At 58.8% G+C, this 114,828-nt stretch carries 104 protein-coding genes, 2 tRNA genes and 1 other RNA gene (2 of these 107 running past the window's edge); 37 read left to right on the forward strand and 70 right to left on the reverse strand.

Translation table 11 applies throughout. The features are described 5' to 3' along the window. The 6 genes in view from KI787_00255 to phaP are tightly spaced (at most 53 nt apart) and all read right to left on the reverse strand, a layout consistent with a single transcriptional unit that may run on beyond the window. Window positions 1–304, reverse strand: the beginning of a protein-coding gene (locus tag KI787_00255) for a sulfite exporter TauE/SafE family protein (protein ID MBV6628361.1). 446 nt of this gene lie to the left of the window's left edge; the window shows 304 of its 750 coding nt (coding positions 1–304); it begins with the start codon at window positions 302–304; its stop codon lies off the left edge, out of view. A 5-nt stretch (window positions 305–309) separates the two neighbouring features. Then, window positions 310–1,434: a hypothetical protein gene (locus tag KI787_00260; protein MBV6628362.1), complete on the reverse strand. Its 1,125-nt coding sequence runs from the start codon at window positions 1,432–1,434 to the stop codon at window positions 310–312. Next, on the reverse strand, window positions 1,418–1,927 hold the full coding sequence (locus KI787_00265) for a hypothetical protein (protein ID MBV6628363.1): 510 nt from the start codon (window positions 1,925–1,927) through the stop codon (window positions 1,418–1,420). The genes KI787_00260 and KI787_00265 overlap by 17 nt, the downstream gene beginning before the upstream one ends. Beyond that, window positions 1,924–2,355 (reverse strand): hypothetical protein, encoded by a 432-nt coding sequence (locus tag KI787_00270; protein ID MBV6628364.1) that lies wholly within the window; start codon window positions 2,353–2,355, stop codon window positions 1,924–1,926. The genes KI787_00265 and KI787_00270 overlap by 4 nt, the downstream gene beginning before the upstream one ends. Next, window positions 2,348–3,295 carry a metalloregulator ArsR/SmtB family transcription factor gene (locus KI787_00275; GenBank protein ID MBV6628365.1) on the reverse strand — a complete coding sequence of 316 codons (948 nt, stop codon included), beginning with the start codon at window positions 3,293–3,295 and terminating at the stop codon, window positions 2,348–2,350. The genes KI787_00270 and KI787_00275 overlap by 8 nt, the downstream gene beginning before the upstream one ends. A gap of 53 nt (window positions 3,296–3,348) precedes the next feature. Then, window positions 3,349–4,113 (reverse strand): TIGR01841 family phasin, encoded by a 765-nt coding sequence (phaP, locus tag KI787_00280; GenBank protein ID MBV6628366.1) that lies wholly within the window; start codon window positions 4,111–4,113, stop codon window positions 3,349–3,351. Window positions 4,114–4,301: 188 nt separating this feature from the next. On the opposite strand from phaP, the gene fadB reads away from it, so the two are divergent. Both fadB and fadA read left to right on the forward strand, forming a co-directional pair. After that, entirely contained in the window at window positions 4,302–6,449 is a 2,148-nt protein-coding gene (gene fadB / locus KI787_00285; GenBank protein ID MBV6628367.1) for a fatty acid oxidation complex subunit alpha FadB, read from the forward strand. 48 nt (window positions 6,450–6,497) lie between these two features. Beyond that, entirely contained in the window at window positions 6,498–7,661 is a 1,164-nt protein-coding gene (gene fadA / locus KI787_00290) for an acetyl-CoA C-acyltransferase FadA (protein MBV6628368.1), read from the forward strand. A gap of 127 nt (window positions 7,662–7,788) precedes the next feature. Here fadA and KI787_00295 read toward each other — a convergent pair whose 3' ends face one another. The 3 genes from KI787_00295 to KI787_00305 form a co-directional block, all read right to left on the reverse strand. Then, window positions 7,789–9,618 carry a PQQ-binding-like beta-propeller repeat protein gene (locus KI787_00295; GenBank protein MBV6628369.1) on the reverse strand — a complete coding sequence of 610 codons (1,830 nt, stop codon included), beginning with the start codon at window positions 9,616–9,618 and terminating at the stop codon, window positions 7,789–7,791. A gap of 86 nt (window positions 9,619–9,704) precedes the next feature. Then, window positions 9,705–10,256: a DUF302 domain-containing protein gene (locus KI787_00300; GenBank protein ID MBV6628370.1), complete on the reverse strand. Its 552-nt coding sequence runs from the start codon at window positions 10,254–10,256 to the stop codon at window positions 9,705–9,707. 58 nt (window positions 10,257–10,314) lie between these two features. Then, a complete protein-coding gene (locus KI787_00305; protein ID MBV6628371.1) occupies window positions 10,315–10,716 on the reverse strand; it encodes a hypothetical protein in 402 nt (133 codons plus the stop codon). A gap of 164 nt (window positions 10,717–10,880) precedes the next feature. On the opposite strand from KI787_00305, the gene KI787_00310 reads away from it, so the two are divergent. Further along, window positions 10,881–11,648: a class II aldolase/adducin family protein gene (locus KI787_00310; GenBank protein MBV6628372.1), complete on the forward strand. Its 768-nt coding sequence runs from the start codon at window positions 10,881–10,883 to the stop codon at window positions 11,646–11,648. Between the two features lie 207 nt (window positions 11,649–11,855). Here the strand turns inward: KI787_00310 and KI787_00315 are convergent, their stop codons facing one another. Both KI787_00315 and KI787_00320 read right to left on the reverse strand, forming a co-directional pair. Further along, on the reverse strand, window positions 11,856–12,635 hold the full coding sequence (locus tag KI787_00315) for an SDR family oxidoreductase (GenBank protein MBV6628373.1): 780 nt from the start codon (window positions 12,633–12,635) through the stop codon (window positions 11,856–11,858). Window positions 12,636–12,764: 129 nt separating this feature from the next. Beyond that, window positions 12,765–13,799, reverse strand: coding sequence for an AraC family transcriptional regulator (locus tag KI787_00320; protein MBV6628374.1), 1,035 nt, complete (start codon window positions 13,797–13,799; stop codon window positions 12,765–12,767). Window positions 13,800–13,943: 144 nt separating this feature from the next. Here KI787_00320 and KI787_00325 point away from each other — a divergent pair, with 144 nt between their 5' ends. Together KI787_00325 and KI787_00330 are read left to right on the forward strand one after the other, a co-directional pair. After that, window positions 13,944–15,026, forward strand: a complete 1,083-nt coding sequence (locus KI787_00325; GenBank protein ID MBV6628375.1) for a fatty acid desaturase — start codon at window positions 13,944–13,946, stop codon at window positions 15,024–15,026. Between the two features lie 702 nt (window positions 15,027–15,728). Further along, a complete protein-coding gene (locus tag KI787_00330; GenBank protein ID MBV6628376.1) occupies window positions 15,729–17,195 on the forward strand; it encodes a hypothetical protein in 1,467 nt (488 codons plus the stop codon). A gap of 6 nt (window positions 17,196–17,201) precedes the next feature. Here the strand turns inward: KI787_00330 and KI787_00335 are convergent, their stop codons facing one another. Genes KI787_00335 through KI787_00385 form a run of 11 tightly spaced genes read right to left on the reverse strand, consistent with a single transcriptional unit; the run spans window position 17,202 to window position 29,064 of the window. Further along, on the reverse strand, window positions 17,202–18,695 hold the full coding sequence (locus KI787_00335; GenBank protein MBV6628377.1) for an NADH-quinone oxidoreductase subunit M: 1,494 nt from the start codon (window positions 18,693–18,695) through the stop codon (window positions 17,202–17,204). Window positions 18,696–18,710: 15 nt separating this feature from the next. Then, window positions 18,711–20,735 carry an NADH-quinone oxidoreductase subunit L gene (locus KI787_00340; protein ID MBV6628378.1) on the reverse strand — a complete coding sequence of 675 codons (2,025 nt, stop codon included), beginning with the start codon at window positions 20,733–20,735 and terminating at the stop codon, window positions 18,711–18,713. A 4-nt stretch (window positions 20,736–20,739) separates the two neighbouring features. Beyond that, window positions 20,740–22,194 carry a hypothetical protein gene (locus KI787_00345; GenBank protein MBV6628379.1) on the reverse strand — a complete coding sequence of 485 codons (1,455 nt, stop codon included), beginning with the start codon at window positions 22,192–22,194 and terminating at the stop codon, window positions 20,740–20,742. Further along, complete coding sequence (locus tag KI787_00350; protein MBV6628380.1) at window positions 22,191–22,577, reverse strand: cation:proton antiporter subunit C; 387 nt, start codon at window positions 22,575–22,577, stop codon at window positions 22,191–22,193. The genes KI787_00345 and KI787_00350 overlap by 4 nt, the downstream gene beginning before the upstream one ends. After that, window positions 22,570–23,031 (reverse strand): hypothetical protein, encoded by a 462-nt coding sequence (locus KI787_00355; protein MBV6628381.1) that lies wholly within the window; start codon window positions 23,029–23,031, stop codon window positions 22,570–22,572. The genes KI787_00350 and KI787_00355 overlap by 8 nt, the downstream gene beginning before the upstream one ends. After that, window positions 23,028–23,549 carry a DUF4040 domain-containing protein gene (locus KI787_00360; protein ID MBV6628382.1) on the reverse strand — a complete coding sequence of 174 codons (522 nt, stop codon included), beginning with the start codon at window positions 23,547–23,549 and terminating at the stop codon, window positions 23,028–23,030. Before KI787_00360 ends, KI787_00355 begins: the two co-directional genes overlap by 4 nt. Continuing rightward, window positions 23,546–23,845, reverse strand: coding sequence for a monovalent cation/H(+) antiporter subunit G (gene mnhG, locus KI787_00365; GenBank protein MBV6628383.1), 300 nt, complete (start codon window positions 23,843–23,845; stop codon window positions 23,546–23,548). Before mnhG (KI787_00365) ends, KI787_00360 begins: the two co-directional genes overlap by 4 nt. Next, window positions 23,842–24,114 (reverse strand): hypothetical protein, encoded by a 273-nt coding sequence (locus tag KI787_00370; protein MBV6628384.1) that lies wholly within the window; start codon window positions 24,112–24,114, stop codon window positions 23,842–23,844. The genes mnhG (KI787_00365) and KI787_00370 overlap by 4 nt, the downstream gene beginning before the upstream one ends. Further along, the gene (locus tag KI787_00375) at window positions 24,111–24,581 is read right to left on the reverse strand and encodes a Na+/H+ antiporter subunit E (protein MBV6628385.1); all 471 of its coding nucleotides are present in this window, start codon (window positions 24,579–24,581) and stop codon (window positions 24,111–24,113) included. Before KI787_00375 ends, KI787_00370 begins: the two co-directional genes overlap by 4 nt. Further along, entirely contained in the window at window positions 24,578–27,430 is a 2,853-nt protein-coding gene (locus KI787_00380) for a DUF2309 domain-containing protein (GenBank protein ID MBV6628386.1), read from the reverse strand. The genes KI787_00375 and KI787_00380 overlap by 4 nt, the downstream gene beginning before the upstream one ends. Before the next feature lie 2 nt (window positions 27,431–27,432). Next, a complete protein-coding gene (locus KI787_00385; protein MBV6628387.1) occupies window positions 27,433–29,064 on the reverse strand; it encodes a SulP family inorganic anion transporter in 1,632 nt (543 codons plus the stop codon). 626 nt (window positions 29,065–29,690) lie between these two features. On the opposite strand from KI787_00385, the gene KI787_00390 reads away from it, so the two are divergent. Beyond that, on the forward strand, window positions 29,691–30,698 hold the full coding sequence (locus tag KI787_00390; GenBank protein ID MBV6628388.1) for a hypothetical protein: 1,008 nt from the start codon (window positions 29,691–29,693) through the stop codon (window positions 30,696–30,698). A 119-nt stretch (window positions 30,699–30,817) separates the two neighbouring features. Here the strand turns inward: KI787_00390 and KI787_00395 are convergent, their stop codons facing one another. After that, window positions 30,818–31,729, reverse strand: a complete 912-nt coding sequence (locus KI787_00395; protein ID MBV6628389.1) for a LysR family transcriptional regulator — start codon at window positions 31,727–31,729, stop codon at window positions 30,818–30,820. 263 nt (window positions 31,730–31,992) lie between these two features. On the opposite strand from KI787_00395, the gene KI787_00400 reads away from it, so the two are divergent. After that, on the forward strand, window positions 31,993–34,614 hold the full coding sequence (locus KI787_00400) for a penicillin acylase family protein (GenBank protein MBV6628390.1): 2,622 nt from the start codon (window positions 31,993–31,995) through the stop codon (window positions 34,612–34,614). Window positions 34,615–34,861: 247 nt separating this feature from the next. Beyond that, window positions 34,862–37,051, forward strand: coding sequence for a hypothetical protein (locus tag KI787_00405; GenBank protein ID MBV6628391.1), 2,190 nt, complete (start codon window positions 34,862–34,864; stop codon window positions 37,049–37,051). Between the two features lie 654 nt (window positions 37,052–37,705). Here the strand turns inward: KI787_00405 and KI787_00410 are convergent. The 17 genes from KI787_00410 to gloB all read right to left on the reverse strand — a co-directional run bounded on the left by KI787_00410 (window position 37,706) and on the right by gloB (window position 56,420). Beyond that, window positions 37,706–38,395: a hypothetical protein gene (locus KI787_00410; protein MBV6628392.1), complete on the reverse strand. Its 690-nt coding sequence runs from the start codon at window positions 38,393–38,395 to the stop codon at window positions 37,706–37,708. 59 nt (window positions 38,396–38,454) lie between these two features. Beyond that, window positions 38,455–39,207 (reverse strand): hypothetical protein, encoded by a 753-nt coding sequence (locus KI787_00415; protein MBV6628393.1) that lies wholly within the window; start codon window positions 39,205–39,207, stop codon window positions 38,455–38,457. Window positions 39,208–39,288: 81 nt separating this feature from the next. Beyond that, window positions 39,289–41,046 (reverse strand): hypothetical protein, encoded by a 1,758-nt coding sequence (locus KI787_00420; protein ID MBV6628394.1) that lies wholly within the window; start codon window positions 41,044–41,046, stop codon window positions 39,289–39,291. Then, complete coding sequence (locus tag KI787_00425; GenBank protein ID MBV6628395.1) at window positions 41,046–43,451, reverse strand: hypothetical protein; 2,406 nt, start codon at window positions 43,449–43,451, stop codon at window positions 41,046–41,048. Before KI787_00425 ends, KI787_00420 begins: the two co-directional genes overlap by 1 nt. A gap of 210 nt (window positions 43,452–43,661) precedes the next feature. Further along, complete coding sequence (locus tag KI787_00430; GenBank protein ID MBV6628396.1) at window positions 43,662–44,978, reverse strand: replication-associated recombination protein A; 1,317 nt, start codon at window positions 44,976–44,978, stop codon at window positions 43,662–43,664. Window positions 44,979–44,999: 21 nt separating this feature from the next. Further along, complete coding sequence (locus KI787_00435) at window positions 45,000–45,164, reverse strand: isochorismatase family protein (protein MBV6628397.1); 165 nt, start codon at window positions 45,162–45,164, stop codon at window positions 45,000–45,002. 113 nt (window positions 45,165–45,277) lie between these two features. Next, complete coding sequence (locus tag KI787_00440; GenBank protein MBV6628398.1) at window positions 45,278–46,288, reverse strand: AgmX/PglI C-terminal domain-containing protein; 1,011 nt, start codon at window positions 46,286–46,288, stop codon at window positions 45,278–45,280. After that, on the reverse strand, window positions 46,285–46,815 hold the full coding sequence (locus tag KI787_00445) for a biopolymer transporter ExbD (protein MBV6628399.1): 531 nt from the start codon (window positions 46,813–46,815) through the stop codon (window positions 46,285–46,287). The genes KI787_00440 and KI787_00445 overlap by 4 nt, the downstream gene beginning before the upstream one ends. Beyond that, window positions 46,812–47,345, reverse strand: coding sequence for a biopolymer transporter ExbD (locus KI787_00450; protein ID MBV6628400.1), 534 nt, complete (start codon window positions 47,343–47,345; stop codon window positions 46,812–46,814). The genes KI787_00445 and KI787_00450 overlap by 4 nt, the downstream gene beginning before the upstream one ends. A 22-nt stretch (window positions 47,346–47,367) precedes the next feature. After that, complete coding sequence (locus tag KI787_00455) at window positions 47,368–48,009, reverse strand: MotA/TolQ/ExbB proton channel family protein (protein MBV6628401.1); 642 nt, start codon at window positions 48,007–48,009, stop codon at window positions 47,368–47,370. 17 nt (window positions 48,010–48,026) lie between these two features. Next, complete coding sequence (locus tag KI787_00460) at window positions 48,027–48,323, reverse strand: hypothetical protein (GenBank protein MBV6628402.1); 297 nt, start codon at window positions 48,321–48,323, stop codon at window positions 48,027–48,029. Between the two features lie 2 nt (window positions 48,324–48,325). Next, window positions 48,326–48,916, reverse strand: coding sequence for a tetratricopeptide repeat protein (locus KI787_00465; protein ID MBV6628403.1), 591 nt, complete (start codon window positions 48,914–48,916; stop codon window positions 48,326–48,328). Next, window positions 48,903–51,827 (reverse strand): tetratricopeptide repeat protein, encoded by a 2,925-nt coding sequence (locus tag KI787_00470; GenBank protein MBV6628404.1) that lies wholly within the window; start codon window positions 51,825–51,827, stop codon window positions 48,903–48,905. The genes KI787_00465 and KI787_00470 overlap by 14 nt, the downstream gene beginning before the upstream one ends. Continuing rightward, entirely contained in the window at window positions 51,827–53,599 is a 1,773-nt protein-coding gene (locus KI787_00475; protein MBV6628405.1) for a hypothetical protein, read from the reverse strand. The genes KI787_00470 and KI787_00475 overlap by 1 nt, the downstream gene beginning before the upstream one ends. Further along, entirely contained in the window at window positions 53,599–54,141 is a 543-nt protein-coding gene (locus KI787_00480; protein MBV6628406.1) for a hypothetical protein, read from the reverse strand. The genes KI787_00475 and KI787_00480 overlap by 1 nt, the downstream gene beginning before the upstream one ends. Before the next feature lie 75 nt (window positions 54,142–54,216). Continuing rightward, window positions 54,217–55,659 carry a LysM peptidoglycan-binding domain-containing protein gene (locus tag KI787_00485; GenBank protein ID MBV6628407.1) on the reverse strand — a complete coding sequence of 481 codons (1,443 nt, stop codon included), beginning with the start codon at window positions 55,657–55,659 and terminating at the stop codon, window positions 54,217–54,219. After that, the gene (gene gloB, locus KI787_00490; protein ID MBV6628408.1) at window positions 55,659–56,420 is read right to left on the reverse strand and encodes a hydroxyacylglutathione hydrolase; all 762 of its coding nucleotides are present in this window, start codon (window positions 56,418–56,420) and stop codon (window positions 55,659–55,661) included. The genes KI787_00485 and gloB overlap by 1 nt, the downstream gene beginning before the upstream one ends. A gap of 91 nt (window positions 56,421–56,511) precedes the next feature. Between gloB and KI787_00495 the strand changes: the two genes are divergently transcribed. From KI787_00495 to dnaQ, 3 genes are read left to right on the forward strand one after another with little or no spacing between them, the layout of a single operon-like run. Then, window positions 56,512–57,231, forward strand: coding sequence for a methyltransferase domain-containing protein (locus tag KI787_00495; GenBank protein MBV6628409.1), 720 nt, complete (start codon window positions 56,512–56,514; stop codon window positions 57,229–57,231). After that, window positions 57,228–57,674, forward strand: coding sequence for a ribonuclease HI (gene rnhA / locus KI787_00500; protein ID MBV6628410.1), 447 nt, complete (start codon window positions 57,228–57,230; stop codon window positions 57,672–57,674). The genes KI787_00495 and rnhA overlap by 4 nt, the downstream gene beginning before the upstream one ends. After that, complete coding sequence (dnaQ, locus tag KI787_00505) at window positions 57,667–58,374, forward strand: DNA polymerase III subunit epsilon (GenBank protein MBV6628411.1); 708 nt, start codon at window positions 57,667–57,669, stop codon at window positions 58,372–58,374. Before rnhA ends, dnaQ begins: the two co-directional genes overlap by 8 nt. A gap of 31 nt (window positions 58,375–58,405) precedes the next feature. Here the strand turns inward: dnaQ and KI787_00510 are convergent, their stop codons facing one another. Genes KI787_00510 through mutS form a run of 11 tightly spaced genes read right to left on the reverse strand, consistent with a single transcriptional unit; the run spans window position 58,406 to window position 68,196 of the window. After that, window positions 58,406–60,100: a Na(+)/H(+) antiporter subunit D gene (locus KI787_00510; protein MBV6628412.1), complete on the reverse strand. Its 1,695-nt coding sequence runs from the start codon at window positions 60,098–60,100 to the stop codon at window positions 58,406–58,408. Beyond that, window positions 60,093–60,329 (reverse strand): hypothetical protein, encoded by a 237-nt coding sequence (locus KI787_00515; GenBank protein ID MBV6628413.1) that lies wholly within the window; start codon window positions 60,327–60,329, stop codon window positions 60,093–60,095. Before KI787_00515 ends, KI787_00510 begins: the two co-directional genes overlap by 8 nt. Further along, window positions 60,326–61,765, reverse strand: coding sequence for a monovalent cation/H+ antiporter subunit D family protein (locus KI787_00520; protein MBV6628414.1), 1,440 nt, complete (start codon window positions 61,763–61,765; stop codon window positions 60,326–60,328). The genes KI787_00515 and KI787_00520 overlap by 4 nt, the downstream gene beginning before the upstream one ends. Continuing rightward, on the reverse strand, window positions 61,762–63,201 hold the full coding sequence (locus KI787_00525) for a hypothetical protein (protein ID MBV6628415.1): 1,440 nt from the start codon (window positions 63,199–63,201) through the stop codon (window positions 61,762–61,764). Before KI787_00525 ends, KI787_00520 begins: the two co-directional genes overlap by 4 nt. Beyond that, window positions 63,194–63,550, reverse strand: coding sequence for a cation:proton antiporter subunit C (locus KI787_00530; GenBank protein MBV6628416.1), 357 nt, complete (start codon window positions 63,548–63,550; stop codon window positions 63,194–63,196). Before KI787_00530 ends, KI787_00525 begins: the two co-directional genes overlap by 8 nt. Next, a complete protein-coding gene (locus tag KI787_00535) occupies window positions 63,547–63,978 on the reverse strand; it encodes a Na(+)/H(+) antiporter subunit B (protein MBV6628417.1) in 432 nt (143 codons plus the stop codon). The genes KI787_00530 and KI787_00535 overlap by 4 nt, the downstream gene beginning before the upstream one ends. Next, on the reverse strand, window positions 63,965–64,543 hold the full coding sequence (locus tag KI787_00540; protein MBV6628418.1) for a DUF4040 domain-containing protein: 579 nt from the start codon (window positions 64,541–64,543) through the stop codon (window positions 63,965–63,967). Before KI787_00540 ends, KI787_00535 begins: the two co-directional genes overlap by 14 nt. Next, complete coding sequence (gene mnhG, locus KI787_00545) at window positions 64,540–64,833, reverse strand: monovalent cation/H(+) antiporter subunit G (GenBank protein MBV6628419.1); 294 nt, start codon at window positions 64,831–64,833, stop codon at window positions 64,540–64,542. The genes KI787_00540 and mnhG (KI787_00545) overlap by 4 nt, the downstream gene beginning before the upstream one ends. Then, window positions 64,830–65,123: a cation:proton antiporter gene (locus KI787_00550; protein MBV6628420.1), complete on the reverse strand. Its 294-nt coding sequence runs from the start codon at window positions 65,121–65,123 to the stop codon at window positions 64,830–64,832. Before KI787_00550 ends, mnhG (KI787_00545) begins: the two co-directional genes overlap by 4 nt. Continuing rightward, a complete protein-coding gene (locus tag KI787_00555; protein ID MBV6628421.1) occupies window positions 65,116–65,601 on the reverse strand; it encodes a Na+/H+ antiporter subunit E in 486 nt (161 codons plus the stop codon). Before KI787_00555 ends, KI787_00550 begins: the two co-directional genes overlap by 8 nt. A gap of 57 nt (window positions 65,602–65,658) precedes the next feature. Next, complete coding sequence (gene mutS / locus KI787_00560) at window positions 65,659–68,196, reverse strand: DNA mismatch repair protein MutS (GenBank protein ID MBV6628422.1); 2,538 nt, start codon at window positions 68,194–68,196, stop codon at window positions 65,659–65,661. A gap of 100 nt (window positions 68,197–68,296) precedes the next feature. Between mutS and KI787_00565 the strand changes: the two genes are divergently transcribed. The 9 genes from KI787_00565 (at window position 68,297) to KI787_00605 (ending at window position 78,554) form a co-directional block, all read left to right on the forward strand. Beyond that, window positions 68,297–68,788, forward strand: coding sequence for a CinA family protein (locus tag KI787_00565; protein ID MBV6628423.1), 492 nt, complete (start codon window positions 68,297–68,299; stop codon window positions 68,786–68,788). Between the two features lie 28 nt (window positions 68,789–68,816). After that, window positions 68,817–69,854 carry a recombinase RecA gene (gene recA / locus KI787_00570; GenBank protein MBV6628424.1) on the forward strand — a complete coding sequence of 346 codons (1,038 nt, stop codon included), beginning with the start codon at window positions 68,817–68,819 and terminating at the stop codon, window positions 69,852–69,854. Window positions 69,855–69,868: 14 nt separating this feature from the next. Then, window positions 69,869–70,300 carry a regulatory protein RecX gene (locus tag KI787_00575; protein MBV6628425.1) on the forward strand — a complete coding sequence of 144 codons (432 nt, stop codon included), beginning with the start codon at window positions 69,869–69,871 and terminating at the stop codon, window positions 70,298–70,300. A gap of 130 nt (window positions 70,301–70,430) precedes the next feature. Next, the gene (alaS, locus tag KI787_00580) at window positions 70,431–73,034 is read left to right on the forward strand and encodes an alanine--tRNA ligase (GenBank protein ID MBV6628426.1); all 2,604 of its coding nucleotides are present in this window, start codon (window positions 70,431–70,433) and stop codon (window positions 73,032–73,034) included. A 2-nt stretch (window positions 73,035–73,036) separates the two neighbouring features. Further along, a complete protein-coding gene (locus KI787_00585; GenBank protein ID MBV6628427.1) occupies window positions 73,037–74,272 on the forward strand; it encodes an aspartate kinase in 1,236 nt (411 codons plus the stop codon). 63 nt (window positions 74,273–74,335) lie between these two features. Continuing rightward, window positions 74,336–74,539, forward strand: a complete 204-nt coding sequence (csrA, locus tag KI787_00590) for a carbon storage regulator CsrA (protein ID MBV6628428.1) — start codon at window positions 74,336–74,338, stop codon at window positions 74,537–74,539. Between the two features lie 136 nt (window positions 74,540–74,675). Then, window positions 74,676–74,768 (forward strand) — tRNA-Ser (locus tag KI787_00595). Between the two features lie 331 nt (window positions 74,769–75,099). Then, entirely contained in the window at window positions 75,100–75,843 is a 744-nt protein-coding gene (locus KI787_00600; protein ID MBV6628429.1) for a hypothetical protein, read from the forward strand. A 770-nt stretch (window positions 75,844–76,613) separates the two neighbouring features. Next, on the forward strand, window positions 76,614–78,554 hold the full coding sequence (locus KI787_00605; protein ID MBV6628430.1) for a S8 family serine peptidase: 1,941 nt from the start codon (window positions 76,614–76,616) through the stop codon (window positions 78,552–78,554). A gap of 94 nt (window positions 78,555–78,648) precedes the next feature. On the opposite strand, the gene KI787_00610 is transcribed toward KI787_00605, so the two are convergent. Further along, complete coding sequence (locus KI787_00610) at window positions 78,649–79,323, reverse strand: energy-coupling factor ABC transporter permease (GenBank protein ID MBV6628431.1); 675 nt, start codon at window positions 79,321–79,323, stop codon at window positions 78,649–78,651. Between the two features lie 249 nt (window positions 79,324–79,572). Here KI787_00610 and KI787_00615 point away from each other — a divergent pair, with 249 nt between their 5' ends. From KI787_00615 to KI787_00630, 4 genes are all read left to right on the forward strand, one after another. After that, the gene (locus KI787_00615) at window positions 79,573–80,103 is read left to right on the forward strand and encodes an NUDIX hydrolase (GenBank protein ID MBV6628432.1); all 531 of its coding nucleotides are present in this window, start codon (window positions 79,573–79,575) and stop codon (window positions 80,101–80,103) included. 156 nt (window positions 80,104–80,259) lie between these two features. Beyond that, complete coding sequence (locus KI787_00620) at window positions 80,260–81,888, forward strand: S8/S53 family peptidase (GenBank protein MBV6628433.1); 1,629 nt, start codon at window positions 80,260–80,262, stop codon at window positions 81,886–81,888. Between the two features lie 187 nt (window positions 81,889–82,075). Next, window positions 82,076–83,023, forward strand: a complete 948-nt coding sequence (locus tag KI787_00625) for an NAD(P)H-binding protein (GenBank protein MBV6628434.1) — start codon at window positions 82,076–82,078, stop codon at window positions 83,021–83,023. Between the two features lie 128 nt (window positions 83,024–83,151). Continuing rightward, window positions 83,152–84,744 carry a serine hydrolase gene (locus KI787_00630; GenBank protein MBV6628435.1) on the forward strand — a complete coding sequence of 531 codons (1,593 nt, stop codon included), beginning with the start codon at window positions 83,152–83,154 and terminating at the stop codon, window positions 84,742–84,744. A gap of 42 nt (window positions 84,745–84,786) precedes the next feature. Here the strand turns inward: KI787_00630 and KI787_00635 are convergent, their stop codons facing one another. The 5 genes from KI787_00635 to KI787_00655 form a co-directional block, all read right to left on the reverse strand. Beyond that, the gene (locus KI787_00635; protein MBV6628436.1) at window positions 84,787–86,286 is read right to left on the reverse strand and encodes a hypothetical protein; all 1,500 of its coding nucleotides are present in this window, start codon (window positions 86,284–86,286) and stop codon (window positions 84,787–84,789) included. After that, on the reverse strand, window positions 86,286–88,568 hold the full coding sequence (locus KI787_00640; protein ID MBV6628437.1) for a DUF1929 domain-containing protein: 2,283 nt from the start codon (window positions 88,566–88,568) through the stop codon (window positions 86,286–86,288). The genes KI787_00635 and KI787_00640 overlap by 1 nt, the downstream gene beginning before the upstream one ends. 138 nt (window positions 88,569–88,706) lie before the next feature. After that, the gene (locus KI787_00645) at window positions 88,707–89,939 is read right to left on the reverse strand and encodes an NAD(P)/FAD-dependent oxidoreductase (protein ID MBV6628438.1); all 1,233 of its coding nucleotides are present in this window, start codon (window positions 89,937–89,939) and stop codon (window positions 88,707–88,709) included. Then, complete coding sequence (locus KI787_00650) at window positions 89,920–90,648, reverse strand: class I SAM-dependent methyltransferase (GenBank protein MBV6628439.1); 729 nt, start codon at window positions 90,646–90,648, stop codon at window positions 89,920–89,922. The genes KI787_00645 and KI787_00650 overlap by 20 nt, the downstream gene beginning before the upstream one ends. A 42-nt stretch (window positions 90,649–90,690) precedes the next feature. Continuing rightward, on the reverse strand, window positions 90,691–92,160 hold the full coding sequence (locus KI787_00655; protein MBV6628440.1) for a DUF839 domain-containing protein: 1,470 nt from the start codon (window positions 92,158–92,160) through the stop codon (window positions 90,691–90,693). A 147-nt stretch (window positions 92,161–92,307) separates the two neighbouring features. Between KI787_00655 and KI787_00660 the strand changes: the two genes are divergently transcribed. Then, window positions 92,308–92,526 carry a hypothetical protein gene (locus KI787_00660; GenBank protein ID MBV6628441.1) on the forward strand — a complete coding sequence of 73 codons (219 nt, stop codon included), beginning with the start codon at window positions 92,308–92,310 and terminating at the stop codon, window positions 92,524–92,526. Window positions 92,527–92,767: 241 nt separating this feature from the next. After that, a complete protein-coding gene (locus tag KI787_00665; protein MBV6628442.1) occupies window positions 92,768–93,436 on the forward strand; it encodes an LON peptidase substrate-binding domain-containing protein in 669 nt (222 codons plus the stop codon). A gap of 65 nt (window positions 93,437–93,501) precedes the next feature. On the opposite strand, the gene KI787_00670 is transcribed toward KI787_00665, so the two are convergent. Together KI787_00670 and KI787_00675 are read right to left on the reverse strand one after the other, a co-directional pair. Beyond that, complete coding sequence (locus KI787_00670) at window positions 93,502–93,858, reverse strand: DUF393 domain-containing protein (GenBank protein MBV6628443.1); 357 nt, start codon at window positions 93,856–93,858, stop codon at window positions 93,502–93,504. A 15-nt stretch (window positions 93,859–93,873) separates the two neighbouring features. Further along, entirely contained in the window at window positions 93,874–94,977 is a 1,104-nt protein-coding gene (locus KI787_00675; protein MBV6628444.1) for an aminopeptidase, read from the reverse strand. On the opposite strand from KI787_00675, the gene KI787_00680 reads away from it, so the two are divergent. The 4 genes from KI787_00680 (at window position 94,967) to KI787_00695 (ending at window position 98,871) form a co-directional block, all read left to right on the forward strand. Beyond that, a complete protein-coding gene (locus tag KI787_00680) occupies window positions 94,967–95,776 on the forward strand; it encodes a DNA/RNA non-specific endonuclease (protein ID MBV6628445.1) in 810 nt (269 codons plus the stop codon). The genes KI787_00675 and KI787_00680 overlap by 11 nt on opposite strands. A gap of 169 nt (window positions 95,777–95,945) precedes the next feature. Beyond that, complete coding sequence (locus tag KI787_00685; protein ID MBV6628446.1) at window positions 95,946–97,658, forward strand: hypothetical protein; 1,713 nt, start codon at window positions 95,946–95,948, stop codon at window positions 97,656–97,658. Window positions 97,659–97,766: 108 nt separating this feature from the next. Continuing rightward, window positions 97,767–98,324 (forward strand): PepSY domain-containing protein, encoded by a 558-nt coding sequence (locus tag KI787_00690; GenBank protein MBV6628447.1) that lies wholly within the window; start codon window positions 97,767–97,769, stop codon window positions 98,322–98,324. Further along, the gene (locus KI787_00695) at window positions 98,311–98,871 is read left to right on the forward strand and encodes a hypothetical protein (protein MBV6628448.1); all 561 of its coding nucleotides are present in this window, start codon (window positions 98,311–98,313) and stop codon (window positions 98,869–98,871) included. The genes KI787_00690 and KI787_00695 overlap by 14 nt, the downstream gene beginning before the upstream one ends. A gap of 65 nt (window positions 98,872–98,936) precedes the next feature. Here KI787_00695 and KI787_00700 read toward each other — a convergent pair whose 3' ends face one another. The 6 genes from KI787_00700 to KI787_00725 all read right to left on the reverse strand — a co-directional run bounded on the left by KI787_00700 (window position 98,937) and on the right by KI787_00725 (window position 104,289). Next, window positions 98,937–99,602 carry a 1-acyl-sn-glycerol-3-phosphate acyltransferase gene (locus KI787_00700; GenBank protein MBV6628449.1) on the reverse strand — a complete coding sequence of 222 codons (666 nt, stop codon included), beginning with the start codon at window positions 99,600–99,602 and terminating at the stop codon, window positions 98,937–98,939. Between the two features lie 71 nt (window positions 99,603–99,673). Then, window positions 99,674–100,420, reverse strand: a complete 747-nt coding sequence (locus tag KI787_00705; GenBank protein ID MBV6628450.1) for an SDR family oxidoreductase — start codon at window positions 100,418–100,420, stop codon at window positions 99,674–99,676. 46 nt (window positions 100,421–100,466) lie between these two features. Next, the gene (locus tag KI787_00710) at window positions 100,467–101,159 is read right to left on the reverse strand and encodes a histidine phosphatase family protein (protein MBV6628451.1); all 693 of its coding nucleotides are present in this window, start codon (window positions 101,157–101,159) and stop codon (window positions 100,467–100,469) included. Then, a complete protein-coding gene (locus KI787_00715) occupies window positions 101,159–102,241 on the reverse strand; it encodes a phosphotransferase family protein (GenBank protein MBV6628452.1) in 1,083 nt (360 codons plus the stop codon). Before KI787_00715 ends, KI787_00710 begins: the two co-directional genes overlap by 1 nt. Then, a complete protein-coding gene (locus tag KI787_00720; GenBank protein MBV6628453.1) occupies window positions 102,238–103,041 on the reverse strand; it encodes an SDR family NAD(P)-dependent oxidoreductase in 804 nt (267 codons plus the stop codon). Before KI787_00720 ends, KI787_00715 begins: the two co-directional genes overlap by 4 nt. Window positions 103,042–103,044: 3 nt before the next feature. Next, window positions 103,045–104,289 carry an acyl-CoA dehydrogenase family protein gene (locus KI787_00725; GenBank protein MBV6628454.1) on the reverse strand — a complete coding sequence of 415 codons (1,245 nt, stop codon included), beginning with the start codon at window positions 104,287–104,289 and terminating at the stop codon, window positions 103,045–103,047. A 157-nt stretch (window positions 104,290–104,446) separates the two neighbouring features. Between KI787_00725 and ffs the strand changes: the two genes are divergently transcribed. Continuing rightward, window positions 104,447–104,543, forward strand: an RNA gene (gene ffs, locus KI787_00730) — signal recognition particle sRNA small type. Between the two features lie 64 nt (window positions 104,544–104,607). Continuing rightward, window positions 104,608–106,020 (forward strand): amidase, encoded by a 1,413-nt coding sequence (locus tag KI787_00735; GenBank protein MBV6628455.1) that lies wholly within the window; start codon window positions 104,608–104,610, stop codon window positions 106,018–106,020. A 190-nt stretch (window positions 106,021–106,210) separates the two neighbouring features. On the opposite strand, the gene KI787_00740 is transcribed toward KI787_00735, so the two are convergent. Next, window positions 106,211–107,611, reverse strand: coding sequence for a fatty acid desaturase (locus tag KI787_00740; GenBank protein ID MBV6628456.1), 1,401 nt, complete (start codon window positions 107,609–107,611; stop codon window positions 106,211–106,213). Between the two features lie 112 nt (window positions 107,612–107,723). Here KI787_00740 and KI787_00745 point away from each other — a divergent pair, with 112 nt between their 5' ends. The 3 genes from KI787_00745 (at window position 107,724) to KI787_00755 (ending at window position 109,546) form a co-directional block, all read left to right on the forward strand. Next, complete coding sequence (locus KI787_00745; GenBank protein ID MBV6628457.1) at window positions 107,724–108,683, forward strand: AraC family transcriptional regulator; 960 nt, start codon at window positions 107,724–107,726, stop codon at window positions 108,681–108,683. A gap of 13 nt (window positions 108,684–108,696) precedes the next feature. Continuing rightward, window positions 108,697–108,773: transfer RNA gene (locus KI787_00750), tRNA-Arg, on the forward strand. 179 nt (window positions 108,774–108,952) lie between these two features. After that, entirely contained in the window at window positions 108,953–109,546 is a 594-nt protein-coding gene (locus KI787_00755) for a DUF1415 domain-containing protein (GenBank protein ID MBV6628458.1), read from the forward strand. A gap of 14 nt (window positions 109,547–109,560) precedes the next feature. Here the strand turns inward: KI787_00755 and KI787_00760 are convergent, their stop codons facing one another. After that, window positions 109,561–110,784 (reverse strand): PAS domain-containing protein, encoded by a 1,224-nt coding sequence (locus tag KI787_00760; GenBank protein MBV6628459.1) that lies wholly within the window; start codon window positions 110,782–110,784, stop codon window positions 109,561–109,563. A gap of 500 nt (window positions 110,785–111,284) precedes the next feature. Between KI787_00760 and KI787_00765 the strand changes: the two genes are divergently transcribed. After that, entirely contained in the window at window positions 111,285–112,082 is a 798-nt protein-coding gene (locus KI787_00765; GenBank protein MBV6628460.1) for an enoyl-CoA hydratase/isomerase family protein, read from the forward strand. Here KI787_00765 and KI787_00770 read toward each other — a convergent pair. The 3 genes from KI787_00770 to KI787_00780 are packed head-to-tail and all read right to left on the reverse strand — an operon-like array spanning window position 112,079 to window position 114,386. After that, window positions 112,079–112,927 (reverse strand): sulfite exporter TauE/SafE family protein, encoded by an 849-nt coding sequence (locus KI787_00770; protein ID MBV6628461.1) that lies wholly within the window; start codon window positions 112,925–112,927, stop codon window positions 112,079–112,081. The genes KI787_00765 and KI787_00770 overlap by 4 nt on opposite strands. Beyond that, entirely contained in the window at window positions 112,924–113,928 is a 1,005-nt protein-coding gene (locus tag KI787_00775) for an NAD(P)-binding domain-containing protein (protein ID MBV6628462.1), read from the reverse strand. The genes KI787_00770 and KI787_00775 overlap by 4 nt, the downstream gene beginning before the upstream one ends. Next, the gene (locus KI787_00780) at window positions 113,925–114,386 is read right to left on the reverse strand and encodes a DUF3307 domain-containing protein (protein MBV6628463.1); all 462 of its coding nucleotides are present in this window, start codon (window positions 114,384–114,386) and stop codon (window positions 113,925–113,927) included. Before KI787_00780 ends, KI787_00775 begins: the two co-directional genes overlap by 4 nt. A gap of 131 nt (window positions 114,387–114,517) precedes the next feature. Here KI787_00780 and KI787_00785 point away from each other — a divergent pair, with 131 nt between their 5' ends. Beyond that, window positions 114,518–114,828, forward strand: the beginning of a protein-coding gene (locus KI787_00785) for an AAA family ATPase (protein MBV6628464.1). 2,869 nt of this gene lie beyond the right edge of the window; only the first 311 of its 3,180 coding nucleotides appear in the window; the start codon lies at window positions 114,518–114,520; its stop codon lies beyond the right edge, outside the window.

Below are 114,828 nucleotides of genomic sequence, written 5' to 3' on the forward strand. Positions count from 1 at the left end.
CATAGCCCACCGCCAGCCACTGGGAGCGTAGCCATATGCTGGTTACCGCGCCGATCAGGAACCCGATTCCAGCCAAAGGCAACACCTGCTGCAGAAGCAGGTTGAGAGCGATGTGCTCCCGCGAACGCCAGGCCAACCAGCCAGACAGCGGAATATTGAGCGCTACTACCACAGGCAATAGTTGCTCCAGCGGCCACAGATGGGCGCCTAGGCTCAGAGCGATAATGTTGGCTCCAAAGCCAATCATGGCCTGCGTGGTGTAGGCCATGAAAATGATCAGTCCCAACAGTACAACCGTGATCATGTCGCCTAGTGCAGATGTTGGGTCGGTTGTGCAGCGGCTGCCGCAGCCTCGCAGTCTGTAAAACGCTTGAGATCGGTTCGAAATAGCTGCAAAAGCCGCCAGGGTGATAGCGCCTGATGTGAGCCTGCGGTTAAACGCATGTGCCCCAGGCGAAATGCCTGCGACCAATGTTGGGCAAATGTACGCAAACCATGCCAATAAGCTGTGCCGGGGTGATACACATGGGCGGGCTCAGAGGTCACACCATTCACCTCTAGTACCTGAAGATCGCGTCCTTGCTGGAGTGCCTGAGCACTTGGGCAGCGTAGATCGATACGGCCGAAATCGAAGCCGGGAATGGCATCACACACTTGCTGCATGCTTTGGGTCAAGGCGGGGCTGCGAAGATGCTGCGCACTACGAAACTCTGCGCCGCGGCAATGTGCACCGATTTGCGCCAGCGGAATCACCTCTAGCGCGGCGGGGGTGCGTTGAAGTTGCTGGGCCCATTGGCGCCAGAGTATGGGAGCCATCAGACGTCCCCGCGGGTCCGCGAGGATGAGCTCGGCCAGCGTGCGGACCCCATCCCCAGTCAGCGACGGCAGGTGTTTATGGGTGAGAGAACTCACTCGAATGCAGCCGCCGGGCTGGTCGCGCTGGACAAATACGCCATATTCATCACCGCCAACATAGGCCTGGGCTAATACGGCGAAGTTCGCTCGGTTTAAATAGCGTTTGGCAGCTGCAGCGTCATGAATGATGGCAACGCCGCGCCCGCGCTGTCCGATGTCAGGCTTTAGCACCACAGGCCAGCCGTGAGTCTTCACCAAAGCCTCAATTTGGCGGGCGGCCGCATCCACATCAGGACTCAGGAGCACCGTGGCTGGCAGGCTATGAGGTAGACGCTCCTGTAGTGCTAGCAAGGTGCGTGACTTGCGCTCGCCAACCACGCTGCCGTTATCCATGCCAGGGTTGCAGGCAGTAAAAGCTGTCCAATGTCGGTGGCGTAGTCCCAAGGCCAAGATCCACAGTACCACTGGAAAGTAAAACAACCAGCCCGGCCAAAACTCCCATCGACGCCAACGCTCCAAGCGCAGTAGCAAATGCTGCCACCCACCCAGATGCGCAGCTGGCTTAGCTGCTGATGGCACGCTGCTCAAAGGCAATGGTAGCTGGTGCTTTACCGAAGCTTGCGGATAGCTCAACGCCAGCGTCTTGCGCCCGTGCGCGAATCACTGCCTGGTGGTGTATGGCGTGGCTTTGCAAAAACAGTAATTCCCGTCCAAGAGTGCTCTGTGTGACCACCGGGTCCTCATTGGGATCGGAAGCTAAGGCGATGCGAAGTTGCAGACTGAGGTCTGCTTGCTGCAGTTGCTCCAAACCGAGCAGCAGCCGGCGTAAGCGATGTGCAGCGAAGCTGCGATCCTGCTCGCTGCGGGTATCTCTGGAACGCTGGTCATAGTCCACCAGCTGCCCTTCTGACCAAGCGCCGAGAAGCATGTCGTAATGGTCGAGTACATGCCGTAGGTGGGGCCCGATCACCTCCTGAAACACACTGCAGGGCAAGGCCGCATCAGTACATAAGGGGAGAAAAGCGCCCAAGGTGCTGCGGCTGTGTTCGATTAGGCGGTAGGCCGCTGTCACGGATTTGTCCTCAAAGTTGGGGTGGGCTGCGCGACACCATATTGACTTAAACCCCAAGAAAAACTGACACAAAACACCACGGTGATCGGAATGCCGGGCGCCAGTGTGAGCAGAATTTCGGGCGTGCCATTGAGCCAATGCGCGGCAACGATGAGAGTGTACAGGCTGATTAAGGTTCCCAGTACGCAGCGCAAGAAACGCCACCAGCGTGGCCCCGGCAGAGCGTACAGGGCCCGCATGAGCCGAGTTCCGCTGTAGGTGACGACAAAACTTATGCTGCCATGCAAAACCGCGGCGCGAGCTGCGACCGAGAAACCATGCTCATGGTTTGCCCACAGAGTCCATAGGCCATAAAAAGCAAAGCCTATACATGCTCCGCTGAAGCCGTCGGCCAAGTTCCATATTCGTTCACCCCATGTACTAAGCATCGTTTAAGCAGGCGTGCAGCACATGGACTTGGTGAAACGGAGGGCGGCTTTCACTACTCAGAGATACGGTGTCGTCCACCATGCTCAGTCCTGCTTGGGCCAGTAAGTTGTCCAGTTGGCTCTGAGCAAAGCCGAGGTTTTGGTGGTCATAGGTGGCGACACTGGCTTCATGCTGATGCGCGTCTAGCGTTGCCAACCAGACACGGCCCTGAGGCTTCAAAACGCGAGCCGCCTCACGCAGCACTTGTGCGGCGTTGGCTGAGTATTGCAGGGCATTGAGCAACACCACAGAACTAAAGCTCGCATCGCGAAAGGGGAGAGCATGCATATCCCCCTGCAGATAAGGGACTTGGTCTAAACCGGCTTGCTGCAGCCGACGCCGACCAGCGGCCGCAACGGTGTTGTCGATGTCAAGACAGACATAACGTCTCGCTCTGGGCGCGAGAAGCTCGGCAATAACGCCATCTCCAGCAGCGATGTCCAATACTTCTCCCAGCTTGAGTTCAGGAATCAATGCCCGACTCACGACTTCCCAGCCACGTCCTGGGGAGTAATGTTTTTCCATCTCCCCGGCAACCCGTGCTGCCCATCCAGGACGGCCTTGCCGACGAGCCTGCAGGGCACGCGCCGCCTCAAGGTCTTGTTCCAGCTCCACACCTTGGGACTGCTCACGCAGAACAGGCAGCATGCCAGCAATGGTTTTGGGAATTGGGTCGCGGAGCTGTTGCAGGCTGAAGTTGCCTTGGCGCTGCTCATCCAATAGGCCCAGCCGGCGTAAGCGCCCCAAGTGGGATGACACCCGTGATTGCGCCAGGCCTGTGAGCTCGGTGAGCTCAGCTACGCTCAGTGGGACCTGACCCAAGATGAGCAGGATGCGCAGGCGCGTGGGCTCGGCAAGAACCCGCAGGGTTTCGGCAGTATTTGAAATGGAACTTTGCATAGTAAAACGCCTCCGCGAGGGAGGCGTTCCAAAGCGTCGCTAGGGCGGAGAGTTTAGCTGCTGGTTTTCTTCGCGGCAGAGGTTGCACGTTTCGCCCGTGATGTCACCGTCTTGGCGGTTCCGCTAGCGCTGCCAGCAGCCTTGGTCGTGCTGCGCTTGGCGGCTGCAGTCGTCTTCTTTGCGGTGGTGCTGGCCTTAGTGGCTGCTTTCCGCGCTGTGGTCTTGGCGTCACTCGCGGCGGACTTGGCTGTAGTTTTGGCAGTGGATGCCGCAGACTTCGCCGTGGATTTCGCTCTGCTCGCCGTAGTCTTTGCCTTCGATGCGGCTGTCTTTGCCGTACTGCTCGCGGTTTTCTTAGCGGTGCTCGTTGACTTGCGTGCTGTGCTGGCCGCCTTCGAAGCAGTGCTCTTGGCTTTGGACTTGGCAGCCCCAGCCGCGTTCGACGCTGCAGATTTGGCCTTGCTGGCGGCCTGTTTGGCTTGCGTGCCGGCTTTGCGCGTTTGAGCAGCGGCCGACTTTTGATCCGCCAGCGCCAGGGACACTTCACTCCGCGTATCGTCCAAAATTTGCGCGGTCTCTTTGAGGTTCGCCAGGATGCGGTCAAGAGTTTCTTGTACCGTTTCCAGCTGCAACTGAGCAGCGTCCTTGATGGAGCCCGCTTTACGTGTTGCCTCTAGGCTCTTACGTAGTTCATCGTAATGCGACTTCAAACCATCCAGCTCGTGCTGGACCAAGCGTTCAAAACCACTGCTGAGTGCGGTGCGCAGCTCTTCTAGCCGCTCTTTAATACGTGCCGCACGATTTGTCGTTGCCGCCATTCGCGATATCCCCTAAGTCCATGGAATAAAAGACTGTTCGGCAGTGTAGAAGGGGTGAAAAGCCGCTGTCAAAGATTCGTGCGGTACAAGGTGCTACCATCGCGAACGTTTTTTCGCATGGCCCAGCGTCCGACCTTGGTCGATCTAAGCCATGCATTCCCCTTCTAACGACCGGAGAGACACCACCCATGGCAGAGATTGGTCAGGCGCTGAGCCTGAAACGCCACGCCGACGGTATCGTCGAGCTGTGCTTCGACCTGCAAGGCGAGTCCGTCAATAAGTTTAATCGGCTCACCATGCAGGAGCTTCAAGCCGCCGCGAATGAACTTGCAGCGGACACTAACCTTAAGGGACTGCTTGTAACGTCTGCCAAGGACGTATTCATTGTGGGGGCCGATATCACCGAGTTTGGTGAGTCCTTTGCGCTGCCCGATGAAGAGCTGCTGGAATGGTGCGCTCAGTCCAACGCGGTCTTCTCCATGATTGAAGACCTGCCCGTACCCAGCGTGACGGCGATCAATGGCATCGCACTGGGCGGCGGTCTGGAAATGGCCCTGTCCACCGATTATCGCGTGATGGCCGACAAGGCTCAGGTGGGCTTGCCCGAAGTCAAGCTGGGCATCATTCCCGGCTTTGGTGGCACCGTGCGCCTGCCGCGTTTGATCGGTGCCGACAATGCCATCGAGTGGATTGCTCAAGGCAGCCAGAACAAGGCCGACGCGGCGTTGAAAGCTGGGGCCGTGGATGCTGTGGTCAAAGGCGACAAGCTGCGTGACGCAGCGCTGAACATGCTCAAGGCCGCCATCGCTGGCGACTATGACTGGCAGGCGCGGCGTAAGCAAAAGACCGGTCCGCTGGAGCTGAATATGGTGGAGTCCATGATGGTCTTCGAGACCGCCAAGGCCTTCATCGCCGGCAAGGCTGGCAAGCACTACCCGGCCCCGGTTGCTGCCGTCAAAGGCATGCAAAAAGCGGCTGGCATGAGTCGTGACGAGGCCATCAAGGTTGAATCCAAGGCCTTTGTGTCGGTGGCCAAGACGCCCGTGGCTGACAGCCTCGTGGGCTTGTTCCTCAACGATCAGCTGCTGAAGAAAAAGGCTAAGACTGCGGGCAAGATTGCTCATCCGGTCAAGCAGGCAGCCGTATTGGGTGCGGGCATCATGGGTGGCGGAATCGCCTACCAATCGGCGTCGAAGGGCACGCCGATTATCATGAAGGACATCAAGGCCGAACAAATCGATCTGGGCCTGTCTGAAGCCAATAAATTGCTGGCGAAGCTTGTTCAGCGCGGCAAAATTGACACCGCAAAAATGGGCAAGGCTCTATCCAACATTCGCCCAACGCTGAGCTACGCGGATTTCGGTGGCGTCGATATCGTTGTCGAAGCCGTGGTGGAGAACCCCAAGGTCAAGCAAGCTGTTTTGGCCGAGGTCGAGGCGCAAGTTGGTGAGAACACCATCTTGGCCTCAAACACCTCCACCATCTCGATCACCCACCTGGCCGAAGCCTTGAAGAAGCCTGAAAACTTCTGTGGCATGCACTTCTTCAACCCGGTGCACCGTATGCCTTTGGTGGAAGTCATCCGCGGTGAAAAAACCTCGGATGAAGCCGTTGCCACGACGGTGGCCTACGCAGCGGCCATGGGCAAAACCCCCATCGTTGTTAACGACTGCCCGGGCTTTTTGGTCAACCGCGTGCTCTTCCCGTACTTCGCCGGCTTCCAGGGCCTGGTCAACGATGGGGTGGATTTCCGCCGCATTGACAAGGTGATGGAAAAATTCGGCTGGCCCATGGGCCCGGCCTACTTGCTGGACGTGGTCGGCATCGACACGGCACACCATGCCCAGGCGGTGATGGCCGAAGGCTTCCCGGACCGCATGGCCAACGATGCACGCACTTCCCTGGATGTGATGTTCCAGGAAGACCGCTACGGCCAGAAGAACGGTCGCGGCTATTACGTGTACGAGCTGGATAAGAAGGGCAAGCCCAAGAAAATCGTTGACGAGTCGGTATTCGAGCTCATCAGCGGCGTGCAGGGCGAGGCCAAAGAGGTTAGCGATGAGGAAATCATCGAGCGCATGATGCTGCCGATGATTTTCGAGACCGCGCGCTGCCTGGAAGAAAACATCGTGGCAACGCCGAACGAGGCCGACATGGGCTTGATTCTGGGGATTGGCTTCCCGCCCTTCCGCGGCGGCGCGCTTAAGTATGCCGACCGGCTGGGCCTGGCCAATGTGGTGGAGACGGCCAAGAAGTACGCCGACCTCGGTGCCCTGTACACACCGCCTGCCGCAGTCACCGAACGCGCGGCTGCCGGCGAGACCTTCTACAAGTAATGCCAGGTAGCCGCTGAACCAGCGGCTGCCGCTAAGGAGAAATGAGTAATGACTGAAGCTGTCATTGTTGATGCGATTCGCACACCCATGGGCCGCTCCAAGGGTGGCGTTTTTCGCAATGTGCGGGCCGAGAATCTGTCCGCTGAACTCATCAAGGCCATCCTGGCCCGAAACCCGGCCGTTGATCCGGCCAGCATCGAAGACGTGATTTGGGGCTGTGTGGGACAGACCCTGGAGCAGGGCTTCAACGTGGCCCGCATGGCGGCCCTGTTGGCTGGTCTGCCGCACGAGACCAGTGCGCAAACCGTGAACCGTCTATGCGGTTCGTCCATGACGGCCATCCACACCGCTGCCGGCGCTATTGCTCTGGGTAATGGCGACATCTTCCTTTGTGGTGGTGTAGAGCATATGGGCCATGTGCCCATGACGCATGGCATCGATCCCAACCCGGCCTTATCCACCAAGGTGGCCAAAGCCTCCGGGATGATGGGCCTGACCGCTGAAATGCTGGCCACCATGCACCAGATCAAGCGTGAAGATCAGGATGCCTTTGCCCTGCAAAGCCACCAGCGTGCGCACCGGGCCAACACCAATGGCGAGTTCGCCAAGGAAATGGTCGCCATCCACGGTCACGACGCCGATGGCGCGCCGATCAAGGTGGACTTCGACGAAGTGGTTCGCGCCGATGCCTCTATGGACGGTCTGGGCAAACTGCGCCCGGTCTTTAACCCCGCCTCCGGTTCCGTGACGGCTGGTAATAGCTCGGCCATTTCCGATGGCGCGTCTGCGGTGCTGGTGATGAGTGCCGACAAGGCCAAAGAGTTGGGTCTGACCCCGCTGGCCAAGATTCGCTCCACCGCGGTGGCGGGGTGCGACCCTTCGGTGATGGGCCGTGGTCCGGTGCCGGCCACCCAAAAGGCGCTCAAGCGCGCTGGCCTGAGCCTGGCTGATATCGACTACTTCGAGCTCAACGAAGCCTTTGCCGCCCAGTCGCTGGCGGTGCTCAAAGAGCTCAAACTCACCGATAAGCAGGACGTGATTAACATCAAGGGCGGCGCCATCGCTCTGGGCCACCCGCTGGGTTGCTCCGGCTCCCGGATCACCGGTGCTCTGGCTCACATCCTCAATGAAAAGGATGCCCAGTTTGGTGTGGCCACCATGTGCATTGGCATGGGCCAAGGCGTGGCAACGGTGCTGGAGCGGGTGAGCTAGCCTCAGCCCTCAAGGCTTAAACATGAGCCGCAGTCGGTGAAAGCCGGCTGCGGCTTTTTTTTATGCTCCGCCTTTGGGTTGTGCTGGCCCGTACCTTGGACAGCCCCGGAGTCGAGGATCAAGGCGATTATTGCTCTGCAGGCGTAGCCAGAGCCCAGCTTTGGATGAGGTCGCCCGGGGCATAGCCAAACAGGGCATTGCCGCCGCTCACAACAGCAATATGCTGCCGACCGTCTACTTCATAGCTAATCGGAGGCGCATTCACCCCAAACGGTGTTTTGGACTCCCAGAGTTTTGCGCCGGTTTCGGCAGCGAGAGCCAGTAAGGCACCGCCGCCCTCACCACTAAACACCAAGCCACTATCGGTGCTGAGCAGCCCGCCAATAAGAGGGTTGGATGTGCGTTGTTGCCAGAGGACGCGGCCGCTATCCAAGTCCAGAGCACTGATTAAACCGTACCTTTCCGCATCATAAACCGGCGACATAGAGGAGTACTGCAGCGCCGGTGCTTCTTCGCTTGCGGGCAGAGTATGCAGCCGGTACTCCACCGGCCAGTGAATGCCCGCAATAAACACTTTGCGCCGCTGGGCGTCTACGGATACCGGGGACCAATTACTGCCGCCAATCACGCCGGGGTAGACGATGGTGCCTTCTGCTGATGGCGGCTTGAACATGTTGTGTTGCGGAACAAAGGGCTCGCTTTTGTACAGCAACTCTCCGTTGTCACGGTTGAGCACATAGAACCACCCGGTTTTTCCGGCTTGGCCTACCGCTGGCAGGCTTTTGTCCCCCTGTTGCCAGTGGAAGAGCACCGGAGGACTAGCCACGTCATAGCCCCAGAGATCATGCGGCACCTGTTGATAGTGCCAGCGCAGTGTCCCGGTGTTGACGTCGAGGGCCACCACAGAGGAGGTGTAGAGGTTGTCGCCGGGCCTGGATGAGCCTTGCATTTGCGGTGAAGGATTGCCAGTGCCGAAGAACAGGGTATCGGTGGCGGTGTCAATCACGGGTGTGCTCCACACCGAGCCGCCGCCATAACGCCAAGCTTTGCTGTAAGAGGGGGCTTGGGCTTTTTCGCGTTGCGGATTTCTTGGCAGGCGCTCTCCATCGGCGGTGCTCTGAACAAAGTCGCCCTCCCAGCCTTGCTCGGGAATGGTGTCGAACTGCCAGATCGGCTCGCCCTTGCTTAAGGAATAGGCCGCAATAAAGCCACGCCGACCATAATGACCAGCGATTCCGACCACGGCCCCGAGAGGGGCATTCTCCCGAGGGTTATCCAAGTGCAAACCATAGCCCACGCCGGTAATGCCGATGATGACCTTGTCGCCGTGCACGGTGGGAGCCATATTCAGCCCAGCCCCCGAAGTGCCCACCACTTTGCCTGTGGCTTGAGTGCCCAAAGCGCGAATATCTTCGGCGATTCCGGCATCACCGCCGGTGACATCGCGGTCCCAGAGCAGCTCTCCGTTGGCCGCATCCAGGGCCAGCAAGTGCCCATCCACGGTGCCCATCAGCACCCGTCCCTGGGCCAGGGCGACGCCCCGGTTGGCTGGTCCGCAACAGGGCTTACGTCGCATGTCGCGGCGGTGCTGGTAACGCCAAATCTCCTCGCCGCTGGCGGCATTCAAGGCCACCACATGGTTCCAGGGCAGGGATACATACATCACCCCATCGGCAACGATGGGGGTGGCCTGGAAGCTGCCCTTGATGCCGGTCTTAAAGGACCAAGCCGGCTTGAGTTGATGAATGTTCTCCGGGCTGATCTGGCTGTTTAGTACATGGCGATGATGGGCCGCATCGCCGCCGTAGAGCGGCCACTCGGCCTGCGCGGCTAGCGCGTAGGAGATGCTGCTGAGTAATGCCAGCCCCCAAGCTTGTTCCTGCCATCGCCTAAGCCCCTGGCTTGGCCGTGACAGGGTGCCAGATGCTGCCATGAAGCCTGGCTGGGAATGGTGCATAAGGGGCCGCCGCGTCTCCGTACTGGCCTTAAATACTTCCACCCCCGCAGCCTGGCTGGTCCTGCTTAAGACCAATGGAGGAGGGCTTAGGGTTGGCTGGATTTTGCCTTTTTAGAGCTGAGCTGGGGCTCGAGTAAAGCTTGCTCAGCGAGCTGGGCCAGCGCCGCGTTGATGGTGCTGGCAGCGGGGTGATCGATTGCTAGACCATGGCGGGCGAACATAGCTCGAGCATCCACATACACCAGTTCGACGCCAGAACTGGCCGCTCGAATGAGCATTCTTTGGGGCAAATCCAAAGCCAGATTCGGTGCTTGATGCATCAAGGGTGTGCCCAGAGCCGGGTTGCCAAAGACCAGTACGGTGGTGGGCGGAAGCGCGAGGTCGGCTGCAGCTGCATTGCGGTGATGATCAATGCGTTGCATCAAGCTGAGCTTGGGGTGGGCCTGCAGGGCTTGCTCCAGTTGAGCCACGGCTTGAGCTTGCGGGATTGAGGCGCGCAGAATCACCCAATCCTGCGCTCCATCGTGGCCGAATGATGGCGCTGGCGCTGGCGCTGGCGCTGGTGCTGGTGCTGGCGTTTGCGAAGCGCAGGCCTGCATTCCCATGATGAGCAGTAGGCTGATTGCAATCTTATTCATGGCGCGATGAGTTAAAGCGGGCAGCTGAGTCCGGCATTAAGCCTGCGCTCAGCCAAAGTTAATGGGTGCCCGGCAAGCACAGCAGGGTGAGTACCAAAAATGCCAGCCACAGACCAATCTCGGCGGTTTCGGTCCAAGGCTGGGTTCTTTCGAGCGCTCCCCAGATGTGTACCAGCACCATCATCAAACAAAAGGCCGCGAAGAACTGCATCAGAACTTCGGTACCAAAGCCAGTCCAGGCCGCGCGAAAGAAGAAGAGGTTGGTAACCAGGGCAAAAGAGCCCAGACAGCGCGCGAAGTACCAGCAAAGGTCGGTGTCGTCGGGCAGCTTCCACTGCAGCATGTGGGCCCACTTTGCCGGCATTAGTAAGATGGGCAGGCTAAATGCCAGGAGGGTAATGAGCGATAACACCTGCAGGTAGAGCGCGGCGTGCTCTGACCACATGCCAATCCAGTTCATGCGCTTGTTGTTTTGTCTCCCGTGGCTACTCATAGTGCCAGACGGGCCCGTGACTCACGCCTCGCGTCCGACCAAGGTCCAATGCGGCGCCTGTAGCCTTCTGCCCAGCGCGATTTAGGGTTAGGCTGATGCTTGTGGAGCGAGACAACCCACAGGAGTAATACATGGGCGACTTAATGAGCCAAAGCCTCCAAGGCCAAGTGTCAGAGCAGGAATGGCAGGCTAGGGTGAACTTGGCCGCCGCCTACAGGCTGGTTGCCATGTATGGCTGGGACGATCTGGTCTTTACGCATATCTCAGCTCGAGTGCCGGGACCGGAGCACCATTTCTTGATCAACCCCTACGGTTGGTTGTTTGAGGAAATCACCGCCAGCAGCCTGGTGAAGGTAGACCTCGACGGGAAGGTGGTGATGGATACCCCATACCCCATCAACCCGGCTGGCTTCACCATTCATTCGGCCATTCATGCTGCGCGGGATGATGCCCATTGCGTTATGCATACGCATTCGCTCAACGGTGTGGCTGTATCCGCCCAGGCGGCTGGTTTGTTGCCCTTGTCGCAGCAGTCCACCATTGCCTTGGCGGCTCTGGGCTATCACGACTACGAGGGTATTGCTCTGCGCGCCGAAGAAAAGCCTCGTTTGGTTGCCGACTTAGGCCAGAACAGTTTCCTCATGCTGCGCAATCATGGTTTGCTCACCGTGGGCGCCAGCCCCGCCGATGCATTTCTGGCCATGTATGTGTTTGAGGCAGCCTGCACGATACAAGTGCGCGCCCAGTCTGGCGGTGGGGAACTGGTCCAGGTCGATCCGCAGATTCTAGCCGGGGTACAACAAGCCGCCGCCCAGGTGACCAAGGGTCTTGGAGGAGAGCTAGCCTGGCCAGGCTTGTTGCGTAAGCTAGACCGCCACAACCCCGGCTACGACCGCTAAGCAAAGTACGGCTAAGCCGCTGGGTTGCATTCACCGCCGCTTGGGCTAAACACTTCAGCAATCGCCCCTAGGCTGCGGCTACTATGCTTAAGCCGTCTACTGCCTGGCTATGCTTGCGGATGCCTTTGAAATTTGCCAAGGCAGATGGGAGCGAGCCGGCACCAAAGCCGGGCCTAGTCAGGCGACTAGACCCAGCAGCAACGGCAACTAGCGTGACTTTTCCATGGACTTACGGGAAGTCGCCAGGACCATCTTGCGCGGCAAAAACGGCAGCACGCAGTTCAGCACGAACTTCAAGCCAAAGTCGTTAATCGCAACCAACTTCTGGTTCTGCATGGCCTTGTATCCGTATTCGGCCACCGAGGCGGCGCTTGCGGCCTTGTCGAATACAGCCACTCCATCCAAATCTCCGGCAGCCACAAAGCCCGTGGCCACCGGGCCCGGACACAAGGCCGTCACACTCACTCCAGTGCCCTTGAGTTCTTCGGCAATGGCCTGCGAGAAGGACAACACAAAAGCCTTCGTGGCGTAGTAAGTGGCCTGCAGCGGGCCCGGTAAAAAGCCCGCCGTAGAGGCTACGTTCAAGATTTGCCCATGACCGCGCTCGACCATGCCCTGGAGGAAGAGATGACTGAGCTCGGTCAAGGCGGAAATGTTGAGTTGAATCATCTCCAAATCACGGCGGATGTCGCGTTCATGGAATTTCCCATGGCCGCCAAAGCCCGCATTGTTAATCAGGATGTCGACCTTGAGTCCCGCGTCCTGAGTGGCAGCGGCCACGTCTTGCGCCGCGCCTGGCTGCGATAGGTCTTGAGCAATAGTGGTGACCTGAACCTTATGCGCACTCTCAAGCTCATCTTTCAGCGCCTGCAACTTGTCCGCGCTGCGCGCGACCAGTATCAGATCGCCGCCCTGACGGGCGTGGATGCGGGCGAATTCAGCGCCAATGCCACCGGATGCACCGGTGATGAGAGCGGTGTTGCTCATAACTGTCTCCTCAAAGTGTCTTAAGCGGGCATCTTAGCGGTTTAGCCGGATTTGGCCTTCATTGCGCCCCATGTTTGGCTCGCAAAGTAGTGATGAGGCAGCCTACGGCGTGGGGGCGCATTCTGAGACTTAGCGAGGCGCTGAGGCTGACTGGGGCGCCGCAACGGATTCTCGAAGCTGCCCAGGTGTGCTTTTAAACCAGCGCTGGCAAGCCCGGTTCAAACTGGATACATCCTGAAAGCCCAGCAGAAAACACACTTCACTGAGGCTGAGTGCGGCGTTGGCCAAGTAACCCTTGGCGAGCTCCTGGCGGAGCTCGTCCAGCACCCGGCTGAAGCTAGTATGGTGCGCCGCCAGTTGGCGCTGCAGCTTGCGGGGACTCATGTAAAGGTGCTGCGCGAGTTGCTGCAAGCTCGGTTCGCCGTTGGCGAGATGCTGGGCAAGGTGGTCACGAAGGCTTTGCACAATATCCGGACGTTGGATGTTGTTTAAGTTGGATTCCAACAGGGCTTCGTTGGCGCGGGCCAGCTCGGGGTTCCCGGTGGGCAAGGATTCATCCATCACATCACGGCAAACACGGATGAGATTCTGATCAGCGGCGAATTTCGGCATCAGGCCGAAGGCTTGGCAGTATGTTTGCGTGTCGCTGGGGGCAGGGTGGGAAAAATGCAGCTCCTGCAGGCTGAAACCGCGGCCGTAAAGCTGCCGTCCCATGCGATAGATCACACAAACCATGGCCTCGATGGCCTGCGGCGCGGGTTGTATGGGCCCATCAACAGGTGCAATGACCAGAGTGGTACCGCGGCTGTCGCTACGCAGTTCTAAGCTGCCCGCATCGCTTACCACCGCGAAATAGCGCAGGAGTCGCTCAAAGGCGTCTTGGAGGGTGGTGCTAGCGAGCAAGGCATAGCCCAGCGCCTGAAAGGTCGCGTGGTCCACATGCCGCGCCACTTCCAAACCCAGATCCTCTCGCCCCGAAGCTTGCACCGCAAGCGCCCATAAGCGCGTGGTGCCTTCAAGGGCATAACGTCCTTGCGGCTGGCGCAGGAGGGCCGGATCCAGGCCGGCCTCCCGGATCAGATGCGGCGCGTCTAAGCCGAGGGTCCGCATCGTCGCGACCAAGGCCCGCGTCCAGCTCGATAAGGAAGTGGGGCTTTGTTTCATGGTGGATCGAAGTCTCCTTGGCACCTGGGGCCAAAAACTTGGCGTGCGAGGCCTCTACTCGTGAAAGTGAACGACTGTACTCTATGGAGCATTCAGACAGGAGACTGCCTCATGAGCAAACCCCATCACTATGACCCATCGAGCATGACGGACGCGGAGAGAACGGCCGCGGTTAAGGCAGAAATCCAAGCTGCCGGCGAAGATATCAAGGCACGCTTTCCCATACTGCGTCACCAGAACCTCATCGGCGCCAGCATTATGGCTGTCTCCCTGGCCGGAATGCTGGCCTGTGCCTGGGCGTATATCGCTGGGCATATGGCTTGGTGGCTGTGTGTGCCTTTGGTGGCCATTTTTGCCAGCTTCATCCATGAGCTGGAGCATGACCTCATCCATTACCAGTACTTTCGCAAGCATCCGCGCATCAACAGCCTGATGTTGCTGTTGGGCTGGATGGCTCGCCCCAGCACCATCAACCCCCTGGTACGGCGCAAACTGCACTTCCACCACCATAAACACTCCGGCACGGAGTCGGATCTGGAAGAACGCGGTATCACCAACGGCGAGCCCTGGGGCTTGCGACGTTTGTTGATGACCGGCGACAACATGCTGGCGGTGTATCTGCGCCCAGTGTCCACCTTCAAAATGGTGCGTGCCTACATCAAGGCCCAAAAGCCCAAGGACAAAGCAGCGTTTCGCAAGATGGCCTGGGAGCAGCGCCTGAGCTATTCCCCGCTGGCGACCATCTACTACGCCGCTTGGCATGGCTGGCTGCTCTGGCATGCGGCAGTGCTTTTGGCGACGGCCTTCGGCCATCCGCTAGAAGCCCAGGGCGTGTTCGCCGGTGTGGTGCAGACCCTCAATGTGCTGGCGGTGGTTTGGATGCTGCCCAGCTTACTGCGCACCTTCTGTCTGCATTTCATCAGCAGCAACATGCATTACTACGGTGATGTCGAGGACGGCAACATCCTCCAGCAGACTCAGGTCTTCAACGCCTGGTGGCTGGCACCGCTGAATCTGTTTTGCTTCAACTTCGGCAGCACCCACGCCATTCACCACTTTGTGGTGGGGCAGCCCTTTTACCTGCGGCAGATGGTGGCTCCGCGTGCGCACGCCATCATGCGTGAGATGGGGGTGCGGTTTAACGACTTCGGCAGCTTCAAGCGGGCCAACCGCTACCGGCCCGCGCCCACGGAGAAAGCCGAAACTGTGGAGGCCGCAACTGCCTGAGGATTATTAGCCGCAGATTGGCACAGATGAACGCAGATTTTTGGGGTGCCTTGTGTCGTTGCTAAGCGCGGCTCAACGGTGTCCAGAGTGTCAGGCTAGGCGGTGAGCGTCACAGGGCCACTCGTTCATCGGTGCTCATCTGTGACATCTATGGGAGAAATATCAGCGGTCGGTTGCTGCTGATGATGCGACCCAGTTTGGTTGGCATCAAGCGAGGTGTTTGTTGGCCGCAGATTGGCACAGACGAACGCAGATTATGAGCCGCTTTCTGCAGCGCCCTGCTTGATTGACAGGTAAGCCTCGAGTCGAGGCTTGGCCAACAGCACAGACAGGACAATCTGTTTCGGCGACATCACCCGAAACATCATCTGCGTCAATCTGCGTAATCTGCGGCTCCTGGTCTCCATGCCACGCTGATGCAGGCAAGCCGCTCGCCAAGTGTTTTTTGACCGGAGATTGGCGCAGATGAACGCAGATTGTGGGGTGCCTTGTGTCGTCGCAGAGCCAGGGTTTTGGTTGGTCTAGGCTTTGAGCTTGGCGGTGAGCATCATGGGGTCACCCATTCATCGGCGCCCATCTGTGACATCTGTGGAAAGATTTTTCCTGTTGCTGCGCCGGTGATGACGTGCCGTTGGCTGGTGGTTGTTAAGACTGCAGATACGCAGGTGATATAGTCCAAACACGCTGGATTTGAACCTTGCCATGCGCTTCCAACACTATTGCTTAGGCCTGCTTGCTGTGCTGGCCACTTCTGTTGCCGCCCATCCGCGGGTGGCGCTCGATCCTACTTTGCCTACGGATCTCACCTTTTCCGCAACGGATAATGTCGAGTATTTAGGGCGCTTCCCAGAGCACTCGGGTACGGCCGGTGCACGCTTATTGGGGGATCGGTTTTATCTGACCGATCCCCGCGGCGTCTTTGTCTATGACGTTTCCATACCGGAAAGCCCAGAGTTACTGGGGTCGCTCATACTGCCCCAAACATTCACCGGCGTTGCTTTGGCGCAAGAAGATCCCGATACCGATGGCAAGATTTTGTTGGTGGATAGCGTCGACCCGAACATGCCGGAAATTGGCGATGGTTTGGTCTTCGGCAGTCTGCAAGTTGTGGATGTATCAGACCCTGCCAATATGCGCGTTCTGGGTACCGCAGATGTGGCCGACCACACCTGGAATTGTGTGTCGGCGGAAGTCGACGGCGAACTGAATGGCTGCGCCTATGCCTATGGACGTACGGGTTGGATCGTAGACCTTAGAGATCCGACGAACCCCACTCCGCTAGAGCAGACCTGGCGCGCCGCGGTGAACTATGGTGACTTGGGCAATACGCCCTACACCCATGACCTCACAGAGATTCGGCCGGGCATTGTGATGTCAGCCGGCTCCAGCAATATCTTGATGGATACCCGCGACCCGGCGAACCCGGTGGAGTTGAATCGGGTGAGTTTTGAGCCTGAGCGTTTCTCCACTTTGGGCTATCACCAAGTGGAGTGGCCCAATGCCGGCCGCGACAGTATTGCGGTCTTTGGAACCGAAATCGCTCCCTCCGGAAATACCAATACTGCCGGTAGCGATTGTGAGGCCAGCGCCGATGGGGGCGCCAATTCTGTGGTGGAAACCTGGGATGCGCGCGCCGTATCCGCAGCCCTTGATGCTTACCTGGCGGGAGAGCTTAACGTCGAAGATGTCCGCGCGATGAATTTCAGCCTGCTGGACGCCTACGATGCTGGCTCCCGCGGGCTGTTTCTGGACGGTTCTGCGCCTGGTCATGTGCTGTATTGCGCCCACTGGTTTGAAGTGCATCCCGAGTTTGATGGCAGCGGCCTGATGGTGGTGTCCTATTACGACCGCGGTACCCGCTTCGTGAACATTGACCCTCAGGGGCAGATGGAAGAGGTGGGCTGGCTGGTTGCCGCAGAGAGCTATAGTGGCTCTGCGCAGTGGGTATCCGAAGACGTTGTCTATGTCATGGACTACCGCCGCGGCCTGGAGATTATTCATCTCGTCGACCAACCGGCGACGCAGGTCTACCAACGCAATGCCAATGCTACCCGTCCCACGCGCGGTGGCGGTGCCTTCTGGGCACCTTTGATGATTGCTGTTCTGCTCACGGGCGCAACGTGGCTGCGCCGACGCCAGGTCGCCTTCTGTGCGGCCCATGACCGGTAAGTTCGGCTACGGCAATGAGGGTGATGCGGAGCGCAGCATTTCGATCTGGGCCACGATTTCGTTCACGCTTGCGTCCATGGTCTGCAGTAGGGGGCCGGGGTAGAGGCCAATACCGAGTACTACGGCGGCCAATGGCACCACCGTGCACATCTCACGAAGGTTGAGGTCAGTGAGCTGACTGGCGGCCTGGGTGCGGGGCTGCCCGAGGGCCACCCGCTGGAGCATCCAGAGCATGTAGGCCGCGCCCAGCACAATGCCGCCCATGGCCAGAACGACGAAGATGAAGTGTTCGTAGGATACGCCCACCAAAATCAAGAACTCTCCAATGAAGTTTGAGGTGGCGGGAAGGCCGAAAGAGGCGACGGCGAAGAGGCTTAATATGGCCACAAAGCGTGGCATGCGTTGATGCAGACCGCCGTAGTCAGCCATGGCTCGGCTATGCGTGCGGTCGTAGAGCTGGCCCACAATCAAGAACAAGGCGCCGGTGGTCACCCCGTGCGTCACCATTTGCAGTATGGCCCCTTGCACACCTTCGCGGCTGAAAGAAAAAATACCCAGGGTGACAAAGCCCATGTGGGACACCGAGGAATAGGCCACCAACCGCTTGAGATCGCTTTGGGCCAGGGCCATGTAGCCGCCGTAGAGGATGGCGCTCACCGAAAGCCAGAGCAAAGGGGTGGCAAAGGCAATGGCGACGTCGGGGAAAATGGGCAGGCAAAAGCGGATCATGCCGTAGCCGCCCATTTTGAGTAGAACCCCAGCAAGCAGAACGCTCCCGGCTGTGGGCGCTTCGGAGTGAGCGTCCGGTAACCAGGTGTGAAAGGGGATCATCGGGAGCTTGATGGCAAAGCCGAGGAACAAGGCAGCGAAAATCCAGGTTTGCGCGCTGGGCGAATAGTCGTGCTCGGCCAATGCCAAAATCTCGAAGGTGCCGGCTTCCAGCGACAGCCCCAAGATCCCCACCAGCAAGAGCAAGCTGCCAATCAGGCTGTAAATCACATACTTGAGGCCGGCCGCCGCGCGCTCGGGACCGCCCCAGAGAACAATCATGAAATACATGGGAATCATGGTGACTTCCCAGAGCATGAAAAATAAGAAGGCATCTAGCGCGGTAAACACCACAATCATCGCGGCTTCGACGATCAAGATCAGGATCATGAAAGCGCGTAGCCGGGTGCGAATGCCGACCCAGGAACCCAACACACACAAAGGGCAGAGCAGGGCGGTCAGCAATACCAACAGAATGCTGATGCCATCCACTCCCACGGCGTACTGAATGCCAAAGGTTGGCATCCATTCCACGCGTTCAACAAACTGCATGCCCTGGTTGCTGGTGTCGAAGCCCAGCCACAAACCCAGGGCCAGGAGCAGATTAAGCAAGGTGGTAATCAGGGCGGTGTGGAGTATGACTGGCTCGCGCACAAAGGCAACGGCGGCAATACCGAGCACCGGCACGGCGATCATCCAACTGATCAAATGATCGGCAAATAAAGCGGCCATACGGTGTTCCCTCCGCTAACTAAACCAGTAGAAAAAGCTCAGCGCCGCTACCAGCAATAGCACCACCACCAAGAGGTTGTGCTGCAGGGTATGCGCCTCATAACGCAGAGCCTGGCGGCCCGTTTTCTCCACGCTGCGCGCTACCTGATCCACCGAATGGGCGAGGGCTCCGGTATCGATGACCTCGGCTAACTTGTGAGCCATGCCTACGCTGCCGGCACCGACCGACTCCACTTGGCGGTCGATGATATCGCGGTCAATGCGGCGGGCAAGCCAGGCGGCTACGGCCACCGAACCCGGTGCTACCGAGAGTATGAAGCGATCAATAAGTCCCCGATCAATTACCCGCCAGCCCCAATGTGCAAAGGCCAGACTAGGGCGGACAATGACCGCCTCATAGAGCTCATCGAAGTAAGCCTTGTTCAGGAAAAACACATACAGGCGCTTGTTCCAGCTTGCCGCGTTGGGGCCCGGAGCATGATCCCGGCGCAGCCAAGCCAGCCCCCAGCCAAGTACCGCCGCGGCCAAAGCGACCCCTAGCGCTGGTCCAACACCTGGGCTGGTCTCCACCGCCATCGGCGCTGCGCCCACATAAGGCGACAAATAGCCCACAAACCAGCGCCACACTGCAAGCAACACAGCAATCCACAAGCCCAGGGCCAGGGCAACGCCGATGAGATAGCGCCGGTGGAAGAACTGGGGTCGTACCCAGCTGCCTTGCGAGGCAGGCCCGGCAGGGCTGTGGCGGAAGACTTCGTTAATGCACTTGAACACATAGATGGCCGTACAAAACACGGTGCTCAAGCCCACCACCCAAAAGAGCGTGGAGGCTGCGCTGAAGTTTTGCGAGAGCCATAAATGTTGGTAAGGCGCCGAGAAGATCACAAGCGGGGGTAGCAGAGCGAGTAAGAGCGCGGCTATATACAAGCCCTGAGTGGCAGGAACGGGGGGCTCTGGGTGCTCGGCGAAGCGCCGTTTGGTGGCTGCCAGTGAATTGCCAGTGGAGAGGAATAAGAAGGCTTTGAAAAAGCCATGTGCGATCAAGTGGAAAATGGCCGCCACAAAAGCGCCCACACCACAGAGCAAAATCATGAAGCCCAGCTGACTCATGGTGGAGTAAGCCAAACTGCGTTTGATGTCGCTCTGGGTCAAAGAGACGATGGCCGCAAAAAGAGCGGTCAGGCCACCGACAATAGCAATCACCGTCATGGCACTCGGTGATAGCACCAGCACGGGGCTGAGTCGCACCAGCAAAAAAGGTCCGGCGTTCACCATGGTGGCGGCATGAATAAGGGCCGACACCGGGGTAGGCGCTTCCATGGCTAGGGGTAGCCACACATGCGCAGGCATTTGTGCCGACTTACCAACCGCGCCCATGAATAAGCACAGCGACATCACGGTCATGGCGGTGGGCGAAAACTCCGCACCGGAGCGCGCCAAGGCCAGGATCTCGGGAATATCCAAGGTGCCAAAGTTTCGGAATGCCAAAATCACGCCGATGCTCAGGCCCACATCCGCAATGGAATTCACCAAAAAAACCTTGGTGGCCGCGCGTATAGCTGAGGGGCGGTCGGCGTAATGAGCAATGAGCAAGTAGGAGCAAAAGCCCATCACCTCCCAAAAAATAAAGGTCACCAGCAAGTTGTTGCTCATCACCAAAAAGGTCATGGCTGCGGTGAACAGGGCGGTGAGGGCAAAGAAGCGGCTATGCCGCCGGTCGCCGATCATGTAGCGCCCAGCATAGACCTGCACGATGCTGCTAACGCCGGTAACCAGCAATAAGATGAGTACGGTGAGTGGGTCGATATAAAAGCCAAAGTCCACCACCAAATCGCCCACAGCGAACAGCTGGTAAAGATCCAGCTGAATGGCGCCCTGTGCTTGCACTTGCGTGAAGGCCAGCAAGGACAGAACAAAACTCGCCGCGACTGCGGGGATGACGATTCGATGCCCTTTGCCTTCTAGCCGGCGACCTGCCACCAACAACAGTAGCGATGCGGCCAGGGGCAGGGTGGGGATGAGGGTATAGATCAGCATCACGGGTTTAGGCGCCTGTAGAGGCCAGCAAAAACTGGAAGACCGGGTCGCTGAACAGGCCCAGCAAAATCATCGCGGCTGCTGCTGAACCCATGCTGAATCCCAAAGAGGGGGGTACGACCGCAGCTCTAGCAGTGTGCCCCGAGGGTTGGTGAAACCAGGCCGCAAAAACCTTGACGAAGTAGGCCAGGGTCAGCAGGGTGGAGGCCACCACGGCAAAGGCCGCCAGGTAGTGCTGCTCCTGCAGAGCACCCAGGATGATGTTCCATTTGCCGAAAAAGCCTCCAGTTGGCGGTAAGCCGACCATAGAAATGGCCACAATGATCAACACGCTGCTCAGCCAAGCGGAACGGGTGGAGGCTTGGCGGAGCTGGTCGAGGGTATGGGCGCGGTAGTAGTGCACTAGCGCCCCAGCCAGCATGAACAATGCGGCCTGCATCACCGCATCGTTGATCAAATAAAACATCGCTCCGGCAAAGGCAGTGGAGTTACCCAGGCTGGCACCAATCAAGATCAACCCAATATGGCCAATGCCGCCATAGGCAAACATGCGCTTGATGTCGGTTTGAATCAGGGCCAAGGCTCCGCCCAAGATGGCGGCAATAATTCCCAGGTCCTCCAAGAACACCAACACCGGCACATGGCTGACCTCTACCCCCGGGGTGATCAGCGAATACTCGATTCGTACCCAGGCCACGATGGCCACTTTGGTAATGGTGGAAGCCAGCAGTGGCGCCACCGAGCTTGGCGCCTTTTCGTAAGCATCCGGCAGCCAGGTATGTAGCGGCAGTAGCGCCATCTTGATGGCCAAACCCAGGAACAAAAAGCTGAGCCCGCCAACCACGGCGGTGGAGGTCATCAGGCTGGGTAAACGCTGCGCCAAGTCGGCCATGTTCAGGGTGCCCGTGGCCGCATACAGATGGCCGACGCCCAATAAATACAAAGTGGCGCCAAAGGAGCTTAATAAGAGGTAGCGATAGGCATAGACCAAGGCTTTGCCTCCACCAATACCCACCAAGGCATAGGCTGGCAAAGCGGCAAGCTCCAGGAATACGAAAATATTGAAGAGGTCGGCAGCGAAAACAATGCCCACCAAGCCCGAGAGCATGAGCAAGATGAGGGTGTAATAGGGTGTGCTCTGCCTTAGCTTGCTGGGGACCACCAGGCGCCCGTACAGCAGCGAGAGCAAAGACACTCCGCTGATGGTGAGCACCACAACTGCGGCGAGTGGGTCATCGAGCCAGGCAATGCCAATGGGGGCCGCCCAACCGCCCAGTGCATAGTGGATGCTGCCGGTGCTCAGAACCACGCTGAGATTGATGGCCGCCAGGACCACTAACAAGCCCATGATAAGCAGGGTCAGAGGCTGGGCCAGAGCGCGGTTTTTCGCCGTGACTAAGGGCAGAGCTACGCCACCAATAAAGGGCAGCAAAAAGAGCAAGATGGGAAGTTGGTGGCTCACTCTGGCTGCTCCAAAACCTCTTGCTCATCCAGGCTGCCAAAGCGCCTATAGATGCCGGTTACCAAGGCCAAGGACACGCCTAAGGTGGCCACCTGCACCACGATGGCGGTCACTGTGAGCACATGGGGAAGCGGATTGGCATAGGCGCCCACATCAATGGCAGCTTGCGCAGCGCTTTTCGCGTCAAGCACCGGTACCGTTGCTCCATCCTTGGCACTAAAGGCCACCAAGAAAAACACGGCACTGGTTTGGACGATGTACAGGCCAATGAGCTTTTTCACCAGGTTGGGGTGTACGGCCATGATGTACACCCCCCATAAGAACAAGATCACGAACACAATGAAGTTCGGTCGCTGGGCCCAGGTTTGAATGAGCTCAAGCATGCTCTTGGTCCTCGGTGCTGAGGGGGTCTTGATCGGCGGCCAGGCTCATCGCGATGGAGACTCCGGTGACCGCCACATCGGCGGCAACGCCGACCTGAGTGAGTAGGATGCCCAGGTAGTGCCGGGAGGACTCATCCATACCCGGTATGGGCAGATGGGAATAGTTCAGGTACTGACCCCCACCAATCAGGCACAAGCCGCCCACCCCGGCGAAGATCAGCAGGCCCACGCCGTCGCCGTGCAGAATCAGCCGGGCCAAACGTGAGCCCTCTGAACCCACGCCATAGATGAGGATGGCCAGAATCATACTCGCGGCCAAGATCACGCCGCCCACAAACCCACCTCCAGGGCCATACTGACCAAAGAGCAACACATACAGCCCGAACAGTTGGGCAACCGGGATGACCACTCGGCCCAGGGTTTGCACGATGACGCTGTCGTGAGAATGAATCATGGCTTGTTCCGTAGGATGAGCACGCAGGCAATACCGGCGGTAAAAATCACCATGGTCTCGACCAAGGTATCCAGGGCGCGGTAGTCCATGAGCACCGCCGTCACCAGGTTCGGGGTGCGGGTTTGGTCCAAGCTGTCGGCAATATATGTGGGCGACACATGGGTGCTGGCAGGCGATGCCGGGTCGCCAAAGGCGGGCAGATCACCGGCTCCATAGAGCAGCAAGATGGCCAGCGCCGGTAAGCTCACAAAGGTGATCCAGGGCATGCGCGAGGCCCGAATGCGGGTGTCCTTTTCGGCGGCGTTAAATAGGGTGAGTAAGAAGAACACCGTGGCGAGACCAGCCCCGACTACGGCTTCTACAAAAGCCACATCCACCGCGCCCAACGAAGCCCAGACCAAGGCCAGGGTGAAGCTGTAGGAGCCCAAAATAAACACGGCCGAGATCAGGTCCTTGACCATCAGTGCGCCAGCAGCCGTCATCACCAGCAAAACCAGTAGGGGGATCTCCAGGGTCATGAGGGGTCCTTTGGTGTAGGCCGGGCCCCGGAGCGATACGCAGCCCGAATAGTGGCATGCGAAATCACGGGGTTGAGCAAATAAACCAGGCCCAGCACCACCAAAATCTTGAGAAAGTTCTGGTTGAAGCCCTCATAAACGGCCAAGCCCAAGAGCACCAGAGCCGCGCCCAGAGAATCGGTGAGTGAGAGTGCATGCACCCTGGAGAATACGTCGGGTAAGCGCAGCATCCCGATGGACCCCACCACCAAAAAGAACAGCCCCGCCAGCATCAAAATCACCGCGAGCACCGTCATGATTGGCTACCCCCGCGTTGTTCTAAAAATTTGGCGATGGCCAAAGCACCAACCAGGTTGAGGAGGGCATAGCCGGTGGAAATGTCCACGAACATATCCACCCGGTCGTAGACGGTACCAATCACTACGATCAGCACGATGGCCTTGGTGGAAATGCCATTCAGGCCAAGGACGCGGTCATAAGGCGTGGGGCCGCGCACCACCCGGAACAGATACACCAGTATCAATGCGGCCAAGGTGAGCACCATGAAGTAAAAGAACGTGGTCATGCAGAGGTCTCGGCCTGGGGAAATATCCGCGCCACGCGTGTTTGCAGCTCCCCATCGAGGATGCCTTGCGCCGCGCTGGCATCCAGGGCATGGACCACCATGGTGTGCGGGTCAATCTCCACTGTGATGGTGCCCGGCGTCAGGGTGATGGAATTGCCCATGGTGACCAGCTCCGCTTTGCCCTTGAAGCTCACAGGCTGCTCGATAAGACGCGGCGCGATGGGGAGCTTGGGATGCAATATCAACCAGCTCACCTGCAGGCCGCTCTTGAGAATCTTGCCCAGTAGCCACGGGATGAAGAGCAGGGCTTGCCTGAGGTTGACCGGCCGCGCCGGGGCTTTGCCAATGCCATTGAGCCAAACGATGCCTACAGAGAAGGTGGCGCCGGCCAGTAGGTGCAGCGGGTGCAAAGAGGTAGAAAGCGCCAGCCAAAGCAGGAATAAAGCTAGTGTCGCCAGGATTTTCACAGGGTGATGGCCTCCCATTCCCCAGCCGTGTTGTAGCGCTGGAAGGTCCAGTTGGAGGAGTCCACAGCTACCAGGTTTACCCAGCCATTGTGGAAGAACTGCTGCAGCACCGCATGCTTGGCAATAATGCCCGTGATGATGTCTGGCGAGGCTTCGATCAGCGCCAGCAAGCGCATGGGTTCATGAAAATGCTCGGGCCCATCGTTCACGGTTTGTAAGGGCAAGCCGGTGGCCAAATCGCTTTGGGCCCCATACATCACCCCAATTCCGGCCACGATGTTGTGAATGACCTTGGAGCCGCTGCCGTACTTCCAAGGATCGGTGGCCGAGGTGTAGTACTGCATGTTGATCCACTCGCCCACCACCAAGGGTGCGGTCATGATCTTTTCTAAGATCTCACCCTGAGGGTCGATGGCTGGATCATAGGAGTGCAGAAAGCAGCGGCCTTCTAAATCGATACCTTGGGTCAGCGCACGGCGCCCGATGATAAAGGCGGCATTGCCGGACAAGCCCCATTCCGGGCGGGTGCTGGCCCAGTCGGCGCTGCGGGTTTTGACGTGCTCCCAGGCCTGCTCGGCATTGAGCCCTTTGGGGCTGTCGGGGATGCGTTGGACGCGTTCCCAGGCTTGTTGCCGGCCGCCCTGGGCGAGCTGTTGCTCCAGCTTGTGAAGGTCGGGTTGATGGGAGGCGGGTAGCTCACACAAATCGTAAAACTCAACACGGTCGGTGGTGGTGTTGTGTTTGGCGGCTAAAAACCAGGTGTCTTGAGGGATCTGCAGGCCGCGTTCGGCCAGTGCCTGGCGCACCTCAGGGTTGTTGCCCATGGCCGCAAAAGCGCGGGCATTGGGATCCCCATGCCGGCCTCCACAGGCACCGCAATCCAGAGCAGCGGAGTAGGGATTATTATCGGTGGTGCTGCCGTGCCCGCAGAGCACCACAAAGCGCCCAAAGTTCTCTATCAGGCCAATGGTGCGTAGCCCGCCGGCAACAAAGTCGGCTTGTTGGGCAATGCTAAAACCCTGGGGCAGAGTAATAGGCCGGCCGCCCACGGGCTGGGACTGGGCTTGCTCCGAGGGGTCGATCTGGGTGGCCACAGTGGGGGCAAAGAAACCGCTCAAAGCCGATTGCAGCCCTGCAAAAGCTCCACCGAAAAGGGTCTTGCCCAGCAGACCCAGGCTAAAGAGCAAGCCCAGTACATCCACCAGCAAAAAGGCGGCAATGGGGTTGTGCTTTAAGTCATGGAATAAGTGCTGGCCCAGCTCGCGCCAGCGTGTTCCCGCAGCGTAGTCTTGGAGAGCATCCTCCTGACCCCCACGCGGTAGCTCCACCGAGGCCTGGCCGGGGGTGAGCAGCACCGGGCACAGGGGGAGGGACTCTTCGGTGTCGTACCCACGGTGGCTGATGGGTATTCCAAAGAAGCCGGCGTAGCCGAAGGTTTGCACCTGACCCGTGGCTTCGAAATGGCGGCGGAAAGGCTCAGAGCGCACGTCAATGCAAAAGGCCGCTTGAGCCAGGGGGCGCCCTTCTACTTCTGGAGTAGAGGCTTTTTTCTCGGCGATTTTGCGCAGCAAGCCGCAGCGATAGGAGTCTTCATAGGCCTCCAGCCAGACCGCCTGGTGCTGCTCCTCCGGAAAGGCATCCATCCAGCCCAATAGCGTCTCCGCTTCGGCCTGGTTGAGTGCTCTGATGGTCGCGGGAGAAAGATCCAGACATTGGGCGAGCTGGAAGAGCCGCCAGGCTTGGGCGCATACCTGGGCCGTATTGGGGCCGGGTATCTGGCTGCGGGCCAAGCCCCGGGACTGGATGGCCGCACTGATCTCGGCCAAGGTGCCCGCGCAGCCCAAGTGGCGTCGTGCCGCCACGGCGACCAGTTCCACCTCGTAGAACATTCGTACCGCAAGGTACTGCACGGGGTCGATGGGGTAGGCGTTTTGAATGGGGTCTTCGGGGTTGAGACCCCGCCAGCGAACCAAACCCGTCCAGCCAGGCAGCTGGGCAAAAGCTCGGCTTAAATATTCCAACCAGCGTGATGCCGGAATTTGTAGTTGCTTAAAGGCCTGCAAAATAGCCTGGTGCGGGTCATCTGGGAGCTGCGCAATCTTGGACTGACTGCCTTTGATCCCCATCAGCGCCGCGCTGGAATCGTATTGCGCCAAGGCCTTCCAGGCGGCAAAAAATCCCCCTGCTTTGGCCGGCATTTCCCAACTGGCCATGCCTTCATCCACGAAGGCCGACAGCCATTTGATGACCTGGGCATCAATGTCTGCAACTACGCTGCTTGAGCAGAGCTGGTCCAGCCAGTCGCTGAGCAATTGATGTTGGGGTAGCTCCACCGCCACATCGGTTGTGTTGGTGGCGGCTTCGGGATGGGTTTGCGGGTCGTCGAGTTTTAAGCTGGACAGTACGGCCTGCCAGAGCTCGCGTAGGTCTTCACGCTGAGGCTGCTGAGGGCCTGCTTGATAGGCCCGCCCAGAGGCAAATTCCCAGTCCAGCAGTTTGGGCTCTAAGGGGCGAATGCCATGGACCACTGTGGCCTGGAGAACCTCGGCCGAATGAATGAGCCGCTTGCCGGCCTGAATGCTCCCTTCAAGCTTGGGGGCAAGCCGGATCATGGCCCTTTCTAGGCTGGTGGCCTGGATACGCCCGGCGCTGTACAGCTCGCGATATTCCTGCGTGGGTAAATAGCCGCGTGCCCCGAATAACTTCTGCCCCTGATCAAAGGCGGTATCGAAGGGGAGATGCTCCAAGCCCTGCAATGGGTTATGCGACACATACCCTTTCATCGGCCAGAAGGGTGAGACTGGCGCTAAGGCTTCCTCAATCTGGGTGTGCAGAGCGCTTGCGGTCATGCTTAGCTCGACTGCTTGCGGGCTGCGAGTGGATGCGCGGAGAAGGGCCGATGATGCTCCAGACCGACGATGGCTAATTCTCGGTCGCTATCAGCGAACTCGGTTTGCAGTTCGTCCAGACTGGCCATCACGGTATGGTCAACAAAGCGCGTATCCGACAGGTCCACCACCACCTTCTTCGCTGTTTGCTGGTCGATGCGGCGTTTCAGCCCGATCCAGGTACTAAACAAGGCAGCGTCATGCACTTTGATACGGGCCACGCCGGCAGCGTCTGTGCTGATGTCGGCTGAGGTACGGATTAAAGCGGAGACACCCACGCCATTGAGCACATGAATGGCGACCTTCACCGCAATGCCAATACCGATGCCCATCAGCAAGTCCGTAGCGAGCACCCCGATGATGGTGGAGACAAAAATAATCAGTTGCTCTGGTCCCACCTTCCACATGTGGATGAACTCTTGGGGCGACGCCAGCCTAAAGCCGGTGAACACCAACATGGCAGCCAGTGCCGCCAGTGGAATGCGGTCGATCAGGGAGGGAACCAGGGCCACAAAAAGCAGCAAAAACACCCCATGGAAGAGGTTGGCAAAGCGCGTACGGGCGCCGTTATCGATATTGGCCTTGCTCCGCACGATTTCCGAGATCATGGGCAAGCCACCCACAAAGGCCGCGGCGGTATTGCCCACACCCACCGCGAGCAGGTCGCGGTCGGCATCCGTTTTTCGCCGCCAAGGGTCGATTTGATCCACCGCTTTGGCGCTGAGCAAGGATTCCAGGCTGCCAATCAGGGAGAACATGATCACGTACTGGATACCGACTGAGGTCAACACTCCGGAAAAGTCCGGGAAGACCAAGGCGGTAAACATGTTGTCCGGCACGTCCACCAAAAACTGCGGGCCGAGCGTATGCACGGCGTCGCCCAGGGTGTAGCTGCCTGCGGCACCAATGTCGAAGTACACGCCCATAGGCACCGCAACCAACAGCACCAGCATGGGTGCCGGTACCAGCTTGAGCTTGGGGTTTTTAATGAGCGGGAAGCAGAACATGATGAACAGGCTGATACCGCCGATGAGAGCGATGACCGGGTTCATTTGGGCGAAGTACTGCGGAAAGGCTGCCAGCCGTTCCAAGGGCGCTCCCGAGGCGCTTACCCCCAGGGCGATGGGCACCTGGGTGGAGATGACAATGACCCCGATTGAGGCCAGCAAACCATGGACCGCTGCTGTGGGGAACAAGGCGCCCAAGACGCCTGCGCGGAACAGACCGAAGAGGATCTGCACCACGCCCGCGACGACCCCCACGCCCAAGGCCATTCGGTAGGCTTGTAAATCCGCAGCCGGGTCTGCGCCGGCGGTGTAGCCAAAGCCAGTGACACAACCCAGGGCCACCACGATTAGTCCTGCAGCCGGCCCTTTGATGGTGAGCTCTGAATTGCTGATAAAGGCGGAGAGAATGCCGCCAATAATGGCGGTAAAAACCCCGGCAATGGCCGGATAACCGCAGGCCAGTGAAATGGCCAGACACAGGGGCAGGGCGATCAAAAACACCAAAAAGCCCGAGAGGGCATCGGCTTTGAAGTTGGACTTCAGCCCAGCGAGGTTGCCCCTAGGAACCGGGGTATGTGCTGCGCTCATAAGGCCGCTCCCCGCGCTGTATACCATTGCGGGTTTTGCCACCAACCAGACCCCAACCGAGCCTGTCGCAGGTTATTCATCGCTCCCCCATGTATTGCCGTGTCTCAAACCTAGGCGAGGGGAGGATTTAGATGGTCACCGTCCCATGCAGAGATTGCAGCCCCACAACAGCGACAGAGGAACACCATGCCCGGGAACGTGGTGTTCTCTCAACCATCTTTTGGTCTCCCCGGTGCCTGCATCCTAGTAAACCTTGGCAGGGATGTCGATTAGCCCTGAGTCTAAGCTTGGCTGTGGTCCGCCTAAGAGCACCCAGCTCTTAGGCGGAATGGTGTGACCTAGAGGCAAGCAATACTCGCCCCCGGCAGAAGCTCTTGCAGTGATGTGCGCCGTGAGCTGTTTGGATTGGGTAGTGGGAGTCGCCCTGATGGCTGTTTGCGGTGGCTGTCTGCGCTGCCAACTTCGGCTGCACACTCTGCGCAAAGGCTGGACAGTTCCGGGGCTAGAGTAGACACTCGCCGCCACGAGGAGATCGGCTTCTAGCTCGCACATAGTCGCGCTAAGCGCGACCAGGCTGTTGTTGTAGTCGCGGTTTCCCCTTTGTTCATCGCCTAGGAAGAGACGCTATGAAGCACTGGCCTCGCCAGGCGCTGTTGGGGCTGATCTGCGCAGCATTGATGGCATGCGCCGACAACAACGCACCAGACCTCAGCCAAGCTACCGAGCTAGCTGTACCGGGTGCTTACTTTCTTGCCGATGAGCCCCTTTGTCCACCGCCGCAGTGCTTTGAAGTTCGTATACCAGTAGCCGACGACATGCAGGTCAGCGATGACCGAGTGCGGGTGGTTTTGCCCAAAGGATATGCGGATCAGCAGAAAACTTGGCCGGTGCTTTACCTCTTGCATGACGCACCCGGTGACTACCGCACCTGGACTGAAACGGGAGCGGTTTTCGAGCTCATCAAAGATCTACCGCTGATCGCAATCATGCCGGATGGTGGTGGGGGCAATCCCGGCTGGTATTCCGACTGGGAGGACGGCAGTTTTCAATGGCAGAGCTATCACATGGGAGTCATGCTGCCGTTTTTGGAAGCTCACTTGAAGGTAGGCACCGAGCCGCTACGTGCGATCGCCGGCCCTTCCATGGGCGGATATGGGGCCATGTACTACTCAGCCAGTTACCCCGGGCGCTTTGTCGCTGCGGCTGGCTTTTCCGGCGCCGTGGATTTTCTACATCTGGATCGGGTGAGTGCCCTTTACGCCTTCTTGGCAGGCTTTAGCGGTGTGGCGCCCAGCAATGCCATCTGGGGCGACCCGCTCAGCAATTACCCGCGCTGGCAAGCCCAAGACCCGGGAACCCAGGTGGAGGGCCTACGCGGTATGCGCATTCTGCTCAGCAGCGGCAATGGCCTCCCCGGCGGTCCTTACGACAATCTGCCTGCCGGTTTGCCCGAATACGGCATCGAGCCCATCTTGCTGACCATGAACCAAAGCTTTGCCGATACGCTTGCGGCCGCGGGCATTGAGCACGACACGTGGTTCTACGGGCCGGGTTATCACAACTGGCCTTATTACCGAGATGCTTTTATTTGGGCCCTGCCGCAGTTGCTGCAAGCATTGGGTGTCGTTGGTTAACGCTTACAGGCCCTTGGTGCAGGTTGCATGCGCGCTTTGCGGAAATGCTCGGCCAGCCCATTGGCTGACCAACATGTCGCTACACAGCGCTGGGGTAGAAGTGCGTGTTGTTTGGCGTTTTAGTCTTGCGGCCAGCTTTGAGCGACTTTGTCAGCTTGGCGTCGCAGTTGTTGTCTTAGCCAGTTGTGAGCAGTATCTCGTTCTTGGCTCCTGTGCCAATACATCATCACGCTAACTGGGGGCAGCCGAAAAGGGACACGCCGGCAATGTAGCGGCATTAACGCTTGATAGTGCCGGGCCAAAAAGCGTGGGAGGGTGAGAATCAGATCTGTTCTCGCGGCAATGTGGCAGGCAGAGTGATAGCTATTGCCTCTTAAAACGACATCTCGATAGTGGCCAAGCCGTTCAAGCTCGAAGTCTTCGTAGACGCTGCCATGGTTCCGCCTAGAAACAGCAATGTGCATGGCCTGAAGGTAGGCCTCAATCCCCCATGTTGTTTTTGATGCTGCATGGCCTTTCCTCATCACCACGCACATTTCGTCCGTGAGGATGGGTTCGTTGGCAATGCCTGCAGCGACCCGCTGAGGGACATCGACAACAATGTCTACATCGCCGCTGGATAAGTGTCGGACCAGGTCGTCGCGACCTATGCGTAGACTTTGCAGCCTTACGTTCGGTGCTTCAGACCTTAGCTGACGCACGAGCTCTGGCAGGAGCGGTAGCTCTAGAGGCTCCAGAAGGCTCAACACAAACTTTCGATGTGAAGTTTCTTTATCAAATGTTTGCCCCCGCTTGGCAGTGCTTTGAAGGGTCAGTAAAGCCCCGGCGATATCGTTCGCTATTTCATGAGCGAGCGATGTGGGTTGAATGCCACGCCCATGCCTTTCGAACAAGGGGTCATGGAAGTGTTCTCTCAAACGCGCCAGTGAGTTACTCACAGCCGGTTGGGTGATGTGCAGCTCCTTCGCCGCTTCTGTCAGGGACCCAGAGCGATAGATGGAGTCGAAAGCGCGAAACAGATTGAGATCCATGACTTCAAAACATCACTAGCAGTGATGTCTTTTATCACAAAAATAAATTTGACTTATCTAGAGGGCGTTTTAGGCTATTCGCTAACTCAGAGGGTTAGCTCCTGCTCGTCATCACGCTAGATAGCGACCGGCAGCGGGCAAGCTCTGGTGCTGCTGCGCTTGCTGAAGATCCCTTTTGAGATCGGGGCATGCCGACTGCTGAAGGGGGCTTTCTCACGATCTAGGGATACGACTTCAGCGCACTGACCTACGGAGACTTCACAATGCGTGTTTTGATTTGGGTGTTGATCCCTCTATTCGTATCTGCCTGTCAAGGCGGTCGCGAGAGCACGCAGGAGTTTCTCTCCAACAGTAGCGATCCAACTGTCGATCTCGGCAGTCGTGCTGACGAAGATTCCGAAAAGGACATGTCGGCCACGATTTACCGCACGGAATATTCCATTCCGAATATCGTTGCCGACGATTATCTCGGCCTGGGCTATGGCGTTGGCTATGCGCAGGCTGAGGATAACTTCTGCATTCTGGCTGCGGTTTGGGTGGGTCTGGAAGGCAGGGCTGCGATGTACTCGGGGCGTTACCTCGGGCCGGGAAGGGCAAACAGGGATCTTTATCAGACCTTTGTGAACGCTACCGTTGATTTTGACAATTACCTCACCAGACCACTGCCACATGGGTTGACTGGGGAAGCATTGGACCTAGTTGACGGCTACATACATGGGTACAACGACTACCTCGCCAAGTTCGGTGTCGACGGCATCCCGGATGAGGACTGTCGCGGCCAACCCCATATTCGGCCTATCACGCGGATTGATATCGCACGCAGAATTTATGATGTGGTTGGCAATGCCGGTCGCGATCTTGTCTGGCAGGGTATGGTTGAGGCGGAGGCGCCGGGCGTCACGAGCGTTCCTAGTTTGCCCAACGAGGTGCCTTTCGTAGGACGAATCCCTGTAGTTAGCGACGTCATCGACATCATAAACGACCTCGTTGAAGAGCTTACGGGCCAAATACCTACTCGTTCGAGCAACTCAGAATCCGAAGTTCCGCCGGCCGACTTGATTCTGGCCTTGGGCAAGGCTTTTGCGGATCGTGTGGAGCATGGCGGTTCAAATGGCGTCGCGCTGGGTTCTGAAGCGACGGACAACGGGTCAGGGATGCTACTGGCTAATCCTCACTGGGGGTGGGATGGGCCGCTGCGGTATTGGCAGTCGCATGTGAATATTCCCGGCGAACGACATGTGTCAGGGGCTGGCTTTCCCGGATTGCCCATGATCCTGATCGGCCATAACGAGAGCCTCGCCTGGACTCATACTATCTCTGCTGCACGACGCCTTGCGTTGATGGAGTTGCAGTTGGTGCCCGGAAATTCCACGCAATACATTGTTGATGGAGCAGTCCTAGATATGGACGTGATACCGGTCACGGTTCAGGTTCGCGAAGATGATGGCAGCCTGACGGAACGCTCAACGACCTTCTATTCAACGATTTATGGCCCGGTAACAACGAGCATTTTAGGTATCGATTTGTTGCCGTGGACGCAAACCATGGCCTTCGCCCTTCACGACACCATTGGTGACAGTGCGCGGACCGTAAACCAGTTTGTCGAATCGAATATGGCCCGCACGGTTGATGAGCTGTATGAGGTTCACTCCAAGTGGCTGGGAAATCCCTTTGTGACGACTACGGTTGCTGATTCTCAGGGCAATGTGCTTTGGACGGATGTGGGGGCAGTACCCAATATTTCCAATGAGCACGCTGCTTTGTGCAATACCCCACTGGGGCACGCATTGTGGAATACCTTTGCGGTGGCGGTCCTACGGGGGTCGCTATCCGCCTGTGAGGTTCCTACTGCACCAGACTCTGTTACCCCGCAGACCATGCCCGCAGCATCACAGCCCGTGCAGAAGCGCAGAGACTATATGACGAACTCCAACGAGAGCTACTGGCTTTCGAATGCCTATGAACCGCTCGAGGGGTATTCACGTGTATTTGGTCCTGAGCGTTCGCAGCGCCAGCTTAGAACTCGTCTGGGTCATCGCATGATTCTAGAGCGGATCGAAGGCCTGACGGAGGACGGACAATCAACATTCAGCCGCAGTGATCTCCAGGAGCTACTGTTTAACAATCGCAACATGCTTGGTGAAATGTGGGCCGATGATCTTGCGGATGCTTGTGAAGCCGCGGGTAGCTTTCCCGCAACACCGTCTGAGGCTGGCGCAGAAATAATAGATGTGAGCGAGGCCTGTCCGGTGATTCGCAATTGGGGAAAGACCAACACGCTTGATGATCCTGGGGCAGTTTTGTTCTATCGCTTCTCAGCTCAGTCCTTGGTAGATCTTGAATGGACCTTGTCTTATATCGGTTTGCCTTCGACGCCGATGTGGCGGGTTCCGTTTGATGTGAATGACCCAGTCAACACTCCAGATGGGCTGAATCCGGCTTGGGTCACGGCCTATACCGCCCTTGCCGATACGGTTAAGGAATTCAAGGAGCGCGGCATTCCACTGGACGCCACGCTCAGAAAATATTCTCGGAGTAGTTATGGTGATCCAGATATCCCTCTGCATGGCGGTGTCGGGCAGATCGGGCTCTTCAACATTGTTGATATGACCTGGGGGGGCGACCACATAAGCATGGGGACACCGGGGGGGACAAGTTTCGTCCAGGTCACACAATTCTTCAAAGATGGGCGCTGCCCTGATGATCGTACGCTGCTGGTGAGTTCACAGCGCAGCCAGCATGCATGGGATCGGGCTGACGAGCAGAAACTGCTTTACTCACGCGGACAATGGGTGAATCCCCCCTTCTGTGATGACGAGTTAGCTGCAGCGCCCAAGGAGTCGACAACGTACCTCGACAATGGGGTCATCACAATTGTTGATTAATGGAAGCCCGATGAGCCGACAGAGCCTGACGGGCGCTCCCAATGATCGCAGCTAGACGTACTTCGACGAGAAACAGCTTCGCCTAAGTGCAGGTTAAAAAGCCTATAAGAGTAAGTTCGAGATGAGAAAAGACCATCATTTGCCAAACGCCGCCGAAAGACGATTGCAAACACATAAATTTGCGGCTAAGGGCCCGATTCTATGGGCTCTTTCCATATTTGCCTGTTTGACGGCTTGCAATGGAGATATGGAAGGCGGCCGTCGCTCAACTGCTGTTGTCTCGGATGCTGGCCTGGAGTTGCGGGTCCTTTCCAACCGGCCGGACTTGATCAGCGGCGGTGATGCCCTGGTCGAAGTGGTGGCCGCGGAAAGTGAATCGGTACACGTGACGCTCAACGGTGCCGACGTGTCTGATCAAGTTCGTCGGCAGGCCAATGGCCGCATCATGGGCTTGGTCAAAGATTTGAAGCTTGGAGAGAACCGGCTGAAAGCGACTGCCGATGGAGCCCAGGCAGAACTTGTAGTCATTAATCACCCTAACTTTGGGCCGGTATTTTCTGCCGGTCAACACCGACTGAAAGATTGGGACATCTGTGCCAGTGGGCTTCCCAGTGAGCTTAACGATTGCAATATCGAGGTGAGCTATCGATTCTTCTACAAATCGTCGAGCCCACTGGCGACTGGATTGACTGAATTCGACCCGGAGCAGGGGATACCGTCCGATGTGGCCCAAACCACAACGCAGACTGGAGAAACCGTCCCGTTCATTGTTCGCCGAGAGGATGGCTTTCAAGATCGCGATCGATACACGATCATGGTGTTGTACAAGCTTGATGAAGATTGGTCAGCGATTGAGCCCCAGTCGCAATGGAACCATAAACTTTTGATCACGCACGGCGGTGGCTGCAACATGAGCTTCCAGCCGAGCAGCCCGGTACTGAGTGACGTTAGCGGGGTCACTGGGTTTGCCCCGCCGCCCTTGGAAGACACCTATGTCATCGCACTGGGTGAAGGATTTGCGGTTCTCTCTACGGCGCTGAACAACAATGGCCATAACTGCGACCATGTGCTTCAGGCTGAGTCTATGATGATGGCTAAGGAGCGCCTGGTGGAGCAGTACGGCGAATTGCGGTACACCATTGGCACCGGCTGTTCAGGAGGCGCCATCACTCAGCAAACTGTCGCGAACGCCTACCCCGGAATTTACCAGGGCTTGCTTACAACCTGTGCCTATCCCGACAGTGTTTCGCCCGCGGTTCAGTTTTATGATAACCATCTGATGCGCCAGTACTTCGAGTTTCCCGCGCGATGGGGGCAAGGGGTGATTTGGTCGCCGCATCAGTTTGGGCTGGTTGAGGGGCACATTACTCACCTCAATGCGGTGGTTGGGGATGATGGGCTATTTCTGCCAGCCGTCACAACCAGTGGGAACTGCGCCGGAGATGCAACCTACCATCCTACGAATAATCCCCAAGGGGTTCGTTGCGGGGCCATTGAGTGGTACAAGCATATCTGGGGGACGCAATGGGTCGACGCGAAAAGTGCTGATGAGCAGATCGAGGTGACCAAGATTCCTGTCGGCAACGAAGGTATTCAATATGGTTTAGAGCTACTCAAGATCGGGCAAATCACGCCGGGCCAGTTTGTTGACCTGAACCTCAAGATCGGCGGTCTCGATTTCGATATGTTGCCCCAAGTGCAACGTTCCCGATCCTCTGATGGAGCTATTTCTGCAGCATTTCGTGGCGGAGCCGGAAATGTGGCTAATAATCTCGACACCGTTGCAATCATCAACTTCTTCGGACCTGATCCAGGCGCGGCCCACGACACAGTACATGCTTGGTGGACCCGCTGGCGCTTGGATCGCGAGTTCGGTCACCATGACAATCATGTGATGTGGGGCGGTCCCATTTTGATATTCGGTGACCCCTTCTATTTTGAGCAAAGCTTTTATGCGATGGATCGTTGGCTGACTGCCGTTGAGGCGGATGTCAGTGGGAGCCCGCTGAGTGAGCGCATCATCGCCAACAAGCCTACCGATGTTCATGACCAATGCAGCAATGGCCTCGGTCTCAAGGTGGCAGATGAAATCTGTGTTGAGCTGCTCCGCACGCCTTTCGCGTATGGAACAGCACGGACCGTGGCCGGAGCGGATCATTTGGCGACCAACTACGATTGCCAGCTCAAGCCCTTTTCCCGGGATGATGATTACGGTTTGATTCCATTCACCGAAGATCAGTGGCAACAGCTGGAGGCACTGTTCGCTAACGGTGTATGCGATTACGAACAGCCTGGGTTAGGGGAGACTACCAAGACGGTTCCCTGGTTGACTTATCAATTGGATGACGGGCGGATAGCAACTGGCGGACTGGAGTTGCCCGCCGCGACCTACCCTGCTGGCTGGGGGAGCCCCGCGTTTTCGGACATGTGGAATTGAATGCGCCAGCTTCCGCCGGCTGATCGTACTCTCGAACCCCGTTTATTGATTGTTCAAGGGTTTCCGTCAGACACCAGACCTAATGCCGATTCAGTTCCTTATCCCACAATACCAATACCTTTATGGCCTGTAGCCAGCTCCCTGTTGTGATGAGGAGCTAGAGATTGTCCCCTTGAGTCCATCAAAGGGCTCAGCGCAGATGGCAGCATCACCGTCTATTAATGGCCTGCGACATTGCTGCACTGGCGGAGGGAAATAGGCCCGCGTCTTCTCGCGAGTGAAGTGATTCAAGCAGGGGGATCGATTTCAGCGGGTCGACAAGGAGGGGACGAGTTGGGACTGTGGTTTGGCCGGTATGACGCAGAGGGAGTTCAGCTCTAGGCACGAAGCCTGAAGCTATGAGAACCAATCACCAACGCCGAAGCCCATTGGGCGACAGTTGTTGTCGGGGGTGGCCGGTCTGGATGCTATGTCTATGATCCAGGCCTCTACGAGGACAACGATAATCTAGCCGCGAGCTAAGCAAGTTGTAACGAGGCTCACTGCTCATTCGATAACTCAGCCGGTGACCGGAAGGCCCAAGAACCGAGTCGCTGTACCCGCTCAATCAGTGGTCATCTGCGACCATCTGTGGAAAACAAAGGTCACAAGATCTCAGCGGTTCTGCTGACTCTGGCGCTGAATTTCCGCCAGCCGTTCGGCGGCGTCTTTGTCGCTGGGCCAGACCACGGTGGGGAAGAGTAGAACCCGTAGCAGGCCGACGAGCATGTACAGGTAGGTGAGGCTGAAGATGATCCCGCAGAGCATGGAGATCACCTCGAAGTTGGGGCTTAAGTATTTGATGCCCCACCAGCTCATCACATCCACCAACGCAGCAGCCAGGCCCAGTGGAAAGATCCATTGATAAGGCCAGAGGTGATTGAACTGCATGGAAAAGGGCACACCAATCACCAAGAAACTGGTGGTAAAGCCAAAGAGGTGGGCGTGGGTGAAGGCAATCAGCTTGCCCAGGCTCATATTGGCAAAGTAGGCCTCGGCATCGCCGTGCAGGTGGAGCTGGTAGGCGATTTCGCTGGCACCGAAGACAAAGGCGATGGCGTAGAGGGTAATGGCCATGGCCAGTCCGCGTTTCACGCCGGTGGAGAAGCCATGCAGGTTGATGGAAATGGTGGAGCGCTTGAAAGGTACCGTGAGCCAGACCAGCGTCATCAGCAAGATGTAAAACAGGCCCAGGGCGATGGGGCCGCCAATGCTGATCCAGGGGCTGACCGGTGCGGCAACTTCAACCACGTCATCCAGAGGGATGTCGTCGAGCACGCTCAGGCCGTCTTGGGCCCAGCTCATGCTGCTCAGCGAGCAGAGCAGAACGAGTGCGAGGTGGCGTGGCTGCGGCATCATCGTTATCAGGATTTCAGACGCAGGCGCAGGATGGTGGCGGCTTTATGCAGCCCGCGCGCCAGAGCCTCATCCAGGCTATTACCGCCGGGGCGCGGCAGCTCTTCTACGGCCAGGCCCAGCACTTGTTTGTACGCCGGAGAGTTTTCCAGGCCATCCCGACCCTGGGTATGAATGGCCTGCGCTGCCGTCACTTTAAGTTGGCGGTCCGTGGCCAGCAGCACAAACAGGGTTTGGTCTTCAAACTGCGTGGGCACTATGATCGCCGTGCCCTGGGTGCGACCCTCAGCTACCGGGATGTAGATAGTGGTGTCGTCACTACTGCTCAGCGTCAGCCCCAGCTCCGCGGCGCGGGCTTTTTCGGCCTGGGTCAGAATGGCATCCAGCGGTTTGTATTGGCGAATATCCGGAAACAGCCGCTGGACTTCGCGGGGAATGAGCGCGGCCATAGACAACCAATCACCGGGCATTTTGGGAGTGGATCTCGCATCGCTAGGATGCGCTTTGGCGGCGAGTTCGGCGGCGTTACTGAAGCCGTCGCCATCGGCATCATCGTCGGCCATGGCGGCAAAGCTGCGCATGTTGCTGCCGGCGTCTTTGAAGGCCTTCCCGTAGTCGTTGAGGTCGCTGCCCCCACCGTCCTGGTGGCAGGCCGCGCAACTGGGCATGAAACCGGCATGTTGCTTGAGCATCTGGGCAAAGCGCGGTTCGGCTGCGGCGGGAAGTGAGATGACGAATGTCCCCGCCCAGAGCAGCGCCACTATGGCTGTGGAGCATCTCGAAGCAGCGAAGCCTCTACGCGGTAAAGCCGTTGTCTGGAGTGGGGCTGTCATCGTTGGAACCTAAAAATCGAAGAGCGTCGGTATCTGGGCGCGCATGGCAGCAATAGGCGATGCGCCTCCATTCTCTGCGGCCCGGGCATGGGCTTCCATCAAGGCCTCGCGCTGCCAGGAGTCCGCCGGCGGCATGAGCTGGCCTTCATTGCGGGTGCCCAGATACCGCTCGAAATCCAGCACTTCACGGATCTCGCTACGGTCCTGAATATTGGCCAGTACCGTGGCTTCGTCAGGGCCGGACATGAAGTTGAGGTCGGCTGATGGGTTACCCCGATGGCAGGCAAAGCAATACTCGGCGTAGGGCTTCAAGACAGAATCGGCAGCTAATTCCAAGGGGGGCTCGCCTTGCAAAATCGGCGGCGAAAACGCATGGCCATCGTCAAAGACATACGCCTGCGGCTCTGCTCCCAAGGCAGCACTCAATGCTTGTATTAGCGTTTCTCGCACTACGGGCTGGGCCGCAAAGAGCTCATCCGGCAGCTGTGCTGCGGCCTGTTGCAACTTGGCGGCGTCGTAGTTGGCCAGCTGCTCCAGTCGCGCCCAGTCGGCGGGGCTGAACAGTTGGGCCAGGGCATAAGCGCCGTCGAGACTAGTCGCGTCAACCCACTCTTTGGGAGGGCGCTGGCTTAAGGGGTCCAGCTCCGGCGGGAGTGGGGGCAGACGGTCGAAGGCGGCCAATTTATCCAGGCTTTGTTCGCGGGCGGGTGCCGGGGCGAAGATCGCTCGCAGCCGCACCCAGAGGCTGTCGGAATACAGCTCCTGCTCCAGCGGATTGCGATTGCCCAGGTCGTTGTTGATGTGGGCAATGCCTTTATTGGGCCATACCGCAGCTTGCGCCTGGGTCAGCGCCTGAGCTGTGCTGCTATCGGGGCTGAGGCTGGCGGGGTTCAGCCCATATTGCAGCGCGGCCGATAGCAGAGCCCGGCGGCAGGCCTGGCCTTGCTCGCCGCAGCCGTCCAGCCAGATGCGCTGGGTGACCATCAGTACGTTGCCCATATTGGTGAGGTCGTCAAAGCGCTGCGCATCATCCAGTGAACGCATCACCGGAGCTTGCTGATAATGCGTGCTTTGCAACGCCTCCTGCAGCTTGGCGCGAATATCCGGGTTGGCGTTGGTTTCCCGCCAGGGACGCACCGGGAAGATGGGGCTGCCGCCCGCATGGCAGGTGGTACAGATAGCACGCTTGGCATAGACGATGCGCGGTATGCAGCCCTGGCAGTAATCCTCCACCAACTGAAACTCAAAGCGGCCGGCAGCGCTGTTGTAGCTCAGCACCTCGATTTCGTTGGCCTCTTCGACGAAGCCCAAAAAGAGCCGGCCGCGCAGTCGAGCCGGTAACACGGCTCCGGCCGGTGGATCAGTATCGGCGGCATACACAACGCGCGGGGCGCCGAAATGGGCATGGCCTTTGAGCAAAGAGCGCCCATCGGGAATCAGCATTTGCTCCGGTTCAGCCTCGGCGCCGGCGGCCTCCTGCATGGCCGCAACCAATTTGGGAAAGGGGTAGGGCAAGCTGCCATGCCGGGCGATCAGTTGATCAAAAAGCGAGCGTGTGCCCTCCGGGGGTAGATCGTCCCGGCTCAGGGCTGCGGTGAGTGGATGGCCCTGGGAATCACTCTGGGCATCACTCTGGCGCTGCTCGGCCAGGGCTTCAATACCCGGACTAGCCTGCGGTTCTGGCCCGCAGGCACTGAGTACACCGAGCATCAATACGGCCGGCCCTAAGCAGAGCCGGCCATAGCCTTGTGCCAAACCTGCCCGCATCACATCAGTTTCAGGAACTCGGTCAGCGCATCTTTGTCGCTGCGGCTGAGGTCGATACCGAATTGGTGCCCTTTGTTTTCAACCAGGTCATCACACTTCTGATACAGAGGTGCGTGCGGGTCGGAGCTGGCGAAATAGGCCACCGGAGTGCCCTTGCGCACCGGTAGTTTGATCAGACCTTGGCCATCTTCACGCGGCGCCAGCCAGATGTCCTCGGTGGTTCCGGTGATTTTCGGGCTGCGGTGTGGTTCGCGGCTGGGGTCGTCAGACATCAGCAATTCATCCATGGCGAGGTGGTATTGCTGTATACGTCCGCGAACGCTGGTATCGATGCCTCCGTCTTCGGTATAGGTGAGTTCCCCGATGGCATTGTTGTGCAAGAAGGGCGCATGAGACCACACCGACAACAGGGAAATATTGCGGTAATAGCCGGGCCCGCCAGGGCCGATGTCCTGGGTGCCAAAGGCGCGCCCACCTAATCCCGGAACCATGCGGTTAAAGCGTCGCGGTACCGAACCAGGGGAGGGGCGGTCTTGATAAGTTTCCGAGGCGAACTCTTCCCAGATATGGCCTTTGTTGTGGTTGTCATGTCGAGCCCGGCAGGAGTTGGTGCCAATCTCGTTAAAGGGCTCGGGGTTGTCATTGCCCAGCCAGTCCTGGCCAAACATGCCATCGCGGACGAACTGCGCCGGACGCAAGCGGCCCTGGTCGTCTTTCTGCATGTATTTGCGCTGGAAGGCTTCAGAGTTGCGTACGGCCGCCGGGAATTCGTACTCCCAGAAGGCTTCGGCGCCAAATACATGGCCTTCGTAGAATTTCTCCAGCGCGTCTTTGTCGCCGACGATGGTTTCTGGCGGTACCCGGGTGGAGTGGCATTGGGCACATTCGCGGGCGAAAACTTTACGGCCCTGTGGGACTTGCTCTAGGTCGATGAATTCGCGCCCTGGGGTGCCGTCTACGTCCGTGGCATTGAGCAGGTAGAAGGGACCACCGGCGAGCAGGTACATGGCCATGTCTGGCATTTTGGCATCGGCATAGTTCCAGGCATCGCAGTCACGCGCACATTGCTCGATGCGCATGGGCTTTTGCGCTGCGTCCTCGCCGAAGAAGGTGCCCGGAACCGGGAAGTTGGGTACCCAGCATTCTTCGGTGCACATGCCGATGTTCACGTACACGCGGAGTAGCGCCAGGCGCTCACCCACGGAGTCTTCGCCGCCCTTGAGCACATGTAGCGTGGGTGCAGTACTCATTTCCCCCGTAATCGGGTGCTTCATCTCATGTTGAAACACCCGCTTGTTCATGAAGTCGGTGATGTTGTTCTGGGTGCCGGGGTTGTGCATGAAGTCGTTGGGGTTCAACGAGGTATCTACGGTGCCTGGGCGCGCCGCAGCCACCGCCTGCACCGAGAAGTGGTCACGCGGCACCGCCGACAGGAAGGCCGCCAGCGGCTGGTTCACATACTGGTTGCCAATATGCCCGGTGATGTTTTCCCACTCCGGCTCATTGGGGTTGGCTGGCGGGTTGGTAGGGTCGAAGGCCACATGGCATTGCACGCAGGGATGACCAATGGCGAAGCGCTGCTGCTTTTGCATTTCACCCTCGGTGTAGGGAGTGCTGCGCGGGTCGAAGACCACCTCTCCATCCGGCCCATACTGTGGCTCTTTGAAGTACTTGCGATAGCCCAGCACGCCCGTGGATTTGGGGTCTTCGCACTTATCCAGCCAGAAGGTGGAGGCATCGCCTTGCTCACAATCGGGGTCGTTGATCAGCCCCCATTTGCTGAAGCGGTAAGGCCGATGCTTGGTATGCATCCACTCGGCGTAGTGCATGTTCTCTTCGCCGATGGTGCGGGCCAGGTGAATCTCGTTGAGATCCTGGTTGCCAAAGGTGCCCTTAAACCAGGTATCGCGGCCGCGGCGCACCATGGCGCGCATGGCGGCGGCCTGCACCGGGTCGGTTTTCTCCAGCTCGGTAAACATGCTGGCCACAATGCGGCAGCCCTCGGCGTCGTAGCCGGTGGGCTGTGGCTGGTCGCAGGGCGGAGGTGGGTCCTGCGGAATGGGCACAATATCCCAGGTGATCGGCCCGCCGCGCTCATGGGTGGCGGGGCTAGTACCGTCTTTCCAAACCTTGCGTGCGGCGAGGGTGTCGTAGAAGTGCTTTTCGAACCAGGCCGCGTGTTCCTGATATTGTGGGCTGCCTTCGTATACCCCAGTGATACGACCGAGCTCGACAAGGTCCTGGACGGTGACGCTGCGCAAGGTACGGCTAAAGCCCGCATTCTCCGCCTGTGCTCCCGTGTCGGCATGGCTGTCCGCCCATATGGGTTGGGCAGCGGCGCATAGAACGATGCCGAGCAGCGCGGCTGCTGGCCGCGACGGTAGTCGGAAATTTTGTGTGATCATTATTGTGTTCTCTCCCCTAGGTGCCCAACCACGCTGGCTGCGCCGTAATGATGGAGAACTTGAGACGGTCATCCTCATGCCACAGCACAGATCGAGGGCTTCACCGACTGCTATGGCGCAGCAGCTTGTACTCGTTCATCTGGACTGAGGTGTCGCATCGCCCTCGTTCTCAGAGTAGAAGTGTGCGCGATCAGGCCTCCAGGGGCAACTTCATGATCGGCTTCGCGGCTTGGTTTTGGCGGGTGCAGGTGCATCTGCAAAATGGCCCTCGAAGCCCTTTGCACCGGGCTGGTAATACACATGATCTTCTAGTTCAGCCGGGCGATGCTGCTGCGCGGAGGCAGCCTCGGGGTGATCGTGCGCGTAGGCGTAGTCTGCGCCATATCCCAAGTCTTTCATTAAGCCCGTGGGCGCATTGCGTAGAACCATGGGTACGGGCAAAGCGCCGTGCTCTTTCACATCTGCAAGGGCTGCATGCATGGCGCGATAACTGGCATTCGATTTAGGGGCGCGGCCCAAGTAAGTGCAGAGCATGGCAATGGGAATGCGCGCCTCGGGCATGCCTACGAAAGCCACGGCCTCCTTGACTGCGGTGGCCACTTGGATGGCGCGTGGGTCGGCCATTCCAACATCCTCTGCTGCCAGAATCACCAAGCGGCGGACCACGAATAGTGGATCCTCGCCAGCTTCAAGCAGGCGCATGCACCAATACAGGCCCGCGTCTACATCGCTATCACGCAGGCTTTTGATCATGGCGGAGGTGATGTTGTAGTGCGACTCTCCATCTCGGTCGTGGGCCAGCCAGCTGCTTTGCAAGGCTTCGGCGACGACCTCCTGAGTAATCACGCGATGAGCAGCGAGGTCGGCAGCGACTTCTAGTGCACCTAAGAGTCGACGCGCATCGTGCCCACACCCTCGGAGCAGCGCTTGGCCCGCCTCTGGTTCCAAATGGACCTGTGGTAAGCCCCGAGGGTCCTGGAGCACACGCTTAATCAGAGTTTGCAGCGCGGCCTCGGATAGAGGCTCTAAGGTGAGAACGCGCGTACGCGACAGCAAGGGCGCAATGACTTCAAACGAGGGGTTCTCGGTGGTTGCACCAATCAAAATGACGGTCCCGGACTCCACATGCGGTAGTAGGGCATCCTGCTGAGCCTTATTAAATCTGTGGATTTCGTCCACAAACAGAACGCTCTGACGCCGATATTGGTTCCAACTCTGCTCAGCCTGATCTATGGCGGAGCGGATATCTTTGACGCCGGAGAGAACGGCAGAGAGCGCGATCATCTCTAGGCCACAAGCCTGGGCTAATAGTCGTGCCAGGGTGGTTTTCCCGCAGCCTGGCGGGCCCCAGAGGATGAGGGATCGTAGAGCGCCCTGGGCGACCATGCGCTGCAAGATGTGACCCTCTCCCAGCAAGTGACTTTGGCCCACAACCTCGTCCAACTGCTGTGGACGCATGCGCTCGGCCAGCGGAGCACGCTCTCGCGCGCCATCGGCTGCCGCTGCGGCAAAAAGATCCTCTGTCATCAAGGCAGTTTAGTGCGGTTCTTATTTGGTCGCTAAGCGTGCATGCTGTAGCAGTGATGCGATGGCGGGTACCACCTGCGCGGTGCCGGGAACAGGGCAGGCTCCTGTAGGGCACACAAAGTCCCGTTGCATATCAATGCATAGCACCGCGCTATGTCGCCAGTCGGGCGATGTGAAGCTGTCCATGGCGCTTTCCCATCAGCGAAGCAGGGAATTAGTGTGCCCCGTCGGCGCTGGAGGCGCCAAGGTTGTCAGGGATTAAAAACGCCCCCTCACGGAGGACACTGGGCGCAATGCTCTTAGGAGGGCGAGAAGAAGATCGGGTAATTAATGGTAATTTCCGGAACGTCTTTGGCCCCGAAATTAATCAACCGTACCCGCGCGAGCACTTTGCGTTCCAGATCTCCGTCACGCAGCTCCGAGGACACTACGGACACCGCGCTGACTGCGCCCGATGGTGCGATTGTGAGTTTGATCACCAACTTGCCCTGCAGAGCAGGGTTGCGACGAAGGGCGCGGTTGTAGATGGCGTAAATACCACCTTTGTTGCGGTCCATGATGAGCTGGATTTCCTCCAGCGAACGCCCCTGCGTGCGTTGGTCACCACCGAAGCCGGAGCGTTCCCGATTTTCGCCGAGTCCACCGCCCGCCGCTTCAATACGCTGGCCGCTGACACTACGCTGCCGCGGGCCCAACTCCGTGCCCTGTGACTGCGCACGTTGAATATCTCCAACGGAGGCCCCGCTGCCTCCACTCACATTGCCGCTGACGACATTGGCCGCGGCGATCTCATCGGCAGTGCTCGAGCGCTGCGCCTGGCGTAAGGGACGATTACGTGTTGCGCTGACAACATCTTCGGTCTGTAGGCTCTGTAATTGATTCAGAGCGCTGGCCAACTCGCGTTGGACCTTTTCCCGGGCCTGGGCACGACGATCAACCGGCGGCGGAGTGGGTGCCGGTGTGCTGATGGGCTCAGGTTCGACAGTTTCCACGGGCTCTGGGTCTGGTTCTGGTACCGGCTCAGGATCCGTAGTTTCCTCGGCTTCGGGCGTGGGCTCTGGTTCTGGCACCGGTGCGAGTGTCGGCTCCGGCGTGTCGGCCTGCTTCGCCGCTTGTTCGAGTAATAATGTGGCATAGCGATCAGATAGATCTTCGCCACCACCTTCTTCTAAACCGCTTAATTGGTATAGCGGAACCAAGATGCCCAAGACCACAAAGGGGATGGCAACAACGCCAAGAATGCGTTTGAAGCGGTCATCATCACTTTGCATTTCGGCCCAGGCACTCTGGGCATAAACATTGGCCGTCATGAGCTACTCAATTGGACGGTGCTTTGCTCGCGACTGAGCACGGCAAATGAGACTTTTCCGTAATTGGCAGTCACGCAGCTGCGCATGATGCGTGTGATCAAAGCATAGGGCAGGGCTTTATCTGCCATTACAGTCACTTCGCCGCGGTCATCCTCCAACTCGGAATCAGCCTCGGGGATGATTTTCTTAGCTTGGTCACCCAAAGCCAAACTCAGTGCCGGCAAGTCGCTGGTATCTGCTTCCAAGGCGGCGCTGGTTGCCATGACCCGCTTGCCGTTCACCAGAATATCTTCAGGAGTCACCATCACCAAGACGGTCTCGCGCGCGCGTTCTTCGGCATTGGATTCCGGGAGCGCCAAAGCGTCGGTGCTTGGCAGTACCTCGACAGCTGAGGATTGCACCAATAAGAAGAAGACCAAGATGGTGAAGATATCCATCAAGGAGACGAGGTTCATGGACCCGACTTTACGCCCGCGCACGCTGCGTTTTTGCATGCGCTGACCGCGACGACTATGCGCGCTAATCATGGCTGAGACTCCGTCGATGCAATTTCGCCCAGGGAAATCTCGGGATACAACGCAACTTCAGTGCGTGTGCCCTGTGCGTCATCGACCTTGGTGCTGCGAACGGCATCCATGACTTGGATCAGAATGTCGTAGTTAATGGCCGGTTGTAGCAATACCACAGCAGCTTCTTTGCTCTTATCTTCGTCGCTGGCATTGGCTTTGACGTTGCGCAAGGCCACATTCAGTGCGTTGAAGTCGTATTCCCCAGCGTCGCTACGTGGCCATTCCACTTCCTGCCCGTCGGGTTTGCGTAAAGCCAGTCCGGATTCCCGAACCAGAACAGTCGGGGGTGGAAGAGGGGGCTCATCCTGTTCTGCTGGCGGTTCACTGGTGTCTGGTGACGGCAGTGTGACCTCGAGGATGGCCAAACGCGAAAACACGGCGGTAATGAGCAGAAACGGCACGAGAATCACCATCAGATTCAAAAAAGCCGTGATATTCAGCTCACCGGGATCACCTTTATCGCGGTGACGATGTCGACGTTGGAGCATGGGCGCGGACCAGCGACTCGGCTTAAGCGCCGGTGTCGTGGCGGGCAGTGAGATTCAGGAAACGCACCGTGGTCATTTCCAGAGCATCAACAACTTCTGTGGTGCGTGCTTGGATGTAAGCATGGGCCAACAACAAGGGGATGGCGCACATCAAGCCAAATGCCGTGGTGTTCATGGCCACCGAGATCGATGCGGAGAGCAGGTTCGCTTTCTCGGCGGGGTTCACATTCGCTACGGCGGTAAAGCCCTGGATCAAGCCAATAATGGTGCCGAGTAGGCCAAGCAGGGTGGCGATATTGGCGAACACGAAGATGAAGGGGGTGCGGCGTTCCATACGGGGAATCACCTCCATCATGGCCTCTTCCATGGCCATTTCCACATCTTGGCGCTCTGCTTGAGCGGCGCGTCGTTCCAAACCGAAACCAAGCACAGCAGCCAGGGGAGCGTGGGAGCTGTCTACGGCATCGCGAGCGGCTTTGATTTGATTGGTGGTGATGTCATGCGCAACTTCAGCCCAAAGCTGACGGTTGCCTTTTTCAGCGCGCCCCAAGAACAACAAGCGCTCGATGCTCATGGCTAAACCGAGCACCAAGATGACCACGATGGGGTACATGAACAGGCCGCCACTTTGAAAGAAACGGACAGCAATATCTACAAAATCCATAGGACTCACTTACTCAATCAGGGTCGCGTGGCCATCGCAGCTGCGAGGGCGTTGTAATACTCGATTTGCCGAGCAAAGACTTCCGGGTCCAGCAATTCCGGCTGTACATCTAGCTGTCGCGCTGGGCGATCAAACTCCGCTTCGGGGTTTGCGCTACGCCATGGCGAGATATACAGGCCGATAGGCAATTCTTGGTCCCCGGTGATACGGGTTTCCTGCAGGGTGGCATCTGCATTGCCCTGCTGGGCGTGAGCTGCAAATGATGCAACGCACAACGCCAATGTTACTGTGCTTTGACGCATTCTGCTGGGCATCTTCATGCTCCTTGATCCATTCGTCGTTGCAGGTCTGCAATCCAACCGCGGACCCGAGGATCCGCTTCGGGCTCTGGGGTGTACTGCAAATAGTTTTGGTAGGCGGTTAGGGCTGCTGACCATTCTCCCCGCCATATCTCAAGCAAAATGCCAAGGTTGAGCCAAGCGGGCGCGTATTCACCGTCGTTGGCCAGTGCAGTCTCATAGGCCTGCTGAGCGGCATCGATATCGTTGGCTTCGCGGGCCAATACACCTTGTAGATTCCAAGCAGGGGCCAGTGTGGCATCTCGTTGCAGGGCTTGTTGCAGATAATCACTACAGGCGCTGTAGTCCCCGCGCGCATGTGCGAGCAGGGCGAGGTTCAGCCAGGGCGTGGCATAGCGAGGATAGCTTTCTGCGAGTTGGGTAAACAAAGCGGCAGCACTATCGCGGTCGTCGGCTTGCACGGCGGCAACGGCTTGGTTATGCAATTGCTGCTGAGGGCTGGCAGGAGCCGCGGTACCACCGCCCCCGCTACTGGCGCAGCCCCCCAACACCAGCAAGCTCAGCAGCAACGCAGCCTTGGTTTGGCGGCCCCAATCAACGCAGTTCATCGTAAACCTCCTCGACGAGTTCGGTTTTGCCGAAGCGCGCCGGCAAAATTGTGCGGAGCTGAGCCAAGCTGCGCTGGATCCAGGTGTTGTCTATACCTTCAGCCAAGCGCGCAGCGTTAGCCTCATGCGCCTCTGCGGACAATTCCTCCAAGGGGAAGGCCTGCTCCTCAAGTAAGAGTGTGTACTGCTCGGCTTCGAGCATATCCAGTCCTGCCGGGGGGGGCAGGTCCATGAGCTCGCGGGCCAATTGGTAATACATTTCTCCAATTCTGAAGGTTGCCTGGGTGCTGCTATCGACAAAGCCGTAATCCAGAACGCCGCGATAGGCTCTCAAGGCCCGATCCATGGCCGCCTTTTTGCGGCTGAGTGTGCGGTCCAATGGCTGAGCCAGGCGCAGACGATTGAAGGATTGGAACTGATCCTCAGCCTTCTCCAGACTGGCATTCGCTGCGAGGAGGCGGACGGTATCGGCGCGTGGGCCGGGCTGTATTGTGCTGGCCAGAGAGATTGCGGCGTCCAGCCAATATCCGCGGTCGGGATTGCCCACTGCGGTCAGCTCCAGCATGCGCTCCAGGGCTTTGACTTGGCGCGAACCATTACTACTGCCGTGTTCGCGGAAATAGCGCCCATAAGTACTGCGCGCCGCGTCATTCACACTGTTCTTGTCGTACAGGGTTGCGGCCTGCCAGAGCGCATCCTTGCGTACGGTGGCGGCCAAAGTCGTGGTCGCTGCAATGCGCTCCAACTCGCGCGCTGCAGCCACTTCATCGCCAGTCTCAAGGTAGGCGGCCGCTAGGCGGCGCGTGGCCTCGAGTTGGAGCCGGTGTTGTGGATAGGCCTCACGAAACGCCAGTAGGGCCGTCACCGCTTGATCCCAGGCCTTGTCCTGAAGGTATGCGGCGGCGGCGTCGAAATCGGCATCGGCGGCCAGTGCTGATCCGGGCCAAGCCTGCTTAACCCGCTGAAAGGTTGCGGCCGCGAGTTGTAAATCGCCAGCTTCGCGGGCAGCCACAGCTTGTTTGTAAATGCTGTTGGCCTGCGCTTCCATCAAGGTGACGCGGCCTGGTGCTTCTGGGGGGAGCTCCGCCAGCCAGTCAGCAAAGGCTTGCTCGGCTTCGGCATAACGCTGCGCGTCGTAGTGGGCGTAAGCGATGATGCGCCAGTTGGTCAAACGCAGTTCGCTACTTGCCCGTGGTTCTAAGCTGAGCACACCACGCGCAATATTCATCGCTTCGTCGGCGCGATCAGCCTGGGCTAGCTCTTCAGCACTGCGTGTGAGCACCGCAGCGACTTGGGGATGCTCAGGAAAACGCGCTTGCAGATCCAAGCTGGCTTGCACTAAGTCATCCAAGCGCAGGTTGCGCTCTTCCACCGCGGCCTGCTCTAGCTGGCTGGTGCGCGCTAGTACCAAAGCGTAGGCGCTTTCCTCAGCACGTGGGTGAGTGGGGTGATTGCGTACGATGTAATCGAACTGTTGCGCGGCGGCGGCGACGGCATTGGCCGCGAAGAGGCTATCCGCCCAGTTGTAGCGAATTTCCGTGCGCTCAGGCGCATCAGGGAAATCCTGTACATAGGCTGCGAAATAATCAGCAGCCCGGCGGTAATCGCTGATGGCTGCAGCGCCAGAGCCGTTTTCTGCCAGCGCCTGATAGTGGCGACCAAGCTCGCGCGTGGTGTCAACCAAAACCGCGTACGCCTCCGCAGAGGATTCTGGCGTGTTTGCCGTCCAAAAGGGTTGATTCAGCGCGTAGGTTGCTACATAGCGTTCTTTGGCAATGATGACCTGTTGATCGAAGCCAGCCTTGTCGTAGAGGTCAACAACTTTGGCTGCGTACACCGGTGCCAAGGGGTGGTTAGGGCTGCGCTCGGCTAGGCCATAAAACGCCGCGGCTGCGTCGTTAATTCGCTCCTTGTCGATGAACAGTTCCGCCAAGTTGGCGTAGAGCACCGGTTCATAAGAGCGTGGCTCACGTTCACCCAAAAACTCGGTGAGGGCAGGGCCACCACCAATTTGGCTAAAGGCCAAAGCCACCACACGCAGGACGTCCCGGACCAATTCGCGTTGGGCCCTGGGAATCACCTCCAGAGTCGCCTCGAGGTTCTCTACAGCACCAACGGGAAGTTCACGGTCCAGAATGCTGACGAAGACTTCCAAAGACTCGCGGTAGCGATCCTGCTTGTAAAGCGACCAACCGTACTTGTACTGCGCCTGCTCGAAGAAGCTAGATCCGGCCGGCGACTGCATCACAGTGCGGTACTCCTCCCCAGCCTCTTCGTATTGCCGCGTCTTGAACAGCAGCTCGGCACGGCGGAAGTGCGCATCCAGATTCAGCCTGGAGCCTGGGAAATCGCGGGTCAGCTCGCCAAGAGTCTTGATCGCAAGCTCGAGTTCGCCCAGGTTTTGATAGGCCCGCGCTAACTGATAGAGGATACGGTCATTGTCCGGCGCGTTGGGGCGAGCATCTAAGAGGCCGTTGTAAAGGGACACGGCCTCCGACTGGCTCACCGCGCCAGAGGCTTCTAGCGTGGGATCGAGCTCACTGGCTTCCACTTGCAGGTCCGCCAGACGGCGCTGAGTTTCAAAGCGCAGCTGTTGATCGTTCGGAGCCAGCTCCAAAATTGCCCGGTATTGCTTCAATGCTTCAGTGACGCCGCGGTCAGCCTGTGGCGCATCAGCATCAAGCTCCGCGGGACGCTCTGGTGTGTCCAGGCTCAATTCCGGAAGGGCCTGTTCGGCTTCTTCGCGCGCGCTGACGACCTGTTCCTGCTGCGCCAGCAGATCACCGAGGCTAGGCGCCTCTTGTCGCATCAGGGTGTCGAGGTTTTCCTGGTCGGCAGCGTCGTATTGCGCGGCACAGCTGGCCAGCAAAAGGGCGGCGCAGGGCGCCCAGGTAGATATATGTCGACTCATCAGCGGTCTTCGCTATCGTTCGGGGCTTGGTCATACAACCGAGCCAAGGCAAAGCGGGCTTCAATTTGGTATTTGCGAATCGCCTTTTGTTGCTCGAGCAGGGTATTCAAGGCGATATCCTCTAGAAGTTGGCGCTGCGCAGGGAGGGCGGCCTCGACATCAGCAAGCAATGTTTGCGCCTCGTTCATCAGGGGCCGCGCTTCGGCCGAGACCGAGCCGGGTTCAACGCTGAGGTCGCGACTCAGGTCCAGCTGCCGTTTGGGATCGAAGCGGTATGTCCACTCCAGCAGCCCTTCTAAGGTTTCATTGCGCGGGAAGCGGTTCAGCTCCGTGGCAATCTGTAGTTGGGGTTCCAAGCCTGGGAATAAGGGTTCCCGATAACGCTGGCGCTCGCGGCGAATAAGCTCGGCCGCATCGCCGGCCGCCAACACGGCCTGCGGGCCACTTTCCAGGCTGCGAATATCGGCCTGTAGCCGCCGCGATAGCTGCCGCAGGTCTCGGTAGTTTTTCAGCGCCTCTTGGAAGAGCGTGGTTCCCAGTGTATTGGCCAGGTACCAAGTTTCATCGGCATCCGCAAGTTCGGTTGCCCGCCATTTCCAGCCTGAGTACTCATTGGGCCGGGAGCGAATCAGCGTCTCAAACATCCGCCCATTGCGGGTGGCTTCGATGGCAGATTCCAAGCGCTTAGATGCCAGCTCCAGTCGCGCTAGGCCCACGTTGTAGTAACGACGCGCGGCATCGTACTCCCCAAGCTGAGTCAGCGCCCACGGCAGCGCGACTTCAACTTCGAGGACCGCCGTGCGGCGGACATCACGCTGAGCCAATGTTTGCCAGGCACTGATCGCCCGGCGGTAACGCAGCGTGCCATCGTTCTTGTTTTCGCCGGTTTGCAGCATGCCTAGGCGGCGGCGCAGGTCTTCATCAACCTTGCCCGGGCGAAGGATGGTGCCGAGCACGCCGCCCACCGTATCTTGCGTGTCTTGCTCGCGCAGGCGAACACGGTTCGGGGCTACAGCACTTAGCTCAGCCCAGCCCAAGGCCAGCAGGGCCTCCTCTGAGAAGGGGCCGTCCACGCGAATGCGCTGTAGCACGGGCAGGGCTGCGGTCCCATTAGCTTCGCGCAAATAGTCATAAGCCAATGTGAGGTTGGCTTGATCACGCAGAGCATGTTCCAGGGGGTCGTTCGCAATCTCTCGGCCAATGTCGTCGAGCTTGCTGCGAGCTGAGCGAATGTCTCCAGCCGCAAACAGCGCCATGGCTAGATTGTATTTGCCGAAATTCGTGCGGCCTGCAACGCGGCGGTCGCTGAGCTTTGTGATGCTGTCTTGTAAGCGGCGCTGGCGCCCGGCAACCATGGCGCCGAGTAGCTCGCGCTCGTAGAAGCTGTAATTCCCCAGATCTTCTTCCATGGCTGCGAGCGTGGCCACGGCGGCATCGTCATAACCGCGTTCAAAGGCATAGCGTGCCAACTTGAGATACAGCTCGGACCGCTCTTCGCGGCTGAGTTCGTTTTGCGCAAGTAAACCCAAGAAGCGCTGCTCGGCCGCGTTGTAAAGCCCGTAGTTGAGGAGCTCATGAGCCGTGAACAAGGCGTGGTCAGTGCTGCCGATGCTTTGGGTCAACAACTCCAAAGCAGCGTCAAGGTGATTGCCGACCGTGTGCTGATAGAGGGCCTGGTTATGCCGGAAATCGCCTCGTCCGGGCTCATAGGCAAAGGTTGTGGTGGCTGCGATGCTCAGCGCACCGGCGAAGCAGAGTCGTAATGAGCGCATCAGCGAGACTCCCGTTCCAAAGCGTCCAGACCCACGCCGGAGCCGCCGGGCACGTCCTTGACCCGCAACTCCAAGGTTAGAGGTTGACGCGATTTCGTCAGGGTCATCGTGGCGCGATGATCGACCGGCTCGCCCTCAGCATTGCGGCCCTGTAAGTACACATCCAAAGCAAAGCGGCCAGGGCTCACATTTCCGTGGAACAGAGGTGCGACGCCGCCGATACGCATGGCATAAACCTGTTGGTCGTCAAACTCTTGACGCAGTAGGCGTTGACCCGCAGAGCTGAGTTCCAGGCTCTCTAAACTGAACCGACGCGCGGGACTGGTAAGGAAAATATCCAGACGCTGTTCGGGTGGATAGAAGTACTGGTTCTTATGATCCTGCACGGCTGCCAGAATATTGACGGCGCGCGTCTTAAGGTTTTGTACGGCGCTGTCGTTACGGCGCAACTCACGCAATAAATCGTCGGCATCGCGGGCAGGCTCCGCAGAAAGTCCAGGAGCAAGCCCGAAGGCAAGTAGTAAACAAGCAAGTCTTCGCATTATGGATGTCCAGCTCCCGGTTGGCCGGGTTGTGGTGCAGGGCATGGGCCGTGACCCAGTCAATAGCGCATAACTTTAGCAGCGCGGCTCACTTTCGAGCAGATCTGAGCTGCACAAGGCGCCTTCGCGAGGCGCAAAGACGATGAGCAGGTCATTAGCATGGAGTTTGGGATGGCCTAATTGGTTCCAGCGGCGCAATTCCCCGACACTCACCTGGTAGTTACTCGCGATGATGTCTAATGAATCTTGGGGTTGAACGCGGTGGAGTAGCGGCTCTCGCCCCGCGGGTGGAGCAATACGCAAGCGCTGTCCGGCATGCAGGGGCTCACCCGGACGCAAATTATTCCAACGGCGCAAATTAGCAACATCTTGGCCTTGGCGTCTGGAGACGTCCCATAAGGTATCGCCACTGCGCACCCAGTACCATTCCCGCGATTGCAGCTTACGTGGCTGTATACGCCGACGCTCGCGAACGGCCGCCAGCGTCGCCGGCGGCAGAGCTTGGCGACCGACTGGAATCCACAGCGCTTGCCCGACATAGATCTGGTTGTCGCTGAGGTCGTTAATATCGCGCAGAAGCGCAACGCTACTATCCCAGCGTTCCGCAAGCCGACCGAGCGAATCCCCAGCTTGCACTTCCCAGGCCAGCCACTGCGTGCGTTGCGCAGTAGGGATGTTGGCCAAAATTTGTTGGGCACCGTCGTGAATACGCCGCGGTAACAACACCTGACCGGGGCTGTTAGGCGGCATGCTCCAGCGCGACCAGTGAGGGTTGTAAGCGTAAAGTTCGGTGAGGCTCCAGCCCAGCCATTCGCTCATCGCATCCAAGTCCACAGGCCCAGGAGTGAGCACAGCGACGGGCGCGCGTTCAGGGGCAATCCACGGCAGGCGATCCATTGTGGCCAGTGCCCGGGCCAGTCCTAGCAAGCGCGGAACGTAGTCGCGACTTTCGCTGGGTAGCGGTAGATTCCAGTAGGCGGTTGATCGCCCGCTACGGCGGGCCTGGCGCAGCAGGCGGGCGAGGCGTGTCTGCCCGGTGTTGTAGGCGGCCAGTGTGAGCGGCCAGCTGCCAAAACGTTGATGCAGGGAATCTAAGTAATTCAAAGCCGCTGCTGTGGCCTTGAGCGGATGCTGGCGTTGATCTTCCCAGATTGTATGCTCCAGGCCATGCTCGCCAGCAGCGTCGCGTCGAAACTGCCACAGGCCCACTGCCGCTCGGTCGGAGCGCGCTTGGGTCTCAAGCTGCGATTCGATGACCGGCAGTAAAGCCAGCTCCGCAGGCCAACCGCGCTCTATAACGGCTTCGATGACCGGGAATAACCAGTGGCCACGCTCCTCAAATATGACGCGCAGTTGGGGCGCACGCGTGCGCCAATGGCCCTCCCAGCGCTCAATATCTGAGTGTTGGAGGTGATCCAGCCCGTAGTGGGCGAAGAGGCGTGGCCACAGCTCTTCGGCGATTGCAGCATGACTTAGCAGGCCGAGTAGCAACCCGACCAAAACTCTGCTGATTGCCATTAAAACTGATCTTTCCAGCGGCGAAGACTGGCAAAACACTGTTCGGGTGAGCCGCTGGGCCAGCCTTGCGCGCTGAGCGCGTCTTGCATGGATGCATCGGCGCAGCGAAGAAAGGGGTTAGTCTGCTGTTCCTCGGCAATGCTACTCGGCAGAGTGATGCGACCTTGCTTGCGGAGCTGGGTGACCTGTTCCACCCTGCTTAGCGTCGGTGCATGCTGCGGGCTCACCGCTTTTGCAAATTGGGCGTTGGCCAAGGTGTACTCGTGGGTGCAGTACACCGGAGTCGAGGCTGGAAGGGCACTGAGCTTGCTCAAAGACGCCCACATTTGCTCGGGGCTGCCCTCAAAGAGTCGGCCGCAGCCCATGGCAAAAAGAGTATCGCCACAAAACAAGGCTTGGGGATTGAAGTAGCAGATGTGATCCAGCGTGTGTCCTGGCGTTGCGATGACTCTGAAATCCCACGCTCCTACTTGCACAATCTCTTGATCATTGAGAGGGTGATCGAGGTCTTGAAATGGACTCTGGGCTGGGCCATAAACCACGGCGTCGGGTGCATGTTGGCGCAGCTTGGCAATACCTCCGACGTGGTCCGGATGATGATGGGTGACGAGGATGGCCGCGAGCGGGAGGCCCTGGTCCTGCATGTACTGCAATACTGGGCTCGCATCACCGGGGTCCACAACATACAAAGCCTGGTCGTGTTGCCAGGTCCAGATGTAGTTATCTTGAAAGGCCGGCAAGGCCGTGATGGTTGGTGTCATGTACAAACTACACAGCAAAATGGCGACAGCCTCAAGCTGGGGCAGGCATTGTGTGGCCTGTTCCCCCTCTCCATGCACAGGAGATTAAGACATGCGGCAAGGAATTAGCTTACAGGACTGGTTGCATACGCCTCGAGCTCAGCTCGCCATGCGTTGGGAGAAAGCCGTGCTAAGCCGCTTGTGGCCGCGATTCTACGGGCATAGTGCGCTGGCCATCGGCAGTTGGGGAGAACATCTGCCGGTGTTTCCGCCACGCTGGCGGGTTGAAGTGGTCGGGCATGAGCCGGGTTTGCATTGCGGGGCGCTCAGCGATCTGTGGGAGCTGCCACTGATGGACAGCAGCGCCGATTTGGCCATCTTGCGCCATAGTCTGGCCTTTGCCCGCTCACCTCATCGACTGCTCCGCGAGACGGATCGCATACTCTCCCAGCGGGGACAATTACTCATCCTGAACTTTTCGCCGTTTAGCTCCTGGGGGCTGGGTTCTAAATTGCCCCTGCGCGCCATGCAGTTGCCGCACAATATGCGGCTGCTGAGTGCGAATCGGTTGATCGACTGGTTGCACTTGTTGGATTTTCGTGTGGAGGACATGGGGCACTACGGACCGCGCACACCCTTGTGGGCGGAGCGACTTGGTGTGAATCGGCTGATTCAGCCTGGCTATTTCATCTTGGCCCGCAAGCAACGCTTGCCGGTACGGCCACTGCAGCAGGGTTGGCGCCAAGCGCAGCCCTTGTGGGGTGGCCAGGTTGCCATGGGACGTAGCCGTAGTAGTGCACGTGTCATCCCGTTTCCACAAAGGAATGCATGAAGCATCAGGTTGATATTTGGACGGATGGCGCCTGTTCCGGTAACCCAGGTCCTGGCGGCTGGGGCGCTATTTTGCGCATGGGCGAGCGGGAGCGTGAGCTTTTTGGTGGTGAGCCCAACACCACCAATAACCGGATGGAGTTGCAGGCGGCCATAGCGGCGCTACAAGCGCTCAAACAGGCCTGCAGGGTGCAGCTGCATACTGACTCCACCTATGTACAGCAAGGCATTTCCAGTTGGATTGCCAACTGGCGAAAGCGCAATTGGCGCACGGCGGCGGGCAAACCGGTGAAGAATCAGGATTTGTGGCAAGCCTTAGATGCGGCAGCACAGCGACACGAGGTGAGCTGGCACTGGGTCAAGGGTCACGCGGGTGATCCCATGAACGAGCGGGCTGACGCTCTGGCACGGCAAGGGGTCGAGCAGGTACGCGCACATGCTTAGAGAAATCGTCCTTGATACCGAGACCACGGGCCTAGAAGCGCGCAGCGACGAGATTATCGAAATTGGCTGCGTGGAGATATTCGACCGGCGCATTACCGGACGTCATTACCATCAGTACATCCGCCCCAATGTAGCCATAAGTGCCGGCGCGGAAGCGGTGCATGGCATCAGCAATGAAATGCTGGCGGATAAACCCCGCTTTGCCGATGTGGCCGATGCCTTTTTGGAGTTTGTGGCGGAGGCCCAGGTTGTTATTCATAACGCCGAGTTCGATAGCGGGTTTTTGAGCGAAGAGTTCCGCAGGATTGGCCGCGAGCAGCATTGGCCACCACCCGGTCCTATCGTGGATTCTTTACTGCTTGCTCGGCGTAAGCACCCAGGCCAGCGCAACTCCTTGGACGCTTTATGTAAGCGGTATGAGGTTGATAACTCTGGCCGGGACCTGCACGGCGCTTTGCTCGACTCCGAGCTGCTGGCCGAAGTGTACTTGCGCCTGACCGGCGGGCAGAACGAGATTCGCCTGGAGTCACAGCCGGTTCGCAGTGCCAGCGGGGCCGAACGCTCCCTGGCCAGTGTGCTCAGCGAGGCCGCTCGTCGCCCGCGCTTGGCGGAGGTGGATACCGATGCTGCGCAGGCGCATCAGGAATACATTGCGGCCATGCGTGAGGCCGGTGCCTGCCTCTGGCCGGAGTCTGGCTGAGGCTTCAGTCCTGGCCACCGAAAGGGAGGGGTTAAAGCAGCAAGGCGCCTACGACCGCAGCCAACAAGAGGAAGGTTGCGGCCATCACACCGACCGCTGGTGTGCCGCCCATCAAGCCTTTGTCGTTAGTGAGGTTACGCAGCTCGCGTAAGGCCAGGGCGGCGTAGTCGGCGCACCATGCGCCGGCTCGCTGACCCCAGCTGCTGAAGATGTTGTCCAGCCGCTGCGTGAGTTGCGGTGCCCAGCGCCGGTAAAGCACGTCGGAGTCCAGGTGCAATGCTCGGATTTCCGCAGGATATCGCCCGCTGCGGTAGAGCCACACAAAGGCCAGTCCAGCAAACAGCAGCAGCTGCATCTGAGTGACCACATGGTCGGCGGTGTAGGGGATGAATTTGTAGTCTTGCAAAGGCAGCAGGGCGTATAGCAAGGCTGGGGCAATGCCCACCACAATACATGCCAAGGCGGTGATGCCCATGGCAAGGAGCATAGGCCACGGCGCTTCCTGGACGCGGTGGCCTCCGTCATGCGCAAAGAAGGCAAAAAATGGCACTTTAATTCCTGAGTGATCAAGCACCCCTGCCGACGCAAACAGCAATATCAGCCAAACCAGCGGATGGCCCTCGTAGACGGCGGCCGCCAAAATCATGGATTTGGACACAAAACCCGAGAGCAGGGGCAGCGCCGAAATGGACATGGCGCCAATGATGCAAAAACGGGCGGTCCAGGGCATGCTGGAGTACAGGCCGCCCAGGTCCGTCGCTCGTGTGGTGCCCACGCGGTACAACACCGCGCCCATACTCATGAACAGCAAGGACTTGTAGAGGATGTGGCAAAAGGCGTGTGCGGCTGCCCCATCCAAGGCCAGCGGTGTGCCGATGCCGACGCCGACCACCATAAACCCCAGCTGGTTGTTCAAGCTGTAGGCCAACACCCGGCGTAGATCGTTCTCCAAAACCGCGAAGAAAATGGGGAACAAGGTCATCACGGCCCCAATGGGGATCAGGATGTCCGTGCCCGCATAGCTACGGATCAGTGCATAGATAGCCAGCTTGGTGGTGAAGGTGGACAGCAGCACCGTGCCGGCTGGCCCCGATCGTGGATAAGCGTCTTGTACCCAGTTATGCAGTAAAGGAAAGGCTGCCTTGATGCCAAAGGCCAGCAAGATCAGTAGCCCGCCAGGGCTGTCCAGGCCAAGGTGGTTGAAGCCCAAGTCCAATCCAGCCTGATGCCTGGCCAGCAAGCCAAAGAGTAGCAGTACGCCGGAAAGGATTTGGATGGCGAAATAGCGAATTAAGGCGCTTATCGACAGCCCATAGTCGGGGTGACGGTGCACTAACAAGGGCAACGACGCGAGTGCGGTGAACTCCCAGAACATGAACAGGCTGGGCAGGTCGGCGGCGAGGGTGGCGCCCACTGCAGAGCCGCAATAGGCCAAGCCGGCGGAGAATACCCGGCGATTATTCTCGGGCCAGGCGTAGAGCAGGCCCAGATTTCCGGCGATGAGAAAAATGGTGCCGAATATCAGCGCTAGTTTGTCGGCTCTATACCAGTCCCAGTTCAAAGCTCCTAGTTGCAAGGCGGTCGGGCCGTCAAGGCTCCACAGAGCGGCCAAGGCAAGAAGTGGGGCGGCGACCGCGAGCAGCCGGCCGAGGGCTAAGGGCAGCAGCCAAAGCATGCCGGCTGCCAGGTACAGCAACACGGCCGGGTGAAGTAGCCCCTCAATCACCGTAGTAGTCCTCTGAGCGTTTCAGCAAGGGGCGCAGCGCCTTGGCCCCGAGCACAATCACGCAATAGGCTCCAAAGCCCACCACGGCATAAAAGCCAGGCACTCCGGAAAAAGAAAACTCCACATGTCGATGGATGGCGAACTCGGCCAAGACGCTCAGCACCGCCAGTCCGAGCAGGACGCGGATCGCCAGCCGAATACCAGGGGAGGCGGGAGAGGGAGCGCTCATGGGGAAACTCCGGGCAGTGTGGCCATGACGGCAATGACCTGGCCTAGGCCAAAGAACCAGAACACGGATAGAGCCGCTGTAATGCACAGTGGAAGCACCATGCTCAGCGGGGCCTCAGCAATGGCTTTGCTTGCTGGCGGATGGCCTAAAAAGCCACGTAAGGGGATCGGCAGCAGGTAGGCAATATTGAGCATGGTACTAGCGGCTAGTACGGCCAATATGGCCCATTGCCCTGAGGCGATGGTGCCCAGGCTCAAATACCACTTCACCCACGAACCCGCGCCGGGCGGTAAGCCAATAATGGACAGGGCGGCAATGCCAAAGGCAGCAAAGGTGAAGGGCATTTTCCAGCCTAAGCCGTCCAGCTCCGACACATATTGCTTATGAGCGGCGGTGTATATGGCACCGGCGCAGAAGAATAAGGTGATCTTGCCGCAGGCATGCGCAAGGATCTGCAAGCTACCCGCTAGCAGGGCTTGTGGCATGAGCAGGCAAGCCGCCACGCTTACATAGGCCAGTTGACTCACCGTTGAGTACGCTAGTCGCTGCTTAATGTGGTCGGCTCGCCAGGCCTGTACCGAGGCTAGTACCAAACTGATAGCGGCCACCCAGAGCACGGGCTGGGCCGCTCCAGTGGACAGCAGCAGCTCAGGGCTGAACACATAGATGGTGACTTTCAGCACCACGAACACGCCAGCCTTAACCACCGCCACCGCGTGCAGCAGTGCACTCACGGGTGTCGGCGCCACCATCGCCGCCGGGAGCCAGCGATGAATGGGCATCAGGGCCGCTTTGCCAGTGCCGAACATAAAGGCGGCAAACAGAGCAGCCAGTGCCGTTGGTGATAGATCGACCTCCGTGAGTAATCCGCCTGCGGTGAAATCACTCCGCCCCGCTAACAACACGCTAATCACGATTGCCGGCAGTAAGAGGCCCAGAGAGGTGGCGAGCAAAAACCCTAAGTAGGTTCGTCCGCCCTGCAGCGCTTTGCCGTCGCGCTTATGGGTGACCAGTGGCCAAGTCGCCAAGGTGAGCCACTCATAGCCGACAAACAAGGTGATGAGATCACCGGCTAATGCGATGAGTTGGGCGCCGGCAATAGATGCTGCAAAGGCAGTGAAAAAGCTTTGCTGGAATTTCTCATTGTTGCCGCGCATGTAGCCGGCGGCATAAATGGTGGTGAGCGGCCAAAGGACGGCGGCCACGGTGCCAAAGAGCAAGCCCAGAGGCTCCAACTCCAGCCGCATACTGAGCCCTGGCAGCCAATCCAACAGAACCAGCGCCGCTGGGGGGCCTTGGACCCACCAATTCAGCCAGATTGCCGCGTTCAGCACGCCAACCATGACAGCCAAAAGCTCGCGTAGATTGGGGCGCGGGTTAAAGGCTGCAATCAGCAGAGCGAGAGCCGCAGGTAAGGCGATGGGCCACCAAATCATGGGTTGCCTCCGTAGCCAAAGACCGCTGCGGCGCGCATGCCTAGAGCGGCGACTTCACTATGGGTGCCTAACCAAAACATGGCGCTCAGGGCCAGCAACGGCGGAAGACTCTGGGCAAAGGTGATGCGCTGTAATGGGGTAGGGCCGGGGTCTGCCGCCAGCCACATGGGTTCGAGCATGCGTAAGCAGTAGATCACCGCCAATAATGAACTCAGGACTACCACGCCTAAGCCGAGTCCATGACCGGCGGCGTAACTTGCGCCAAGTAGTGCCCATTTGGCGCTAAAGCCGGCGGTGAGGGGTACGCCGAGTAAACCCAATATGAGTAATGTCAGCAGCAATGTGCGCCAGGGGTCACGGCCGCGTAAGCCCTCCAGGTCACGGCGACTGCCGGCAGGGCCCAGCGCTAAGAAAATACCGCCTTTGATACTGGCGTGGGCAAAAAGTTGGAGAAAGGCGGCGGTGACTCCGGCCGCCGTACCCAAGCTGAAGGCGAAAAGCACATAGGCCAGCTGCGACACGCTGGACCAGGCCAACAATCGCCGAATGTCGGTTTGGGTACAGGCGGATAAGGCCCCCCAGACAATGCCGACCAGAGATACCACACCCAGCACATCCAGCCCCAAGCTGCCCATATCGCCGACGATGAGGGTGAGCCTGATCAGCGCATAGATGGCAATTTTGGTGGCGCAGGCCGCCAAGAAGGCAGTGACCGGCCAAGGCGCGGCTGCATATACCGCCGGCAACCATTGGTGTAGGGGAAAGCTGGCGGCTTTGAGCGCAAAGCCCAGCATCAAGAGTACGGTGCCGGCCAGAGCCACGGCCGGAAAGGCCGTGTCATCGAGGCGCAGGTCTAAGTCGGCCATGTTCAGGCTGCCGGTGGCCTGCAGCCAAAAGCCAATACCCAGCAGCACGAAGCTGCCACCGAGTGTTCCCAAGATGAGGTACTGAAACGCGGCTAGGGCCGAGCCAGGGCGTGGGCCGGCTGCGACCAGCGCATAGGTGGTGAGTGAGGAGATTTCTAAGAAGACGAAGACATTAAAGGCGTCCCCAGTGCTCAGAATGCCATTCAAACCGGCCAGGCAGAGCAGGAACAGGGCATAGAACACAGCCTCTCGGCCAGCAAAGGGCCCTTGGAGAACACCGGGGCTGGCGGCAAACAACGACAGCGCCGCTGCGCCCCCGGTGAGCAGCAGCAAAGGCGTGTTGAATGCGTCCAATACAAATTCGATGCCCACCGGTGGCAGCCAGGCGCCGAAGTGGTAATGCTGGGCCTGGGTGGCTGTCAGTTCTAAGAGGGGGCCGGCCGTGAGTGCGCTACCGGCGGCAGCGAAGACGGCTAACAGCCAGCACATGGCGGGGTGGCGAATCAGTAAGAGCAAGGGGGCGCTGAGCATGGGCAGCAGCACGGGCACGATCAGCCAGGCGTTATTCATCGAATGGCCCATCCCGGATTTCGTCCTCCTCAATACTGCCCAGTTCTTCTTGCACCCTGACCACCAAGGCCAAGCCCACCGACAGCGTCGCTACTCCGACCACGATGGCGGTCAGAATCAGCACATGTGGTAGCGGGTGGCTGTAGCCGCTACCGCCCTCTTGCAGAATAGGGACACCGCCTGGAAAGAGCTTGCCCAGGGTGAGGTAGAACACGAAGATGGCCACCTGAAAAACCGACAAGCCCAGCAGTTTCTTCACCAGATTGTCCTGGGCGATGACCAAATACAGGCCGGTCACCAACACCACACCGAGCAGGGCATAAAGGCCTTGTGATGCCAGCGCTGTCATCGTGGAGGCCTGCGCTGGGCAAAGGTGTAGAACAGCAAAAGCATGGTCGAGGTCACGGTAAGGCCGACGCCAAATTCAATGAGTAACAAACCCAGATGTTGCCCATGGCTGGGGTGCGCAGGATCCAGGGCGTTGTAATCCAAGAAGGCCGCGCCGTTGATCAGCCCATAGAGTCCGGTGCCGGCGTAAATCAGAACCCCTAAGGGGGCCAGCCTGAGAAGTACCCGGCGCGGGACCACCTTGGCAGCAGCATCAATGCCAAACACCATGGCGTAGAGCACAATGCCGGCAGCGAAAATGACCCCCGCTTGGAAGCCGCCCCCGGGCCCATAATCACCGTGGAACTGCACATACAGTCCGAAAAGCAGAATGAGCGGTAAGAGTTGCTTGGTGATCACACGGATCACCACGGGACTACCCGTTCGCATCATCGCGCTCCGGTTCTAGGGGGCGGTCCCGGGTGGAGCCCAGCAGTAGGTAGACAGCTAACCCCGCAATGAAGATCACAAAGGCTTCGCCCAGGGTGTCGAAGCCCCGATAGCTGCCCAGCACCGCCGTGACCACATTGGGTATATGGATGGCCTCGGCAGTGAGCTGAAAGTAGTCCGCTGTGGCGGGATGTGTCTGCAGCGGGCTGTGTTCGTCCCCCAAGACCGGCATTTGCGGCACCAAACTGAGCCACAGCACAAAAAAGCCCAAGCAGGCCATGAAGGCGAGGCCCCGGCTGCGGCCGCGTGGCCCGCGCGTGCGAAAACGCAGCAGCGCCAGTGCGCCCAGCACCAAGGCGGTGGAAATACCAGCGCCGACGGCAGCCTCCGTAAAGGCCACATCGGCGGCATCGAGCACCATGAACAGTGAAGCGCCGAGGAGAGAGAAGGCGCCGGTGAGCATGGTGGCCGAGAACACGTCGCGGCTGCGGACAATGCGCACACCAATGACCAGCTGCAGAATCAGCAGGGCATAGAGCAGGACAGTGGTGGTCACAGTACTCATCGCTGCATGCTGGGCTTATGCCCGCCGTGGAGAGCCGCCTGCGCTAAGGCATGCGTCGCGGTGGGGCTGGAGAACACCAGGAATAGCAGCAAGAATGCAAGCTTGAGAAAAATGATCCAGGAACTGCTCAAAAAGCCCAGCCCCGCGATCACCAAGGCGGACCCTAGGGTGTCGATGAGGCTGGCTGCATGGGAGCGCGTATACAGATCATGAAAACGCAGCATGCCGACTGAGCCGATTAAGCACACGCCTACCCCCAGAAATATCAAGCCATAACCCAACCAGATCATGGGGACTCCTCTTGTGGGCCATCGTCATGGAGCCCGTAGCCCAAGTGGCGGTAATGAATGAACTTGAGTACCGCAATGGTGCCGATAAAGTTGATGAGGGCGTAAAGCAGGGCCACATCCAAGAAGTCTGGACGACCCGTGGCAAAACACAGCAGGGCAATGAAGAGCACTGTTTTGGTGCCGAGGGCATTGACGGCCAAGATGCGGTCATACACCGCTGGCCCGCGCCAAATGCGCACGACGACCAGGGCCATGCCTGTTACCACCGCGAGCAAGGCGCCTTCAAGCATCCTGATCTCCTGCGCGACCAGTATCAAAGCGCTGGACACGAGCTTGGAAGTCACCGCTATCCAGATCCTCGAGGAAGGGGGCGTGCAGGCTGTGCACTTCAATTTCTTCGTCGATCACGCACATACTCAAGGTGCCAGGCGTGAGGGTAATGCTGTTGGCTAAGGTGGCTTTGCCAACCGGGCTCAGGTCGCCAATGGGGATGCGGCGCACCACGGGCTGCTCGCCACCGCGCAGCACGAGAACGATGACGCGTAGCGCTGATTTGAGCACTTCAATAGCCAGCCAGAACCAGTAGCCCAGCGTGCGGGTGCTGAGTTGACTGGGGTGGCCTTCGGCATCAACCACGTCGGCACGCCGGGCGAGCACCCAGACCAGCAGCACGCTGGCGGCGCCTAAACCCAACAACAACCCGGTGAAATGACCGGATAAAGCCAGCCAAAAGCCGGCAAGCACTGCTGCAAAACTCACACTGCGCACGGCGTGTGGGTCTCCCTGGAAAGCAGCGTGCAAGTGTGTGCGCGGAAAATGACAGCGTCAACCGCGACTTCGGTCATAGAGATCCTTTAGCTCGTAGAGCAGGGCATGTGCCTCACGTGGGCTGAGTGTGTCCGGGTCAGCCTCGTCTAAGGCGACTTCCCATGCGCTGACCTCCTCGCTCACCATAGGTTCCGGAGGCGTTGCAAACAAATCTAACTGTGGTGTGGTGGTTTGCAGAGCGGTGTGCTCCAACATTTGCAGAATCTTGTTCGCGCGTTGGGTCACGCTGCGCGGAACCCCGGCCAGGCGGGCGACTTGTAAGCCATAGCTCTGATTGGCTGGTCCTTCGCGCAACTCATGCAGAAACACCAGGCGGTCCTTGTGCTCAATCGCCGCCAGATGCACATTCTTGGCGCCGTCTATGTCTTGAGCGAGCGCGGTGAGTTCGAAGTAATGCGTGGCAAACAGCGTGAAGCTGTGATTGTGCTGGAGCAGATGTTCGGCAGCGGCCCGCGCCAAAGACAAGCCGTCAAAAGTCGAGGTGCCGCGGCCAATCTCGTCCATGAGCACCAAGGATTGGGGGCCGGCATGGCGCAAAATTTCGGCAGTTTCCTGCATCTCCACCATAAATGTGGAGCGGCCTGAGGCCAGGTCATCACCGGCTCCAATTCTGGTGAAGATACGGTCGATAGGCCCGATCTGCGCCTGCTCTGCAGGAATCGGCGCGCCCATCCAGGCCAGGACACAGAGCAACGCAGTTTGCCGCATGACCGTTGATTTACCGCCCATGTTTGGCCCGGTGATCAACAACAGGCGCTGCTCTGTGTTCAGGCTCAGGCTATTCGGCACGAATGGCTCGCGCGAATGCGCCTCCACAATGGGATGGCGTCCTGCGCGAATGTGGATGCCGGGTTTGGAGTTGAGTTGTGGCCAGACCCAATCCGGGCGCTGGGCGAGTAAGGCCAAGCTCAGGCTGGCGTCCACATTGGCCACCACATCGGCGCTGGCGCGAAGCGCATCCCGCCAGCGTTGTAGCTCATCTAGTAATGTTTCATACAGCGCTAATTCCCGGCTCAGGGAGCGTTCGCGCGCCGACAGCACCTTGTCTTCGAAGCCTTTGAGCTCTTCGGTGATGTAGCGTTCTACGCCTTTGAGTGTTTGTCGGCGGGTGTAATGCGTTGGTGCTTGTTCAGCCCGATTGCGTGGTAGCTCGATGTAGTAGCCATGGACGCGGTTGTAGCCCACCTTGAGGTTGTCCAGGCCGGTCGCCGCCTTCTCACGTTCTTCAAACTCGGCCAGGAAGGTGGCTGTTTCACTGGCCAGAGCCCGCAGCTCGTCGAGCTCGTCGTCAAAACCAGTCGCGATGACGCCCCCATCACGCGCCAGCAAAGGGGGCTCTGCCACAACGGCCTGTTTGAGCCAGCTGGCCAGCTCCGGCAGCGCGTTCAACGCCTCGGCCTCGCTGTCCCAGAGTCCAGCTTGAAGAAGGATTTCGCGAATCGCGGGCAGCTGTTCTAAAGAGCGGGCCAAGGCGGCTAAGTCACGCGGCCGAGCCGAGCGCAGGGCGATACGTGTATTGACCCTTTCAATATCGCACAGTGGCTCCAGCAGCTCGTGTAGCCGCGTGGCATCGGGCTCTAAGGCTTGAATGCAGGCTTGGCGCTGATGCGCAGCGGTGGCGTCCGCCAGCGGACGCAGCAGCCATTCGCGCAGACGCCGAGCACCCATGGCGGTGGCGCAGTCATCAATCAGGTCGAAGAGGGCGGTGGTGTCTGGGCGGTCGGGTTGCCGCACCAGATCCAGGTTGCGCCGGCTGATGCGGTCGATAACCAAATGGCCGCTTACTGGGCGCGCGCGCATGCCATCAAGATGGGGCAGGTCATTGCGTTGGGTATCACGGGCGTAGCTGATGGCTGCTCCGCCGGCGCACAAAGCTTGGGGCATGCCATCACAGCCGAAGCCGCGAAAGTCCGTGGTGCCCAATTGATCACCGAGTACCTTGAGCGCGGCTTGCTCGGCGAAGTGCCAGTCAGGCCAGCTCCGCGGAGCCGGGCTTAAACCGGCCTCAACAAATCGCGCATGGGCGCCCTCTGCGCATAAACACTCTGCTGGCTGCGCCTCCATTACCATGCGCAATAGCTCGCCAACATCCGCGGTTTGCGCAAGCTCTAATTGGCCTGCGGCAAGGTCGAGCAGGGCCAGACCATAACCGGCTTTGTCGCAATGAATGACGGCCAGTGGGGCACTGGCGCGCGCGTCGAGTAAGGATTCATCGGTGAGTGTGCCGGGTGTGACCACCCGTACAACGCGCCGTTCCATGGGGCCTTTGGCTTGGGGGTCCCCGAATTGCTCGGCAATGGCCACACATTCCCCTTTGCGCACCAACCGACACAAATATTGCTCGCAGGCATGCACCGGTATGCCTGCCATCGGGACTTTTTGTCCGCCGCTTTCGCCACGGCTGGTCAGGGTAATATCGAGCAGCTCTGCGGCGCGCTTGGCGTCGTCGAAGAACAGCTCATAAAAATCCCCCATGCGGTAGAACAGCAAGCGCTGTGAATGCTCGGCCTTGAGTGCCAAGTACTGCGCGATCATGGGTGTGTGCTGCATGCCTAGATGTACTACTGCGCGGGGCGCGTGGAATGGCGGGCCACGTATCCTAATGAAAATCGCCGCCTCGAGAGTATGTACACAGGTGAGTAGTCCGTTAACAGACTGGCCCGGACTTGGCCAGCTATTGGTGCAGCGTCAGCAGCGCTTGGCCTTGGTAGAAGCGTCCTGCGGCGGCGCACTCAGCGCCCAGGCCACTGCCGCGCCCGGTGCATCGGCCTGGTTTGCCGGAAGTTTGATTCCTTATGCCGACTCCACCAAGCAAGCCTGGTTGGCGATCGATCCGCAGCGCATCATTGAACATGGTGCCGTGAGCGTAGAAGTGGCGCTGGATTTGGCGAAGCAAGCCTCACGATGGGCCGATTGGGCGGTGGCGGAAACGGGGATTTATGGCCCTGGTGGCGCGCGACCTGGCAAGCCAGTAGGTACGGTCTGTGTGGCGGTTCAGGGCCCAGAAGGCTGGAGCGATGCCCAGCGCTGGCAATTGTCCGGGAGTCGTGAGCAGATGCGTAGGCACATCTCAGACAAAGTCGTGGCATGGTTGCGGGCTCAACTTTTGAGCCAGGCTAGCCGCTAAAATGCCCAAACCAACTTCGAGGACCACCATGGACGACAACCGCAAGAAGGCGCTCGCAGCAGCGCTGCAACAAATTGAAAAGCAGTTTGGCCGAGGCTCGGTCATGCGCATGGGCGATGGCAGTGCCGTGCGCGATGTCGAGGCCATTTCAACCGGGTCTTTGCAGCTGGACGTGGCGCTGGGGATTGGCGGCTTGCCCAAAGGGCGTGTGGTCGAAATTTATGGGCCCGAGTCTTCGGGGAAAACCACCTTGACCTTGCAGGCCATTGCTCAGTCGCAAAAAGCTGGCGGTACCTGCGCCTTTATCGACGCCGAGCATGCTTTGGACCCAACCTACGCGGCCAAGCTGGGTGTGAATGTCGATGAACTGCTGGTCAGCCAACCGGATACAGGCGAACAAGCTCTAGAGATTGCGGACATGCTGGTGCGCAGTGGGGCTGTAGACTTGGTGGTGGTCGATTCCGTTGCAGCTTTGACGCCAAAGGCAGAAATCGAAGGCGAGATGGGCGATTCTCATGTGGGCCTACAAGCCCGGCTCATGAGCCAAGCGCTGCGTAAGCTCACCGGGAATATCAAGCGCACCAACACCTTAGTGATCTTCATTAACCAAATCCGGATGAAGATCGGTGTGATGTTTGGTAGTCCTGAGACCACCACCGGGGGTAACGCCCTGAAGTTTTACTCGTCCGTACGCCTGGATATTCGGCGCATCGGAGCCATTAAGAACCGCGACGAGGTTATCGGCAACGAAACCCGCGTGAAGGTGGTGAAGAACAAAATGGCACCGCCCTTCAAACAGTGTGAGTTTGAGATTCTGTACGGCGAAGGCATTTCCAAAGAGGGCGAGCTGCTGGATTTGGGGGTAGCTCACAATCTCGTGGACAAGGCTGGGGCTTGGTACAGCTACAACGGCGAGCGCATTGGCCAAGGGAAAGACAATGCCCGTCAGTTCTTGCGTGACAACCCGGAGACGGCCGCGACCTTGGATAAAATTTTGCGTGAGAAGCTGTTGCCGCGCGCCAAGGCCGGCGACGAGACAGCCAAGGAAGAGGCCGCTGAGGCTTAAGGCGCCTTATTGTCTTGCGGCCTAAAGAACTCACCATTGAGACAGCGCCAGCGGCCGTGCGCCGCTGGCTTTCTCGGCGGGACTACTCGCGCGCCGAGCTACAGCAAAGGCTAGAGCGACATGGCCTGGCGTCGGCGCAAGCGCGCGAGCTTGTGGACGAACTGGCGCAAACCATCTGGCAGTGCGATGAGCGCTACGCGCAGATGCGCGTTCGAAGCCGTGCTCGTGCCGGCTATGGGCCACGCTACATCGCGGCGGAGCTGCAGGGACACGGCATCGCCGGGGCGCAATTTGAACAGGCTTGTGTTGAAGCCGATGTGGATTGGCTGGAGGCTGGCCGTGAGGCCTTGCGGCGCTGCCGATCCAGCGAGCCCCACAAGCAGCGCCTGCATTTGCAGCGCAAAGGTTTTGAGGCTGAGCAGATTCGGGCGCTTATCGGTCGCTGACGGCGGCGCGAAGGGGCCCGCTCAAGAGTCCGTGTAGGCCGCGCAAAAGCAAAGAGGCTGTGCGCGTCGGCCTTAGGGCTTAAAATGCGCGGTTTCGTACCGTATTCACCCGCAGAACAGGCTGCGAGCCATGATCAGCACCAACGATATTCGCGCCAGCTTTCTTCGCTACTTCGCCGATCGCGATCACGCCATCGTGCCCTCATCGTCGCTGGTGCCGGGAAACGACCCCACGCTGCTGTTCACCAATGCGGGCATGGTGCCCTTTAAAGATGTGTTTCTGGGCACGGACAAACGCTCTTACACCCGAGCCACTAGTGCTCAGCGTTGTGTGCGCGCCGGCGGCAAGCACAACGACTTGGAGAACGTAGGTTTCACGGCGCGCCACCACACATTTTTTGAAATGTTGGGCAACTTCAGCTTTGGCGACTACTTCAAGCGTGAGGCCATCCAGCTGGCTTGGGGGTATCTGACTCAGGAGCTGCAATTGCCGGCGGAGAAGCTCTGGGTGACGGTATTTGAGGATGATGCAGAGGCCGAAGCCATTTGGCGTGATGAAATCGGGGTCGATCCGGCCCGTATGTCTCGCATTGGGGCCAAAGACAACTTCTGGCAGATGGGCGACACCGGCCCCTGCGGACCCTGCTCAGAAATCTTCTATGACCACGGTCCAGAAGTCGCTGGAGGGCCGCCGGGAACTCCGGAAGAAGACGGCGACCGCTACATCGAAATCTGGAACCTGGTCTTCATGCAATACGACCGGGCGGCAGATGGCACCCTGAACCCGCTGCCCAAGCCCTGTGTGGACACCGGGATGGGCTTAGAGCGCGTGGCCGCAGTTCTGCAGGGTGTGCACGACAACTACGACACCGACCAGTTTTTGGCCCTGTTGGGTGCAGCTCGGGATCTGCTTCCTGAGGCGGAAGCCGGTAGCCGTTCGCTGCGCGTGCTGGCGGACCACATTCGCTCCTGCGCCTTCTTAATTGCTGATGGTGTGTTGCCGGCGAATGACGGTCGAGGCTTTGTGCTTCGCCGTATTCTGCGCCGCGCCGTTCGCCATGGGCATCAATTGGGCGCACGCGAACCTTTCTTCCACAAGATGGTGCCCGCATTGGTCGAGCAAATGGGCACAGCCTATACAGAGCTCGCTGATAAGCAGGACTTCATCACACAGGTGATCTTGCAGGAAGAAGAGCGCTTCGCCGAGACCCTTGACCAAGGCGTGAAGCTGTTGGAAGCGGAGCTGGCCAAGACCGAATCGGTACTTGATGGAGCCACCGCATTCAAGCTCTATGACACCTACGGCTTCCCACTGGATTTGACGCAGGACGTGGCGCGCGACCGCGGCCTGGAGGTCGATGTGGCCGGCTTTGAGGTGGCCATGGAAGAGCAGCGTGCGCGGGCACGTGCAGCAAGCAACTTCAATATGGCGCAAGGCCTGGGTGAAGCGGCACGCCGGCAGACTCGTTTTGATGGTTACGACCGGCTGGATAACAATGCCCAGGTGTTGGCGCTGTGGCACGAACTAGAGTCGGCACAAACTCTGGCCATGGGTGAGCGGGGGGCCATTGTGCTCGACGCCACGCCCTTCTACGCCGAAGGCGGCGGCCAAGTGGGTGACACCGGCACCTTGCGTACAGAGCAAGGCTGCTTCGAGGTGGAGGACACGCGCAAAGATCCCGGCGGGGCCTTTGTGCATTTTGGCGTGGTGAGCGCCGGCGAAATCCATACTGGCGACGCGGTCACGGCCGCTGTGGATGGCCAGCGCAGAGCGGCCATCATTCGCAACCATTCGGCCACCCATTTGCTCCATGCGGTGTTGCGCGAGGTGCTCGGCGATCATGTTCAACAGAAGGGTTCCCTAGTGGATCCCAACCGACTGCGCTTTGACTTTGCGCATTTGCAGCCGGTGAGTCCGGACGAACTCCGTTTGATTGAAGATCGGGTGAATGCGGAAATTTTGGCGAACCACCCAGCATCAGCGCAGGAGATGACCTACCAAGACGCCTTGGACGCCGGCGCTATGGCCTTGTTTGGCGAAAAATACGGTGAGCATGTGCGCGTGATGCGTCTGGGTTCAGCATCCTGTGAGCTATGTGGTGGTACGCACGTTGGCGCCACTGGCGACATTGGCTTGTTCAAAATCATCTCCGAGGCGGGGGTTGCCTCGGGCGTGCGCCGTATTGAAGCCCTGACCGGCCAGGGCGCATTGCAGTGGGTGCGCGAGCGGTTGGATCTGCTCAATCGCAGCGCCGACGCGGCAAAGTCTGGAGTGGATGAGCTGCCTGAGCGCATCACAACCCTGCAGAGCCGTAGTCGCGAGCTGGAGAAAAAGCTAGAAAAAGCCGCTGCTGGCGACGCTGCCGACCTGGCCAAGCGCTGGGCAGAGCAGGCTCTGGACATCGGTGGCGTCAAGTTGGTTGTGCAACACGCTCCCAGCGGCGACGCCAAGGTGCTGCGCGAGATGGTCGATAACCTCAAGAACAGTCTGGGCTCCTGTGTGGTGCTGCTGGGCGGCGAGCGCGAGGGCAAAGTCAGTTTGATTGCGGGCGTGAGCAAAGACCAGACTGGTGTGGTGAAAGCTGGCGAGCTGGTGAACCAGGCCGCAGCTTTAGTCGGCGGGCGTGGCGGCGGTCGTCCGGACATGGCGCAGGCGGGAGGCAGTCAACCCCAAAACTTGCCGCAGGCCCTGCAAGCTGCACAAGACTGGGCGCAATCCCAGCTGGGGGGCTGAACATGGCTTTGATTGTGCACAAATATGGCGGCACCTCTGTAGGCTCTGCCGAGCGCATTGCGCATGTGGCCGACAAGGTTTGCCAAGCCCGTGCCCAAGGGCATGATGTGGTGGTTGTGGTGTCGGCTATGAGTGGCGAAACCGACCGCCTTACGGCGCTGGCACGGGAACTGAATCCACAGATTCCAGCCCGTGAAATGGACGTGCTGTTGTCGACCGGCGAACAAGTCACCATTGCCCTATTGGCCATGGCATTGGAAGCTCGCGGGCAAGCTGCTCGAAGTTACACCGGGCCGCAGGTGCGTATTCATACCGACTCCGCGCATACCAAAGCGCGAATCACCCGTATTGACGACGAGAAAATTCGAGCCGACCTAGGCGCGGGGCGCGTGGTTGTTGTGGCTGGATTCCAGGGCATGGACGAGCACGGCAACATCACCACCTTAGGGCGTGGGGGTTCAGATACCACCGCAGTCGCACTGGCAGCGGCGCTCCAGGCTGATGAATGCCAAATCTATACCGACGTAGACGGGGTCTACACCACCGACCCGCGTGTAGAGCCTAAGGCTCGGCGTCTGAATCGGATCACCTTTGAAGAAATGTTGGAGATGGCCAGTTTAGGTTCCAAGGTGCTGCAAATTCGCGCCGTGGAGTTTGCTGGCAAATACAACGTCCCGCTGCGGGTGCTGTCGACTTTTGCAGATGGCCCCGGCACTTTGATTTCCCTTGAGGATAACCCTATGGAAGCCCCCGTTATCTCGGGCATTGCCTTTAACCGCGACGAAGCACAAATCACGGTCTCACAGGTTCCAGATCAGCCTGGAATTGCCTCCTTGATTCTGGGTCCGGTGGGCGCTGCCAACATCGAAGTGGACATGATTGTGCAGAACGTAGGGGACGATGAGCTCACCGACTTCACCTTTACCGTGCACCATCGCGATTACGAGCGAGCCATGGAAGTGGTGCGCAAGACCGCAGACGAGCTGGGCGCGGCCGATGTGCGCGGAGACGACAGCATTACCAAGGTCAGCGTGGTCGGAGTAGGTATGCGTAGCCATGCTGGGGTCGCCAGCAAAATGTTCTCGGTTTTGGCAGAGGAAGGCATCAACATCCGCATGATCTCTACCTCTGAGATCAAAATTTCGGTGGTGCTCGCGGACAAGTATTTGGAGCTGGCGGTGCGCGCTCTGCACAAGGCCTTTGCCTTAGAAGAAGACCCGGTTCAGGAAACCATGTAAATTAGCTGTCATAAAGAGGAGGCGCGGCATGCCGCGCTAGCGCATGCTGGAGGATCTACAAGGATGTTGATTTTGACCCGGAAGCGGGGCGAGACCGTTGTGATTGGCGACGATGTCGAGGTGACCGTGTTGGGCGTAAAAGGCCAGCAGGTGCGCATCGGTATTGCGGCGCCCGACGACGTCGCCATTCACCGCGAAGAAGTTCTTAAGCGCCAAGACCAGCCGGCGCCTGAACTGGCCCCAGGCGTCGAAGAGCAGCCCGATTAAACTGCGGTCAAACGCCCACAGGCCGCAAGAAATGGGTTAAACTTCGCGGCCTTGAATGAAGCGGGCCTACGGCCCGTCGGCGGTAACTATCGCCCGCCCGTGCTGGCCCTGCTAGCCGAGCACTTAAGAAGCAAACGGAGAAGTGGCCGAGTGGCTGAAGGCGCTCCCCTGCTAAGGGAGTATGGGGTTTATAGCCTCATCGAGGGTTCGAATCCCTCCTTCTCCGCCATTCTTGCAGCTGCTGCTTAACCCCTATCACCTGTACTGCGTTGAACTGGCTCTTGCTAGAGCTCGAGACTTCGAGTGCTGCCAGCTTCGCTGTTTATTGCGTAGCTCTGAAAGCCCTCCGGTCGTCGCCCGGCCGGTTTTTCGGCCCCTATCAGGTCTCTCAAGCTGCACGCTAGCTCAGTGACTTTGGGCGGCGGGCTGATTGGATTTTCTAGGGGTGCATCCGTTTGGCGGCAATATCCGCATCAATGAGCTAAGACGACGGCTTTCCTAGATCAGATGAAGGATCTTGGCGTCGCCACAACGCTCATAATTTTTGGAGATTGCACCAGATGCATTATCGATGGCTCATTGTCGGGCTCGCATTACTCAGCGGATGCGGCGGCTCCTCGGGGGGTAGTACTGATGCTGGGCCTACCGTGGGTGAGGCTATATCCACGCCGACGCCTGCTCCAACCATGGCACCCGCAGCCTTTAGATTGGACGCTGCTGCTGATGCCACGCTCTATGAATCTGTGAGCGGTGACTTGGCCAGCGGCCGTGGTGGTTCGCTCTTCGCGGGCGTGACCCGCTCAGGTGACTTGCGACGTTTTGTGCTTCGATTTGATCTGGCGTCCGTGCCTGTGGGCATGCCGTCCTTGGCTGAACTCGATATGCATGTCACCAAGCTGAGGTTTAGTGAGAATAAGCGCTTCACCATTCACCGCCTACTTGAGAGTTGGACCGAAGGTCCGGCAGATGCCGGAACCAGTCGGGCTGGGGGTGGCGCAGCCGCTGAAGACGGTGATGTCACTTGGATTCACCGTAGTTTTGATACTTCCACCTGGGGCGTCGCTGGAGGCGTTTTTGCTGCGGAGCCTAGTGCAGAGGCTTTTGTGAGCGAGGTGGGTCCAGTCGTTTTTAGCTCACTCAGTAATGGTCTTGAACAGGACATCCAGCTGTGGCGCTCCGATGCCAGTCGTAATTTTGGATGGATCATTCTTGGGCCCGAAGATGATGCTGCCAGCGCCGTGGAATGGGCGAGCCGCGAGAATAATGCTGTAGACCAGCAACCAAAGCTGCGTTTGGAGTACTAGAGCAGCACCGCCCGCTATGATGCAGGCCCTTTGCCGCCCCGAGCTCCGGCTCTCGCTCAAGACCTGGAATGCGGGCCGCAAAGCCCCGACCAAAGGGATTATGCGAGCTGGCGTGGTTGGGGTTGCGGCCACGCATTGTCTGGCATATATCCTGCTTGGTCTAACGAGCCTATTCAACTGTCGGCCCCGTGCTGGGTCACCGAAATTGGAGTCCCCCATCCATGCCAGTCACTTTCTGGAAAGCATTGGCGCGTCTGAGCGCCTGCGCACTTTGCTTCTTGCACATTCCTACGGCCTTTGCTCAGGAGATCGGTTGGAAGGCCGGCCCAGGCGTGGTCGCCTATGCTGACCGCGCGACTGGTGACACTTATATCGTGTTACATCAAGCCGCGCCCTTGGCCACCTACACTGGTGATCTTCCGGGCTTGTCGGCGACGGCTGCCACGGTGCTGGGTGAAGCCCGCCTGAATCCGGACTCGCCCGCAGCAACGGCCTATTTAGAGTTTTTGAAAACCCAGCTCGACGGTTTAGTCACGCAGGCCGAAGCGACTCTAGGGCGCAGCCTGAATGTGGAGCATCGGATGTTTCACGCACTCACGGGCTTCACCGCAAAGATGACGCCGGCAGAAGCCGAGCGGGTGGCGTCGCTACCGGGCGTGCGCCGCGTAGAGGCGCCAATCTTGTTTGAGCTGCAAAGCGATAACGGACCGGCCTGGATCCAAGCCGATGCCGTCTATGATGGTTCGGCCATGGGCGCCGATGTCGGCACTATGGGCGAAGGCGTCGTGGTGGGGGTCATCGACTCCGGTGTGAACTTCGACCATCCCTCATTTGCTGCCGTCGGCCCTGTCGACGGCTATGTGCATACCAATCCACGGACTTTGCTCGGCTTGCCGCGTTATTACGGCTTGTGTTTGCCGGTGACGGGCTTGCCTTTTTGTAACGACAAACTGATCGGGGTTTGGGATTTCACTGGCACTACGCCATTGGATGACGATGGCCATGGCAGCCACACAGCCTCCACAGCCGCCGGAAACTTCGTGGATGCAACGTTAAACGCGCCGACCACCACGCTGGAGCGGCGCATCGGCGGGGTTGCACCGCATGCCAACCTCATCACCTACAAAGGCTGCATTACCTCGCCGTTGTTATCCGGGTGTTTGTCGCCTTCGACGGCCCTTGCAATTAACCAAGCTGTGGCTGATCAGGTTGATGTGCTGAACTTCTCCATTGGCGGCCCCGCAGGGAACCCCTGGGCGGATGCCAATGCGCAGGCCTTTTTGTCGGCGCGCGCCGCCGGCGTGTTTGTAGCAACCTCCGCCGGTAATTCTGGCCCTGGTCCCGAAACCGTTGGTTCCCCCGCCGATGCTCCCTGGCTGCTGAGCGTGGCCGCGTCCACCCATGACCGCGCCTTAGAGAATGCGCTTATTGATATCAGTGGTGGCGATACTCCAGCTCCTGCAGACATTGCAGGACGCAGCTTGACCACGTCTCTTCCCAGCGCGCCCATCGTTTATGCCGGTGACTTCGGTGATGCTCTGTGTCTGGCGCCCTTTGCGGCCGGCACCTTCGATGGTGAAATCGTGGTCTGTGATCGCGGCGAAAACGCGCGCGTGGAGAAAGCCGATAACGTAGCGGCCGGTGGAGCAATTGGTTTTGTACTGGCCAATGACGAAGCCAACGGGGCTAGCTTGAACGGGGACGGCTATGCGGTTCCCGGCGTGCACATCACTTTTGAGGATGGCGTCGCGTTGAAGGAATGGTTGGCTAGTGGTGAGGGGCATGTGGCCGCCATCCAAGGCACTGTTCCCAGTGCGAATCGTGTCGATGGCGACGTGATGGCCGGCTTTAGCTCACGCGGGCCGAACATCGTTGCGCCTAGTGTGATCAAACCCGATATCACCGCGCCTGGTGTGGACATCATTGCGGCGGTGCGCACCGATCTGTTGGCGCCAAACGCTGGCCCGGAATTCGGTGTGCTCAGTGGTACTTCCATGTCGAGCCCGCATGCCGCGGGCGCCGCAGCGCTGCTTTTGGCCTTGCATCCAGACTGGACGCCGGATGAAGTGCAGTCCGCTCTAATGACAACCAGCTATGTTGTCCGTGGCAAGAATGGGACTGATGGCTTGGTGAAGGATGACCGTGTGACGCCGGCAGATGCCTTTGACGTCGGGGCAGGGCGCATCGATTTGTCGCAAGCGGTTCGTGCTGGATTGTTATTGGACGAAACCGAGGCCAACTACCTTGCAGCCGACCCCAGCGCGGGTGGTGACCCCACCAGCCTGAACCGGCCCAGCCTAGGAAACGGTAGCTGTATCGGTGCTTGCAGTTGGACGCGCACCCTCACTGCCACCGTCGATGCGAGCTGGAGTGCTGTGGTTGAGTCACCGGATGTCTTGAGCCTGAGTGTGAATCCCCGCTTTTTCTCTCTGGCAGCCGGTGAGTCTGTCACCTTAGAAGTGACGGCAGACACAGTAGGGCAGCCTGGGGGCCAATGGTTTTTTGCCGAGCTTTTCTTGGCGCCAGATTCGGCGAGTATTCCTGTGACTCATCTGCCAGTGGCCGTACGCGCCGGAGAGGGTCCGGGTCTGACCGAGGCCCCCGCGCGGGGATTACTCGGGACCCGTGGCGGCGCCTTAGGCTGGCTGATGCTCACATTGGCGCTCTTAGCGCTAGGCCATCGCCAACGCGGGATCGCGCGCAGCCGATAACGCGGGGTGGGCCGCAAGAGGCGCCCTACCCAAGATCGCTAATCAGCCGGAGTCCGTGTCCCGGTGCATCACAGCTGGTGCATCGGGACTATTTTTATTCTTGGTCGGAGGCCTGGTAGTAGCGTTCATCAAAGGTTTTCACCCATTCTGGGTTGACCACAGTGATTGCGGTCATGACCACTCCATTCAAAAAGCCCTCAGGAAAGGCGGCGAGGGCGAGCAAGGCCATGTCTCTTTGCAAGGTTTGCGGCCAGCCACCAAGGCCTAACAATGCGAAGAGGGCGCCACACGCCGAGGCCGCGAAGAGTGCGCTCAGAATCCCGCCGCCAAAGCCCGCCCCTAACAGGAAAAGGTAAGGATTGGGTTGTCCGCGGTTGCGAAGAACGACAACCAGTAGGCGAGTCGTTGTCGCGGGGATGGCCACCGTGAGCAGCCAGCTGAGCGGCAGCGCTAACAATGACAGCGGGCTCATCAGCAGCTGAATCAGTAGGACCAAGGTCCCGCCGATGATGGCAATAGGCCAGCCCATCAGAAGGGTCAGGGTTGTCATCCCCAAGAGGTGGATATGTACACCTGACACGGCCTCAATGCTCAAGGTCCACAGCAGCAATAAAGAAGCGAGGCTGCCAAAGAGTAGGTGCTGGCGCTGTGGGACGTCCTTCAATGCTCTCCATGGCACCATGTGGCCTGCCAGCCCCAAGCTGAGTAGGCAGCACAGACCTGCGACGATATGGAGGCTCAGGGGAATAAGGCTGGGGTCTATGGACATCAGCAGGGAACACAGGGACGGAGGGCGTGTAGCCTAGGTTATGCCGAAGGTCAGCGCCGAGCTATTCTTGTCCTCACTGTGTTGCTGGCTTCCGGAATTATGATGGCTGCTGACCCCTGGGTCTGAGTGGCGGCGTCCGCATAATTCAGGGCCTGTTCGCGCCGATCTGCTGACCTTGCCACGCGCGTGGCTGAGGTCAGTCTGAGGCTCGTACGGGCCGGTCAACCAGGGCTCAAGATAGGATGTGTGATGGCTATAGACGATGTGCAGATTCTGTACACGGGTGAGTTTCTTCAGACCTGTCGGCGTCGGCACTGGGAATTCGTGCGCCGGGTGAATTCTTCAGGATGCGCGGCTTTTGTGGTGGCAACGACTGAGGATGCATGCTTATTGCTGGTGCAGCAGTTTCGCCATCCCGTGCAAGCCTCGGTGATTGAGCTCCCGGCCGGCATCGTAGGTGACCAGGCTGAGGGTGAGAGCCCAGCTGTGGCTGCAGGGCGAGAGCTTGAAGAAGAAACCGGCTACAGAGCTGCCGAGCTCGAACTATTGCATTGCAGTCCGACGGCGCCTGGACTAAGCAGCGAATGGGCCTATCACTACCGAGCGCGTCAGGTGCAAAGGGTGCACTCTGGTGGTGGGGTCGAGGATGAGGAGATTCTTGTTCACCGGGTGCCCCTGGTTTCGGCCATGACTTGGCTTGCACAGCAACAACAAGCAGGGGTGATTATCGACGCGCGCGTATATGCGGCCTTGGCTTGGTTGTCGGCTGAGAACGCTTAGTAGGCGCCGTTTAGGCGCAGACAAGGATCAACTCTGGGTTCATTTGTTGGACAGCTACTGCATTCTTACGCTTGCGCATTGGCATGCAAATCGCTTGTAATCCGGGCGGAACCTTGTTGAATAACCGAATTTCGATTCTGGTTGGAGAACCCCCCTATGTCCTCGCACCAAATGTGGGCAGCCAGTGCACTGGCTGCAAGCACCGTATTGTTTGCCGCCTGTGATGGCGGCCAATCCTATGATGGCCCCATGGGCTCACGCAGCGCTGACGCCACCATGGCGCGGTCCGCGGCGGCTGACGATGTGGTTGTGATCGCTGTCATCGATTCCGGCGTCAACCCCTACCACCACGACTACCTCGCCAGCATGATGCCGCAGCATCAAGATGCTGACCCCAGCAACGATTTGCCCTTGGATCAAGACCCCGCCACCTGGTTACCAGGACACCCTGGCGCCGAGGCTTTTGCCAGCTATGACGCTCTTAATCTGAGCCTGAGTGAAGATCCCAACGCCTTCGCGGCAGACCTGCATGCGCTGGATCAGGCCGAATGGGGCAAAGTGCGCTACTCCGAGGGCACGGATAACGCGCAAGTACATATGGTGTGGATGCCCGGGACTAAGATCATTGGCCACGTAGCATTCGATCCGATGCTCATTGCGGATTACGCACTCAGTCCGGTCCTGGGCGAACAAACAGGGCCAGTGGACACATGGTCGGCAGATTCACACGGAACCGGCTCTGCTAGCGTGAGCAGCGGAAACATTTACGGCAGCTGCGCCAATTGCTTGCTGGTCTACGTGCATGGCACTTCCGAGGAGGCCAATGAATGGGTTGCCAAGCAAGACTGGATTGACGCCCAGACCAACTCTTGGGGGGCGGCAACAGTATTTCGTGAGCGGGCTTACGCAGGCACTGATGTGCAGTTGCAGCTCGAGGCGATCAACCGCGGGCAGCAAAACTTTTTCTCCGCTGGTAATGGTCAAGCCAATGCCTTTGTGGCTCCGAATACCACCTTGTTGAGCTCCCAAGAGGGGCCAGACTGGATCGTCACCGTAGGCGCGATTAGTCCTAATGATGGCAGTACCTTTTCTGGACATGGCAAGCCTGCGGACATCTCCAGCATCGGTACCGGATACCCCGCGGGCCGGGGTGCCAGTGTGACCGCCGAAGGCAGCTTCAGCGGTACCTCTAATGCGACTCCTGTGGTAGCTGGTATTTACGCCCAAGCCTTGTATCAACTGCGCCAAGAACTCGCAGGGCCCAGCCGTATTCAAACTGCAGGCGTGGTTGCGGTAGGTCCGGCGGGCTGCGGCGCGGCGAATGCCGATTGCGCCAATGCCGATGGCATGATCACGGTACATGAGCTGCGCGAGGCTTTGTTCCGTTCTGCGCGGTATACCGAGGAAGTGTGGAATGTTGGTGGCCAGGTCACACTGCCTGCCGGGACTCCCGCTGACGCCGAGTTGGAGTTTGTTGGCGAAGGTCACGGTAGCTACTGGGGCCGGGTGCGTTCGGACGAGGAACTCGCCGAAGACGTGCAACGTATTGTCGATTTCGTCATGGGCCGTTGGTTTGAGGAGCAAGACCTGGCGCAGGTGGAATGGTTTACCGCTGACTCCATTTGCCGCCAGGCTATTTGGGGCGAATGGGAGCATGGTTATGCGGCTCGCAATCCTGCGCCTGCGGCGGACCCCAGCCAACCCATGCGGACCTTCCTGACCGAGGTTTGTCCAACGGCATTGCCGCCCTTAGTAACGCCTTTGGAAATCATTCACGGCGGTTAGGCTGACAGTTTTCGCGGTGGCGGGTCGTTCCAATAAACGGCTCGCCGCCTTAGCTTTTTGGGGCGTGTCTGCCGGCGAGGCTGACTCGGAGCCTTGTTAGCAGCTTGTTGTCTGGCTGTAGAAGCTGCTATCACTAGCCCATGGGTAATCTTGCAAACGCAGACCGGTGACAGCTCATGTGCTGCTTTTGGGAGCGAGTGGCACCATTGGTCAGGCCACCGCGAGGGCGTTGCTGGAACAGGGCTTCGAGCTGAGCTGTGCGATGCGCGGGTCGGCGCAGGCATTACCTGCGGATATTCAGGCAGCTGCGCGGCGAATCACTTACGACTTTCACCAGTCAGAGTCTGAGCCTAGGACGCTGTTTGCGAACAACCCGGTTGATGTCGTGATGTCATGCATGGCGTCGCGTACCGGGGATCCTACCGATGCTTGGGCGGTCGATTATCGGGCGCATAGTCAACTCTTGAAGGCTGCGGCGAAGGCCGGGGTCAAACACTTTGTGTTGCTTTCGGCTATTTGTGTGCAAAAGCCTAAGCTGGCATTTCAGCACGCCAAACTCGCCTTTGAGCATGAGCTGCAAGGTAGCGGACTGCGCTACTCCATTGTGCGCCCCACGGCTTATTTCAAATCGCTTTCCGGGCAGGTGCAGCGGGTGATGCAGGGCAGGGCATATGTGCTGTTCGGCGACGGCCAAGCCACCGCTTGCAAGCCGATCAGTAATCGGGACCTTGCGAATTACCTGGTGGGTTGCATCGATGATGAGGCGCGCTGGAATACGGTGTTGCCGATTGGTGGTCCGGGGCCAGCCATGACGCCCAAGCAGCTGGGCGAGCAATTATTCGCACTGTGTGGTCAGCCGCCGCGTTTTCGATCGGTGTCTCCAGGTGTGCTGCTTGGCATAGCGCGATTATTGGCAATGCTCAGCAGACTCATTCCACGCTTAGGTGCCAAGGCTGAGTTGGCGCGCATTGGTCATTACTACGCCACCGAATCCATGCTGGTTTGGGACGAGCGTGTCCAGAGCTATGACGCTGCGGCTACCCCATCTACGGGTCAGGATCGCCTCATTGATTACTTCGCTGAATTGCTGGCAGCGGATGGTCATGTGGACCGGGGAGCCCATCGCGTTTTTTAGCGGCGAATGAGTGCCTGACCACGTTCGTCTTGGGGAGGCGTCATCGGGCGTGCTAAATATTTGCGATAGGCCCAGGTTGAGGCATCCACTAAGCTGAAGGGCAATTGAGGAGACAAAGAGGACACCCCATGGCGACTTTTGCCCGTGTTGCTGCGCTTGTAGCAGCGGCTGTCATGCCGATATTGGCCCAGGCCCACACGGACGCCAAATTTCTTGGCAGTTCCCAGGATCCGCTGAGCTATGAACTTCGGCAACAGATACTGGAATTGGCGCGGCAGGATCTGCGACTAGCGGCCTCCAGTGAAGAGCCGGCTCCTGACGTCGATGGGCCGATTACGGCTTTGCCGCCGCCACAAGATCTTGTGCTGGATCGGATGAATGTGTGGTTGAATCCCACCTATTGGAGCACCTGGGTTCGCGAAGCTCTGGTGAATGGCAATGTTCAGATTCCGGCACCTACCGATATTGTGCGTCCGGAGATTTGGACGCCTAATGTCACGGTGGAGCCCGGTTCATACATTTCCAGCCTGCCACTGGCCATCGAAGATCTGTCCGGCCTGACTTACACCTGGGATGGGGCGGAAAAGTCGCTATTGGACTTCATGCACACCACCGAAACCGACATGGTGCAATTCGCCGTGAATGGCGAGGTCATTGGCGCTCTGTATAACAATGGCTATCAAGAGCACACTCGCCATCAACCCTGGTCGGTGACTAAAACCTTTATCGCCGCCACTGTCGGTATTGCCTATGACCAAGGCCTAGTCCGCGATCTGCAGCAGCCCATCGAAGACTACATTCCTGAATTGGTGGGTACGGCCTGGGAAGGCGTCACCATTGAAAACATCCTGCAAATGGAATCGGGTGTGCACTGGGATGAAGATACGCCCGTACTGGCACAAAACACCCAGGTACAGCAATGGATTGATGTATTGCTGGATAACGCCACGAATGGTGCTTTGGGCCAAACCCGCAACGAATTTCTCATGAGTCTGCCCAAGGTGTACGAGCAGGGCACCGAGTTCCGCTACAACAGCGGGAACACGCAGGTCTTGGCCTGGATGTTGGAGAACATTTATGGGCGGCCTTACAACGAGGTGATTTCGGAGCTGCTTTGGAAGCCCATGGGGGCTTATGGCGATGCCCGCATGATTGCCGACCGTGAAGGCAGCGTCATTGCCTCCCAGGGTTTGTACGCGCGTGGCTACGACTTTGTGCGCTTTGGCGAGTTACTGCGGAATAAAGGAGTCAATACCGATGGGCGCCGAGTTATTTCGCAGGAGTGGATAGACAAGCTGACGCAAATGACCGAGGTCTCTGGTGGTGGTTATGCTTACCAAACCTGGGATTCCGATGTGAGTCCGGATGCATACAAGGCCAGTGGATTCCAGGGCCAGAAAATCACCGTGGTTCCTTCGGCCTGCACGACAGCCGTGCGCATGTCGCACTCTTTTGGCCTGGACTATCGCGAAGGGGACGATCCATTGGACCCCAACGCCTACGGCTTCAGCACCAACTTCAGCTCGGATGAATGGGTGGCTGTCGTTCAGGCGGTGGTGGCGCAGCGCGGGGGTTGCGATGGCGCGACGCGGTTGGCAGCAGCAGAAGCAGGCCAAGCCGACGGCAGCGGCGGCGCTGTGGGTTTGTGGGCGTTCATTCTGGTTCTAATCACAGGCATGGCAAGACGCCGGCCTGGGACACCCGCGATCCAGCGGTCATAGAGCGCCCGGCCTGAGGCCAAGCCGGGCGGCTCAGTCTGGTTATCAATGCGCCATGGCCGTGGCTTCCGAGCCCGCAACATGACCGGTCATGGTGTGGGTGCTTGGCTGTTTGGCGCCTGCGGCATGCGGCATCATTGTGGCGGGATTGCCTGATATGGCGCCCTCTGCCTGCGGCACCTCTACGCGTATTCGATGACCAATTAAGCGTCCATCAGCCATCCAGATGCTGTGATCGTCAGCATTGAGAGTGGCATGAATGTAGTGCGTGCCAGGACTGAGATAGGGCAGATGAAACCATGGTCCATAGAGTCGGGCCACCTTTTCGCCATCCACATAAAGGTGCGCATGGCCCTGGCCGGGCTGACTTTGTTTGCCGGAGGTCTCGGGGCTGAAGCGAAAATTATCCGTGCGTACATGCACATTCCAACCGCTCATGGAGTCCGGTTCCACCTTAAGCTGGACTCGTGGCCAGGGCTTGGGGGCGGCAATAGGCTGATGGGCATGGGCTTTGCCTTGGCTGCTACGCATGTCCATGCTGGGCATCGTCATTGTCACCGGCTGGGCTGATTGCCATTGGCTTTGGCCGGGCAGCTGGGTGAGCTCGCCGGCAACCCGCAAAGGGATAGACCAATGATGCAGGGTCTGCGCTGCCGAAGCGTCGCTTGGCTCGGTGGTCGTCGGGCGACTGCGTGGGTCCAGCCAGGTGTAGGTCTGGCTGTTGCTGATCTTGATCCATTGCGGCTGCGTGGCCTCAAGATCGGATTGTTTAAAGCGGCTGCGTCCCCATGCACGCCAAGTTTTACTGGTGGCATTGGCGAATATGCCTTCAGGGCCAACGCGCACAAAGGGCTCGGCATCGACTCCAATCACGGTCACGGGCTGTTGGCTTTGATTCCGCAACATAAACGCGTCTACCGGGCCGGGGATAAGGCCAATGCTGATTTGCGGGCTTAAGCGCCCACTACGGGTTAGCTGACTCTGCCATTGCCCCTGCGCCTGCGTCTGCTGGAAATGCCCGCTGAGTCTGAACGGGCTGCCATCTGCACGACGGGTAGGGATTTCCCAGGGCGGGGGAGTGTAGTCGGCTCCACTATCGTTGCCGGCAGCGGGGTCAGGACTGAGCCGGGGGTCAAACCAGCCCCAGGCCGTCTCTGTACTCACTTGTCTCCAACGCGGAGGCGCCTGTGGGTCTTGGGCTGCCTGCGGGGTAGCTAAGCCTGCGACCGAGTAGGTGTTGTACCAGGCAGCGGCGTTCATGTCGGCGTGCACACCCGCAGGTCCAATTCGCAGAAAAGCCCGTCCTCGAGGATCCAACACTTCTAAGGCCTGCTCAGAATTGTTACTGAGCAGCACCTGTGGAGCCAAGGAATGCCGAATTTGCACCTCCACATCTGCGGGTAGTTCCAGCGATGCGTCTAATAGCGCTTGCCAGCGTGGGCCAGCGCCATGGGCCATCAGCGCCGCCGGCCATAAGCCCAGAACAAGCCAAACAAGTAGGGCCAGCCGTTGTGGCTGGCCCTGTAGGTCGTCACGCCTAGACATTAGCTAGCGCAGTTGAAGCTACCGCCATTGACCTGCACTGGGAGTGAGGTGGACGGTACACGACCATCATCGTTTTCGGTAACGATGAAGAGCATGTATTGGCCTGGCGGAGTGACCGCCGCTTGCGTCGGCATTTGCACTTCTAGGCCATTTGCGGAGCGCGACACGATGGGTAGCACCACGCTGCGTTGGTCACCATCAATCAGGTGAGTGAGGGTGGGCCGGCGGATCAGAACCACTTCCTCAACCTGCGCGGCATCCGGTGTGTTCAGACTAAAGCGTTGCCCTACATCGACACGGCTGGGTGCAGACTGGAGCTGCGGGCGATCGCCGAACACATAGGGCGGGTGGTAAATCTCAAAGGAAGGATCCCGGCCGAAGTTGGGCGATATACCTAGTCCAGTGAGGTTCAGACTGTAGGCATAGGCCGTGTTGATGGGGGCGTGGCCACCGACCAGCACACGACCGTCGGGGAGCAAAACGGCGGTGTTGTGATAGGTGCGTGGCTTATTCGCATCGGCCATCAAGCGCCAGGTCTCAGTGTCTGGGTCGTAAAGCTCGGTCTGGGTGATGGGGAAGGCTGTGCCGGGTAGAACCACCTCATCATGCGTCGCACCCGAGAACATCATGACCTCTCCGGTCGGCAGGAGCACGGCTTGGCCGTACCAGCGACCTTGGTTCAGGGCGCCCGTCAACCGCGAGCGATACTCCATTTGGTCACCATCCATGCGCACCGTGTCGATGCGTGACTGAGCTACGCCCACAAAGGCCCCAGGACTATTCACGGTGACGGCACCCAAGACCCCACCAGCAGTGAGGAACTCTGCTTGGTCATATTCGCCAGTATCTGGGTTGGGCTTCAGGGGCATCATTAAGCTGGTAGCACTGCCGCGGAAACCGCCGGCAATGGCGTTGATCACTGTGCCTACGGCGTCCGAGCTAAGCCCCTCCACCAAAGGATCAAACAAGGCGCCTGGCTCCGAAGATAGCGCGTCTAGAACGCCGGTGACGGTGTTGCTCAGCGCGTCGGCAATGTTTGTGTTGGTGGGGTTCAGAGCTTGGGTTAACTGGCCAAGTCCCAATTCGTTCAGCTCTAATGGCAGCCCGGCATATCCCAGGTCGGTCCAGCTCTGGGTGTCCGGGTTGTAGGCTCCAACGATATTCCACAGGGCTTGGTCATAGGCTTGCCCGAAGGGATTGAAGGCCTGACCGCCACCGTTGTAGTAGACCTGCCCATTGGGCAGCAAGTGCAGCCTTGGATATAGGGGTAATGAGCGTTGTGCGGCAGGGCCATTATCCGACCACACACCACAACCCAGATCGAAGGTTTCGGTTTGCACCACATTGCGACCCGACTGCAAGGGTTCATTGGGATACACAGGCTTAAGCAATTTGCTCACGCCACTGGCAACAAACTGGTCGCCGTTCGCCAAAGACACCAGGGTGGGGTACCAGCGACCAAAATTCATGTCGCCGGTTTGGAACCAGTTGTTGCTGGCTGGATCAAAAACGCGCGAGGCGTTCAGACCCTCTAGCTCGACCACACCAATGTTGAAAGGCGTATCAATGCCTGGCTCTGTGTAGTAATTGGTACCACCAACGGCCAACACGGCGCCGTTAGGCAGGGCGTTGATATCAGCGCAGAATAAAGAACCACTATTGCGACGCGGGTCATTCGCGTCTGTATTCAGCAAACAACCGGGTAACAAGCAGTTAGCTTCGCCGTCTTCGGCGCCGCCATCAATGGGAGCCGGCAAGGTCCAGCTGGCCTCACTCTCGCCCAGCCCCAGAACGCGGGTTTGGTCGTTGACCAAGACCTGGCCACCTTCAGCCACGATGCTAAATTCCGCGCTTTCGGTACCTTCTAAGGCGCTGAAAAACAGCAGGTCATCACTGCCCAGCAGGGCGATGGTGCCAGCACCGGGCTTGCAGTTGATGGGGCGGTCGGCGTCGTCAAACTCGCAGTTTTCGCTGCGCACCGATTGCCGCAGCGGATTGTCAAAGGGAATGTCGTTGCCGAGTTGCGCACCGTCCTCGCTGCGGTCGTAGATGACCGGCTCTTCGAAAGGTGGGGTGAAGCCCCCTACCTCTAAACACTCATTGGCGCTGCATTGAACACCTTGAATGGGCGCTTTGGATTGCAATCCTGCGCGCGCGGCCGGAAGGCCGTTGGGGCCAAGCTCGGCGTCGCGGTTGGTTGCTCCGACATCGTCTTGACGCCCGCCACCACAGGCAGATAAGACGAGCGCGCTGGCCAGTATGGCTGCATGCTTCCGTGTCATTGAATTGTCTCCTCGATCGTGTCCATGTCTCGTACGTCCTGCACGAGCCCTAGTCACCTTACGAGGTCATCAACAATTCTGGATGCATTGCCGTGTAAAAAAATTGTGAATGCGTGCGCAGTCACCCTGTTCCGCTGACTACAAGGCCAGTGCGCAAGCCTGTGCACTGGCCCAGGCCCATTGGAAGTTGTAGCCCCCGAGGTGCCCGGTCACATCCAATACCTCACCGATGAAATGCAGTCCTGGAACTTTGCGCGATACGAAGGTCTTGGAACAGACCTCACGCGTATCAACCCCGCCCAAGGTGACTTCGGCGGTGCGATAACCTTCGGTGCCGCTGGGGCGAATGGGCCAGTTGGATAGGGTGTCCACTGTTTGCCGAAGCCACTTTCCCTGGACTTGCTGCAATGGTCTGTCAGCGAGCATGGTGTGGCACAGAGTATGCGCAAAACGTTTGGGGAAAAGCTGGCTGAGGCTGGTGCTCAGCTGCTGTTTAGGCTGTTTGTGGCTTTGCTCGGAGAGCCATTGTTCGATGTCGACCTCCGGTAGCAGCTCGATCCTTAAATCTTGACCGGGCTGCCAGTATGAAGAGATTTGCAAAATCGCCGGGCCACTCAGGCCGCGGTGGGTAAGCAGCATGTTGCCCTGGAACTGCTGCTTGGCCGTACTGGCGCGGATGGGCAAAGACAGGCCGCTCAGCGCTGCCCAGGGCGAGGCCTGATCTCCAGACAGTGTGAGTGGCACCAACCCAGCTCGGGTGGGTTGCACGCGATGACCGAATTGGCTTGCGACTTTATAGCCCCAGCCAGTCGCACCCATTTTAGGAATGGATAAGCCCCCTGTGGCGATGACAATTTTGGCGCACTGCAGCGGCCCCAAGCTCGTCTGCACAGCGAAGCCTTCGCTGCTGAGCGGCTGCAAGTCAGACACACTGCAGTGGGTGCGAATCTCGACATGACCAGCTTGGCATTCCTCAAGGAGGAGCCTCACGATGTCTTTGGAGCTGTTATCGCAGAACAGTTGGCCGGCCTCTTTTTCATGGAAGGCAATGTGATGCGCCTGGACCAATGCGATGAAGTCGGCCGGTGTATACCGCGCCAGGGCCGATTTGCAAAAATGTGGGTTGGCAGAGAGGAAGTGGTGCGCTTGCACATCCAGGTTTGTGAAGTTGCAGCGGCCACCGCCGGACATCAGGATTTTTTTGCCCACGCGGTTAGCATGGTCCACCACCAGTACCTGCAGTCCGCGTTGGGCTGCGACCGCGGCGCACATCAGCCCTGCAGCGCCGGCTCCGATCACCAATACGTCTGGACGACTGTGTTTGGGACCCAATGGTTGACCGGGATGGGAATTATTCTTGAGCAGGCTCATGCGGGGTTTTGCGCAATAGGGCAATGGCTGGGGTGGGGAAGTGTAGAGCGGCGTGATGCTGCTGTGCCCACACGGCAAAGCTGCGGTGAGCGTAGAAATGGACGTGTGTGGGGTCGTTGCGATACTGCCACTGCGCGAACCTAGCCCGGCTGAGTAAGGGCTGGGTTTGGATCAGTAGTACGCCGCCTGCTCGCAGCATGGACCAGAGTCTGCGTAGCTCTGCAGCTGGTTTATGCCAGTGTTCTGCAACCTCGGTACAGGTGATTCCCGCATAGCTCTGGCGAAGAACCCCCGCTTCTGGGGCGAACATCGGATCGTAGATGGCGACCTCGTAAGCGGCCCGGCTTAGCATCTGCGCAAGCGCCGGGCCCGGCCCACAGCCGTAGTCGAGCACCTGAGCCGGCCTCGGACAGGCCTGTGTGAAGGCATTAAACGCGGGCTCTAGAAAGCGGCGGTAGCCAGGGTCTTGAGGGTCGTTGTGATGTTTGCAGTATTCGGCGTACTCAGCCTCTGCGCTTAGATAAAAGGCCGGATCCAAGGCTATCAATTCACAATGCGTGCACTGCCAGTAGCGCCGCACGCCCACACGGAAAGCGTCCCCGCGGCTCGCGCCGCATAGGCCGCAGGATTGGGTTTGCCTTGGAGTCGGAGTACTGACGAGAAATACGCCTGCGGTGAGGTGATGGCCGCCTGGATGTTGCTGTGCCAATGCGCCTCAGGCTGCTACGGCAGCAGCCTGAGGCTGGTCACGCTATAGCGGCTGGGCCATGGGGTAATCCACGCGCACGGCGAAGGGCATGGTGATTTCGTAGGTCACGCCGCCGAGGCCGAAAGCGCTAGGCGATCCATTCAAGCCAGCTCGTTGGCTGGACACATAGAGGCGTGTTCCATCTGGAGAAAAGGTAGGGCCGGTAACCTCAGTTACGCTGGGGTCTCCGGGTAGGCGCAGCAGCGGGATCGTGGTGCGGTCAGGAAGCAAGACCATGGCCCGCATATCACCGCCGTCTTCCACCACAATCATTTCCCCATCCAAGGTGAGGGCAATGTTATCGACTCCGGCCAGCGGCGGCTCGTTGGGGTCTACGGGTGATCCAATGGGGCCGTCAGCGGGGTTGTAAATCGACTCGATGGTGTCGCTGAAGGTGTCGATCACCCAAATATTGTCATCGCCTTTGGTACTGAAATACACAAAACCATTCATATACCAGCAGCCTTCGTTGCCGGCGAAGATGGTTGAGTCCTCCAAGTACACCTGATTCTGCGGCCGCCCATCGTCAATGGCGTCGAGCCATACGATAGGGGTCGGGCCTTGGCGCGCGGCGTCAATGCCGGCTGGCACTGACAACACTTGGAGCGTGCCGGCGTCATAGTTGGGTTTGCTGCCTGCAGGCCAGTCGGCTGCCGCCCAAATGGTGCGATAGAAGCGATCTTCGCCGGTGACATCTTCGGTGTGATAAATCGCCCGGCCGCCCATATCAATCGCTGCCATCTCATGCGCTTTGCGGCCGAAGCGGTCCAAGCGCAAGGGCGTGCCGCCATCGCGCAGCGGGCTGCATTCAAACATGTAGCCGTCGGCGATCTCTTCACCATTAATCCAGGTACCCCAGGGGGTAATGCCACCGGAGCAATTGGTGGTGGTGTTGCGCTGGATGGGGTAGGCGTCGATTAAGTTGCCGTCTTTGTCAAAACGCAGTGCACTGACCCCTCCGCGAAAGGGCAGCAAGAATGGAGGCGACACCGGCAATAATCCCGTTACCGGCCCAATAACCGCGTTCAAGACCTCTAAAGACTCGCGGGTCGCTAGATCAGAGATGACAGGAATCTGCGGCAGAGCTCCAAAGCCTGTTGTTGCGTCGCGCACCTCTGCGTTGGAGACCACAATCCAGCCTCCATCTTCCGTACGGAAGGTGCCGGCGCCGTCGGGGTCGGTGTGCCACAAAAACCCAGGGTTGGAGGCAATTGGCGGCTGGTTGGCCACAGCAACCACTCTGGAGGAAAAGCCTTCCGGCAACTGAATTCCGTCGCTGTTCGGAGCTTGCAGTGGACCCATGTCGGCGAACTTCGAGCGAGAGCCACCTTCGGGCGAAGTTGCCGGTGAATTGCTATTGCAGGCAGTCAAGCTGCGCGCAGTGGCAACGCTGCCGCCGGCTAACAACAGGTTGCGCAGAAAGCTGCGCCGCGAGAGACCAGCTGCTTCAATGTCTTTGAGTAGGGGATTCATGGGCGATTCTTTGTACCGGTTTAGCTGCAATTTTAGCGTCGATGCAATGACACTTTGAATAAGGCGTGCACAAAACGTGCTTTGCGATTGACGCAGTTTGTTGTTGAACACTTGCATCTGTGCACAAAAGCTATACGTTATTCAGGTATGAGTACAAGCAAACAGCGTAAGGCACCGGTGTGTTGTGATGAAGTGAAGTTACGGCATACCACCCATTGGGATTGGGAAATGGCGAGCCACGCCGAACTCGCCGCGGCTTATGGGCAGGGAGCGCAAAAGCTGCGCCGCGCCCGCTGGCGGCGGGCATCGTTGCTAGTAAGCGGTGTTGCAACGGCCTGCGGGCTTGGCTGGTTGCTGCTCTCCTGAACGCACTGGCAGGCGGCGCGCCGTCTCGCTACGCCGGAGAGTGAGGCCAGCCGCGCGTAGGTTTCCCTCAAAGGTATAGGTGCGGGGCGAGTGCCCTCCACGCTGTACAAAGAACGACCAACTACGGGGTGTACATAGCTTGATGGTCTGGCTGTGTCTCAGGCATATTCAAAAAGGTTTCTCAAGTTTAAGTGCTAGCCGCCGATACCCTTTTTAGCGAAAAAGACTACGGGTGTAACACATGTCGCAAGGTGCACAGTCACTCATTACCGATCTTCCACACTGCCTGCCGGTATTCCCGCTGGGCAGTGTTTTGCTGCTTCCCGAGGGGCAGTTGCCCTTGAATATTTTCGAGCCGCGTTATTTGGCGATGGTCAAGGCCGTGTTGGGGAGTCATCGCATGATTGGCATGGTGCACCCGCAGACCGATGAAGGGCATCCGGACAATCTCTACCCCCTGGGCTGCGCTGGGAAGATTGTCCACTTCGAAGAGTCTCAAGATGGTCGCTTCGAAATTATGCTGGCCGGGGTATGCCGCTTTGCGATTGCCCGTGAAATGCCGTTAGCGCCCGGAGGCTACCGCGAGGTCGAGCCGGATTGGAGCGATTATTTGGATGACCTGCGTCAGCAAAGCACGGACGATTGCGACATCGACCGCAAGGCCTTGTTAGAAGCCTTTGCGGCCGTTTTGGAACACCGAGCCCAGCAACTGAATATGCGCGCCGTGGCGAGATTAAATAACGCAGAGTTGGTGCGAGTGATAGCCCAGCACAGCCCATTGGCTGCCATAGAGCGGCAGAGTCTTTTGGAGACCAATGGTGTGCAAGAGCTTGCTGAACAGCTCACCGCACTCTTGGAATGTGCTCGGGCCATCATGGCCATTCCTGCAGCGCCGCAAAGCCGACATTAGGCGGTGGCGCATGGGCGCGGTCGACGCGCGCTCAGCCTCACACGAACTTGGCCTTTGGCATTTACTTAGCCATACAACTTGGCGTAACGACGCCTAGCCCAAACGGCATAAATGCGGTCCGCGATGCTTGCAATTAGCGGCCAGCGTAGCCAGGCGAAGAGCCAACCCCAGCGTGTGTGCCGCCAGGCACGCACATTGGCGTCTAGACCCGATATCCACTGCCCGTCCGCATCGCGTAGGTGCAAAACCTCCAGCAGTTCGGCGCGGCTCTTGCCAGCGGGTAGCTCAGAGCTATGCACATCGATCAATCGCAGCTTGCCATCGTGCAATCCCTCCAGGCGTTTCATTTCCTTACTGCACAGAGGGCATTGGCCGTCGAAGTACAGGGTGTCGCATGCCGTAGAGTCTTGTTTTTGAGTCATCTGCACTGGTTGCTGCTACTCGTGCTGGTTTCTACTCAGCAAGCGTTGCGCTGGATGCAAATAACTCATCACAATTGGCGCGGCTAGGGCTGGACGATGCTGCGCAAGAAACTGCTGGCGCCGGGCAGGGTCCTCACCTATGGCTCGACTCCGGCGGTGGAAACAGTCCCAGTCCTGCTGACACTCCGCGAAGATTTGCTCGAAGCTTGGAACTCGCGACTGGTAATCACTCAGGCCGGCGAGTCTTGCGTTATTGAGTTCGCTAAACCACGCATCCCAATAGCGGCCTAGGCTGGCGCCTTGGCTGTAGCGGGCCTGTGCGCTGCGCAGCAGCGCATATTTTTCCTCACGCATTCGCTCCGGGCTATAACTGCGAGCGTACAACTCACGCAGTGCATCCAGCGTGGGCTGGAGTAGGGCATAAACCTGTGCACTGCGGTTAACCGCCGGCGCGCTGGCTGGGCTGCCAAGGTGATGTCGCCATTGCGCCAGGCCTAGCTCAGCGACGGCGCTGGCATAACTTTCATTGAACCGGGTGGCATCAGCGACGTAGAGCTTTTGATGAGCCAGTTCATGGAAGATCAGCCGCACGATGTCGTCGATAGGCCAGTCCATAACCGGGCTGGGTATGGGGTCATTGAACCAGCCCAGGGTGGAATAAGCAGCAACGGGCTGCACCACCACGTCATACCCGTCGCCAACCAGCTCTAAGGCCTTTTTCTCGGCTTGTTCTTGGTGAAAGTACCCGCGGTAGTTAATGCAGCCGGCGACAGGGAAGCACCAGCTCAACGGGCTTAAGGAAAATTCGGGTGCGGCCACGACGTTGTAAACCGTGGCCTCGCGGTCGAGTACCGCCACCTGGGTGTAGCTGCGGTTGTCCGGCAAGGCCAGCTCGGTGCTGGCATAGCGTCGAGCTTGGAGCAACGTCTCCACTTTGCTGGTCTCGTCTACTGCTCGCTCTGGGGCGGCAGCCCACTCCTGGAGTGGCACGCGCGCGCGCATGATCTGCCAATGGCCCTGAACGGCCTGGGCGTGATAGGCCAGCGTTTCACAGCCGCTCAGGAGTAGCAGCAATGCAAGCAGCGAAAAATTACGCAAAATAGGGGATATGCGGCTCATCGTTGTAATTATTACAGTTTTATTAAGCTCCACGGGTTTTTTGCTCTGGGGCGCATCGCAGCCCCGCGACGCCTTGCCATTGAGGGCGCCGCAGGAGCAAAAACTGCTGTGGTGGAGTTGGGTAGAGCAGGTTCCAGGGCATGTGCGGGCCTACAGTGAGTGGCTACGAAACCCACGTTGGGTCGCGTGGGTTGTTGATAGGCAGGCCTTGCAGACTCTAGGCCCCCGACCAGAGGGCTTTGCCTGTAGCCGAGCGTGGTTATGGCCGGTATGCGACAAGGCCTATAGAAATAGCGGCTACACCCGAGGCCACCTTGCCCCCAATTACGCCATGGGGACCTTGTTCGGACGCTCCGCGCAACTGGCTAGTTTTTCCATGCGCAATATCAGCCCGCAGTCTCGTGCACTGAACACCCGTGTCTGGCAACGTTTAGAAGAGCTGGAAATGGATGAGATCCGCCGGCATTCCCAAAGCCCTCTGTACGTTCTCACCGGGCCGCTTTTTCGCCGCGGCCCCATACGGCTCAAGCAGGGCGTGGCCGTCCCGGATGCATTTTGGCGGGTGTGGTTGCGGCATGACGACCAGGGTTGGCGTAGCTTGGCCTTTATCGTGCCGCAGGCGGTGCAAGGTCCTGAGGATCTGCGGTTGTTTATGGTCAGTGTGGATGAGGTGGAGCGGCAAGCGCAGCTGGAGCTGTTCGCGCGGTTGTCGGCGGAAGAGCAACACATCCTCGAGTCCGCGGTCGATTGGCAGGCATGGGGGGAGGCCTCCTGGTGGACGCAGCCACCACGTTACTAAGCCCAGGCCCGTAGCGCTGATCACTCTTCCTGTCACTCGGCATAGGCTGTGCTCAGCTAGGCGTGCTTCCAAACATCGGCGTCTCAATGTCGGAAAGGGTCCAATGCTTTTGCTCTAGCGCAGCAGTTGGTTTGGCCCTAGCATGCTGGCTTCGAGGAGACAATTTGCGATGCATACCATGGCCAGATCCACGCGCCACTGCCTTTCCGTGTTGTTTGCCCTGCTGCTGGGCTGCCAAGGAGGGCAATCTGAAACATTGCCGCGAGCTACCCAGCTCAGTCCGTATTTGGCGGCTGCGGTAAAGGTGTCGGTGGTCCCAAACCAAAGTCAAATCGAGGGTGAAGAGGAGCCGCGCTTAGGAGGGCAAACGACGCTGCAGAACTTCCACTTGGGTGGTTTTGGTATAGGGCCGCTGCAAACCTTTCCTGATCCCATCAATGTGGACCTGACCGAGCCAGCCGGGGCGCCGGTCCATGTGAACGAGCAGGGGCTGGAGGAGCCGACCTATCTTCGGCTAATGCTCTTACGCGATGAACGCAATGGAGCGCAGGTGAGCTTTGTGAGCCTGGATGCGGTTGGTGCCGGAAACCTGATCCAACAACAGGTAAAGCAGGCCATTGTGGAGGTGATTGGCGGCGCAGTCGAGGATGTGCTGTTTGGACAAACCCACACCCACGCAGGTGCGGACCTGCAAGGACTCTGGGGAGGTGTTCCGCAGAGTTGGGTGGCGGATTTAGTGACCGCAGCCTCGCAGGCGGCCTCCCAGGCCCAGGCAGCTCTGGAACCCGCACGTTTGACCTTGCAGCAAGCCGAGCTAGAAGCATTTAATAATTATCGGCGGCCACGAGTGGATATCGATGCTGAGGCCGATCTGACGGCGTCGCTGCTACGCGCTTGGGCAGCGGATGATGACCGCGTGGTCGGCTCGGTGCTGCAGTACAACGCACACCCGACATCCGTGGGTACGGGCGAAGATCCGCGGGTGCCGCATGCGGACTACATCCACGGAGCTATGGAGACACTAGAGGCCGATGGTGGTAGCGCCGTGTATTTCAATGGCCCCATCGCGGATGCTTCGCCGAGTGGAGGTTCCTGCGAGGGCACGGTGTACGTTCGCGTGTATTGCCGTGGCGCTGAACTCGCCAACGCGATCCTGCAGGCACCGATGCTGACGCTCGATGGCGAGCTAAGCAGCCGTCACGCGACGGTGTACCTGCCCATTACTAACCCCATCTTTCTTGCGGCCGGCCTCATTGGCAGCTTCAACCGCTACTACAACTTCACAGAGCTACCTATTGCCGAGCTACCGCTCCTGGGTGATGAACTCCTGAACCTGCCTCAAGCAGCGCCTTATGCCGTGACCACCGTGAGCCGGGTGAGCATGGGTGAACAGCTCGAGATCGTGACTATGCCAGGCGAGGCGACCAACACCTTCGGCGAGTACATCCAAAGGCTTGCTGGACCAACGCCGGTCATGCTCTTGGGCCTCACCCACAATAGTTTTGGTTACATCATTCCTGAAGAGGAGTTCAGCTACATCGACGAGACTGGCGATGCGGGCTTCACCTTGCCCTTTACCAGCTACGAAGAGTATGTCTCTATGGGGCCGCTGACGGCGCCCCTGCTGAGAATGCAGGCCTACGCACCACTCTTCGACGCTGAGCCTTTGGCTTATGCACCGCCCTCTTTAGTGGCCTGCGCTCAACCTGACGACCAGCAGCGCTGCTACCTCCAAGCCATCGTAGACCGTTTGGGCTATATCCAACGAGGCTACTACCAGCGCTGCATAGACACCTTTGGCGAAGACAACGCCTTTTGTGCGTTGTTGGCCCCGAATGGAGCCGAGCGTGGTGGACTGCTGAATGTCGAGTTCCAGTACTAGCACTATTGCTGAACGCTGATGCTCGTTGTCGCTTACAACCATGGTCGTGCTAGCCATGGCGCCTGCGAGCACCGATGATGATCCGACCTGACTGGGGAGTAATGACGCATGACACATTCGTCCTTGATTCGACCAAATAGTCTCTTAGGCGGCCTGGCGCTGCTGGCAAGCTCAGCGCTGGCATACGCCGACACCCAGGATCTCGATGATGTCCGGCAGTGGACGGATACCGTGCGCATGGAAACCTGCCTTGACGCTGCAATGGATCGCGTCGCTGGACATCCCCGCAAGTTGGAGATGAAGTTGGAGCAGGGTGCACCGGTGTACGAGTTCGACATGGAGTCTGCGCAGGCCATGTTTAACGTGGAATGCGACGCCCGAACGGGACGCATCACAGAGGTTGAACGCCGGGTGGAACCATCATCGCAACCCTTTCAATCCTTGGCTAAAGTCAGCGAAGCCGAGGCGCGGCGCCAGGTTTTGGCAATTCACCCTGGCCGGGTAGTGGCTGTGGAATATGAGCTCAGCGCCCTTGGTCAAGCCATTTACGAATTCGATGTGCAGACCGAAGAGGGCGTTGAGCTGAAAGTAGATGTAGATGCTGCTAACGGCACCATTTTGGAGGCTAATCTCGAGCTATACGAGATCGGTAATGAAAAAGAATGAGAGCCTCATTGCTGTTTGCGCTCTCGCGTGGCTTGGTGGGGCCCAGGCAGACCCGTCGCTGCGCCAGTACCAGCTGAGTTTGGTTGCGGCTGATGGTGCGCGGACCGTGGTTGCGCAATTATTCGTAGACGACCAACAGCAGTACCAATTGCAGTGGGACGCCTCTCAGTTTTCCGATCACTTCTTATCGATGCGGCCCTTCAAGTGCTTGGCCGCTGTCGATCAAACGCTGTGGTGTCGAGTTCCTTATCCCTATGCTAAGCAGAGCAATCTCGCCATAGATTTGGTGGATTTGGAATATGACCTGCTTTTTGTGTGGAAACGCCGTGGTGAATACGGCATTAACTTGCGCAACGGGTTGTACTTTCAGCTGCAGGCTTCGGGTGCTGGGTGGGATGGCGTGTTGCATCAGGTCGATCTGGAGGCGCTCGGCGTGCCTCCAGAGCCGGGAGTCATGCGTCCTATTGGCGGCTCGGATCTAGACGAAGCCGAGGGTTTTGCATGGCCTCGGCTAGCACTGCGGCCTCGGGCGGCAACCGCTCAGTAACCAGCGAATAGAGCTCCAGTGGCAGCGAAGGTCGGTGGCTGTTTTGGCGGAGTCGGCGGTCTGAGTTAGAAGCGCTCGCGCGGGGGCTCGATGAGTGTGCCTTCGGGCTGCATCACTTGGCGCATTGGCGCCGACATACGCTCGGGATGGCGGGGCCAAGCCACGCCCGGATACAAAGCCAACAGGGCCTGTAAGTCGGCCTTCACATCGGCGCTAGCCGTCAATGGCGGCAAAATGCGCACGCATTTATTTTTGAAGTCGATGGCCACGGGCAATAAGGGCACATTCGCCGCACGCGCTATGCGATGAAAACCGGTTTTGATCTCCGCGGCCTGGGTGCGCGTGCCTTCGGGTGTGATGGCCAGCCAAAAGCGTTCATGCTGACGGAATTGCTCCACCATTTGTCCGGCCACGTCTTTGGCGGCTTTGCGGTTAATGCCTACAAAGCCCAAACGGCGCATCACGCCGCCCAGAGGGCCCTGCAGCGCTGTGTGCTTGATCATCATGGAGATGCGCAAGTTCAGCGAAAGCAGGAACAAGATGGCGTAGTAGCCATCCCAGTTACTGGTATGTGGCAGGCCTACCAATATCATTTTGGGTTCGGCTGGGAACTCGCCCACGATACGCCAGCCGTGCAGACGCATCAGAAGTTGGCCTAGTTTGCGCAGCAGCTTGAAGTTTGCTCGTGGCGCTTGCGGGGGTAATGCAGGGTAGCTGGCTTTTTTGCGCATTGTCGGGCCCTCCTGGCCCGGCATCAAAACGAAAGATGGGGGTGGCAACTCCGCGATTCAGGAGCTGCCCATCACGAGAATTGTCGCAGACTTCGCAATGGCATGGCGCGCATAGCCTTGGCCATGAGTGTCCATGGCCAGCCAGGCACAAACGCTTCATGAGGCTCGCGCTCAATGGCCTTGACTAAGGCCTTGCAGCCAGTCTCCAAATCGACGCGGAAGGGCGCATTGTCAATATCGCGGTTAATGTCGGTGAGAATGTAGCCGGGATAAATTGTGCTCACCTTGATTGGGGTGTGCAGCAGCTCCACGCGAATGCCTTCACTCAAATTGGCCAGGGCAGCCTTGGTGGCCGCGTAAGTGGTCATGGGCCCGCGGAAGCCACGCACAGCCGATACTGAGCTCATGGTGACCAAATGCCCCGCGTTCTGGGCGCGAAAAATGTCCACAGCGGCTTCGCATTGCGCCAAGGCAGCAATGAAGTTGGTTTCCGCAGTCTCTTTGTTGACGGCAAAACCCCCTTTACCAATGGGCACGCCCTTGCCGATGCCGGCATTGACAATGACCCGGTCCAAGCGACCGAAGGCTTGCGCCATGTCTTGGAACACGCGGAACACCGCTGAGTAGTCATTCACGTCCAAGCTGGCGATTTCGATACGTAGCTGGGGGTGGGCGTCAAGGAGTTCGCCACGCAGTTTTTCCAGTACGTCCAACCGCCGGGCACAGAGTGCGAGATCATGACCACGCGCTGCGAACTCCTGGGCCATGCCTCGTCCCAAGCCGGCGGAGGCCCCAGTGATGAGGATAGTTTTGCGCATAGATTGAAGTCCTTGTATGGGCGAAAGCAGTGGTCTGCTGCGCCAATTAACGATAGGTAATCAAGTCTTGAAAGTCGCCTTCAAAGGCGGTGTGCTCATTCAGGCTGGACAGAAACAGGCCACGCTCGGAATGAATGATTTTTGTGGTTCCGCAATTCGCCAAGGTCCAGTTGATGCGAAAGATGTTCTGTGCCGGAATGCCCATTAACTCTTGGACAACCGCAGTGATAGGCCCGCCGGAGGTAAAGACCAAGGCGGTTTCACCTTTGGCCATCTGCTCGCTGAGATCATGCAAAGCCTGCACGCAGCGCTGGCGGAACTGTGGCCATGTTTCCGCATAATCAGCATCGTGAGCACCGTCCATCCAGCGCTCGATAGCGGCCGCGAAAATCTCCTGAAAGGCGCGGCGCGGATGGCGATGACTCGCAAGTTCGGCGACCAGGCGCGCACGATTCCGGTACTTGGGCTTGTAGCGGTTGAGTACCTCATCGTGGTCATACTCGTTCCAGCCGGCATTTTCCGTTGCCGGCAGATCCCAGTTCAGACCCTCTAAACACCCTGCCGCAGTTTGCTGATGGCGACGCATGGTGCCGGTTTGCACATGTTCGGCCGAGCGCAGTCGACCGCGCAGATGGCGCCCCAGCACCAGCGCCTGTTCTTTGCCGGTGACCGAGAGCTTGTCGTAATCCGGCTCGCCAAAGCTGGCTTGGCCGTGTCGGATCAGGAGAATGGCACCCATTAGATGCCGCTCCGGGCGATGATGCGTTTAGAACGGAAGATGAGGTAATGCACCATCAACCAAAAATTCTTAAAGGCAGGATTATCGGTCTGCCGGTGATGGTAGCGGTAATAAATCTGCTGCAGGATGACCGCTAAACGGAACAGCCCATAGACCTCATAGATGGGCCAAGATTTGAGATCCCGGCCGGTTTTTTCGCAATAGCGGGCCACCATCTGCTGCCGGCTGAGCATGCCGGGAAGAGTGCTGGGTTGGCGGCTCATGCGACGTAAAAACCCATCGTCATCCCCTTGCACCCAGTAGGCCATGGTATTGCCCAGGTCCATCATGGGGCAGCCAATAGTCGCAAGTTCCCAGTCGAGCACCCCGATGATCTGGGTCGGGTTCTCTGCCGCAAGCACCACATTGTCCAGGCGGTAGTCGTTGTGGATCACGCAGGCACCAGCGTCCTCGGGGATGTTGGCGGCCAGCCACCGTATGACGCGCCCCGCTCGGGGAACATTCCAGGTGCGGGCTTTGGCGTAGCGGGCATTCCAGCCTTCGATTTGACGCCGCGCATAGCCGGCGCCCTTGTACATGGATTGCAAGCCTACGGCCTCGTAATCCACGGAGTGCAGCGCCACTAAGGTGTCCAAGAAGTTCTCGTTGAGTTGGCGGGCTTGCACGCTATCCAGCTCGACTCCGCGCGGAAAGCGGCGCCTTGGAATGATGCCGCGAAGGCGCTCCATCACATAGAACTCGGCGCCGATAATGTCGGTATCGGTGCAGTGAAAATACTGCTTGGCCAACGGGGGAAAGGCCGGCTTTAAGGCTGTTTGTAAGCGATATTCCCGGCCCATGTCATGGGCGCCTTTGGGTTTGGTGCCCGCTGGTGGTCGGCGCAAAATGAGATCATGGCTGGTGTAGGCCAGCCTGTAGGTCCAATTTGAGGCGCCTCCAGAGTACTGGGTGACATCAGGCGCTCCCTCCAAGCCAGGAATATGCTCTTTGAGATAAGCATCCAAGGCGTCGAGCGCAAGCTCTTCTCCCTGGCGGACCTCACCAGCCGTGTCGATAATGGTGGTTGATTGCGCAGCCGTCATTGTTGTTTCCAGGCTTTGAGTAACCCTCGGGTCTGTTTTTTCATGACTTGGCGATACAGGCTGGTGGGGAACCAACGTTTGAGTCGGTGGGCTTGCTTACCTTCGGGGTGACTCAAAATGAGGAAGTCACCATTCTCAAGGCCCCGCAAGGCCACCTGCGCCACATCGGTGGCGGTCATTCGCGCTTTGGCGAAAACCCGCTCGATTACCGCTTTGAGTGCTGGGTCACTGTCGGGTAAAGACTCGGCCAAGTTGGTGGCGAAAAAACCGGGGCAGAGCACATGGACCCCAATATGTTCCGGCTCCCATTCAAAGGCGAGCGTTTCCGAATATGCGACGACGGCCGCCTTGACGGCGTTATAGGACCCCATCATAGGCGGATGAATCAGGCCAGCCATGGACGCCACATTCAGCAACTGCCCCTGGCTTTGTGCCAACAACTGATGGGCAGCCTGAGCCCCACGCACCACACCAAGCAGGTTGATGTCGATCACCCTTTGCCAGTTCTCTACTGACTCTGCTTGCATAGGGCCGCCGCTGGCGATGCCCGCATTGTTGACCAGCAGGTCTAGGCCACCCCATTGGTTATGAAGGGTTTCCATGGCGTGTTGCCACTGCTCCGCCTTGGTGACATCCAAATGGATAGCTAGTACGGAGTCTCCGAGTTCGTCGGCCGTTGCCGTTAGGCGGGGTGCATGGATGTCGGCAATGGCCACCCGGTCGCCTCGGGCCAGACAAAGCCGGGCGAGCTCGCGGCCTAAGCCTGAGCCACCGCCGGTAATCAGAACACGTCGGCTCATGGCTTAGGAGTCCTTGCGATCGAGCAAGTGGCGATACTTGCTCAGCTCCAACTTGGCGACCAGGCCGCGATGCACGGCGTCTGGTCCATCCGCGATCCGCAGCGTGCGCGCCGCGCCAAACATGGCAGCAAGCGGAGTTTGGTCGGAGACGCCAGCACCGCCAAACATCTGTATGGCCTCATCAATGACTTGTTGCAAGACATTGGGTGCCACCACCTTAATCGCTGACACCTCGGATATCGCGCCCATGCCGCCATAGGTGTCTATTTTCCAGGCCGCGTAGAGGGTCAGCAGCCGAGCTTGATCAATGGCCATGCGTAGATCGGCAATGCGCTCCCGATTACCGCCAAGGTTGAGTAGCGGTTTGCCAAAGGCGACCCGGCTGGCGCCGCGCTCAATCATGAGTTCAAGAGCTTTCTCAGCGGCACCAATGCAGCGCATGCAATGGTGGATGCGGCCTGGTCCCAGGCGCCCCTGGGCAATCTCAAAGCCGCGGCCAGGCCCCAAAATCATGTTCGCTGCAGGGACGCGGACATTATCGAAGTGCACTTCGCCATGGCCAAAGGGCTCGTCGTAGTCACCGAAGACCGGCAGCATTTTGTCGATATGCACGCCTGGCGCATCGGTGGGCACCAAAACCATGGAGTGGCGGCCATGGCGGGGTGCATCGGGATTGGTGACGCCCATAAAGATGAGTAGCTTGCATTCCGGATGGCCGATTCCGGTGGACCACCATTTACGGCCGTTAATCACAATGTCGTCGCCTTCCAGCACGGCTGTGGCCGCCATATTGGTCGCGTCTGAGGAAGCCACTTCAGGCTCCGTCATGCAAAACGCACTGCGAATTCGCCCCTCCAGCAAAGGCTGTAACCATTGCGCCTTTTGCTCCTGCGTCCCGTACTTCCACAACACTTCCATGTTGCCGGTGTCGGGGGCGTTGCAATTGAAGACAACCGGCGCGATAAAGCTACGGCCCATCTGCTCCGCCAGCGGCGCATAGTCCACGTTATTCAGTCCAGCGCCCAAGTCTGCATCTGGCAGGAACAGGTTCCATAAGCCTTCAGCGCGGGCGAGTGCTTTGAGTTCTTCCAACTCTGGCGGCACTGTCCAGCGCTTGAAGTCCCCGCCGTGGCCATTGGCTCGGATGGTGTGGTGGTAGCTCTCTTCAATTGGCTCGATATGGTCGGCCATGAAGGTCTGCAACTTCTTCAAATAGTCCTGAGTTCGCTGGCTGTGCGCGAAATCCATCCCTGTCTCCTCGCTTGGGGTCATGACGCAGTGTAGCTCGCCGTATCTGGAGGCGATGCGCAGACGCAGTATTGCGCGAAATACGCTGCGCCTGCAGCCAGAATGTTCGGCGGGCACGCAGCGCGTCCGCGCGCGACGCGGTACACTAGGCGCGTCGCGTCGGTCCTCTCGCGACGTGCCCCCGTAAACCCCGCCAGGTCCGGAAGGAAGCAACGGTAGCGACGGGCACGGGTGCCGGGATGTGGCTGGCGCGGCTTTTTTGTATCTGACATCAAGCTGCCCTCATGGCGTCATTTGGGAGCGGCATACTGCGCGGTCATGAGTACTTCATTGACACTAAGCGCCAGCGCTTTGGCCGCACACATTCGCGCTGGTCACCTCCGCAGTCTGGATGTGGTCGAGTCCCACGTAGCGCATGCCCAAAGGGTGAATCCGGGCCTCAACGCCATCGTGAATCCTCTCTATGCCCAAGCGCTGGAGCAGGCCCAAGCTCTAGATCAGGTGTCGCCACCCAGTGCGCAGCAAGCGCCGTTTTGGGGGGTGCCCTGCACCATCAAGGAAAATTTTGCCTTTACCGGCATGCCGCAGGCGTCCGGATTGGTATCCCGGCGTGATGTTCGCGCAGCGCAGGATGCCCCGGCCGTAGCCCGGATTAAAGCGGCGGGCGCTATTCCGCTGGGCACGACCAACACCTCTGAGCTCTGTATGTGGATGGAGTCGAATAACCGGGTCTACGGGCGCAGTAACAACCCTTACAACCCCCGCCACATCGTTGGTGGAAGTTCGGGTGGGGAGGGCGCGATCATTGGCAGCGGGGCTTCAGTTTTCGGACTCGGGGCCGATGTCGGTGGCAGCATTCGCATGCCGGCGTTTTTTAACGGCATTTTTGGGCATAAACCAAGCCCTGGCATTGTTCCCAATGCCGGGCAGGTCCCGCTGCCCAGCGGCAAAATTGATGATTACTGCGTGACGGGTCCCTTGGCACGTCGGGCGGAGGATCTTTATCCACTGCTGAGGCTGTTGGCTGAGCCCGATGTGCCGCTGCAAGATCCTGCAGAGGTGGATGTGAGTCGCTTGCGCTTGTTCTCCATCCCTGGCAATGGCCGGCACCGTGTTCACCCCGAGCTTCGCCACGCTCAGGAGCGCGCATACGAGGAGCTAAGCTCTGCTTTTGGCCAAGCGCGGCGCTTGAAACTCCCCGCGCTGAAGTATTCCTTCGAAACTTGGTCGGCACGGATGAAGGCGGCTGGGGGCGAGAGCTTTGCCGCACAATTAGCCAACGGAGGCGACTTATCCTTGTTGGCAGAGTTGGGGAAGTGGAGCCTGCGTCGCTCCGACCATACGCTACCGGCCTTAGCCTTGGCTGCGGTAGAAAAGGTCCCCATTGCCCATGGCCGTAACCTGGCCCGTGCGGAGGCACTGCAAGCGGCAATGGACGATCTGCTGGGAGACGATGGCGTTTTGCTGTATCCCAGTTATTCGGTGCCGGCACCGATGCATTACACCCCCATGCTACGCACCTTCCATTGGACCTATTGCGGTGTGTTGAATGTCTTGGAGATGCCCTCCACCCAAGTGCCCCTAGGGCTTTCCAGCAAAGGTTTGCCGCTGGGAATCCAAGTCGCCGCCCGCCGCGGAAATGACCATCTTTGCTTGGCGGTGGCGCAGATGCTGGAGGCTCGCTTTGGTGGTTGGGTGCCGCCATGGCATAGCCCCCAACAGCGCGCCTAGCGGCACACCGCGTTCTGACTCGCTGATGTGTAACGAACTTCGGAGACAGGACACCAGGTGGCCACAAAGGCTGCCGCGACAGCGGGCTTGCTGCGCAAACAATAAGGCCCGGAGCAAAGGCACCGGGCCTGAGTGGCATCAGCAGGGTTAGCAGCGCAGGGGCGCCGGGCTTGGCCCTAGGCTTGGGCCGCTATGCGGCTTTTGCCTGCGCTTGAACGACTGGCTGGAAGTCGGCTTTATCACGTACAGCGCAGTCTGGGCAGCAAAAGTCCGCGGGTAGCTCACGCCATGGCGTTCCCGCAGGGTAGCCTTCAGTGGGGCAGCCCTGATCTTGGGAATATACATAGCCGCAGTCTGGGCATTGCATCTGGCTGGCCTCCACAGCGCCTGCCTGCGCGCTCGCAGTATCGTGCAGGATGTGCTCCTGGCCGGCTTGAGCGGGGTCGCCATAGCGGGCCATCAGCTTGGTTCTTGCCGGCGCATGCAGATTGGCCCGGCTCAGATCCCCTTGGTAATGCGCCACAACTTTGGGGTCCATGACCTTGAACCACAGGGGTGGACAATAGGCCAGCAGAATCATGCTGGCGTAGCCCGACGGTAGCTGCGGACTTTGCTCAAAGTGACGTAAAGCCTGGTAGCGCCGCGTGGGATGCGCATGATGATCCGAGTGGCGTTGCAGTTGGTACAAGAATAGGTTCGTCACCACATGGTTGCTGTTCCAAGAGTGCTCAGGCTGGCAGCGCTCGTAGCGCCCACTGTCTAATTTGCGACGTTTAAGGCCGTAGTGCTCCAAGTAATTGACCACCTCGAGCAGAGATGCGCCATAAGCTGCTTGCAGGATGAGGAAGGGAAGCACTGCCCAGCCAAGCCATGCCGTTAGCGTGCCGAACAGAGCCACAGTCATGGCATAGGACTGTAGATTTTCGTTGTGCCAGCTCCACACCGGTTTGTTCAAACGTTGTAGCCGGGCTTTTTCTATGGCCCAGGCGCTACGGAAGCTGCCAATCACCGTGCGTGGCAGGAAGGCCCAAAAGCTTTCTCCCATGCGCGAACTGGCTGGGTCTTCGGGAGTGGCAACATTCTTATGGTGGCCACGGTTGTGCTCAACGAAAAAATGCCCATAAGCGGCAGGGGCCAAGGTGAGTTTGGCTAACCAACGCTCTAAGCTGTTGGTTTTGTGGCCCAGCTCATGCGCGGTATTAATCGCCACGCCATTAATAATGCCCACGGTGGCAATCAAGCCCATCACGTCCCACCATGCCAGGGCCTGTGTCGCAAGGGTCCAGGCGCCTAAGGCGGTGAGAGCGAACTGGGTCGGGATGTAGATGTACACCACCCGGCGGTAATAGCGATCATCTTCGAGCTGATCCACCGCAGATTCGGGGGGATTGGTCTTATCGGTGCCGATAACTAGGTCCAGCAATGGAATCAGCCCGTAAGCGATGATGGGCCCGCCCCAAAGCCAGACTCCGTAGCCTGTAGCGAAGTACAGGCCGATAGAGATCAGCGCCAAAATGGGCAGCGAAGGACTTAATAACCATTGATAACGTTTGCCGTCCGTCCATGGGGCGGTGAGAGTTGCTGAGCTCATTGCGGCTCCTCCAGAAATGACAATGTTGACATCATGGACTGTCATCGTTGGCCAAAAAAGGCCTTGGCAAACAGAAAAATTTAGTTATAGTCCTGTGATGGACTTGCTCGACATGCTTTTGGACGATATGCATCTGCGCGGAGCGCAGATGGTGGAATGGGACTGCCACTCGCAGAGTCGAGTCCAGGTTTCTGCAGCCCCCTGCGCTTACTTCCATGTGGTGTTGGCAGGAGAGGCGCGGCTGCAGTTAGCCGTGAATAGTGAGCCGCTGCACATCCAACGGGGGGATGTATTGGTCTTGCCCTCAGGAATGGCGCACACCATCGGCGAAGGGCCAGACGTTGGAAGCTTGGTCTTCGAGGGGGCGCGGGAAGAATTAGTAAGCTTTGGCGTTGCGGCCTACCAGCCTCGCGTCCAGATGCTTTCCGGTCAGGCGCAATTTGACGCGGAGCTTGCGCGCCCTTTCATGACGGCCTTGCCACAAGTGTTGAAGATTCCCGGGGAGGCCGGTGAACTGCCCCCGTGGATTGCGATTGGTCTGCAGTTTATTCGGCAGGAGCTCCGGGCTGAGCTGCCGGCGCGGCAGGCTGTGGTGAACCGGATGTCGGATATTTTGTTTATCGAGTGCTTGCGGCGATTTGTGGCGAGGATTCCGGAAGATGAACAGACTTGGCTACGGGCCTTGCTGGACCCGGCACTATCCCGGGCCTTGGCCGCGCTGCATGCCGATCCAGCACATAATTGGAGCGTGGAGAGTTTGGCGCGTGAGGCCAATTTGTCGCGGTCGGCGTTTGCGCACCGGTTTCGTCAATGCTTAGGGCAAACTCCTATTGACTACCTCACAGCTCATCGCCTGCGCCGGGCTGCTTGGCAGCTCCGGCATACAGCGCAGCCTATTGCGCGCATTGCAGAGGCCGCGGGCTATGCCTCGAGTTCAGCCTTTACTCAGGCTTTTGACCGTCGTTATGGCTTAAGCCCGCGCCGTTATCGCGATGCAGACCAGGCCCCGCCCGAGCCCTTGAGTTTGTCCTCTTCGGTGATGGTGGTCGACACAGCCGCTGCACCTAGCTAACCTTTGCCGCCGCGTCCCCGTAGCTCAGCTGGATAGAGCAAGCGCCTCCTAAGCGCTAGGTCGGTGGTTCAAATCCACTCGGGGACACCAAATGATGTGTAAAAACAAAAACCTACAGACGCAAGTCCATATAAAGTCCATGGAGCAGCGTCACAAATACGCAGAACTCTACGAGAGTTCACAGTCGCGACTTGCCAATGGCCGCTTGATTGAATGATCGGGCGGCTTTTTTTTTGCGCGATGCGTTCTGTGATGGGAGAGAGCCAGGCATGACCAAACAAAAGATGGCGGAGTCAAAAAACCACGATTCGGCGGCGTTGAGGCGTACCGAGCAGTGGCTGGAGCAATGGGTCATTGGCCAAGGTCTGTGTCCCTTCGCGCAGCATCCTTGGCAGCAGGGGCGCGTCGAGCTGCGGCTGAGCGTCGCGAAGACCCAAGATGCCTTGCTTGCGGACTTGGATGCCGCTCTGCAAAGCCTCGCCGCCGACCCGCAGGTGGAAACGTTGCTCCTGGTGCATCCAGAGGTGCTGCAGGATTTTTACGACTACAACGATTTCCTGGACCTCGCAGACGCATTAATCCAGGCGCGTGATTGGGAAGGTGAGTTTCAAATCGCGAGTTTTCACCCGGATTATCAGTTCGCTGATACCAGCCCTGATGCGGTTGAGAACTACACCAACCGCTCTCCGTATCCGCTATTGCATATCCTGCGCGAGGGCAGTGTGAGCGCAGCTATTGCTCATCACCCCGATGTGGATGAAATCCCGCAGCGCAATATCGCTCTACTCCAGCAGCTGGGTTTGGCGCAGGTGCAGACTCTGCAATCACCCCCTATCGAAACCGAAGACCAGCACGGCCAATAGGCGCAGCCCTGGGCTTAGTGGTCTGGAGGGTTGGCGGGCAGGCTGAGCAGGAAGGTGGTGCCCTGTTGCGGGACGGATACCGCTCGAATACTCCCTCCCAATGCTTTGGCCGCAAGGCTGCAGTTGGCTAGGCCTAGGCCAGTACCTTCGTATTCCTCGTGGTTATTAAGCCGGTGGAATGGCTCGAATATCGCTTCCAGCTGATCCTGCTCAATGCCAATGCCATTGTCCTTGACTGCGAAGCGGAAGCCCTCGGGTATGAGTTCACAGCTGACAGTGACTCTTGGTCGCGCTTGTGGCCGTTGATACTTCAGCGCATTGCTGAGCAAGTTTTGAAAGATTTGGCGGAGCAGGGTGCGGTCGCTGAGCAGTACTGGCATCCGGCGCACCTCAATCGTCGCCCGCCCGGGTTGAGAGAGCGTTGAACACAGGTCATACACAATGTCGCTTAGCAGTTCATTGAGGTCGACACTGCTCCACTGCGGCTCCAGGTTGCCGCTTTGGCCCATATCCAGTAAGTCGCCGACCAAATTACTCAGCCGTTCAGCCGCTTGTGTGAGATGCAGCAAACTCTCTCGCGACTGCTGTAGGTCGCCGGCGTCGAGATCCTGCTGCAAGAGATGGGTGAGTCCCTTGATGCTATTGAGAGGGGCCTTGATATCGTGCGCGGCCGAATAGACAAACTGCGATAGCGACTCGTTTCGCGCGACTAGCTCATCGTTTTTGCGCTGCAAAGCCTGCTGTTGACGCAACACAGTGCTGAGGTCCACATGTGCGCCAAGCATTCGCCGGGGCTTTCCCTGAGAATCATGCACAACAGCGCCGCGACAACGTAGCCAGAGGGTATGACCTTGCAGGTGGACATGGCGCAGTACCTCGTCAAAGCGATGGTTCGGCGCCTGCAAATCGTGCTGCAAACCTTTGCGGGCTAGGTCTAAATCATCGGGGTGTATCACGGCATGCCAAGCCTGGGTGCTCGCGTCCTGAGCCGCCGGGTCCAGACCCAGTAGTTGCCAAAAAGCCGGGCTTAACCACGTGCGCTCGGGGCGTTCCAGATCGTGGTACCACAGACCATCCACAGCACCATGGTGCATGCATTCCAAGACACCAGAGTTGTTTTGCATCAGGACTAAGAACTCCTGCTCCAGGTTGTCTATGCCCTCTGGCAGCTGCAGGCTCCAGGCTGAGGGAGCGTCTTGATGGGGCCTTGCTTCCAGGCTATGGCTGGGCGTGGTCATGCTTAGATGGGCTTATACATGGGCGTTGTTGGCACCATGGCGGGCCAGATCTCTGCAGCGCTGCCGGCGATGGTTGCCCACGCTGATCACAAAAACACGCCAGCGAAGGAGTGGGCTTCATCACATTTTTACCCTCCGACTAAGCCAATCCTGCTAGACCCATCTCCGGCCTGCATACACAACTATCCATTGCTCTTCATGACACAGCGTTGCCCAAAACACACCTAGGTGTGAGCGGGGCGGAGCAGGGTTGGATGCGTTTTGCGAATCGCAAGCAGCGGCGCCAGGGACGGCAGGTTATGACGGTTTGGCTAAGAACTATGGACCCGTAGGAATCGTGCAGAATTTATGCCATTAGGGCCGTTGCATAGGCATGGCGAATCAAGACGTTTTGCCACGGATAAGCTGGGTTTAGGCTATGCCTCAAGACTGTCTTGGGCAGCGTTGCTCTGGCTGGCGGTATAGTGCGTCGCACATTGGCGTTTATTCCGGGGAGAGATATGGCCGCTTACCAAACATTACTGGTGGACACGCAGGAAGGCGTTTTGGAGGTGACCTTGAATCGCCCCGAATGTCTCAATGCACTGTCCTCCCAACTGCTGAATGAACTGCGGGAGGTTCTTTCCCAGGCCGCGCAGGATCCAGCCATACGCTGCGTGCTCCTCACGGGTGCAGGTCGTGGCTTCAGCTCGGGTGCGGATCTGGCGGACAAAGATGCCGGCATTCTGGCCGGCGCCGAAATTAATCTCGGAGCCTCCTTAGAGGAGCGCTACCACCCCATTTTGGAGTTGTTGCGAGGCATGCCCAAACCAGTCATTGCGGCGGTCAATGGCACTGCTGCAGGGGCTGGTTGCAATATCGCCTTGGCAGCGGACTTTATTTTGGCTGCAGACACCGCCCAATTTATCCAAGCCTTTATTCGCATTGGCCTGGTGCCTGATGCGGGCGGAACCTGGACTATCCCACGGCTGATCGGACGTGCGCGCGCTCTGCGCTGGATGATGAGCGGTGAGGCTATTGATGCAGCGACGGCTGAGCAATGGGGCATGGTGACGGCCGTGATTCCAGCGGCCGAGCTGATGGAGCAGGCCCGGGACCAGGCCCGCCGTTTGGCTCAGGCACCCACACAGGCTCTGGCGCGAATCAAAACCCTGGTCGACCAAGCCGAGACCCAGGATCTGAGTGCGCAGATGGCCGAAGAGGCTCGTCTACAGCAGATCTGTGGGCGGGAGCATGACTTTATGGAAGGAGTGCAGGCCTTCTTGCAAAAACGCAGTGCCACCTTCCGTGGGCATTAGTTGCCCATTAGCTTCATGCCTAAGTAGGCCATGCTAATCACGACTTGTGCCAAGCCCAGGGCCTTCAGCAGTCCGCCGGGGCTGCTGCGTATGGCCAAAGAAGCGCCGACCCTGGCACCGACGATGGAACCAATGGCGATAATCAGACTGAGGCCGAAATAAATCTGGCCCAGCCAAAGATAGTGCACAGTGGTCAGGGCAGAGGTGACGAAGACCGCAAACAAGGAGGTGGCAACTGCCTGCACGGGGCTCAGCCCGCAAAAATATGTGAACAGAGGAACGGCAAAAAACCCGCCGCCAATGCCAAGCATGGCTGATAGTCCTCCAAATACAAGGCCACTGAGCACCAGCGCCAGCGGGCCTATGCGTTTGGGCCCGCCCCAGCGCTGCTGCGTACTGCGTGCCGCCATCAGGTTGTATAGGCCTAGGCCCCCAATACACAGCGTGAAGGCCGTGAGCAGGATCAGGTCGGGTACGCTCTGCCCGGCGATGACCTCAGGCCAGGCAGCACTGGGGCGCTGGGTTAATAGATAGGCAACGACCTGGGCAGCAGGTATGGCACCCAGCAGCAGGTAGCTCGCCAGTGGCCAAACGATGTTGCGAGATTGCCAATAGCGCCAAACACCGCTCAGGCTGAGTAAGGGGATTTGCCCCATAGAGGTGGCCACGGCCAAGGGGGCGGGCATGCCCAGCACAGCGTGGCATAAAGGGGTGATCACAAAGCCTCCGCCGATGCCAAAGGCTGCCGAGAGCACGCCAACGGCGAAGCCCACAGCAACCAAGCCCAGTGCGGCCACGGCCATGGGTATCGCGAGTCCGTCTAGAGCCGCTAAAGACCAAATCATGCGCGACGGAGTTGGTCTAAGAGTTGTTCTGCTGACAGTCGTGGCAGTTGCGGGTCGGTGGTGCGTGCTTCAACAAGCTCGCAAATTCTTTGGTTCACTGGGGCCTGCAATCCCATGGTGTGCGCCAGGCCCACGATCTCGCCGTTCAACTCTTGCACCTCGGTGATTTTGCCCTGGCTGAGGTCTGCCACCATGGAAGGGTAGCTCTGGTCAGTGAGGCCATTGCGGCGTTTCGCGGCTTGCCAGGCGACGGGCCCACCATGCAGTAGAACCCAGCGGTAGGCCCAGTATGGCAAGGGTATGGGGAGTTGATAACGCAACTTGGATTGCCGCAATAGGGTCGTGGCTTCGTCCAGAGTGAGCACAAAGCTGGTCCGCAAAGCCGGTTCGGTCAGTAAGTCTTTGAAGGTGGTGTGCGTCAGCGCGCAGAGTGCGTTGGCCAAGTTGATCAACAACTTACCCCAGGCGACCGACGCGTCCGCTGCCTCTTTGAGCTCCCAGTCGGAGCTTTGCAGCATGGCGCTGACATCGGCGCTGCGCGTTTGTAGCAGTAATTCTGGAGCCGTGGTGATCTGCGCGTGGAGGCGGTCCAGTAGCTGGGCATTAAACATCACGGTAAGGGCGCTCACCTGGCTATCCGGAAAACGCTGCGCCAAGGCGCGTGCTGCGCTCACCCCATTCAGGCAACACACGATGTGCTGGGGCGGCTGCTCCTGTGCGGCCAGCTCTTGCATCACCGATTCCAGATCACGGTGTTTGACGGCAACCAAAACCACTGCCTCTTTGGGCATCCGGTAATGCGTTTGATAAGCCGGCGTCGGTATGACCCAGTCCGCTTGGCCATGACTATGACTGATACGCAGACCTGGGAGTTTGGAATAAGCCTTCTCAGACTCCGGCCGAATGATCAAAGTGACCGGTCGGCCTGCACGTATCAGTCCTGCCGCAAGTACGCTCCCGACGGCACCTGCGCCGACTAAATATAGCGGCCCTTGGCTCACGCGATAATGCTAGTTGGGGCGGAGAACAAGAGGGCTAACCACAGTGCTTTGCAGGCTAAATGGAGGCATTGGTCCACATGGAAGCCATACCAGCCTTCACTTTTGCCGTAATCAATCGCGAAGTGCGCCAGCGTTTCTAAAGCGCCGAGGATGACACTTCCCGTGGCCAGGGCAACCGCACCGCCGTGGATGAGGCAGTGGCTCCCCAGCACGTGAATCCATATGAGGTCGGGGCGTTTGGAAGGGATGCGGTTGTCGGCGTTGTGCCGGCTTTTGAAGCGCGCCATCCAGTCCGACTGCAAGCCAAAATCGCCCATGGCGTGGCCAACAAGCAACCAGAACGCAACTTCGAGCATGACTCCCCACTGTTCAATGTAGGCAAGAAGAATGGCAGCAAAGCTGTTGGGGCTCAAGCCTGCCGGTCTGTTGATGCCGAGATGGCCAGTCCTTGGCAACACGCTCGCCGCGTCCTTAGCTGCGGAGCTGCGAATCCATCATTCCCGTGGCGGCCATCATTGTTTGTCAGGCTGAGGTAGTGTTGTGGCTATTCACCACAGCCGGAACCAGCGCGGCCGGGAGGAGCAAAGCCGTGAATGCCGAGCCGTCCAACATAGCACTCACACAGGTGTGTTTAAGTTGTCGTGGCCAGAACCCAGAGGTCGCTCGCTATTGCATGCATTGCGGTCAGAGCCTAGAGCTTTCACAGCCGGCCTCGCCGGAGGCTGCTGCCCGCGGTGCTGGGCTGCGCGGCGAGAACCGGGTTGTCACCGTTATGTTTGTGGATATCGTCGGGTCGACGGCCCTGGCGCGTGCTTTGGGGGCCGAAGCTTGGCATAGCTTGCTCGGTGAGTTCTTTGCACAAGCTGCAGCGGTGGTAGAGGGTGCTGGTGGCAGCATTAA

This window comes from Oceanococcus sp. HetDA_MAG_MS8, assembly GCA_019192445.1.
GTDB lineage: Bacteria > Pseudomonadota > Gammaproteobacteria > Nevskiales > Oceanococcaceae > MS8.

Coding starts and splice junctions, on each gene's coding strand:
- KI787_00670 (MBV6628443.1), bottom strand. CDS start 93,858: ATGACTCAAAAACAAGACTCTACGGCATGCGACACCCTGTACTTCGAC.
- KI787_00475 (MBV6628405.1), bottom strand. CDS start 53,599: ATGCGCTCATTACGACTCTGCTTCGCCGGTGCGCTGAGCATCGCAGCC.
- KI787_00725 (MBV6628454.1), bottom strand. CDS start 104,289: ATGGATTTCGCGCACAGCCAGCGAACTCAGGACTATTTGAAGAAGTTG.
- KI787_00380 (MBV6628386.1), bottom strand. CDS start 27,430: ATGACCGCAAGCGCTCTGCACACCCAGATTGAGGAAGCCTTAGCGCCA.
- KI787_00665 (MBV6628442.1), top strand. CDS start 92,768: ATGTCGCAAGGTGCACAGTCACTCATTACCGATCTTCCACACTGCCTG.
- KI787_00530 (MBV6628416.1), bottom strand. CDS start 63,550: ATGACAGCGCTGGCATCACAAGGCCTTTATGCCCTGCTCGGTGTGGTG.
- KI787_00480 (MBV6628406.1), bottom strand. CDS start 54,141: ATGCGAAGACTTGCTTGTTTACTACTTGCCTTCGGGCTTGCTCCTGGA.
- KI787_00770 (MBV6628461.1), bottom strand. CDS start 112,927: ATGATTTGGTCTTTAGCGGCTCTAGACGGACTCGCGATACCCATGGCC.
- KI787_00745 (MBV6628457.1), top strand. CDS start 107,724: ATGCTTTTGGACGATATGCATCTGCGCGGAGCGCAGATGGTGGAATGG.
- KI787_00395 (MBV6628389.1), bottom strand. CDS start 31,729: ATGGATCTCAATCTGTTTCGCGCTTTCGACTCCATCTATCGCTCTGGG.
- KI787_00470 (MBV6628404.1), bottom strand. CDS start 51,827: ATGAGTCGACATATATCTACCTGGGCGCCCTGCGCCGCCCTTTTGCTG.
- KI787_00605 (MBV6628430.1), top strand. CDS start 76,614: ATGGGCGAAGGCGTCGTGGTGGGGGTCATCGACTCCGGTGTGAACTTC.
- KI787_00430 (MBV6628396.1), bottom strand. CDS start 44,978: ATGACAGAGGATCTTTTTGCCGCAGCGGCAGCCGATGGCGCGCGAGAG.
- KI787_00710 (MBV6628451.1), bottom strand. CDS start 101,159: ATGGGTGCCATTCTCCTGATCCGACACGGCCAAGCCAGCTTTGGCGAG.
- KI787_00705 (MBV6628450.1), bottom strand. CDS start 100,420: ATGCGCAAAACTATCCTCATCACTGGGGCCTCCGCCGGCTTGGGACGA.
- KI787_00390 (MBV6628388.1), top strand. CDS start 29,691: ATGAAGCACTGGCCTCGCCAGGCGCTGTTGGGGCTGATCTGCGCAGCA.
- KI787_00715 (MBV6628452.1), bottom strand. CDS start 102,241: ATGACGGCTGCGCAATCAACCACCATTATCGACACGGCTGGTGAGGTC.
- KI787_00465 (MBV6628403.1), bottom strand. CDS start 48,916: ATGAACTGCGTTGATTGGGGCCGCCAAACCAAGGCTGCGTTGCTGCTG.
- alaS (MBV6628426.1), top strand. CDS start 70,431: ATGATCAGCACCAACGATATTCGCGCCAGCTTTCTTCGCTACTTCGCC.
- KI787_00460 (MBV6628402.1), bottom strand. CDS start 48,323: ATGCCCAGCAGAATGCGTCAAAGCACAGTAACATTGGCGTTGTGCGTT.
- KI787_00700 (MBV6628449.1), bottom strand. CDS start 99,602: ATGCGCAAAAAAGCCAGCTACCCTGCATTACCCCCGCAAGCGCCACGA.
- KI787_00405 (MBV6628391.1), top strand. CDS start 34,862: ATGGAAGGCGGCCGTCGCTCAACTGCTGTTGTCTCGGATGCTGGCCTG.
- KI787_00630 (MBV6628435.1), top strand. CDS start 83,152: ATGGCGACTTTTGCCCGTGTTGCTGCGCTTGTAGCAGCGGCTGTCATG.
- csrA (MBV6628428.1), top strand. CDS start 74,336: ATGTTGATTTTGACCCGGAAGCGGGGCGAGACCGTTGTGATTGGCGAC.
- KI787_00420 (MBV6628394.1), bottom strand. CDS start 41,046: ATGCGGGCAGGTTTGGCACAAGGCTATGGCCGGCTCTGCTTAGGGCCG.
- gloB (MBV6628408.1), bottom strand. CDS start 56,420: ATGACACCAACCATCACGGCCTTGCCGGCCTTTCAAGATAACTACATC.
- KI787_00765 (MBV6628460.1), top strand. CDS start 111,285: ATGGCCGCTTACCAAACATTACTGGTGGACACGCAGGAAGGCGTTTTG.
- KI787_00320 (MBV6628374.1), bottom strand. CDS start 13,799: ATGAAACAAAGCCCCACTTCCTTATCGAGCTGGACGCGGGCCTTGGTC.
- KI787_00275 (MBV6628365.1), bottom strand. CDS start 3,295: ATGCAAAGTTCCATTTCAAATACTGCCGAAACCCTGCGGGTTCTTGCC.
- phaP (MBV6628366.1), bottom strand. CDS start 4,113: ATGGCGGCAACGACAAATCGTGCGGCACGTATTAAAGAGCGGCTAGAA.
- KI787_00550 (MBV6628420.1), bottom strand. CDS start 65,123: ATGCTTGAAGGCGCCTTGCTCGCGGTGGTAACAGGCATGGCCCTGGTC.
- KI787_00720 (MBV6628453.1), bottom strand. CDS start 103,041: ATGAGCCGACGTGTTCTGATTACCGGCGGTGGCTCAGGCTTAGGCCGC.
- KI787_00295 (MBV6628369.1), bottom strand. CDS start 9,618: ATGCACCATTCCCAGCCAGGCTTCATGGCAGCATCTGGCACCCTGTCA.
- KI787_00435 (MBV6628397.1), bottom strand. CDS start 45,164: ATGGACAGCTTCACATCGCCCGACTGGCGACATAGCGCGGTGCTATGC.
- KI787_00600 (MBV6628429.1), top strand. CDS start 75,100: ATGCATTATCGATGGCTCATTGTCGGGCTCGCATTACTCAGCGGATGC.
- mnhG (MBV6628383.1), bottom strand. CDS start 23,845: ATGACGGTGCTCGCGGTGATTTTGATGCTGGCGGGGCTGTTCTTTTTG.
- recA (MBV6628424.1), top strand. CDS start 68,817: ATGGACGACAACCGCAAGAAGGCGCTCGCAGCAGCGCTGCAACAAATT.
- KI787_00410 (MBV6628392.1), bottom strand. CDS start 38,395: ATGAGCTGGGCCCAAGACGGCCTGAGCGTGCTCGACGACATCCCTCTG.
- KI787_00360 (MBV6628382.1), bottom strand. CDS start 23,549: ATGACCCTGGAGATCCCCCTACTGGTTTTGCTGGTGATGACGGCTGCT.
- KI787_00305 (MBV6628371.1), bottom strand. CDS start 10,716: ATGAACTGGATTGGCATGTGGTCAGAGCACGCCGCGCTCTACCTGCAG.
- KI787_00535 (MBV6628417.1), bottom strand. CDS start 63,978: ATGCGAACGGGTAGTCCCGTGGTGATCCGTGTGATCACCAAGCAACTC.
- KI787_00620 (MBV6628433.1), top strand. CDS start 80,260: ATGTCCTCGCACCAAATGTGGGCAGCCAGTGCACTGGCTGCAAGCACC.
- KI787_00610 (MBV6628431.1), bottom strand. CDS start 79,323: ATGTCCATAGACCCCAGCCTTATTCCCCTGAGCCTCCATATCGTCGCA.
- mnhG (MBV6628419.1), bottom strand. CDS start 64,833: ATGATCTGGTTGGGTTATGGCTTGATATTTCTGGGGGTAGGCGTGTGC.
- KI787_00370 (MBV6628384.1), bottom strand. CDS start 24,114: ATGACCACGTTCTTTTACTTCATGGTGCTCACCTTGGCCGCATTGATA.
- KI787_00520 (MBV6628414.1), bottom strand. CDS start 61,765: ATGATTTGGTGGCCCATCGCCTTACCTGCGGCTCTCGCTCTGCTGATT.
- KI787_00495 (MBV6628409.1), top strand. CDS start 56,512: ATGCGGCAAGGAATTAGCTTACAGGACTGGTTGCATACGCCTCGAGCT.
- KI787_00615 (MBV6628432.1), top strand. CDS start 79,573: ATGGCTATAGACGATGTGCAGATTCTGTACACGGGTGAGTTTCTTCAG.
- KI787_00455 (MBV6628401.1), bottom strand. CDS start 48,009: ATGGATTTTGTAGATATTGCTGTCCGTTTCTTTCAAAGTGGCGGCCTG.
- KI787_00675 (MBV6628444.1), bottom strand. CDS start 94,977: ATGAGCCGCATATCCCCTATTTTGCGTAATTTTTCGCTGCTTGCATTG.
- KI787_00645 (MBV6628438.1), bottom strand. CDS start 89,939: ATGAGCCTGCTCAAGAATAATTCCCATCCCGGTCAACCATTGGGTCCC.
- KI787_00440 (MBV6628398.1), bottom strand. CDS start 46,288: ATGACGGCCAATGTTTATGCCCAGAGTGCCTGGGCCGAAATGCAAAGT.
- KI787_00325 (MBV6628375.1), top strand. CDS start 13,944: ATGACGGACGCGGAGAGAACGGCCGCGGTTAAGGCAGAAATCCAAGCT.
- rnhA (MBV6628410.1), top strand. CDS start 57,228: ATGAAGCATCAGGTTGATATTTGGACGGATGGCGCCTGTTCCGGTAAC.
- KI787_00760 (MBV6628459.1), bottom strand. CDS start 110,784: ATGACCACGCCCAGCCATAGCCTGGAAGCAAGGCCCCATCAAGACGCT.
- KI787_00310 (MBV6628372.1), top strand. CDS start 10,881: ATGGGCGACTTAATGAGCCAAAGCCTCCAAGGCCAAGTGTCAGAGCAG.
- KI787_00300 (MBV6628370.1), bottom strand. CDS start 10,256: ATGAATAAGATTGCAATCAGCCTACTGCTCATCATGGGAATGCAGGCC.
- KI787_00685 (MBV6628446.1), top strand. CDS start 95,946: ATGCATACCATGGCCAGATCCACGCGCCACTGCCTTTCCGTGTTGTTT.
- KI787_00350 (MBV6628380.1), bottom strand. CDS start 22,577: ATGCTTGAGCTCATTCAAACCTGGGCCCAGCGACCGAACTTCATTGTG.
- KI787_00270 (MBV6628364.1), bottom strand. CDS start 2,355: ATGCTTAGTACATGGGGTGAACGAATATGGAACTTGGCCGACGGCTTC.
- KI787_00655 (MBV6628440.1), bottom strand. CDS start 92,160: ATGAATCCCCTACTCAAAGACATTGAAGCAGCTGGTCTCTCGCGGCGC.
- KI787_00635 (MBV6628436.1), bottom strand. CDS start 86,286: ATGTCTAGGCGTGACGACCTACAGGGCCAGCCACAACGGCTGGCCCTA.
- KI787_00400 (MBV6628390.1), top strand. CDS start 31,993: ATGCGTGTTTTGATTTGGGTGTTGATCCCTCTATTCGTATCTGCCTGT.
- KI787_00425 (MBV6628395.1), bottom strand. CDS start 43,451: ATGATCACACAAAATTTCCGACTACCGTCGCGGCCAGCAGCCGCGCTG.
- KI787_00355 (MBV6628381.1), bottom strand. CDS start 23,031: ATGATTCATTCTCACGACAGCGTCATCGTGCAAACCCTGGGCCGAGTG.
- KI787_00450 (MBV6628400.1), bottom strand. CDS start 47,345: ATGCTCCAACGTCGACATCGTCACCGCGATAAAGGTGATCCCGGTGAG.
- KI787_00525 (MBV6628415.1), bottom strand. CDS start 63,201: ATGAATAACGCCTGGCTGATCGTGCCCGTGCTGCTGCCCATGCTCAGC.
- KI787_00445 (MBV6628399.1), bottom strand. CDS start 46,815: ATGATTAGCGCGCATAGTCGTCGCGGTCAGCGCATGCAAAAACGCAGC.
- KI787_00330 (MBV6628376.1), top strand. CDS start 15,729: ATGCGCTTCCAACACTATTGCTTAGGCCTGCTTGCTGTGCTGGCCACT.
- dnaQ (MBV6628411.1), top strand. CDS start 57,667: ATGCTTAGAGAAATCGTCCTTGATACCGAGACCACGGGCCTAGAAGCG.
- KI787_00740 (MBV6628456.1), bottom strand. CDS start 107,611: ATGAGCTCAGCAACTCTCACCGCCCCATGGACGGACGGCAAACGTTAT.
- KI787_00690 (MBV6628447.1), top strand. CDS start 97,767: ATGACACATTCGTCCTTGATTCGACCAAATAGTCTCTTAGGCGGCCTG.
- KI787_00660 (MBV6628441.1), top strand. CDS start 92,308: ATGAGTACAAGCAAACAGCGTAAGGCACCGGTGTGTTGTGATGAAGTG.
- KI787_00315 (MBV6628373.1), bottom strand. CDS start 12,635: ATGAGCAACACCGCTCTCATCACCGGTGCATCCGGTGGCATTGGCGCT.
- KI787_00385 (MBV6628387.1), bottom strand. CDS start 29,064: ATGAGCGCAGCACATACCCCGGTTCCTAGGGGCAACCTCGCTGGGCTG.
- KI787_00335 (MBV6628377.1), bottom strand. CDS start 18,695: ATGGCCGCTTTATTTGCCGATCATTTGATCAGTTGGATGATCGCCGTG.
- KI787_00515 (MBV6628413.1), bottom strand. CDS start 60,329: ATGAGCGCTCCCTCTCCCGCCTCCCCTGGTATTCGGCTGGCGATCCGC.
- KI787_00540 (MBV6628418.1), bottom strand. CDS start 64,543: ATGAGTACTGTGACCACCACTGTCCTGCTCTATGCCCTGCTGATTCTG.
- KI787_00755 (MBV6628458.1), top strand. CDS start 108,953: ATGACCAAACAAAAGATGGCGGAGTCAAAAAACCACGATTCGGCGGCG.
- fadB (MBV6628367.1), top strand. CDS start 4,302: ATGGCAGAGATTGGTCAGGCGCTGAGCCTGAAACGCCACGCCGACGGT.
- mutS (MBV6628422.1), bottom strand. CDS start 68,196: ATGATCGCGCAGTACTTGGCACTCAAGGCCGAGCATTCACAGCGCTTG.
- fadA (MBV6628368.1), top strand. CDS start 6,498: ATGACTGAAGCTGTCATTGTTGATGCGATTCGCACACCCATGGGCCGC.
- KI787_00735 (MBV6628455.1), top strand. CDS start 104,608: ATGAGTACTTCATTGACACTAAGCGCCAGCGCTTTGGCCGCACACATT.
- KI787_00585 (MBV6628427.1), top strand. CDS start 73,037: ATGGCTTTGATTGTGCACAAATATGGCGGCACCTCTGTAGGCTCTGCC.
- KI787_00485 (MBV6628407.1), bottom strand. CDS start 55,659: ATGGCAATCAGCAGAGTTTTGGTCGGGTTGCTACTCGGCCTGCTAAGT.
- KI787_00695 (MBV6628448.1), top strand. CDS start 98,311: ATGAAAAAGAATGAGAGCCTCATTGCTGTTTGCGCTCTCGCGTGGCTT.
- KI787_00680 (MBV6628445.1), top strand. CDS start 94,967: ATGCGGCTCATCGTTGTAATTATTACAGTTTTATTAAGCTCCACGGGT.
- KI787_00640 (MBV6628437.1), bottom strand. CDS start 88,568: ATGACACGGAAGCATGCAGCCATACTGGCCAGCGCGCTCGTCTTATCT.